Origin of the sequence: Enterobacter cloacae complex sp. GF14B (genome assembly GCF_004136805.1) — a bacterium.
Taxonomy (GTDB): Bacteria; Pseudomonadota; Gammaproteobacteria; order Enterobacterales; family Enterobacteriaceae; genus Enterobacter; species Enterobacter hormaechei_C.
The window spans coordinates 1-85,484 of the sequence record NZ_QFRV01000012.1 but is presented as its reverse complement, the minus strand read 5'-3'; the positions used below and the strand labels follow the sequence as shown (position 1 = coordinate 85,484).

Here is an 85,484-nt window from a genome sequence, read left to right as displayed (position 1 = left end):
GTGTTAGGCCTGCCGCCAGCGTTCAATCTGAGCCATGATCAAACTCTTCAATTTAAAAGTTTGATGCTCAATGAATTAAACTTCGTAATGAATTACGTGTTCACTCGTTGAGACTTGGTATTCATTTATCGTCCGAGGACGTTAAGAATCCATGTCACTTTGAGTGCCCACACAGATTGTCTGATAAATTGTTAAAGAGCAGTGCCGCTTCGTTTTCGCTGCGGCGCGGGGTGTGCATATTACGCTTTCCCGCTTCAGAGTCAAGCGTTTGTTTTGCTTTTCTCTGCTGACCCGGCGGCTTGCGTGCCGTTGTTCCGTGTCAGTGGAGGCGCATTATAGGGAGTTCTTCTGAAGTGACAAGAGGAAATTTAAAAAAAATTTCTGACCGTGTTTTTTTTCACCAAAAGCGATGAGATCCAGCTACAAATTGTTCTATTTGATGTATCTGCAACCACAATCACACCTGAGATGGCATAATTAGCCGCATCAATATCTAAGGAATAAAAGCGATGCCATTAAGCGCACAACAGCTGGCAGCTCAAAAAAACCTGTCCTATGTGCTGGCAGAGAAACTGGCGCAGCTGATCTTAGCGGGTAAATATGCTCCAGGTAGCATCCTGCCCAGCGAGATGGAGCTGGGAGATCAGTTTGGCGTTAGCCGTACAGCCGTTCGCGAAGCGGTAAAAACATTAACGGCGAAAGGGATGGTGCTTCCACGCCCGCGCATTGGCACCCGCGTTATGCCTCAGGGAAACTGGAACTTTCTCGATCAGGAGTTGCTCACCTGGTGGATGACCGAAGATAACTTTAATCAGGTCGTCGATCACTTTCTGGTCATGCGCAGCAGTCTTGAACCTCAGGCCTGTCTGCTTGCCGCCACGCTCGGCACAGCAGAGCAAAAAGCGCAGCTCAATACTTTGATGGAAGAGATGGTGGATCTGAAAAAGCACTTTAACCGCGAGCGCTGGATAGCGGTCGATATGGCCTGGCATGAACATATCTATAATATGAGCGGAAATCCTTTCCTGACCTCCTTTGCTTCTTTATTCCATTCTGTGTACCACACTTACTTTACCTCTATCACACAGGATGAGGTGGTGAAGCTGGATCTGCATCAGGCGATAGTCGATGCCATTCAGGAGAGCGACGGGCAGCGAGCCCTGAGTGCGTGCCAGGCGTTGCTGGCCGCGCCAACCCACCAGCAGGTAAATAAATGACAGAGAAAAAAGCACGCAGTATGGCCGGATTGCCGTGGATTGCAGCCATGGCGTTCTTTATGCAGGCACTTGATGCCACTATCCTCAATACCGCCCTTCCCGCCATAGCACAAAGCCTTAACCGCTCCCCGCTGGCGATGCAATCCGCCATCATCAGCTACACCCTGACGGTGGCGATGCTTATTCCGGTCAGCGGCTGGCTGGCCGATCGTTTCGGCACGCGTAAAGTATTCATGCTGGCGGTGACGTTGTTCACCCTCGGTTCTCTGGCTTGCGCCCTCTCCACCTCTCTGACGGAACTGGTTATCTTCCGCGTTCTACAGGGGATAGGCGGCGCGATGATGATGCCCGTCGCGCGTCTGGCGTTATTGCGCGCCTATCCGCGCAGCGAACTGCTCCCGGTGCTCAACTTTGTGACTATGCCGGGGCTGGTCGGCCCGATACTTGGCCCGGTTCTCGGTGGCGTACTGGTGACCTGGGCAAGCTGGCACTGGATCTTCCTTATTAATATTCCGATTGGTGTGGCAGGGCTGATTTATGCCCGTAAATATATGCCGAACTTCACCACGCCAAGACGCAGCTTCGATATGGGCGGCTTCTTCCTGTTTGGCCTGAGCCTGGTCCTGTTCTCCAGCGGGATGGAGCTGTTTGGCGAGAAAATCGTAGCGACGTGGCTGGCGCTGGCCGTCATCCTTAGCGGGATTCTGCTGTTCCTTCTATATATACGTCATGCGCGTCGCCATCCGACACCGCTTATCTCTTTATCTCTGTTTAACACCCGAACGTTCTCCGTCGGGATTGCGGGCAACATTGCCTCACGTCTGGGCACGGGCTGCGTACCGTTCCTGATGCCGCTGATGCTCCAGGTCGGTTTCGGCTATCCGGCCCTGATTGCTGGCTGCATGATGGCGCCCACGGCGATGGGCTCGATTCTGGCAAAATCGACGGTCACGCAGGTGCTGCGCTGGTTTGGCTATCGTAAGACGCTGGTTGGCGTGACGATCTTTATCGGATTGATGATTGCGCAGTTCTCTCTGCAATCTGCGGCGTTACCAATCTGGATGCTGATCCTGCCGCTGTTTGTGCTGGGTATGGCCATGTCGACGCAGTTTACGTCGATGAACACCATCACCCTTGCGGACCTCACCGACGAGAATGCCAGCAGCGGCAACAGCGTACTGGCGGTCACTCAACAGCTGTCGATCAGCCTCGGGGTTGCCGTGAGCGCGGCGGTACTGCGGTTTTATGAAGGGTTTGACGGTACAAATACCGTTGAGCAGTTCCACTATACCTTTATCACCATGGGCGCGCTTACCGTGGTATCGGCGGTGGTCTTTATGTTGTTAAAACCAAAAGACGGCCGGAACCTGATTAAAGAGCGTCACAAAGAGAAGGCTAAACCGAACCGCGTTCCATCAGAACAGGAGTAAGCTGCAAACGTTGCTGTTGCAGCGTGGGCTGGGCCATGCGGTGGATCAACACATCGATGGCCAGCTCGCCCAGTTCATCTTTCGGCTGATGGATGGTGGTCAGCGGCGGCGTCATGTAGCGCGCCAGTTCGATATCATCGTAACCGACGATCGCCATGTCGTCCGGGACACGTAATCCCGCCTGATAAAGCGCCTGATAAGCTCCGAATGCCATCGCATCATTACCGATAAACACCGCCTGCGGGCGCGGCTCTTGCGCCAGCAGTTTCTGCATTGCTTCAAATCCACCGTTAAATTCGAAATCGCCGGTGATGCGATAGCCATCAGGAATGGCAAGCCCCGCACGTTCCATGGCCGAAAGATAGCCTTCCAGACGCAGGCGCGCCGGGGTTTTATCCAGCGGGCCGGTAATACAGGCAATGCGGGTATGACCTTTATCGATCAGATGCTGAGTCGCCATATCGCCGCCCAGCAGCGAGTTATCCTGGATCAGATCGCTGGTGCCGTCGAACGGCGCCCAGTCCATCATCACCGTGGGAATAGAAGGGTAGCGCTGGATGATCTCTTTCGAAGGTTGATGCGTTTCGGTACAGAGCAGCAGCAGCCCGTCGACGCGCTTTTGCATCAGCGTTTCCAGGTTACGGTTCATGCGCTGCTCATCGCCTTCGGTATTGCACAGCACCAGGCTGTAGCCGCGCTCGAAGCAGCTGCGCTCCACGCCGCGCACCAGTTCAGAATAGAAAGGATTGGTACTGGCCGTGATCAGCATGCCGATGGTGCGCGTCTGGTTAAGCTTAAGGCTGCGCGCCAGCGCGGACGGCGCATAGTTGAGTTCTTTAATTGCAGCGTCAACTTTCTCCCGAATCGCCTCGCTGACGAAGCGATCGTTATTGATAACGTGGGAAACAGTCGAGGTAGAAACGCCCGCCATACGGGCGACATCTTTCATTGTGGCCAAGCGTTACCCCTGCTGACTTAAGAATTCATCAATCTCTTTACGCCATGGAACAGAAGGCTGAGCGCCTTTACGCGTCACCGCGATCGCAGCGGCGGCATGCGCGAAGCGGATCGCGTCATCCATTGCTTTTCCTTCCAGCAGCGCCGTTACCAGCGCACCGTTGAAGGTGTCTCCTGCGGCGATGGTATCAATGGCTTTGACCTTAAAGCCCGGCACGCGACGACCTTCGCCATTGACGCTAGCCCACACCCCACGGCTGCCGAGGGTGATGATCACGGTGCCGATGCCTTTATCATGCAGCGCAAGCGCGGCACGCGCTGCATCGTCATCATTTTCGACACGGATACCCGTCAGCTTTTCCGCTTCGGTTTCGTTCGGGGTGATAATATCCACCAGCGCCAGCAGCTCGTCTGATAATACACGGGCAGGTGCCGGGTTAAGTACGACAGAGGTATGATTTTCATGCGCAATTTTCGCAGCGGCCAGCACGCTTTCAACCGGTGACTCCAGCTGCATCAGCAGGGCTTCCGCTCCGGCGATGATTCCACGCTGCGCTTCGACGCGTTCAGTCGTTAACGCGGCATTAGCCCCTGCATGAATACCGATGACATTCTCACCTTCCGCATTGACGAAAATCAGCGCCACGCCGGTAGATTCCCCTGCAACCACGCTGACGGGTGCGATGTCGATGTTGTCGCTTGCGAGCTGTTTGCGTACGCGCTCGCCGGTATCGTCATCACCCGTACAGGCGATAAACGCGATATTCGCCCCGCTGCGTCCGGCGGCAACCGCCTGGTTTGCGCCCTTACCGCCGAACGCCACCTGATACTGATTGCCGGTGACGGTTTCGCCCGGAGTGGGGAACGTTTCAAGGTTAAGAATGTGATCGGCATTGATACTGCCAAGGACGACGAGGTTGCCTGCGGTTTTCATGTATTGAGGTGTCCATCTGAGAGCGCCACCGGTATTACCCGGTGGCGTATGCCACACTTTTCTTTTATTTGGTGTCCCTCAGGCAGCCAGCGACTGCCTGAATCGCCTTTACTGCTTAATGACCAGTTTCAGGTCAACAGGATATTTGGCCTGAACTTTTTCGCCCTTCAGCACTTTATCGGCAGTTTGCACGCCTGTCGCGCCAATCTGCTCAGGCAGCTGAGCGATGGTCGCAGCCAGTTTGCCATCATTTACTGCTTTTTCACCATCCGGCGTGCCGTCAAATCCGACAACCATCACATCTGATTTACCCGCAGTCTGGAGCGCACGCAGCGCACCGAGCGCCATTTCGTCGTTCTGTGCGAATACCGCCTGCACATCAGGATGCGCGGTCAGCAGGTTCTGCATGACGTTCAGACCCTTTGTACGGTCGAAGTCTGCCGGCTGGCTCGCCAGCACGTTGAATTTGTGCGCCGCTACAGCCTGCTGGAAACCCTCACCACGTTCACGGGCCGCGGAAGTCCCGGCGATACCCTGCAACTCAATCACTTTCGCGCCTTCACCGGCTTTCTTCGCGATGTAGTCGCCGGCGATTTTTCCGCCCAGTACGTTATCAGACGCAATGTGGCTGACCACATCCCCTTTCGTTGCCTGACGGTCAAGGGTGATTACCGGGATCTTCGCCTGGTTTGCCATCTTCACGGCATTACCGACCGCGTCGGAATCGGTTGGGTTGATCAGCAGGATTTTGGTGCCACGAACGGTTAAGTCCTGAACGTTAGCCAGCTCTTTCGCCGGGTTGTTCTGAGAATCCAGCACCACCAGGTTGTAGCCCAGTTTATCTGCTTCTTTCTGCGCGCCATCCTTCAGGGAGACGAAGAACGGGTTGTTCAGGGTAGAGACAACCAGCGCGATGGTGTCCTTCGCCATGGCGTTAGCACTTACGGTTGCGCTCAGCGCGACAGCAGAAACCAGGGTAGCCAGTTTTTTCATGTTCATATCTAAGATGTCCTGTAGTGTCGTCAGTTACTGTTTTTTGTTGTCTACCAGTACCGCCAGCAAAATCACCACTGCCTTAACGATCATCTGGTAATAGGAGGAAACACCTAACAAATTCAAACCATTATTCAGGAAACCGAGGATCAGTGCGCCGATCAATGTCCCAACAATGCGACCTTTACCGCCCGCAAGGCTCGTACCGCCCAGAACCACTGCCGCGATGGCATCCAGCTCATAGCCCGTACCCGCCGTTGGCTGTGCGGAAGAGAGGCGCGCCACTTCGATGATGCCCGCCAGAGACGCCAGCAGGCCGCACAGGGAGTAAACGATAATTTTGACTTTATTAACGCTGATACCGGACAGGCGCGTTGCCGCTTCGTTACCGCCCAGCGCATATATATAACGACCCAGACGGGTATGGTGCAGCATGTACCACGCCGCCAGGAAAACGATAGCCATGATCCAGACCGGGGTCGGGACACCCAGCGGGCGACCGATACCGAACCAGCCAAACAGATCGGCGTTATCGGTAAAGCCGGTATTAATCGGGCTGCCGTTGGTGTACACCATGGTCACACCGCGCAGCAGCAGCATCATCACCAGCGTGGCGATGAACGCCTGAACGCGACCTTTCGCCACAATTACGCCGGTTACGGCGCCAATTGCCGCACCTGCCGCCAGCGCAGCGGCAACGGCCACCAGCGCGTTGACCTCAATACCGACAATCGACGCGGCGATCGCGCCGGTGAGGGCCAGCAGGGAACCGACGGACAGATCGATACCCGAGGTCAAAATCACCAGCGTCATCCCCACCGCCATAATGGCGTTGACAGAGGTCTGCTGAAGAATGTTGAACAGGTTATTGACGGTAAAAAAGTTCGGGCTCATGGTCGAGACAATCGCGATCAGCACCAGCAGGGCAATCAGCGATTTTTGTTCCATCAGCCATGCCTTTGTGAAATAGCGGCGACCAGAAACAGCCTGGGTAGTCATCTTCTTACTCCTGATTCACGCGATTAAGCTTGCCCACAGCGGCAGCCATCAGAACTTCCTGGGTGGCCTGCTCGCGAGTGAATTCACCACCGAGATGCCCTTCATGCATGACGATAATGCGATCGCTCATGCCTAATACTTCTGGCATCTCGGAAGAGACCAGAATGATGCTCAGACCGTCGGCCTTGAACTGGTTAATCAGCTGATAGATCTCTTTTTTCGCGCCCACGTCCACGCCGCGGGTGGGCTCATCGAGGATCAGTACTTTCGGGCGCGTCATCAACCCGCGGGCAATCGCCACTTTCTGCTGATTACCGCCGGACAACAGGCCAATCGCCTGCTCCATCGATGGGGTTTTAACGTTAAAGAGACGGATAAAATCGCTGACCGCCTGCTGCTCATCTTTGTGTTTCAGGCTGCCGCCGCTGCGGCTGAAATAGCCTAGCGCAGTCAGGGACATGTTCTCTTTTACCGACATGCCCAGCACTAAGCCGTCGCGTTTGCGGTCTTCGGAGATATAGACGATGCCGTTCGCCAGACCATCCTGCGGGGAGCGGGTGACCACTTCATGGCCGTCGAGGGTGACATACCCACTGGTGCGCGGCAGCGCGCCGTACAACACTTTCATCAGCTCGGTACGTCCCGCGCCCATCAGACCCGCCACGCCCAGGATCTCGCCCTGGCGCAGGGTAAAGGTCACGTCGTTCACACCCGGGCCGCAGAGGTTATCCACCTTCAGGCGAATCTCACCCGGCGCTTTATCCAGATGCGGATACTGATCTTCAAGCTTGCGTCCCACCATCATTTCGATGAGCGTATCTTCCGTCAGCGTGGCCACTTGTCGCTCGGCAATAAACTGCCCGTCGCGGAAGACGGTGACGTCATCGCAGATTTCAAAGATCTCTTTCATGCGGTGAGAGATATAGACAATCCCGCGCCCCTGCGATTTCAGCTCGCGGATAACGCGGAACAGGGATTCGGTTTCGGTATCGGTCAGGGCGTCGGTCGGTTCATCCATAATGATGACCTTCGACTCGAAGCTCAGCACCTTCGCGATTTCCACCATCTGCTGATCGCCGATGGAAAGGTCGCCCACCAGTCGGTCGCTCTTAAAGCGCAGATTCAGCTTCGCCAGCAGTTTGTCCGCTTCGGCATACATGGTTTTCCAGTCGATTTTGCCAAACCGGTTCACAAACTCACGACCGAGGAAGATGTTCTCCGCAATGGTGAGCTGCGGGATCAGGTTCAGCTCCTGGTGGATGATGCCGATGCCCGCTTCCTGAGAGGATTTCGGGCCGTTGAAGGTGGTCTCTTTACCCAGCCACAGCAGCGAACCGGCATCGCGTTGGTAGATACCGGTCAGCACTTTCATCATGGTGGATTTGCCGGCGCCGTTTTCGCCCACCAGCGCCATGACGCGCCCGGAATAGACGTTCAGCGCCGCGCCGGAGAGGGCTTTTACGCCCGGGAACGACTTATCGATCCCTTTGAGTTGCAGTAATGCGTCCATGATGGCCTCAGAAGGTGACGCCAGCACAGAGAATGATATTCGCATACGGGGAACACTCCCCGCTGCGAATCACCGCCTGACTGTCTGCGGTTTGTTGTTTGAACTGCTCGTGCGTTGTGTAACGAATTTCTATGGTGTTTCCCTGGTGCTGTTGCAGTTGCTCAATGTGGCTGAGCAACGTTTCGTGGAGTTGCGGATTATGTTGTTTGATTTCCGCGGCGAGAATGGCCGCCTCAACCTGCATCTCCGCGGTGACCACTTCCAGTACCTGCATGAACGAGGGTACGCCCTGCGTTAACGCCATATCGATACGGGTTGTGCTGCGCGGAACCGGTAAGCCTGCATCGCAAACCACCAGCGTATCGGTATGCCCAAGACGGGAAATCACCGATGAGATTTCTGAGTTGAGTACTGTGCCTTTCTTCATTTTTTGCTCCACTAGCGAAACGTTTCGCTAAAAACAGTGTAGCCGCAGAAGTGTTCAGAAAACCATCATGACGTAACGGATTTGTGATCAACGTCGAAACGTTTCGCTAAGTGAAATGCAGAGGAGGTAAATGCAAAACGGTAACCGTCAGGTTACCGTATTTTATGGTTGCGCCCTCTCCCTGTGGGAGAGGGTCGGGGTGAGGGCATCAGCCCGCACGGAGTCTTAAATCTCGACCTGCGTGCCCAGCTCAATCACGCGATTAGGCGGGATCTCAAACTGGTCAGGCGCACGCAGGGCGTTACGTTGCAGAATGAGATACAGCTTGCCGCGCAGGCGCAGATACCATGGGCGCTTGCCGATGATCAGCGACTCGTGGGACATAAAGAACGACGTCTCCATCATGCGGCAACTCAGGCCTTCCAGACCGCAGCGGTGGAACACCTCTTCCACGTTCGGCGTTTCGCGCCAGCCGTAGCTTGCCACCACGCGCCAGAAGGTTGGCGACAGCTGTTCAATCTGTACGCGACGCACGTTGTGAACGTACGGCGCATCTTCAGTACGCAGCGTCAGCAGGATCACGCGCTCGTGCAGCACTTTGTTGTGCTTGAGGTTATGCATCAGCGCAAACGGGATTACGTTCAGCGCGCGAGACATATACACCGCCGTGCCCGGCACGCGCACCGGTGGGGATTTCTCCAGCGAGGCGATCATGGCCTCCAGAGAGTTACCGTGCTCATGCATACGACGCAGCAGGCGGAAACGTTCGCTCTTCCACGTCGTCATCACAATAAACATCACCAGACCCAGCGTCAGCGGCAGCCAGCCACCGGAGACAATCTTGTCGAGATTCGCAGAGAACAGCGGCACGTCGATACAGAGGAAGCCAACCAGGATCAGCCCCACGAGGAACTTATTCCAGTGCCAGTTACGGTACGCCACGGTGGTGGAGAGAATAGAGGTCAACACCATCGTTCCGGTTACCGCGATACCGTACGCCGCCGCCAGATTACTGGAGTGCTCAAAGCTGACGATGACAATCACCACCGCGAAGTAGAGCAGCCAGTTGACGAACGGAATGTAGATCTGGCCAGACTCCATCTCTGAGGTATGGATAATGCGCATTGGGGAGAGATAACCCAACCGCACGGCCTGACGCGTCAGGGAGAATACGCCGGAAATGACAGCCTGAGAGGCAATGACCGTCGCCAGCGTCGCCAGGATCAGCATCGGAACCAGCGCCCAGTCCGGCGCCAGCAGGAAGAACGGGTTTTTAATCGCTTCAGGGTGTGCAAGCAGCAGCGCGCCCTGACCGAAGTAATTCAGCACCAGTGAAGGCAAGACCACGCTAAACCATGCGACGCGAATAGGGAGTTTCCCGAAGTGGCCCATATCCGCATACAGCGCTTCAACACCGGTAATGGAAAGTACCACCGCGCCCAGCGCCACAAACGACACCACTTTATATTCCAGGAAGAAATGCACCGCCCACAATGGGTTCAGCGCGTGCAGGACATCCGGGTTGGCGATAATACTGCGTAAGCCCAGCGCCGCCAGGATCAGGAACCAGGCCAGCATAATAGGCGCGAACAGCTTACCCACCAGCCCGGTACCGTGTTTTTGTATAGCAAACAGTAACGTCAGCACGATAATAGCGAGTGGCACCACCCACGTATCAAGCTGTGGCGCGACAATCTCCAGCCCCTCTATGGCCGACATTACCGAAATCGCCGGCGTAATCACGACTTCTCCATAGAAGAAGCTGCCGCCAATCAGGCCAATGATGACCAGCACGGAGGTCATTCTTGCAGACGTATTGCGCCCGGCAAGGGACATCAGGGTCAGAATACCGCCCTCGCCCGCGTTATCAGCCCGCATAACGAAAGAGAGATACTTAAGGGAGACCACCAGGATCAGCAGCCAGAAGATGAGCGAGAGGAAACCAAATACGGCGTCACGCTCTACACCAAAACCAAACTGACCGGACAGACATTCACGAAGCGTATAAAGCGGGCTGGTGCCGATATCACCGTAGACAACCCCGATCGCCGCAAGCGTTACTGCGGGTAATGATTGCTTATTATCAGTGCTCATAGACTAGTCTTTTCGTTTGAATAACAAATGTGTGCTTAGTCCCTTGGCCCACAAAAAGCGCACAGTATGCACGATTCAATGCAAAATCGTACCCCTAAATGCAGCCACATTAATGTAGCGCAAAGAAAATAGCGCCGCACTTCAGCCTATTACCAGGCCAGACCGAAACGTCTATACTCGCTTCAATTAGCCGCCACGACGGCGAAAGGATGCAAAACTATTATGGCTCACTCACATTTATTAGCAGAAAGAATTTCCCGCCTTAGCAGTGCGCTGGAAAAAGGCCTTTACGAGCGTAGCCACGCCATTCGTCTCTGTTTACTGGCGGCGCTGAGCGGGGAAAGCGTGTTTCTGCTGGGGCCGCCGGGCATTGCCAAAAGTCTGATCGCACGCCGCCTCAAATTCGCTTTCCAGAACGCGCGCGCATTCGAGTATTTGATGACGCGCTTCTCCACGCCGGAAGAAGTTTTCGGCCCACTCTCCATTCAGGCGCTAAAAGATGAGGGACGCTATGAACGTCTGACGGCGGGCTATCTCCCGGAAGCGGAAATCGTCTTTCTTGATGAGATCTGGAAAGCCGGCCCGGCCATTCTGAATACCCTGCTGACGGCAATTAACGAACGCCGATTCCGCAACGGCGCCAGCGAAGAGAAGATCCCCATGCGCCTGCTGGTGGCCGCGTCAAACGAATTGCCCGAAGCCGACAGCAGCCTGGAAGCGCTGTATGACCGTATGCTGATCCGCCTGTGGCTGGATAAAGTCCAGGATAAATCAAACTTCCGTTCTATGCTGGTAAGCCAGCAGGATGAAAACGAAAACCCGGTGGCAGCGTCATTGCAGGTCACGGACGAGGAATACCACCAGTGGCAGGAGGAGATCGGCAAGATAAAACTGCCCGATCCCGTTTTTGAGCTGATCTTCATGCTGCGCCAGCAGCTTGATTTACTGCCCTCCGCGCCGTACGTCTCCGATCGTCGCTGGAAAAAAGCCATTCGTCTGCTCCAGGCAAGCGCGCTGTTTAGCGGCCGCGATGCTGTCGCTCCCATCGATCTGATCCTGCTGAAAGACTGCCTGTGGCATGACGCAGAAGGGATGAATCTGATGCAGCAGCAGCTGGACGTTTTGATGACCGGACACGCGTGGGGTCAGCAATCCATGCTTAATCAACTGGGGGCGATTGCTCAACGTCGCCTTCAGCTCCAGCAGCAGCAAAGTGACAAAACCGCGCTGAAGGTGAACCGTCTTGGCGGGATGTTTGCCCGTAAACCGCACTACGAACTGCCAGCCGGGCTGACTGACGCCTCGCTCACGCTTCTTCTTCAGCAGCCGCTGAAGCTTCATGATATGCAGGTTGTGCATGTGACTATCGAACGCGTTGCGCTGGTTCAGTGGCTGGATAAGGGCGGTGAGATCCGCGGTAAACTCAACGGTATCGGCTTTGCACAGCCGTTGTCGATGGAAGTCGACAGCAGCCAGCACCTTGTGATCCGCGACGTCAGCCTTCAGGGATCGCGCCTGGCGCTGCCGGGCACGGCCTCCGACACTGTGCCGGAGGAGATCAAACAGCAGCTCGACGCGCTGGATAACGAATGGCATCAGCAGCACACCCGCTTCAGCGAGCAGCAGAAATGCCTCTTTATCCATAGCGACTGGTTAGGTCGCATTGAAGCCAGCTTGCAGGATGTCAGCGCGCAGATTAAACAGGCGCGTCAATGCTAACGCTGGACACGCTTAACGTCATGCTGGCGGTTAGCGAGGAAGGGTTGATCGAAGAGGTCGTCATTACCCTGCTCGCTTCACCGCAGCTGGCGGCCTTCTTTGAAAAATTCCCGAAGCTCCGAAAAGCAATGACGGACGATCTTCCCCGCTGGCGCGATAACCTGCGCCAGCGGTTTAAGGAGACGGAAGTCCCACCGGAACTGACAGAGGAAGTGGCTGGTTACCAGCAGTGCCAGCGGCTTTCAACGCCGCAGTTTATTGCCCAGCTACAGCAAACTCTGACGCTGCTTGATAACGTTCACTCCCCGTTTGCCAGCCAGGCCAGAGCGCTGGTCACGGACAACCCCAGCTTCACTTCCGCCCTGCATACGCTGTTTTTACAGCGCTGGCGACTGAGCCTTGTGGTCCAGGCCACGGCCCTCAATCAGCAGTTGCTGGACGAAGAGCGCGAACAGTTGCTCAGTGAGGTCCAGGAGCGAATGACCCTGAGCGGCCAGTTAGAACAGGTGCTGGTGGAGAATGAAAACGCCGCTGGTCGACTCTGGGATATGAGTGCCGGCCAGTTAAAGCGGGGCGATTATCAGCTGATCGTGAAGTACGGCGACTTTCTGGCGCAACAGCCGGAGCTGATGAAGCTCGCAGAACAGCTCGGCCGCTCCCGGGAGGCCCGGTCGGTCCCAAAGAAAGATGCGCCGATGGAGACCTTCCGAACGCTGGTACGCGAACCCTCCACCGTACCGGAGCAGGTGGACGGGCTACAGCAAAGCGATGACATCCTGCGCCTGCTGCCAACGGAACTCAGCACGCTGGGAATGACCGAACTGGAGTATGAGTTTTATCGTCGGCTGGTGGAAAAACAGCTCATTACCTATCGACTGCATGGCGAAGCCTGGCGCGAGAAGATCAGCCAGCGTCCGGTGGTGCACCAGGATTTTGATGAGCAACCGCGCGGCCCATTCATTGTTTGCGTCGATACGTCCGGATCGATGGGGGGCTTTAATGAACAGTGCGCAAAAGCGTTCTGCCTGGCCCTGATGCGCGTGGCGCTCGCCGATCGTCGTCGCTGCTACATCATGCTCTTTTCCAGCGAAGTGGTGGGGTATGAACTGACCAGCCCGCAGGGGCTGGAGCAGGCGATCCGCTTTTTAAGCCAGCGCTTTCGCGGCGGCACCGATCTGGCCAGCTGTTTTCGCAGTATCATTGAGCGCATGCAGGGCGGTGACTGGTACGACGCGGATGCGGTGGTGATTTCCGATTTTATTGCCCAGCGGCTGCCGGACGAGGTCGTGAATAAAGTGAAGGAGATGCAGCGCGTGCACCAGCACCGTTTCCATGCCGTGGCGATGTCTGCACATGGAAAACCCGGCATCATGCGCATCTTCGATCATATCTGGCGCTTTGATACCGGGTTGCGTAGCCGCCTGCTCAGACGCTGGCGACGTTAATTAAAGAAGAGAACCGACGCTCTCACGTACCTGCTGCGGCCAGACCCCACACTGCACCTGACCGATATGGGACAGTTGCAACAGCAGCATGGTCAGACGAGACTGGCCAATACCACCGCCGATGGTCTGCGGCATTTCACCGCGCAGCAGCGCCTGGTGCCATTCCAGTTGCAGACGATCCTCATCACCGGTCACGGCCAGCTGACGCTTCAGTGCTTCAGCATCCACGCGGATCCCCATTGAAGAGAGTTCAAACGCATCTTCCAGAACCGGGTTCCAGACCAGAATATCGCCGTTCAGACCAGCATATTCGCTTTCGCCCACTGTGCTCCAGTCATCGTAATCCGGCGCACGGACGTCGTGACGTTTACCATCAGACAATTTTCCGCCAATGCCGATCAGGAATACCGCGCCAAGCTCTTTGGCAATCGCGCGTTCACGGCCTTTGGCATCCAGATCCGGGAAACGGCTCAGCAATTCCTGACTGTGAACAAAGTGGATCGTTTCCGGCAGGAACGGTGCCAGACCAAACTCTTTGCTTACGGCCGCTTCGGTCGCTTTGATCCCGGCGTAGATCGCCTCAACGGTAGACTTCAGCGTGCCAACGTGGCGCTCGCCGTCACCCATTACGCGCTCCCAGTCCCACTGGTCAACGTAGACAGAGTGAATTGGGGAGAGACGGTCTTCATCGGGGCGAAGGGCTTTCATGTGCGTGTAAAGCCCTTCGCCCGCGCTGAAGTCGTGTTGTCCCAGGGTTTGACGCTTCCACTTCGCCAGGGAATGAACCACTTCGAACTGGGCGTCTGGCAGTGTTTTCACTTTTACCTGTACCGCTTTTTCGCAACCAGACAAGTTATCCTGCGTCCCGTCACCCACGCGGCTCAGAATCGGCGCCTGAACTTCAATAAGGCCAAGCTTCTCTTCCAGCTGGCGGGAAAAATGGGATTTAACGAAACTGATCTGGCGTTGTTTTGCGATGTAAGCGGTTTTCATTATTTATACTCCTGCGTCCTGTTGATACTGATTAAGCAACAGAACAGGCGCTTAATTCAATAACTCATCAACAAAAAGCCTCCTTCACTTTTGATTCGTTAAAATAAGACGCTAGAATAGAAGGAATCATTAATCTTCATAAGAAAAACCTATGGAAAATTATCAGATCGACAATCTGGACCGCGGCATTCTGGAAGCGCTCATGGCCAACGCACGCACCGCGTATGCCGAACTGGCTAAACAATTTGGCGTCAGCCCGGGGACCATTCACGTTCGCGTAGAGAAAATGAAGCAGGCCGGGATTATCACCGGCGCACGCATTGATGTCAGCCCGAAGCAACTCGGCTACGACGTCTGCTGCTTCATTGGCATTATTCTGAAAAGCGCCAAAGATTACCCCTCCGCGCTGGAGAAACTGAACGCGCTGGATGAAGTCACCGAGGCGTACTACACCACCGGGCACTACAGCATCTTTATAAAGGTCATGTGCCGATCCATTGACGCCCTCCAGCAGGTACTTATCAACAAGATCCAAACAATCGATGAAATTCAGTCCACTGAAACCCTGATCTCCCTGCAAAACCCGATCATGCGTACTATCCGCCCGTGATCGGGCAATTTCATTCCCACATTTTCCACAGGTAGATCCCAGCTCGTTCACAGCGTACAATGGCCGCCTCTTTATCTGAGCGAGCGATCAATGGCGGACATTACTCTTATCAGCGGCAGCACCCTGGGCGGTGCGGAATATGTAGCGGAACATCTGGCTGAGAAGCTGGAAGACGCGGGCTTTTCTACACAAACGCTGCACGGACCGCTGCTGGAAGATCTCCCGACTGACGGGGTCTGGCTGCTGATCACCTCCACGCACGGCGCGGGCGATCTGCCAGATAACCTGCAACCTTTATATGACGAACTGCTGGAACAACAGCCCGATCTGTCAAACGTCCGGTTTGGCGCTGTGGGGATAGGTAGCCGTGAATATGACACTTTCTGTGGCGCCATAGAGAAAGTAGAAGCTGCGGTGACCGCCTGCGGAGCAAAACAGCTGGGTGAAACGCTGAAGATCAACATCCTCGATCATGATATTCCCGAAGATCCAGCCGAGATCTGGCTCGCGGAATGGAAAAATTTACTCAAAAACGATTAAAGATCGTGCGAACAGATGTGGATAACTCTGGTTAAAAGCTCGTATTAAGCCGTAGTTATCCAAATAACAACGTTGGTTTAGTTTTTGACCTGTGTATAAAGTGGCGATCTGATCCCAGCTTATACGGTCCAGGATCACCGATCATTCACAGCAAACGATCCTTCCTAACTGCATGATCTTATTTATGGGATCGGACTTATCCACAAAGGTCTGCGATCCTAATAAGAGATCACAATAGAACAGATCTCTAAATAAAAAGATCTTCTTTTTAATAGCCCAGGATCCCAATGCTTTCTCGAAAGACTAAAGTTGAGTAGAATCCACGGCCCGGGCTTCAATCCATTTTCATACCGCTTTACGCGAGGCAGACCACCATGTTTTATCAGGATCCTTTTGACGTCATCATCATTGGCGGGGGTCACGCAGGCACTGAGGCCGCAATGGCCGCAGCGCGAATGGGTCAGCAGACCCTGCTTTTGACACACAATATCGACACGCTGGGACAAATGTCCTGTAATCCGGCGATTGGCGGCATTGGGAAAGGACACCTGGTAAAAGAAGTGGATGCACTTGGCGGCCTGATGGCGAAAGCGATCGATCATGCAGGCATCCAGTTTAGGATACTAAACGCGAGTAAAGGTCCGGCTGTTCGCGCCACCCGTGCACAGGCAGACCGTGTGCTTTACCGTCAGGCTGTGCGCACCGCGCTGGAAAACCAACCGAACCTGATGATCTTCCAGCAGGCGGTAGAAGATCTTATCGTGGAGAACGATCGTGTTGTTGGTGCCGTGACCCAAATGGGTCTCAAATTCCGCGCAAAAGCGGTGGTGCTGACGGTCGGGACATTCCTCGACGGTAAAATCCATATTGGTCTGGACAATTACAGCGGTGGTCGTGCTGGCGATCCGCCGTCAATTCCGTTATCTCGTCGTCTGCGTGAGCTGCCGCTGCGCGTAAGCCGCCTGAAAACCGGCACGCCGCCGCGTATTGATGCGCGCACCATTGATTTCAGCGTGCTGGCACAGCAGCACGGCGATAACCCGATGCCGGTGTTCTCGTTCATGGGCAATGCGGCGCAACATCCGCAGCAGGTGCCGTGCTACATCACGCACACCAATGAAAAAACCCATGACGTGATCCGCAATAATCTCGATCGCAGCCCAATGTATGCTGGTGTGATCGAAGGGATTGGCCCGCGTTATTGCCCGTCGATCGAAGACAAAGTGATGCGCTTTGCCGATCGTAATCAGCACCAGATCTTCCTCGAACCGGAAGGGCTGACCTCTAACGAAATTTACCCGAACGGCATCTCCACCAGCCTGCCGTTCGACGTGCAGATGCAGATTGTGCGTTCAATGCAGGGCATGGAAAACGCGAAGATCGTTCGTCCTGGCTACGCTATTGAGTACGATTTCTTCGATCCGCGTGACCTGAAGCCGACGCTGGAAAGCAAATTCATTCAGGGTCTGTTCTTCGCAGGCCAGATTAACGGCACCACCGGGTACGAAGAAGCTGCCGCGCAAGGGCTGCTGGCCGGTCTGAACGCCGCTCGCTTCTCTGCCGAGAAAGAGGGCTGGGCACCGGCGCGTTCTCAGGCTTACCTGGGCGTTCTGGTCGACGATCTCTGCACGCTGGGGACCAAAGAACCGTACCGCATGTTTACTTCTCGTGCGGAATATCGCCTGATGCTGCGCGAAGACAATGCCGATCTGCGTCTGACCGAGGTGGGCCGCGAGCTGGGTCTGGTGGATGACGAGCGCTGGGCGCGCTTCAACGAGAAGCTGGAGCGCATTGAACAGGAACGTCAGCGCCTGAAAACCACCTGGGTGAATCCGCAGGCGGAAACTGCTGCTGAAGTGAATGCTCACTTAACAGCACCGCTGTCGCGCGAAGCCAGTGGGGAAGATCTGCTGCGCCGTCCTGAAGTCACCTACGAGAATCTGGTCAAACTGACGGCGTTCGCACCGGGCCTTGAAGACGCTGAAGCTGCCGAGCAGGTCGAAATTCAGGTGAAGTACGAAGGCTACATCGCGCGTCAGCAGGATGAGATCGAAAAACAGCAGCGCAACGAAAACACGCTGCTGCCGGAAATGCTGGACTACCGTCAGGTGACGGGCCTTTCCAACGAAGTGATCGCTAAGCTGAACGATCACAAACCTGTGTCGATTGGCCAGGCCTCACGTATCTCTGGCGTCACACCTGCCGCGATTTCGATTCTGCTGGTGTGGCTGAAAAAGCAGGGCATGCTGCGCCGTAGCGCGTAATGCTCTGTAAATAGCCCGGTGGCGCTGCGCTTACCGGGCCTACTGAACCCGTAGGGCGGGTTAGCGAAGCGCCACCCGCCACTTAAGTTTCTCAACAGGTATCCACCGTGCTCAATAAACTCTCTCGTCTGCTGGAACAGGCAGGTATTTCGCTCACCGATCACCAGAAAAATCAGCTGGTGGCCTATGTCGATATGCTGAACAAATGGAATAAAGCGTACAACCTCACCTCCGTACGCGATCCCAACGAGATGCTGATTCGCCATATTCTCGATAGCATCGTCGTGGCGCCGTATCTGAACGGTGAACGTTTTATCGATGTGGGCACCGGTCCGGGCTTGCCGGGCGTTCCGTTGTCTATTGTTCGACCGGAGAGTCATTTCACGCTGCTGGACAGCCTGGGCAAGCGCGTACGCTTTTTACGCCAGGTTCAGCATGAGCTGAAGCTGGAAAACATTACGCCCGTACAGAGCAGGGTAGAGGAGTTCCCGGCAGAGCCACCGTTTGACGGTGTTATCAGCCGCGCGTTTGCCTCACTCAATGACATGGTGAGCTGGTGCAAACACCTGCCAGCGGAGAAGGGGCGTTTTTATGCGCTGAAAGGGCAACTTCCGGGGGACGAAATCGAGCAGCTTCCGGACGGTTTTGTTGTCGAATCCATTGAGAAACTCCAGATCCCTCAGCTCGAAGGTGAGCGTCATCTGGTGATAATTAAGCCAAACACTTTTTAAAAAATTAATAAAAAATGTGGAATTTGTGCTGTTCTGATCGTGTTAAAAAGCAGCACATCCAGTCTGATTTGGTCGTCGTTAATTTAACCTTGTTGTTACCATGGATTTTCTTATGGTTAACCTGACGTGATTCGTTCACTCAGAGGATAGTCAACCATGAAATTATCAGTCTGCTAAAAGTGGGTAAAAGCAACAAGAATGGAATGTTAAATATTTATTAAGAATGTCAATAAAAGGTTTTTGTTGTATACGGCTCTGTTTTAAAAATAGTTGCGGTTTTTTTGCTTTAATTTCATGCAGATGAAATTAATCGTTTTACGTCTTTGATAAATACCATTTTATCGCAAATGTGTATTTTGTGATCTCGTGCACGCTTTATCACCAACGTTTCCGCGCTGTTTGCAGTTTTGCCTGAAGGTCAACGCTTGGGTCAAAAGTTGAAAAATAGGACTGGGGAAAAATATTTAAACATTTATTCACCTTTTCGCTACTTAATGTTTGAAATCACGGGTACGCACCGTATAATTTGACCGCTTTTTGATGCTTGACTCTGAGCCTTAAAGGACGTTTTATACGACACGCGGCATACCTCGAAGGGAGCAGGAGTAAAAACGTGATGTCTGTGTCGCTCTTGAGTAGAAACGTTGCTCGTAAGCTTCTGTTCATTCAGTTTCTGGCTGTGATAGCAAGTGGACTGCTGTTTAGCCTCAAAGACCCCTTCTGGGGCATCTCCGCCGCGTGCGGAGGTTTGGCGGTGGTTCTGCCAAACGTGTTGTTTATGATTTTTGCCTGGCGTCATCAGGCGCATACACCTGCCAAAGGCCGCGTGGCCTGGTCCTTCGCTCTCGGCGAAGTGTGTAAGGTGTTGCTGACCTTTGCTCTACTGGTGATGGCGCTGGCGGTTTTGAAAGTGGTATTCATGCCGCTGATAGCAACGTGGGTTTTGGTGCTGGTGGTACAAGTTCTGGCTCCAGCTGTAATCAATAACAAAGGGTAAAAGGCATCATGGCTTCAGAAAATATGACGCCGCAGGATTACATAGGTCACCATCTGAATAACCTTCAGCTGGACCTGCGTACATTCTCGCTGGTGGATCCACATAACCCCCCGGCCACCTTCTGGACGATCAACATCGACTCCATGTTCTTCTCGGTGGTTTTGGGTCTTCTGTTCCTGGCCATGTTCCGTAGCGTTGCTAAAAAGGCGACCAGCGGTGTTCCAGGGAAATTCCAGACGTTCATCGAGATGATCATCGGCTTCGTCCATGGCAGCGTGAAAGACATGTACCATGGTAAGAGCAAACTGATTGCTCCGCTGGCCCTGACCGTGTTCGTTTGGGTCTTCCTGATGAACCTGATGGACCTCCTGCCTATCGATTTCTTACCTTGGATCGGTGAGCACGTACTCGGCCTGCCTGCACTGCGCGTGGTTCCGTCTGCCGACGTGAACATCACCCTGTCGATGGCGCTGGGCGTATTTATCCTCATTCTGTTCTACAGCATCAAAATGAAAGGCGTAAGCGGCTTTGTGAAAGAGCTTACCTTGCAGCCGTTCAACCACTGGGCGTTTATTCCGGTCAACCTGATCCTGGAAGGCGTGAGCCTGCTGTCCAAACCTGTTTCACTGGGTCTGCGACTGTTCGGCAACATGTATGCGGGTGAGCTGATTTTCATTCTGATCGCGGGTCTTCTGCCGTGGTGGTCACAGTGGATTCTGAATGTGCCATGGGCCATTTTCCACATCCTGATCATTACGCTGCAAGCCTTTATCTTCATGGTTCTGACGATCGTCTATCTGTCGATGGCGTCTGAAGAGCACTGATTTTTTACCAACACTACTACGTTTTAATTGAAACAAACTGGAGACTGTCATGGAAAACCTGAATATGGATCTGCTGTACATGGCTGCCGCTGTGATGATGGGTCTGGCGGCTATCGGTGCTGCGATCGGTATCGGCATCCTCGGGGGCAAATTCCTGGAAGGCGCAGCGCGTCAACCTGATCTGATTCCTCTGCTGCGTACTCAGTTCTTTATCGTTATGGGTCTGGTGGATGCAATCCCAATGATCGCTGTAGGTCTGGGTCTGTACGTGATGTTTGCTGTCGCGTAGTAGTTGTTTTAAAACCCCAAGCCACAGAAATTTAAGAGGTATTGTGCTGTGAACATGAACGCAACAATCCTCGGCCAGGCCATCGCGTTTATTCTCTTTGTCTGGTTCTGCATGAAGTATGTATGGCCGCCTTTAATGGCTGCCATCGAAAAACGTCAGAAAGAAATTGCTGACGGTCTGGCTTCCGCAGAACGCGCTAAGAAAGATTTGGACCTTGCACAGGCCAACGCGACAGACCAGCTGAAAAAAGCGAAAGCTGAAGCTCAGGTAATCATTGAACAGGCTAACAAACGCCGTTCTCAGATCCTGGACGAAGCCAAAGCTGAAGCAGAACAGGAACGTACTAAGATCGTGACACAGGCTCAGGCTGAAATTGAAGCTGAGCGTAAACGTGCTCGTGAAGAACTGCGTAAGCAGGTTGCGATTCTGGCTGTTGCTGGCGCCGAGAAGATCATCGAACGTTCCGTGGATGAAGCTGCTAACAGCGACATCGTGGACAAACTTGTCGCTGAACTGTAAGGAGGGAGGGGCTGATGTCTGAATTTGTTACGGTAGCTCGCCCCTACGCCAAAGCAGCTTTTGACTTTGCTGTCGAACACCAAAATGTCGATCGCTGGCAGAATATGCTGGCGTTTGCCGCTGAGGTGACGAAAAACGAACAAATGGCCGAGTTGCTTTCCGGTGCGTTAGCACCTGAAACTCTCGCCGCGTCGTTTATCGCCGTGTGCGGAGAGCAACTGGATGCCAACGGCCAGAACCTGATTAAGGTGATGGCAGAAAATGGTCGTCTCCGTGTGCTCCCGGATGTTCTCGAGCAGTTTGAGCACTTACGTGCCCTTAGTGAAGCTACCGCTGAAGTTGAAGTAACTTCCGCGACTGAACTGAGTGACGAACAGCTTGCGAAAATCACCGCCGCGATGGAAAAACGTCTGTCACGCAAAGTTAAGCTGAATTGCAAAATCGATAAGTCTGTAATGGCAGGCGTAATCATCCGCTCGGGTGATATGGTCATTGATGGCAGCGTACGCGGCCGTCTTGAGCGCCTTGCAGACGTCTTGCAGTCTTAAGGGGACTGGAGCATGCAACTGAATTCCACCGAAATCAGCGAACTGATCAAGCAGCGCATTGCTCAGTTCAATGTTGTGAGTGAAGCTCACAACGAAGGTACTATTGTTTCTGTAAGTGACGGTGTTATCCGCATCCACGGCCTGGCCGATTGTATGCAGGGTGAGATGATTTCCCTGCCGGGTAACCGTTACGCTATCGCACTGAACCTGGAGCGCGACTCCGTAGGTGCCGTTGTGATGGGTCCATACGCTGACCTCGCCGAAGGCATGAAGGTTAAGTGTACTGGCCGTATTCTGGAAGTGCCGGTTGGCCGTGGCCTGCTGGGTCGTGTTGTTAACACCCTGGGTGCGCCAATCGACGGTAAAGGTCCGGTTGAGCACGATGGCTTCTCCCCAATCGAAGTTATCGCACCAGGCGTTATCGACCGTCAGTCAGTTGATCAGCCAGTACAGACGGGTTATAAGTCCGTTGATGCCATGATCCCAATCGGTCGTGGTCAGCGTGAACTGATCATCGGTGACCGTCAGACCGGTAAAACCGCGATGGCAATCGACGCCATCATCAACCAGCGTGACTCCGGCATCAAATGTGTGTACGTGGCTATCGGCCAGAAAGCGTCCACCATTTCCAACGTGGTTCGTAAACTGGAAGAGCACGGCGCACTGTCTAACACCATCGTTGTGGTAGCAACCGCGTCTGAATCTGCTGCACTGCAATACCTGGCACCATACGCCGGTTGCGCAATGGGCGAATACTTCCGTGACCGCGGTGAAGATGCGCTGATCGTATACGATGACCTGTCTAAACAGGCTGTTGCTTATCGTCAGGTTTCCCTGCTGCTCCGTCGTCCACCAGGACGTGAAGCATTCCCGGGCGACGTATTCTACCTCCACTCTCGTCTGCTGGAGCGTGCTTCCCGCGTTAACGCGGAATACGTCGAGAACTTCACCAAAGGTGAAGTGAAGGGTAAAACGGGTTCTCTGACCGCGCTGCCGATCATTGAAACCCAGGCGGGTGACGTTTCTGCGTTCGTTCCGACCAACGTAATCTCCATTACCGATGGTCAGATCTTCCTGGAAACCAACCTGTTTAACTCCGGTATTCGTCCGGCGGTTAACCCGGGTATCTCCGTATCCCGTGTGGGTGGTGCTGCTCAGACCAAGATCATCAAGAAACTGTCCGGTGGTATCCGTACCGCGCTGGCACAGTATCGTGAACTGGCTGCGTTCTCTCAGTTCGCATCCGATCTGGACGAAGCAACCCGTAAACAGCTGAGCCACGGTCAGAAAGTGACCGAGCTGCTGAAGCAGAAACAGTACGCGCCAATGTCTGTTGCTCAGCAGGGCCTGGTACTGTTCGCGGCTGAACGCGGTTACCTCGAAGATGTGGAACTGGCGAAAATCGGTAGCTTCGAAGCCGCTCTGCTGGCTTACGTCGACCGTGATCACGCTCCGCTGATGCAAGAGATCAACCAGACCGGTGGCTATAACGACGAAATCGAAGGCAAGCTGAAAGCTATCCTCGATTCCTTCAAAGCAACCCAATCCTGGTAATCGTCCGGCGGCTTGTCTCAGGACAAGCCGTCTGGCATTGAGGAGAAGCTCATGGCCGGCGCAAAAGAGATACGTAGTAAGATCGCAAGCGTCCAGAACACGCAAAAGATCACTAAAGCGATGGAGATGGTCGCCGCTTCCAAAATGCGTAAATCGCAGGATCGCATGGCGGCCAGCCGTCCTTATGCAGAGACCATGCGCAAAGTGATTGGTCACCTTGCAAACGGTAATCTGGAATATAAGCACCCTTACCTGGAAGAACGCGACGTTAAGCGCGTGGGCTACCTGGTGGTGTCGACTGACCGTGGTCTGTGTGGCGGCTTGAACATTAACCTGTTCAAAAAACTGCTGGCGGATATGAAAGGCTGGTCCGATAAAGGCGTTCAGTGCGATCTGGCACTGATTGGCTCTAAAGGCGTCTCTTTCTTTAACTCCGTTGGTGGCAACATTGTCGCTCAGGTGACCGGTATGGGTGATAACCCGTCCCTGTCCGAACTGATCGGCCCGGTTAAAGTGATGTTGCAGGCCTACGATGAAGGCCGTCTGGACAGACTGTACGTTGTCAGCAACAAATTTATTAACACCATGTCTCAGGTGCCTACGCTCACTCAGATGCTGCCGTTACCGGCATCAGAAGATGACGAGCTGAAACAGAAAGCCTGGGATTACCTGTATGAACCCGATCCGAAACCGCTGCTGGATACCCTGCTGCGTCGTTACGTTGAATCTCAGGTTTATCAGGGCGTTGTAGAAAACCTGGCCAGCGAGCAGGCCGCACGAATGGTGGCGATGAAAGCCGCGACCGATAATGGCGGCAGCCTGATTAAAGAGCTGCAGTTGGTTTACAACAAAGCTCGTCAGGCCAGCATTACTCAGGAACTCACCGAGATCGTCTCGGGGGCCGCCGCGGTTTAACCAGGTTTACGAATTACGTAGAGGATTCAAGATGGCTACTGGAAAGATTGTCCAGGTAATCGGCGCCGTGGTGGACGTCGAGTTCCCTCAGGACGCCGTACCACGCGTGTACGACGCGCTTGAGGTACAGAATGGTAACGAGAGCCTGGTGCTGGAAGTTCAGCAGCAGCTCGGCGGCGGTATCGTGCGTACCATCGCCATGGGTTCTTCCGACGGTCTGCGTCGTGGTCTGGAAGTAAAAGACCTTGAGCACCCGATCGAAGTCCCGGTAGGTAAAGCAACACTGGGTCGTATCATGAACGTATTGGGTCAACCAATCGACATGAAAGGCGACATCGGTGAAGAAGAGCGTTGGGCTATCCACCGCGCGGCACCTTCCTACGAAGAGCTGTCCAGCTCTCAGGAACTGCTGGAAACCGGCATCAAAGTTATCGACCTGATGTGTCCGTTCGCGAAGGGCGGTAAAGTCGGTCTGTTCGGTGGTGCGGGTGTAGGTAAAACCGTAAACATGATGGAGCTGATCCGTAACATCGCGATCGAGCACTCCGGTTACTCCGTGTTTGCGGGCGTAGGTGAACGTACTCGTGAGGGTAACGACTTCTACCACGAAATGACCGACTCCAACGTTCTGGATAAAGTATCCCTGGTTTACGGCCAGATGAACGAGCCACCAGGAAACCGTCTGCGCGTTGCGCTGACTGGCCTGACGATGGCTGAGAAGTTCCGTGACGAAGGCCGTGACGTTCTGCTGTTCGTTGATAACATCTACCGTTACACCCTGGCCGGTACTGAAGTATCTGCACTGCTGGGTCGTATGCCTTCAGCGGTAGGTTATCAGCCTACGCTTGCGGAAGAGATGGGTGTTCTTCAGGAACGTATCACCTCTACCAAAACTGGTTCTATCACCTCCGTTCAGGCGGTATACGTACCTGCGGATGACTTGACTGACCCATCTCCAGCCACCACCTTTGCTCACTTAGATGCAACCGTGGTACTGAGCCGTCAGATCGCGTCTCTGGGTATCTACCCGGCCGTTGACCCGCTGGACTCCACCAGCCGTCAGCTGGATCCACTGGTTGTTGGCCAGGAGCACTACGACACCGCGCGTGGCGTACAGTCCCTGCTGCAACGTTATCAGGAACTGAAAGACATCATCGCCATCCTGGGTATGGATGAACTGTCTGAAGAAGACAAACTGGTGGTAGCACGTGCGCGTAAGATCCAGCGCTTCCTGTCTCAGCCGTTCTTCGTTGCGGAAGTATTCACCGGTTCTCCAGGTAAATACGTTTCCCTGAAAGACACCATCCGTGGCTTTAAAGGCATCATGGAAGGCGAATACGATCACCTGCCAGAGCAGGCGTTCTACATGGTTGGTTCCATCGAAGAAGCCGTGGAAAAAGCCAAAAAACTTTAACGCCTTAATCGGAGGGTGATATGGCAATGACTTACCACCTGGACGTCGTCAGCGCAGAGCAACAAATGTTCTCTGGTCTGGTCGAGAAAATCCAGGTAACGGGTAGTGAAGGTGAACTGGGTATTTTCCCGGGTCACGCACCGCTGCTCACCGCCATTAAGCCTGGTATGATCCGCATCGTTAAACAGTTCGGTCATGAAGAGTTTATCTATCTGTCCGGCGGCATTCTTGAAGTGCAGCCAGGCAGTGTGACCGTTCTGGCCGATACCGCTATTCGTGGCCAGGATCTCGACGAAGCGCGAGCCCTGGAATCGAAGCGTAAGGCTGAAGAGCACATTAACAGCTCTCATGGTGACGTGGATTACGCTCAGGCGTCTGCGGAGCTGGCCAAAGCGATCGCGAAACTGCGCGTTATCGAGTTGACCAAAAAAGCGATGTAACACCGGCTTGAAAAGCACAAAAGCCAGTCTGGATCCCAGGCTGGCTTTTTTTTTTCGGCCTTAATTCATGATGAAAAAGATGTAGAATTTTAAGCATCAAACGTTTTTACTTCTCACACAAACTACCGTCAGGATGCGTATGTTAAACAGTGCGATGAGCGTGGTGATCCTTGCCGCAGGCAAAGGTACCCGCATGTATTCCGATCTGCCTAAGGTGCTCCACACGCTGGCAGGAAAGCCAATGGTTCAGCATGTTATTGATGCAGCGAATGAATTAGGCGCCAGCCAGGTGCATCTGGTTTATGGACATGGCGGCAATCTGCTGAAAAAAACGCTGCGTGACGACAATCTCAACTGGGTGCTTCAGGCAGAACAGCTGGGTACGGGTCATGCAATGCAGCAGGCTGCACCCTTCTTCGCTGATGATGAAGATATCCTGATGCTCTACGGCGACGTCCCGCTGATCTCCGTTGAAACCCTTACTCGGCTGCGTGAAGCCAAACCGCAGGGTGGCATCGGTTTGTTGACCGTCGTGCTGGACGATCCAACCGGCTATGGCCGCATTACGCGTGAAAACGGCAACGTGACGGGGATTGTTGAGCATAAAGATGCCACTGACGAACAGCGCCAGATTCAGGAGATCAACACCGGCATCCTGATTGCGAACGGTGCGGATATGAAGCGCTGGCTGTCCAGACTCAACAATAACAACGCGCAGGGTGAATACTACATCACCGACATCATTGCGATGGCTTACCAGGAAGGGCGTGAGATTGCTGCCGTTCATCCGGCGCGTATCAGCGAAACGGACGGGGTAAACAACCGTCTCCAGCTTTCCCGTCTTGAGCGTATTTACCAGTCCGAGCAGGCAGAAAAGCTGTTGCTCGCGGGCGTTATGCTGCGCGATCCGGCGCGTTTCGATCTGCGTGGCACGCTGACCCACGGGCGCGACGTTGAAATAGATACTAACGTTATCCTGGAAGGTAACGTCACGCTGGGCAACCGCGTCAAAATCGGCACCGGCTGTGTGATTAAAAACAGCGCGATCGGTGACGACTGCGAAATCAGCCCGTACAGCGTGGTGGAAGATGCCCATCTTGAGGCGGCCTGTACGATTGGCCCATTTGCGCGTCTGCGCCCGGGCGCTGAGCTGCTGGAAGGTGCTCACGTAGGTAACTTCGTGGAAATGAAAAAAGCGCGTCTGGGTAAGGGCTCTAAAGCGGGTCATCTGACCTATCTGGGCGATGCGGAAATTGGCGACAACGTAAACATTGGTGCAGGGACGATTACCTGTAACTATGACGGCGCCAATAAGTTTAAAACCATCATTGGTGATGACGTGTTTGTAGGCTCCGATACCCAGCTGGTGGCGCCTGTTACCGTGGGCAAAGGCGTGACCATTGCCGCCGGGACAACCGTTACGCGCGATGTGGCCGAGAACGAGCTAGTGTTAAGCCGCGTTCCGCAGGTCAGCAAGCAGGGCTGGAAACGCCCGGTGAAGCAGAAGTAACGGATTTATACCCCTCACCCTAACCCTCTCCCCACAGGGGAGAGGGGATTGTTCGGTGCGGTGTTTTTCTCCCTCGCCCCTTTGGGGTGAGGGCCGGGGTGAGGGGATAACATAATCCTCCCCCCACAAGCAGTACCCATAAAAATAACCCCACTCTCTACAAGGCTCGGGGCGCCCGGAAAGGGCAAATACAGGTCAGCGACAACGCATGGCATAACGCCATAATCAGGAAATATAACTATGTGTGGAATTGTTGGCGCAGTTGCGCAGCGTGATATTGCTGAAATCCTTCTCGAAGGTTTACGTCGTCTGGAATACCGTGGTTACGACTCAGCCGGGCTGGCTGTCGTTGATGCAGAAGGTCATATGACCCGTCTGCGCCGTCTCGGTAAAGTACAGATGCTGGCCCAGGCTGCGGAAGAACATCCGCTGCACGGTGGCACCGGTATTGCGCATACCCGCTGGGCGACCCACGGTGAGCCATCTGAAGGCAACGCACACCCGCATGTGTCTGAACACATCGTGGTCGTGCATAACGGCATTATCGAAAACCACGAACCGCTGCGTGAAGAACTGAAAGCGCGCGGCTATACCTTCGTCTCTGAAACCGACACCGAAGTGATTGCTCACCTGGTGCACTGGGAGCTGGCAAAGGGCGGTACACTGCGTGATGCGGTGCTGCGCGCTATCCCTCAGCTACGTGGTGCTTACGGTACGGTGATCATGGATTCCCGCGACCCGTCCACGCTGCTGGCCGCGCGTTCCGGTAGTCCGATGGTGATTGGTCTGGGCATGGGTGAAAACTTTATCGCTTCCGACCAGCTGGCGCTGCTGCCGGTTACCCGTCGCTTTATCTTCCTCGAAGAGGGAGACATTGCCGAGGTGACACGTCGCAGCGTGACCGTATTCGACACGAAAGGCGAGCAGGTTAAGCGTCAGGAGATCGAATCAAACCTGCAATACGACGCGGGCGACAAAGGCGCTTACCGTCACTACATGCAGAAAGAGATCTACGAACAGCCAAACGCCATTAAAAACACCCTGACTGGTCGCATCAGCCATGGTGAAGTGGATCTGAGCGAGCTGGGCGCCAATGCCAACGAACTGCTGAGCAAAGTCGAGCACATTCAGATCGTGGCCTGCGGTACCTCTTACAACTCCGGTATGGTCTCGCGCTACTGGTTTGAATCCCTGGCGGGTGTGCCGTGTGATGTGGAAATCGCCTCTGAGTTCCGCTATCGCAAATCTGCGGTGCGTCGTAACAGCCTGATGATCACCCTTTCTCAGTCTGGCGAAACGGCCGATACCCTGGCGGCGCTGCGTCTGTCTAAAGAACTGGGTTACCTCGGCTCGCTGGCCATTTGTAACGTGCCGGGCTCATCGCTGGTGCGTGAATCCGATCTGGCGCTGATGACCAAAGCGGGTACCGAAATCGGCGTGGCCTCCACCAAGGCGTTTACCACTCAGCTGACGGTTCTGCTGATGCTGGTGGCGAAACTGGCGCGTCTGAAAGGTGAAGATGCCTCTGTTGAGCATGACATCGTTCACGGTCTGCAGGCGCTGCCGAGCCGTATTGAGCAGATGCTCTCTCAGGACAAACGCATTGAAGCTCTGGCGGAAGATTTCTCTGACAAACATCACGCCCTGTTCCTGGGCCGTGGCGATCAGTATCCGATTGCGCTGGAAGGCGCGCTGAAGCTGAAAGAGATCTCTTATATTCACGCTGAAGCCTATGCGGCAGGCGAGCTGAAGCATGGCCCGCTGGCGCTGATCGATGCGGATATGCCAGTTATCGTGGTGGCACCTAACAACGAACTGCTGGAAAAACTGAAATCTAACATCGAAGAAGTGCGCGCCCGTGGTGGTGTTCTGTACGTCTTTGCGGATAAAGATGCCGGTTTCGCCAGCAGCGACAACATGCACATCATCGAGATGCCGCATGTGGAAGAGGTGATTGCGCCGATCTTCTACACCGTACCGCTGCAACTGCTGGCTTATCACGTCGCGCTGATCAAAGGCACCGACGTAGACCAGCCACGTAACCTGGCTAAATCGGTTACCGTTGAGTAATCACTTCCTGTAAAAAGGCTGCCATTTGCGTGGCAGCCTTTTTATTGGTTGCTACTTCTTTACACGCCTCATTTTTACTTTCTTGTGTACCCTATGGCGTAAAATGTTTCATGTAAAACATGTGGTTACATTTTTTTCGCTCTCCGTTTTTTGGACTTGTGCTGTTGCAAAAACGATCAAATAATAATTGTTTATTATTAAGATATTAATATATTCCTAAAATAATCCTCCTGCCAGTAGATATCGCATTTATTGTTTGTGGCTGATATTTATAACATGATTGAATCTGATACATTTCATTCATCCTTCTTAAAATAAAATATTACAAGCTGGAAAACTTATTTGTCAGAGGCGTTTTTAGGATCGTAATATTACGCCGCTTCAAATTTAATCATTTTATTTGGTTAATAAATAAAATATCAGCGATATAAAATTAATAGGGGTTGTCATGAAACTAAATGCTATCGCCAGCGCAATAATCTTGTCTTCATCCATATTATCTGGTGCTGCTCTGGCATCTGATGGTACTGTACATTTCCGTGGTGAGATCATTGATAGCGCTTGTGAAATTACCACCGTTACGAAAGAACAAAACGTTGATTTAGGTAAAGTCAGTAAAACGGCATTCAACGGTGTAGGCAGCACCTCCGCACCAACGCAATTCACTATCAGCCTGGAGAAATGCCCGCCAACCTATACCAAGGCATCGGTTCGATTTGACGGTACTGAAGCTGGCAATGGCGATCTGGCGATAGGTAACCCGGAAAAAACAGGCACGCCAGGCGACTTTACGGGTACAGGCGACGCGGTCACTGCAACGGGCGTAGCGATTCGTATCTATAACCGCGCAGACAACTCTCAGGTTGAGTTATACAAAGATTCTGCCACAACTGATATTGTGGATACTAAGGCCGATTTAAAATTCATTGCACGTTATATTGCAACCTCTACGACCGTAACGCCAGGTACAGCTAACGCTGACTCTCAGTTCACCGTTGAATATGTGAAATAATTACATTTATTAGTTAAAAGACGCCCTTATTCTCGTTGCTAATAATAAACATTTTAAGGGCGTCAACTAATGAGAGGCTGTATGGTTGCTTTTACACGTTTATTTAAAACATTCATGGCTGCGACAATGTGTCTCAGCTCGTCAATAGCCTGTGCAGGCATCATTGTCGGCGGCACGCGCGTCATTTTTTTGGCTGATAGTCCTGATGCCACCATATCGATTTACAACAAAGAGAGCGATCTGCCGTACCTGATACAAACCTGGGTCGACCCCTTTGACAAAGAAGATAAACATAAACCGCCTTTTACCGTCATACCACCCGTTTCCAGGCTTGAGCCAATGCAAGAAAAGGTCTTACGCGTACTTAAAATGGCCGGGACGTTGCCCACCGATCGCGAATCCGTTTTTTGGCTGAACATAAAAAATATTCCGCCATCCAGCAGTAAAAAAGAGACCAGCTCGCTGGAAATTGCGATTAAGACACGTATCAAACTGTTCTGGCGACCGGCGGCTATTACGTTAATCCCTGAGAAGGCGGTAGCGAACGTCGCATGGTCAAAACAAGGTCGGCAACTTATTGTTCAGAATAATAATCCTATCCATATCAATATCATGGATGTATCAGTTGATGGTAAAGACATACCAGTCAATATGATCAAACCCTTTGAAAAACTCTCGCTGACATTACCACCAGGAAGTGCAGGCCATACGCTTGTTTGGCGTTTTATTAATGATTACGGCGCCGTCAGCAACCCAGTAAAACAGGTGCTTTAATATTCTGATAGGGATGTCTTAATGATTGGCTTACGTCACTGCATTGCCATGATATCGGGGTTATGTCTGAGCATTCCTGTTCAGTCATTAGCACAGGACAGCCTGTTTAACCCGAAACTTCTGGAAATCGATCATCCGGTCGATGTCGATATTCGTCAATTTAACCGTTCCAACGCGCTTCCCCCTGGCAGCTATAAAGTTGATGTATTCATTAACGGCAAATTTTTTGAACGTAAGGAAGTGACGTTTGTGCAGGATGCTCCCGAGGACGAACTCCATCCTTGCTACGTCGCTATCAATGATGTCCTTATATCTTACGGCGTAAAGGTTGAGGCGTTGAAAACGCTGCGTGGAGTGGATAGCACCGCCTGCGTCAACCCCGCTCCGTTGGTGGAGGGATCACGCTGGCTATTCGACGGCAACAAGCTGGTGTTGAACATCTCCATTCCACAAATTTATCTTGATTCAGCGGCGTATGATTATATTAGTCCCTCGCGATGGGATGAAGGCATTAACGCCTTGATGACCAACTATGACTTTTCCGGTTCGCATACTCTTCGATCAAATTATGATTCTGAGGAGGATGACAGCTACTACCTGAATTTGCGCAATGGTCTTAATCTCGGGTCCTGGCGGCTTCGCAACTACAGCACAGTGGATTCGACAGCAGGCAGCGCTGAGTACCACTCCATCAGCAGCTATGTGCAGCGAGATATCGCCGCGCTACGCAGCCAGATCATGGTTGGCGATACCTGGACCGCAAGCGACATCTTTGACAGTACGCAGATCCGCGGTGTCAGACTCTATACCGATGACGACATGCTACCGTCCAGTCAGAATGGCTTTGCGCCGATAGTGCGCGGTATCGCAAAAAGCAACGCGACCGTGACGATCCGCCAGAATAACTATGTGATCTATCAGTCGGCGGTACCGCAGGGCGCGTTTGAAATCACCGATCTGAATACCACCAGCGGTGGCGGCGATCTGGACGTAACAATCAAAGAGGAAGACGGCAGCGAGCAGCGTTTTACACAGCCTTACGCTTCTCTGGCAATACTGAAACGCGAAGGACAGACCGACGTTGATGTCAGCGTCGGTGAAATGCGCGCTGAGAGCGGCTTTACACCCGATGTGTTACAGGCGCAGGTATTACACGGGATGCCGTGGGGATTAACGCTCTACGGTGGAACGCAGGTTGCGCAAGATTATGCCTCCGCAGCTATAGGGATGGGGAAGGATATGGGTGCGCTGGGTGCGATGTCGCTAGATATAACCCAGGCTCGCTCGTCTTTTGACAATGGCGACGAGGAAAAAGGGCAATCATACCGTTTCCTCTATTCCAAACGATTTGATGATACAGATACCAATTTTCGTCTCGTAGGATACCGGTACTCTACAGAAGGCTTTTATTCACTAACCGAGTGGGCATCTCGCCAGAATGATGTTTCTGATTTCTGGAACATGGGAAACCGGCGTAGTCGCCTGGAAGGTACCTGGACCCAATCGTTGGGGCCCGATCGGGGAAATTTCTACCTGACGCTGAGCCGTCAGCAGTACTGGCACACCGATGAGGTCGAGCGTCTGCTTCAGCTTGGTTACAGCAATAACTGGCGGCAGATATCATGGAACCTGACATGGAATTATACCGACTCGATCAACCGCTATTCCAGCGGCAGCCACAGCGACGACTACACCGATAGCGAACATATTTTTATGTTCACGGTTTCTTTGCCGCTCTCTGGCTGGTTGGAAGGGAGTTACGTTAACTACTCCATGACCCAGAATAATCATAACGACAGTAGCATGCAGGCCGGGATCGGCGGCACTCTGTTGGAAGGCCACAATCTGGCGTATAGCGTGCAGGAGTCCTGGACGAATACATCGAATAATACCCATAGCAGCAATGCCAGCCTGAACTACGACGGCACCTACGGATCGGTAAATGGCAGCTACGCCTATAGCCAGGATTCGCAGCGTATAAACTACGGGGCGCGTGGCGGTATTCTGATTCACCGCGACGGCGTGACCTTTTCCCAGGAGTTGGGTGAAACGGTGGCGCTAGTGGAAGCGCCAGGAGCGGGCGGCCTGTCGGTTGAAAACACGACCGGGGTAGCGACGGACTGGCGTGGATACACCGTCAAAACGCAGCTTAATCCTTACGAAGAAAACCGTATAGCGATTAACAGCAACTATTTTTCACGTGCTAACGTCGAACTGGATAATACCGTTGTTAATCTTGTACCTACCCGCGGCGCGGTAGTGAAAGCAGCGTTTAAAACTCGCATCGGCTATCGCGTTTTATTCAGCGTCATTATGGCTAACGGCAAACCTGCGCCGTTTGGCGCAATGGCGACGGCCGATCTGGATACGGGAACGGTAACCGGGATTGTGGGGGATAACGGCGAGCTTTATCTTTCAGGAATGCCCTTAGTTGGCCGTTTTAATATTACTGGTCAATCCATCTGCCAGGTTGAGTATCATCTCGAAGCGCCAAAGGACAATGGGCTGTTACAACTGCCGGTAACATGCGCTAATAACGGAGTATCAAATTGAATATCGTTAAATTAATCATCGTGCTGTGCATCTGCGCAGTGTGCCAGCACGCATGGTCTGCGGATACATATTGCGAAGCTAAAGGCGGTACACACCACAGCATACTTTCGTTTTCCGGCACTACGCTCAGCGCCTCACAGAATAAAGCTGGCCAGACAATTAGCAAACAAGTAGATAACGGTGGTCAGTATGAAGGGGTATGCCACTGTAATCGCGATTATAACTATGTTTACTTTACAGCCAAAGATAACCCCGCCTTGCAGAAAAGCGTCAGCCGAAATAAAGTGCAATACTATGTATTAGATGAGTATTTAGATGTTGGATTGTCGATCATGATCATGGGGCGCGGTTATATCAACGTTCCCTTTGAGGACCGGCCTAACAACCCCAGTGGTTATTACAACTGCGTTAATTCCCTTAATACGACCACCTTTACAAGCGGTTCCGACGCAACCATTTATTTTTATGTCAAAGAACCGTTTATCGGCACCGTTACTATTCCGTTGACGTTACTCGCTTCGCTGTATGCTAATACTTCTAGTGTATTAGCCACCGACTATGGCAATAAACTGGCTGATGTTTTTATTCAAGGGGATATTACCGCGCCGCAGGAGTGTGAAGTTAACGGCGGTCAAATCATTGAAGTGGATTTTGGTAAAATCTCTGCGTCTTCATTTTCATCTGTAGCGGGCACTGGCCTTTCCGATAAGAAAATACCCATCAAGGCGTCGGTAAGATGCACTGGGATGAGCTCAGGGCAAGATGTTGAAGTTTCACTCCATGCCACCCAGGCAGGCGCGTTTTCAACCATGATTGAGACAACAAACCAGGATGTGGGTATTAAGGTCTACGACGAGTTTAATCAAGAAGTGGATGTTAACGGCGGACGCATGGAAACGGACATGGGAACCCGTTCTCGACTGGGTGTGGAGACGGGTGAGTTTAATTTTTCTGCTGCGCCGGCGAGCGCGACGGGAGCCAGGCCTGAGCCAGGAACGTTTACCGCGACTGCCACCATTACGATGGAAATTAAAAACTGATTCGTCAACGGCTGTTTATGACAGCCGTTGTCATATTGCGCTTTTTGAACCAGACTAAACATGCTTATTGTGACAATTTTATGGCAGGGGGTTGAATATATAATTATCATTTTCAATGACTTATATCCAACGCCTTGATTGTCATAAAACTGTCATATTTCGTACATTTATCTGTCACCTGTTTGTCCTATTTTGCTCATCGTAGCCACTTAAACAATGATTTACGAAATCCTTGCAGGAGACATTATGAAAGTTATGCGTACCACTGTCGCAACTGTTGTCGCCGCGACCTTATCGATGAGCGCTTTCTCTGCCTTCGCAGCAGCAAGCCTGACTGGCGCTGGTGCAACCTTCCCTGCGCCGGTGTATGCCAAATGGGCGGATACCTACCAGAAAGAGACCGGTAACAAGGTCAACTATCAGGGTATCGGCTCCTCCGGTGGCGTAAAACAAATTACCGCGAATACCGTTGATTTCGGCGCATCCGACGCTCCGCTGTCTGATGAGAAACTGAATCAGGAAGGCCTGTTCCAGTTCCCGACCGTGATTGGCGGCGTTGTGCTGGCTGTTAACATCCCTGGCCTGAAATCAGGCGAGCTGGTGCTGGACGGCAAAACCCTGGGTGACATCTACCTGGGCAAAATCAAAAAATGGGATGACGAAGCCATCACTAAGCTGAACCCGGGCGTTAAGCTGCCTTCGCAGAATATCGCGGTGGTTCGTCGTGCTGACGGCTCTGGCACCTCTTTCGTGTTCACCAGCTACCTGGCGAAAGTGAACGAAGAGTGGAAATCTAAAGTCGGTTCCGGCTCTACCGTTAACTGGCCAACCGGTCTGGGCGGTAAAGGCAACGACGGTATCGCAGCCTTCGTACAGCGTCTGCCTGGCTCTATCGGCTACGTAGAGTACGCCTACGCTAAGCAGAACAATCTGGCCTACACCAAACTGGTTTCTGCCGACGGCAAACCGGTTAGCCCGACCGAAGAGAACTTCGCCAACGCCGCCAAAGGCGCTGACTGGAGCAAATCCTTCGCTCAGGACCTGACTAACCAGAAAGGTGAAGACGCGTGGCCAATCACCTCTACCACCTTCATTCTGGTTCACAAAGAGCAGAAGAAACCAGAGCAGGGCGCAGAAGTGCTGAAGTTCTTCGACTGGGCATACAAAAACGGCGGCAAACAGGCTAATGACCTGGATTACGCCAGCCTGCCAGACAGCGTGGTTGAGCAGATTCGTGCTGCATGGAAAACCAACGTGAAAGACAGCAGCGGTAAAGCGCTGTACTAACAGGATATTTTTAACGAAGATGGCGGGTGGCGCGCAGCGATCCCGCCCTACGGTTTACTCTGTAGGCCCGGTAAGCGTCAGCGCCACCGGGCATATTCGTAAGACGTCTCATAAAGAAGAGTAATTTATGGCTGCAACCAAGCCTGCATTTAACCCTCCGGGTAAAAAAGGTGACATGATTTTCAGCGCGCTGGTGAAACTGGCTGCGCTGATTGTGCTATTGCTGCTGGGCGGCATTATCGTGTCCCTGATTTTCTCCTCCTGGCCGAGCATTCAAAAATTTGGTTTCGCCTTCCTGTGGACCAAAGAGTGGGATGCGCCGAACGATATTTACGGTGCGCTGGTGCCGATTTACGGCACGCTGGTGACCTCTTTTATCGCCCTGCTAATTGCGGTTCCGGTGAGCTTCGGTATTGCCTTGTTCCTGACGGAACTGGCGCCAGGCTGGCTGCGGCGTCCGCTGGGTATCGCCATTGAACTGCTGGCGGCCATCCCAAGTATCGTTTACGGCATGTGGGGCCTGTTTATTTTTGCTCCGCTGTTTGCAACGTACTTCCAGGAGCCGGTCGGTAACGTGCTTTCTGCCGTTCCGTTTGTGGGGGCGCTGTTCTCCGGCCCGGCATTCGGTATCGGCATTCTGGCGGCGGGTGTGATCCTCGCCATCATGATTATTCCGTACATTGCGGCGGTCATGCGCGATGTCTTCGAACAAACCCCGGTGATGATGAAAGAGTCCGCCTACGGCATCGGCTGCACCACCTGGGAAGTTATCTGGCGCATCGTCCTTCCGTTCACCAAAAATGGGGTGATTGGCGGCATTATGCTGGGCTTAGGTCGCGCGCTCGGTGAAACCATGGCGGTCACCTTTATCATCGGCAACACCTACCAGCTCGATAGCGCTTCGCTCTATATGCCGGGGAACAGTATTACTTCTGCGCTGGCGAACGAATTTGCCGAAGCGGAATCCGGGCTGCACGTCGCGGCGCTGATGGAACTGGGCCTGATCCTGTTTGTTATCACCTTTATTGTGCTGGCTATCTCCAAGCTGATGATTATGCGTCTGGCTAAAAACGAGGGGGCACGCTAATGGCGACTCTCGATATGCAAAATACCGCTCAGCTTGCGGAATCCCGTCGCAAAATGCAGTCAAAGCGCCGGATTAAAAACCGCATTGCGCTGACGCTTTCCATGGCGACGATGGCGTTTGGCCTGTTCTGGCTGATCTGGATCCTGATGTCAACCATCACCCGCGGCATCGATGGAATGTCCCTGGCGCTGTTCACGGAAATGACGCCGCCGCCGAACACGGCGGGCGGTGGTCTGGCAAACGCCCTGGCGGGTAGCGGCCTGCTGATCCTGTGGGCGACCGTTTTCGGTACACCGTTGGGCATTATGGCGGGTATCTATCTGGCGGAGTATGGGCGCAAGTCCTGGATCGCTGAAGTCATCCGCTTTATTAACGACATTCTGCTTTCTGCCCCGTCGATTGTCGTGGGTCTGTTTGTTTACACCATCGTGGTGGCGCAAATGGAACACTTCTCCGGCTGGGCGGGTGTGATTGCGCTGGCGCTGTTGCAGGTGCCTATCGTTATTCGTACTACTGAAAACATGCTGAAACTGGTGCCGGACAGCCTGCGTGAAGCGGCTTACGCGCTGGGCACGCCGAAATGGAAAATGATTTCGGCGATCACCCTGAAAGCGTCCGTCTCGGGGATCATGACCGGTATCCTGCTGGCTATCGCCCGTATCGCCGGTGAAACCGCACCGCTGCTGTTTACCGCCCTCTCCAACCAGTTCTGGAGCACGGACATGATGCAGCCGATCGCCAACCTGCCGGTGACGATCTTTAAATTTGCGATGAGCCCATTCGCGGAATGGCAGCAGCTGGCCTGGGCCGGGGTGCTGATCATCACCCTTTGCGTACTGTTGCTGAACATTCTGGCGCGCGTCATTTTCGCGAAGAAGAAACACGGTTAAATTTTTACGGCGCGGCAGCTCGCGGCGCCGAATGAGGAAATGAGTCAATGAGTATGGTTGATACTGCCCCGGGTAAGATTCAGGTTCGTGATTTGAACTTCTACTACGGCAAATTCCATGCCCTGAAGAATATCAATCTGGATATCGCGAAGAACCAGGTAACGGCATTCATCGGTCCGTCCGGCTGTGGTAAATCCACGCTGCTGCGCACCTTTAACAAAATGTATTCGCTCTATCCGGAGCAGCGCGCAGAAGGTGAAATTCTGCTGGACGGTGACAACATCCTGACCAATACCCAGGATATCGCCCTGCTGCGTGCGAAAGTGGGGATGGTATTCCAGAAACCCACGCCGTTCCCGATGTCGATCTATGACAACATCGCCTTTGGTGTGCGTCTGTTTGAGAAGCTCTCCCGTGCGGATATGGACGAGCGCGTGCAGTGGGCATTGACCAAGGCCGCATTATGGAACGAAACCAAAGATAAACTTCACCAGAGCGGGTACTCTCTCTCCGGTGGTCAGCAGCAGCGTCTGTGCATTGCGCGCGGTATCGCCATTCGCCCGGAAGTCTTGCTGCTGGATGAGCCGTGCTCAGCCCTGGACCCGATCTCAACCGGGCGTATCGAAGAGCTGATCACCGAGCTGAAGCAGGATTACACCGTGGTGATCGTGACCCACAACATGCAGCAGGCTGCACGTTGTTCTGACCACACGGCGTTTATGTACCTGGGCGAGTTGATTGAGTTCAGCGATACGGATGCGCTGTTCACCCGTCCGGCGAAGAAACAAACCGAAGATTATATTACTGGCCGCTACGGTTGATTTGCCTTAGTGCATGTGGAGAAACCATGGACAACCTCAATCTTAATAAACACATTTCCGGCCAGTTTAACGCAGAGCTGGAAAGCATTCGCACCCAGGTGATGACCATGGGCGGCATGGTCGAGCAGCAGCTTTCTGATGCGATCACGGCGATGCACAACCAGGACAGCGAGCTGGCGAAGCGCGTTATTGAAGGCGACCACAACGTCAATATGATGGAAGTCGCCATCGACGAAGCCTGCGTGCGCATCATTGCGAAGCGTCAGCCGACGGCGAGCGACCTGCGTCTGGTGATGGCGATCATCAAAACCATCGCCGAGCTGGAGCGTATTGGTGACGTGGCGGATAAAATCTGCCGCACCGCGCTGGAGAAATTCTCCCAGCAGCACCAGCCGCTGCTGGTGAGTCTGGAGTCTCTCGGTCGCCACACCGTGCAGATGCTGCACGACGTGCTGGACGCTTTCGCGCGCATGGATCTGGACGAAGCGGTCCGTATCTACCGTGAAGACAAGAAAGTTGACCAGGAATACGAAGGCATAGTGCGTCAGCTGATGACCTACATGATGGAAGATTCCCGTACCATTCCAAGCGTACTCACCGCGCTGTTCTGTGCGCGCTCAATCGAGCGTATCGGTGACCGCTGCCAGAACATTTGCGAATACATCTTCTACTTCGTGAAGGGGCAGGATTTCCGACACGTGGGCGGCGACGAGCTGGACAAGCTGCTGGCGGGCAAAGATCCGAAAGAGTGATTTTTACCCTCACCCTAACCCTCTCCCACAGGGAGAGGGGACCATTCGGTTTTCTCCCTCTCCCTGTGGGAGAGGGCCGGGGTGAGGGGAAAACTCAGCGAGTAATATCCCACCCGCGCGCCTTCCACAACGCTGGCAGTTGCGCCAGATCGGTAAAGGTCGTCACTTTTGGATGATCGATCGGCTTGTTGTGCGGATCGGCGCAGAAGTAAAACACCTCCATCCCCGCATCAATCCCCGACTGCGCGCCCGCAGACGAGTCATCCACCAGGATGCAGTTCTCCACGTTGACGTTCATCGCCTTCGCCGCGTGGAACATCAATGCCGGATCCGGCTTCCAGCGCTGGATATCGTAGCCACTGAACAGTTTTTCCGGGAAGTGGTGCAACATGTTCAGCTTGCCGAGCGAGTGCTGCATTTTGCTGACCGGGCCGTTAGAGACCACGCAGATCGGCACCGTCATCGCATCCAGCAGCGTGTTAGCGCCAGCGATAACTTCCAGCTCGGCGTCGAAGAGGCGTGCGACCTCGGCGCGGTACACCGGTTCCAGATCCGCTTTCGCCAGATCCACCCCGTGCTCTTCGTTAATGATGTCGATGATCTCGTACAGCTTCACGCCCTTAAAGCGTTTAAACACCTCTTCGAGATCGAGCGTAATACCAAATTCCTGGAACATGGCGACATACGCGCGGGAACAAATGACCTCACTGTCGACCAGCGTACCGTCACAGTCGAAAAATACCGCTTCAATTCCGGACATGCCTTTCCCTTTTAACAAGTTTAACGTTTTCGTACGGCAGTTCACCGGGACGCAATCGTTGCCGTATAAGCAAAATCAATGAAAAAAGTATCCCGTAACCGCCACTATTGTCGCATTTTGGTATAGGATAGCGACGAATTTTCCCTCCTTGTTCGGAAATTGATGATGAGTCAACAACACACTACCCAGACGTCTGGTCAGGGGCTGCTTGAGCGCGTGTTCAAACTGCGCGAGCACGGCACAACGGCACGCACCGAAGTGATCGCCGGTTTTACTACCTTCCTGACGATGGTCTATATCGTTTTCGTTAACCCGCAAATTCTGGGCGTGGCTGGCATGGACACCAGCGCCGTCTTCGTGACCACCTGTCTGATCGCGGCGCTTGGCAGCATCCTGATGGGCGTTTTCGCTAATCTGCCCGTGGCGCTGGCCCCGGCAATGGGTCTGAATGCGTTCTTTGCGTTCGTGGTGGTTCAGGCGATGGGCCTGCCGTGGCAGGTCGGGATGGGCGCTATTTTCTGGGGCGCGGTCGGCCTGCTGCTGCTGACCATCTTCCGCGTGCGCTACTGGATGATTGCGAACATTCCCGTGAGCCTGCGCGTGGGTATCACCAGCGGTATCGGTCTGTTTATCGGCATGATGGGGCTGAAAAACGCTGGCGTTATCGTGGCGAACCCGGAAACGCTGGTGAGCATTGGTAACCTGACCTCTCACAGCGTGCTGCTGGGCGTGCTGGGCTTCTTTATCATCGCGATCCTGGCGTCGCGCAACATCCATGCTGCGGTGCTGGTCTCTATCATTGTGACCACGCTGCTGGGCTGGATGCTGGGTGACGTACATTACAACGGTATCGTCTCTGCGCCACCAAGCGTCTCTACCGTGATTGGTCACGTTGATCTGGCGGGCTCGCTGAACCTGGGTCTGGCCGGGGTGATTTTCTCCTTCATGCTGGTCAACCTGTTTGACTCCTCCGGTACGCTGATTGGCGTGACCGACAAAGCGGGTCTGGCGGATGAAAAAGGCAAATTCCCGCGCATGAAGCAGGCGCTGTATGTGGATAGCATCTCGTCCGTCGCTGGCTCTTTCATCGGCACCTCGTCTGTTACCGCTTACATTGAATCCTCTTCCGGTGTGTCCGTGGGCGGTCGTACTGGCCTGACGGCGGTAGTTGTGGGTCTGCTGTTCCTGCTAGTGATCTTCCTCTCTCCGCTGGCGGGGATGGTGCCACCATACGCGGCAGCCGGCGCGCTGATTTACGTCGGCGTGCTGATGACCTCAAGCCTGGCGCGCGTGAAGTGGGAAGATTTGACGGAAGCCGTTCCGGCGTTTATTACCGCGGTGATGATGCCGTTCAGCTTCTCGATCACCGAAGGTATCGCGCTGGGCTTTATCTCTTACTGCGTGATGAAGATCGGTACCGGCCGCTTCCGCGAACTCAGCCCGTGCGTGATTATTGTTGCGCTGCTGTTTGTATTGAAGATTGTGTTTATTGATTCACACTAAGATGCTGGTGGTGTCAGGTGGCGCTTCGCTTACCTGACCTACGGGCAAAGTTCCCTCTCCCTGTGGGAGAGGGTTAGGGTGAGGGCTTACGCCTTCACCCGCTTAATATAATCCCCAAACGCGGTCAGCTGGCCAGAGAGATGGTCACGCGTACTCTGATCCACCACTTCACCCGTCTGCGGGTCGACCTTGTTCTGAATCACGCCGCCCATAAATTCCGGCTTGTTCATCACCATCGCATCCAGGAACACCAGGATCTGACGCAGGTGATACTGGCAGCGCGCGCCGCCAATGGCGCCCATTGAGCTGGTCTGGATCAGCACAGGTTTACCAGACAGCGGCTGCTCCGGTAAACGGGACAGCCAGTCAATGGCGTTCTTCAGACCACCCGGCACCGAGTAGTTATACTCAGGCGTCACAATCACCACGCCGTCAGCCTGACGGATCTGCTCGGCTATCGCTTCCACGCTTTGCGGGAACCCTTCTTCCTGCTGAACGTCAGCATCATAAAGCGGGATGTCGCCAATGGACGGCAGGGCACTGATCTCCATTCCCGCAGGCGCCAGCTGCGGCAGCGTACGGGCAACCATCCCGTTAAAAGAACCTTTGCGCAGGCTTCCCAGTAACGTAACAACTTTCAACGTATCAGACATGATTACTCCTGTTTCATCATGATGACCCTGGACGGATCAGCTATGGGTGTATGCTTTTTCTGCCGGTAAACTGGTTAATCGCATCAGGCGCGCGGCGGGCTCGTTGGCGCGCTCAGGGACATCCGGAAGACTACGCCAACCGCGAATACTGTCAAATTCCCAGATTTTCAGCCGTTCGATGGCGGGGCTCACCGCAACGGACCAGATCAGTACGTCCTCAGCGTCGCTGAGCGCCTCTACCAGCGAGGCTTTTGTCGCGCGCAGGCGTCCGGAGCCGGGGAGCAGCTGCAACAGGCTGGCGTCGTCTGACGCCGCGCCGTTCAGTTTGCGGATGCTCTGGCGAAGGGTGATGAGCTGCGCTCTGGCTTCAACAGGGTCGTTCTGGTTACGTATCCACAACTTTTCATTGCTGGAGAGCGGGTATTCATCGAGCGCGTTAGCACCATGGAAGCTACGCGTGACGCGTTGCAGCTCCATATCCAGGCCACAATCACCTTCAGTCGTCAGCGCGACGCCAACAATGTTGCCGGTGTACGCAATGGAAAAATGGGGGAGTGCCGGGTCCGCAAAAACCGGGCGACCTTCTGGCTGGGTGAGTATGTCCGGTAGTTCGCTAGTGCCGTAGAGCATAAAAAGCAGTTCTGCGAGGAGCGCTCTGGAAGCTAAAAACCGCGTCCTGCGGTGTTCAGGTAGTTTGAGCGCCTCACTGTGACAGGCTGAAGAAAGTCTGGCCGATACGAGATGCCCTTCCGTTAATGTTCCTCGTGCAAAGTGCGTAGCCATTTTTCGCTCCTTGATAATGGTCGTAGTCGGTTAAACGGTTACATGATTATCGCTTAACTTAGCTTCTGTTTTAATCAGTAAATGGAAATAAGAGAAGCCTGAGCACCGAACTTTACATTATCTTAGGCAAAAACCTGATCTGGTGCGGTATACAGCGCTTTAATCGTCTCACGCAGCCAGAGGATTTTCGGATTATGGCTGTTCCGTTTATGCCAGATCAGCGTGAAGGGTACGGTGAGCTTTTCTGCCTGCGCCTCATCGATGGGAATGGGCAGACAGACCAGATTACGCTGGTGGAGTTGGTTGTAGTGATGGCAGTAGTGCGGCGCAGTGGCTATGTAGTTGTGATCCGGCTGGGCCGCCATAAACATCGACTGTTCAAAACCGGGCAAACTCATGGCGATGTTACGCTCCCGGCCCATCTCCCTTAGCACCTCGTCGAGCGCCCAGGTGTCACTGCGTTCCCAGAAGATGCTGATATGCGGGTAGCGCAGAAACGTCTCCAGATCCCACGCTTCCTGGAGCGCGGGATGATCCTCGCGCAAATACACGCACGGACGGTCACTGAACAGGATTTCGTAGTCGATAAACCACGGCATCAGCTTTAGCAGTTCGCGCGAGCGAGGGTGCGTTTCACGCCCGGTGAAGCCCAGATCCACTTCTCCGCGCGTAATGGCGTCCAGCGAATCGTAATCCCATTGCCGCAGCTTCACCGTCGCCTGTGGGTAGCGTTCATTCACCTGCTCCAGCAGGGTATTAAAGCGGATCAGCATCAGCGGTGTTTCGGCGGCGAGCACAAACTTAAGCCCGCCAGGAGAGCTATGGTGGAATTTATCGAGGATCTGGTTGCCAATCTGCATCCAGTCGGCCAAATCCTGTTCCAGACTCACCGTCAGCGGTGTGGGCAATAGCCCTAAAGGCGTTTTCACAAACAGCGGATCGTCGAACCAGTCGCGCAGCTTCGCCAGCGATTTACTCACCGCGGACGGCGTCACGTTCATCCGCTTCGCGGCTTTGGTGACGCTGCGCTCCTGCAACAAAAGTTGCAGGCAAAGTAAAAGATTAAGATCGAGACTGCTGATGGGCTTCTTCATAGTGCGCCGCGGGCTGGATGACCATAAGTAAGGTAATGCAGAGTATGCTACAGCCAATCAGAACCCCGATCAGCATATTCAGCGCGTTAAGGCCGATCACCGCCGCCAGCCAAATCCATAGCGAAGAACCGCAGACCTGCGCAATGCCCAGCACCGAGCTGGCCACGCCTGCCCGCAGCGAGAAGGGGCCAAGCGCCTGACTCATCGCCACACCAAAGCCGACGGAGAATCCGGCGCAGATCAGAGTAATGCCCACCAGCATTACAGCGTGTGAGGTGGCGGTCGCCAGGATCACGCCTGCGGCGAGAAACAGCGTCTGTGAGGTGAGCATCAGCGTGCGCTGGCGGAAGATGTTGAGCGCAAAGGGTGTTGAGAATGAAACCGCCATGCTCACCATCGCGGTTAGCGCCATCACCGTCGAATACTCACCGCGATCGAAGCCCATCGTCTCCATCAGCAACACCGGGGAAACGTTTACATAGGTGAGGATCACCGCCACGCTAAGCGTGGTGATTGCCAGCCGACTCAGGAAAAAGCGATTCACCAGCTTTTCAGCCGGATGGAGGGTTGCGGTGTGATATGGCTGTTGCGAACCGGGATGGGTCTCTTTCAGCACCGTCACGGACAGGATAAAGACGATGGCGCCCATGGCTGCCATGGTCCAGAAAAGACTCTGCCACGGAAATTTAAGCATAATCAGGTAGCCTACAACCGGTGCCAGCACCGGGATGATGCAGATAATGCCGTTCAGCATCGACAGCACCTTGGCGCGGCGCTGGGCGCTCAAGGTATCGCGCAGAATGGCAAAGGCCACCACGTAACAGCCGCCTGCGCCAATGCCCTGGATAAAACGCCCTGACAGGAACATTGTGCTTTCCTGAGCCACTGAACAGAGTACTGATGCCAGCGCAAAGATAACTGCACCCGTAATCGCGACGGGCTGGCGGCCTGCTTTATCCGCGATTTTCCCGGCAAATACCATCGACGACGCCATTCCCGCGAGGTAGGCCGAAAACGCGATGTGCAGTTGCGCCTCGCTGGCACCCAGATCGCGGGCAATATGCGGTAGCCCCACCAGATACATATCAATGCCGGACGGATAAAGCAGAACTAATGCGAAACTACAAAACAGAAAACGCGCCATAAACCCCCCATAGATGCAGGCATGCAGGATAGGGGGTGAAAGGGGATTAGGCGAGTTGCCATTTGGACAATGGTGATTTCCCTGGTGGAAATCACCCTGTATTAACGGGAATTACTTACCAATGCAGAAGCTCGAGAAAATCCGTCCAAGCAGATCGTCCGACGTAAACTCCCCGGTGATCTCGCTCAGGTTCTGTTGCGCCAGACGCAGCTCTTCCGCCAGCAGTTCACCGGCCCACGCGCCGATCAGCTGGGCTTTACCCTGCTCAAGGTGGCGAGCCGCCTCTTCCAGCGCCTGCAAGTGACGACGACGCGCCAGGAAGCCACCCTCCATGCTGGTGTCGAACCCCATGCTCTGTTTGAGATGGCTACGCAGGGCTTCCACGCCTTCACCGGTACGGGCCGACAGGCGAATAAGTGAGTGACCATTCACATCGCTGATGCCCAGCGTTTCGCCGGTAACGTCGGCCTTGTTGCGCACCACGGTGATCGGCAGTTTAGCCGGGAGACGGGCGATAAAGTCTGGCCAGATTTCAGCCGGGTCAACGGCGTCGGTTGTGGTGCCGTCCACCATAAACAGCACGCGGTCGGCCTGCTCGATCTCCTGCCAGGCGCGTTCGATACCGATACGCTCGACTTCATCGCTCGCATCGCGCAGGCCAGCGGTGTCGATGATGTGCAGCGGCATTCCGTCGATGTGGATATGCTCGCGCAGCACGTCGCGGGTGGTGCCGGCTATGTCGGTGACGATCGCCGCTTCACGGCCCGCCAGGGCGTTCAGCAGGCTCGATTTCCCGGCGTTGGGGCGTCCGGCAATGACCACCTTCATGCCTTCACGCAGCAGGCTGCCCTGGCGCGCTTCGGCGCGGACGGCATCGAGATCGTTCATCACCTGGTTGAGCTGAGCTTCAATTTTACCGTCTGAGAGGAAGTCGATCTCCTCGTCCGGGAAGTCGATAGCCGCTTCGACATAGATTCGCAGGTGAGTAAGTGCTTCCACAAGGTGATTCACGCGTGCGGAAAACGCGCCCTGCAACGAGTTCAGCGCGGAGCGGGCCGCCTGTTCGGAGCTGGCGTCGATCAGATCAGCAATCGCCTCGGCCTGCGCCAGGTCGAGCTTATCGTTGAGGAAAGCACGCTCGGAGAACTCACCGGGCTTCGCAATGCGCAGGCCAGGCAGGGTCAGAATACGTTTTAACAGCAGGTCGAGGATCACCGGGCCGCCGTGACCCTGAAGCTCCAGCACATCTTCGCCGGTAAAGGAGTTTGGGCCGGGGAACCACAGCGCAATGCCCTGGTCCAGCGGTGTGCCGTCAGCATCTTTAAACGGCAGATAATCAGCGTAGCGCGGCTTTGGCAGTTTACCCAGCACCGCTTCGGCCACCTCACGCGCCTTCAGGCCGGAGATACGCAGAATGCCTACACCACCGCGTCCCGGTGGGGTTGCCTGGGCGACGATAGTGTCGTTATGGCTCATGTTTGCTCTCGTTCAATACAAATAAAAAAGGCGGTCAATCGACCGCCCTTATTTTAGCGTTAAGTTACCGAATCAGGACTTTTTCTTTTCGCGGCTATGCAGGCCACGTTTTTCCAGACCACGGTAAATCAGCTGCTGCTGGATGATGGTCACCAGGTTGCTGACGATATAGTACAGCACCAGACCTGACGGGAACCACAGGAAGAACACGGTGAAGATGACCGGCATAAAGGTCATGATCTTCTGCTGCATCGGGTCGGTCACGGTGGTCGGAGACATCTTCTGAATGAAGAACATCGTCACGCCCATCAGGATCGGCAGGATGTAGTACGGGTCCTGTGCGGACAAGTCATGGATCCACAGGGCGAACGGCGCGTGGCGCAGCTCAACGGAACCCATCAGCATGTAGTACAGCGCAAGGAAGATTGGCATCTGAATCAGCAGCGGGAAGCAACCACCCAGTGGGTTCACTTTCTCTGCTTTATACAGGGCCATCATCTCCTGGCTCTGACGCTGTTTGTCATCGCCCAGACGCTCACGCATAGCCTGAATCTTCGGCTGTAGCATACGCATCTTCGCCATGGAGGTGTACTGCGCTTTAGTCAGCGGGTACATGATGCCACGAACGATAAAGGTGATAACGATGATGGAGAAGCCCCAGTTACCCAGGAAGCTGTGGATGAACTTCAGCAGCTTAAACAGCGGCTGAGAGATGAACCACAACCAACCGTAATCCACGGTCAGATCCAGGTGCGGCGCAACGGCAGCCATTTTGTCCTGGATTTCCGGGCCGACCCACAGGGTGCTTGCCAGTTTACCGGTTTGACCCGGCTGCACCAGAACCGGCTGAGATTTGTAGCCGATGGCTGCAATACCGTTGCCGAGGTTCGCGGTGTAGAAGTTGTTCGTACCGTCGTTATTCGGTACCCACGCCGTCGCGAAATACTGTTGCAGCATTGCGACCCAACCGCCTTTAGAGCTGACGTTCAGGTTTTCGTTATCGGCAATGGTGTCGAATTTGTATTTCTCGTACTTGGTATCTGGCGTGGAGTAAGCCGCGCCACGGAAGGTATGCAGCGCAAAGTTGCTGCTTCCGGTATCACGGTGAGACGGCAGATTGATGGACTGCTTCAGCTGACCAAAGGTAGAGATTTCCAGCGGTTTCGCACCGGCGTTCTGTACGCTGTAGCCCACGTTCACCGCATACTCACCGCGTTTCAGGGTGAAGGTTTTGGTGAAGGTGTTGCCTGCCGCGTCGGTGTAGGTCATCGGGATAACCAGTTCGTTCTGACCATCAGCCAGTACAAACGTGTCATTCTCGACGTTATACAGTGGACGCGCACCGTTAGCCGGATTATCCGGGCCATCACGACCGGTCAGGCCGCTCTGCGCCTGGTAGATAAATTCAGGCGTGGTTTCCAGTAACTGGAACGGTTCGGTAGACTTCAGTTCTTTCGGGTAGGTCAACAGCAGCGCCTGCTCAACATCACCACCACGGGTGTTGATAGTCAGCTCAAGCACATCGGTCTTAACCGTAATCTGTTTCCCCTGGCCACTGGCCGGTACGCCCTGGTCGGCGGCGCTACCCGCTGCGGTGGTCGTGGTCTGCGTGGTCTGCTGCTGGGGTTGAGGATTTTTATCCTGCTCCCATGCCTGCCAGATCATGAAAGACACGAACAACAAAGCGATGATAAGAAGATTGCGTTGCGAATCCATCGTTAGTGTTCTCTGGTATCAAAAGGTCCTGGAGGGACGGGGTCGTCTCCACCTGGGTGTAAAGGGTGGCATTTTAATACGCGTTTCACCGTCAACCAACTGCCTTTTATCACTCCAAACCTGCGCAATGCCTCAATTCCGTAGCTTGAGCATGTTGGCGTGAAACGGCAGTGTGGCCCGAGTAGCGGACTAATCAGGCGTTGATAGACCCGAATGAGGGCTATCAGGACCCGCGAGCCAGGCGACAGTGGCGGCGCCATAATTTTTCCAACGCTTCCGAGAGAGCACGGTTATCGAGGTCGGCAACCCCTTTTTTCGCCACCACCACGAAATCCATTGAAGGCAGTTCGTGCTGACGTAAACGGAAACTTTCACGCGTCAGACGTTTAATCCGGTTGCGTTCATGCGCACGCTTAACGTTTTTCTTGGCGACTGTGAGACCGATGCGGGGATGCCCCAGCGAATTTTGGCGGCCGAGGATGGTGATTTGCGGCGTGCCAGCCCGTTGTGGCTGCTGGAAGACGAAAGTGAAATGAGTGGGAGTTAACAAACGTAACTCCCTGGGAAATGCGAGCTTAACCACTCAGGGGTTAGCTTTATTACTTGGAAACGGTCAGACGAGCGCGGCCTTTAGCACGACGACGTGCCAGAACCTGACGACCATTTTTAGTAGCCATACGAGCACGGAAGCCGTGAGAACGGTTGCGCTTCAGTACAGACGGTTGAAAAGTGCGTTTCATGGCGATTTCTACCTAAACTTGAATAAATTCACTGACTTTTGCGTATACCCGAACGAGATTCGAACGACTAACGCCTCAGCGTGGGTGATTAAAGAGGCCGGATTGTAATAATTGTACACTCCGGAGTCAATTCTCTTTCCTTATTTCCCGCGTATTTCCGCACGATTTCGCGTGGAAAATGAGCAACGGACGACGCAGGAAGATGAGCATCACGCGCCGGGTCGAGGATTATACGGGCTCGCCAACAAAGCGCAAGGATCGTCCCGGATCTTCGTTAGATCATTTAAGCCAAAAATTGTCTGTGCTCATTAAATTTTCCAATATGCGGCCTAAATCGCGAGGCACTCGCGTCAGGATCGTTTACACTTACCCGATTCCGGATCTTCCTGTGGATAAATCGGGAAGAATCTGTGAGAAACAGAAGATCTCTGGCTCAGTTTAGGCTATGATCCGCGGTCCCGATCGGGATCCAGCGATCCTGGTCGGGCATAAACACAACATCGTTCAGGCTGTATCAACGATAGCGTGTATAACCGCAGATAGCGGTTCGCACATCACCCTGATGGGGTCATGTCGATGTGCGCCAACAATCATGAATATTCAATAGTTTTCTTTTATTGTTCGAGTGGAGTCCGCCGTGTCACTTTCGCTTTGGCAGCAGTGTCTTGCCCGATTGCAGGATGAGTTACCAGCCACAGAATTCAGTATGTGGATCCGCCCGTTGCAGGCGGAACTGAGCGATAACACGCTGGCTTTGTATGCGCCAAACCGTTTCGTGCTCGATTGGGTAAGGGATAAATACCTTAATAACATCAATGGACTGCTGAATGATTTCTGCGGGTCAGATGCCCCACAGCTGCGTTTTGAAGTGGGCACAAAGCCGGTCACCCAAACCGTTCGTGAAGTTGTCAATGTGGCAGCCCCTGCACAGGCGGCGCCCGCTCCAGCGCCTCGCGTTGCACCGGCTCGTCAGGGCTGGGATAACGTTCCAGCCCCCGCTGAGCCTACCTACCGCTCTAACGTTAACGTGAAACACACGTTCGATAACTTCGTTGAAGGTAAGTCGAACCAGCTGGCGCGCGCGGCGGCTCGCCAGGTTGCCGATAACCCCGGTGGCGCTTACAACCCGCTGTTCCTGTATGGCGGCACGGGTCTCGGTAAAACGCACCTGTTGCATGCGGTGGGCAACGGCATTATGGCGCGTAAGCCCAATGCCAAAGTAGTGTATATGCACTCCGAACGCTTCGTTCAGGACATGGTAAAAGCCCTGCAAAACAATGCGATCGAAGAGTTTAAACGCTACTACCGTTCCGTTGATGCGCTGCTGATCGATGACATTCAGTTCTTTGCCAATAAAGAACGATCGCAGGAAGAGTTTTTCCATACCTTTAACGCCCTGCTGGAAGGTAATCAGCAGATCATTCTGACCTCGGATCGTTATCCAAAAGAGATCAACGGCGTTGAAGATCGTCTCAAATCCCGCTTCGGCTGGGGCCTGACCGTGGCGATCGAGCCGCCGGAACTGGAAACCCGCGTCGCGATCCTGATGAAAAAAGCCGACGAGAACGACATTCGCCTGCCGGGTGAAGTGGCGTTCTTTATTGCCAAGCGCTTGCGTTCCAACGTGCGTGAGCTGGAAGGGGCGCTGAACCGCGTTATCGCTAACGCCAACTTCACCGGTCGTGCGATCACCATCGATTTTGTGCGTGAAGCACTGCGCGATTTATTGGCTTTGCAGGAAAAACTGGTCACTATCGACAATATTCAGAAGACGGTGGCTGAGTACTACAAGATCAAAGTGGCAGATTTACTGTCTAAACGTCGTTCCCGCTCGGTGGCGCGTCCGCGTCAGATGGCGATGGCGCTGGCAAAAGAGCTCACCAACCACAGCCTGCCGGAAATCGGTGATGCGTTTGGTGGCCGTGACCATACGACCGTGCTGCACGCTTGTCGCAAGATCGAGCAGCTACGCGAAGAAAGCCACGACATAAAAGAAGATTTTTCCAATTTAATCAGAACATTATCATCGTGACGCTATGAAATTTACCGTTGAACGTGAACATTTATTAAAACCGCTGCAACAGGTGAGTGGCCCATTAGGCGGCCGCCCTACGCTGCCTATTCTTGGAAACCTGCTGCTTCAGGTCGCGGACGGTACGCTGTCGCTGACCGGCACAGATCTGGAAATGGAAATGATCGCGCGCGTTACGCTGACTCAGCCGCACGACGCGGGCGCGACCACGGTTCCGGCACGTAAATTCTTTGATATTTGCCGCGGGTTGCCGGAAGGCGCTGAAATCGCCGTGCAGCTGGAGGGCGACCGCATACTGGTGCGCTCTGGCCGCAGCCGTTTCTCCCTCTCCACGCTGCCCGCTGCGGACTTCCCGAACCTGGATGACTGGCAGAGCGAAGTTGAATTTACCCTGCCGCAGGCGACGATGAAGCGTCTGATTGAAGCCACGCAGTTCTCCATGGCGCATCAGGACGTTCGTTACTACTTAAACGGCATGCTGTTCGAAACCGAAGGTGAAGAGCTGCGTACCGTGGCGACCGACGGTCACCGTCTGGCGGTCTGTTCCATGCCGATTGGCGATTCACTGCCAAACCATTCGGTGATCGTACCGCGTAAAGGCGTAATTGAACTGATGCGCATGCTCGACGGCGGCGATACCCCACTGCGCGTGCAGATTGGCAGCAACAATATTCGTGCCCACGTGGGCGATTTTGTCTTCACATCGAAGCTGGTAGACGGTCGTTTCCCGGATTATCGCCGCGTATTGCCGAAGAATCCGGACAAAACGCTGGAGGCGGGTTGCGACATCCTCAAGCAGGCGTTTGCGCGTGCCGCTATTCTCTCGAACGAGAAATTCCGCGGCGTACGTCTGTACGTGAGTGAAAACCAGATCAAAATCACCGCCAACAACCCGGAGCAGGAAGAGGCAGAAGAGATTCTGGACGTCACCTACGCCGGGGCTGAGATGGAAATCGGCTTCAACGTCAGCTACGTGCTGGATGTGCTGAATGCACTGAAATGCGAGAACGTTCGCATCCTGCTGACTGACTCCGTTTCGAGCGTACAGATTGAAGATGCCGCATCACAGTCGGCTGCTTATGTTGTCATGCCAATGAGACTGTAATGTCGCTCACCCGTCTGTTGATCCGCGACTTTCGCAATATCGAAAGCGCGGATCTCGCTTTATCCCCTGGCTTTAACTTCCTGGTTGGCGCGAACGGCAGCGGCAAAACCAGCGTGCTGGAAGCCATCTATACGCTCGGCCACGGCCGGGCGTTTCGCAGTTTGCAGATTGGTCGCGTGATTCGCCACGAGCAGGATTCTTTTGTTCTGCACGGGCGTTTGCAGGGCGCAGAGCGGGAAACCGCCATCGGCCTGACCAAAGACAAGCAGGGCGACAGCAAGGTGCGCATCGACGGCACCGATGGCCACAAGGTGGCGGAGCTGGCGCTGCTGATGCCGATGCAGCTGATTACGCCCGAGGGGTTTACTTTACTCAACGGCGGCCCCAAATACAGAAGAGCGTTCCTCGACTGGGGATGCTTTCACAATGAAGCCGGTTTCTTTAACGCCTGGAGCAACCTGAAGCGTCTGCTTAAACAGCGTAACGCCGCATTGCGCCAGGTCACGCGCTACGCCCAGCTGCGTCCGTGGGACATGGAACTCATTCCTCTAGCGGAACAAATCAGCCGCTGGCGTGCCGAATACAGCGCAGGTATCGCCGAAGACATGGCCGGCACCTGCAAACAGTTTTTACCCGAGTTCTCTCTCACCTTCTCTTTCCAGCGCGGCTGGGAGAAAGAGACGGATTATGCTGAGGTGTTAGAGAGAAGCTTCGAGCGCGATCGCATGTTGACCTACACCGCGCACGGCCCGCACAAGGCGGATTTCCGCATTCGTGCCGACGGTGCGCCGGTGGAAGACACGCTGTCGCGCGGGCAGCTGAAGCTCCTGATGTGCGCGCTGCGCCTGGCGCAGGGGGAGTACCTCACCCGCGAAAGTGGGCGACGCTGCCTTTACCTGATAGATGATTTTGCCTCGGAACTTGACGACGCGCGGCGCGGGCTGCTTGCCAGCCGCCTGAAAGCCACGCAGTCGCAGGTTTTCGTCAGCGCCATTAGCGCTGAACACGTTATGGACATGTCGGACGAAAATTCGAAGATGTTTACCGTGGAAAAGGGTAAAATAACGGATTAACCCAAGTTGAAATGAGCGAGAAACGTTGATGTCGAATTCTTATGACTCCTCCAGTATCAAAGTCCTGAAAGGGCTGGATGCGGTGCGTAAGCGCCCGGGTATGTATATCGGCGACACGGATGACGGCACCGGTCTGCACCACATGGTATTCGAGGTGGTAGATAACGCTATCGACGAAGCGCTCGCGGGTCACTGTAAAGACATCGTGGTCACGATCCATGCGGACAACTCCGTGTCCGTTACCGATGACGGTCGTGGCATCCCAACCGGTATTCACCCGGAAGAGGGCGTATCTGCTGCGGAAGTGATCATGACCGTTCTGCACGCAGGCGGTAAGTTCGATGATAACTCCTATAAAGTTTCCGGCGGTCTGCACGGCGTAGGCGTATCCGTAGTAAACGCCCTGTCGCAGAAGCTGGAGCTGGTTATCCAGCGCGAAGGCAAAATTCACCGTCAGATCTACCAGCACGGCGTGCCTGAAGCGCCGCTGGCCGTCACGGGTGATACCGAGAAAACCGGTACCATGGTGCGTTTCTGGCCGAGCCTTGAAACCTTCACCAACGTCACCGAATTCGAGTACGACATTCTGGCGAAACGCCTGCGTGAACTGTCGTTCCTGAACTCCGGCGTGTCGATTCGTCTGCGCGACAAACGCGACAACAAAGAAGACCACTTCCATTACGAAGGTGGTATCAAGGCGTTCGTTGAGTATCTGAACAAGAACAAAACGCCAATTCACCCGAATATCTTCTACTTCTCTACTGAAAAAGACGGTATCGGCGTGGAAGTGGCCTTGCAGTGGAACGACGGTTTCCAGGAAAACATTTACTGCTTCACCAACAACATTCCACAGCGCGACGGCGGTACGCACCTTGCGGGCTTCCGCGCGGCGATGACCCGTACCCTGAACGCTTACATGGACAAAGAAGGCTACAGCAAAAAAGCGAAAGTCAGCGCCACCGGTGACGATGCCCGTGAAGGCCTGATTGCCGTGGTCTCCGTGAAGGTGCCGGATCCGAAGTTCTCCTCACAGACCAAAGACAAGCTGGTCTCTTCTGAGGTGAAATCGGCGGTTGAACAGCAGATGAACGAACTGCTGAGCGAATACCTGCTGGAAAACCCGTCCGACGCGAAAATCGTGGTGGGTAAAATTATCGATGCGGCGCGTGCCCGTGAAGCGGCGCGTAAAGCGCGTGAAATGACCCGTCGTAAAGGCGCGCTGGACCTGGCAGGCCTGCCGGGCAAACTGGCTGACTGTCAGGAACGCGACCCGGCGCTGTCTGAACTGTACCTTGTGGAAGGGGACTCCGCGGGCGGTTCTGCAAAGCAGGGCCGTAACCGCAAGAACCAGGCGATTCTGCCGCTGAAGGGTAAAATCCTCAACGTTGAGAAAGCGCGCTTCGACAAGATGCTCTCTTCTCAGGAAGTGGCGACGCTCATCACCGCGCTCGGCTGCGGCATTGGTCGCGACGAGTACAACCCGGACAAACTGCGTTATCACAGCATCATCATCATGACCGATGCGGACGTCGACGGCTCGCACATCCGTACGCTGCTATTGACCTTCTTCTATCGTCAGATGCCGGAAATCGTTGAGCGCGGCCACGTCTACATTGCGCAGCCACCGCTGTACAAGGTGAAAAAAGGCAAGCAGGAACAGTACATTAAAGATGACGACGCGATGGATCAGTACCAAATCGCGATCGCCCTTGATGGTGCGACCCTGCACGCAAACTCCAGCGCGCCAGCGCTGGCCGGTGAGCCGCTGGAGCGTCTGGTCTCCGAGTTCAACGCCACGCAGAAAATGATTGGCCGTATGGAGCGTCGCTATCCGAAAGCGCTGCTGAAAGAGCTGATTTACCAGCCGACCCTGACCGAAGCCGATCTGAGCAACGAGCAGACCGTCACCCGCTGGGTGAACACCCTGGTGAGCGAGCTGAACGAGAAAGAGCAGCACGGCAGCCAGTGGAAGTTCGACGTTCAGCAGAACGCTGAGCAGCAGTTCGAGCCGATCGTCCGCGTGCGTACCCACGGCGTCGATACCGACTACCCGCTGGAGCACGAGTTTGTTACCGGTCCGGAATACCGCCGTATCTGCACCCTGGGCGAGAAGCTGCGCGGTCTGATCGAAGACGATGCGTTCATCGAACGTGGCGAGCGCCGTCAGCCGGTGGCAAGCTTCGAGCAGGCGCTGGAATGGCTGGTGAAAGAGTCCCGTCGCGGCCTCTCTATTCAGCGTTATAAAGGTCTGGGCGAAATGAACCCGGATCAGCTGTGGGAAACCACCATGGATCCGGAAAGCCGCCGCATGCTGCGCGTTACCGTTAAAGACGCGATTGCAGCGGATCAGCTGTTCACGACCCTGATGGGCGATGCGGTTGAACCACGTCGCGCCTTCATCGAAGAGAACGCCCTGAAGGCGGCGAATATCGATATTTAATCGTCGCTTTACGACAACATAACTGGCCGCGCTTTAGCGCGGCTTTTTTATGGACGCAGGAAACTCCAGCGACATCACTGCCGGTAAACGTTTGACCAGCATATCTATGGCAATTCTTACCCTTAGCGGCAGGTGTGGCGTCTGCTGCCAGACGGCATGAACGTCGAAGCGTACATCCGGGGCCTGCTTAAAGAGCGGGACAAGATTTCCCTGATGAATTTCTTTGATGACCATCCAGCAGGGTAACCATGCAATACCGTGGCCGGCCAGCGCCGCGTCGCAGATCGCCTGCAAATCATCCATATTGAGGGATGAGCGGGGAATAAACGTGCGCGACGTGCCATCGTAATCCATCAGCTGCCAGGGTAAGACTCTGCCCGCACGCGTGTAGTTAATGGCCGTATACTGGCGTAAATCATCAACGCTTTGCGGCTGGCCATTCTTAATCAGATAATCCGGCGCGGCACACAGAACCATTCGGTGCACCCCCAGCCTTCTGGCGACCAGCACGGCGCTGTCAGCCAGGGTGCCATTGCGCACCGCCATATCAAACCCTTCTTCCACAAGATCCACGATGCGGTCGCTAAAGGACATTTCAAGCTCAAGCCCGGGATGCTCCTGCGCCAGCTCTATTAGCAGCGGGGCGATACACTGGCGACCAAACAGCACCGGCATGGCAACACGCAGCCGACCGCTGACCTGATGTTTTCCGGTTTCAAGCTGCGATTCAGCGCCACGGATCTCTTCCAGCGCGCGCAGGCAGCGTTCATAAAAAAGCGCGCCGTTATCGGTCAGCCTCTGGCTGCGGGTGGTCCGATGAAACAGACGAACCCCCAGCCTCTCTTCAAGACGAGCAATGCTTTTTCCTACCGCCGAGCGCGACAAATGCAGACGGACGGCGGCCTGGGCAAAACTTCCTGCCTCAACGGAGGCAACGAAAACGGGAATATCTTTCAGCGTATCGGTCATGGATGAATTGTATCAATTTGGTCATCAATGATGGGAAAACTTATCGCCACTGGTGACGCTGAGTCAACGGTAGACTGTCAGAACTGAAAATCATCTGATGACAGGAGAAAAAAATGACAGCAACAATGCAACGCTGGTCAATGGATGCCCTTGGTCGTGAAAGCCTCAGGCTCGTTCAGGAGCCTGTTCCACAGCCAGGCCCGGGAGAGGTCCGCGTACGGGTAAATGCCGTTGCGCTCAACTACCGGGATAAAATGGTGATTGAAGGCACGATGCCGATTCCGCTTTCCTTCCCGTTTACCCCAGCATCTGACATGGCAGGCGTGGTGGACAGCATCGGTGAAGGCGTTACGCGTTTCAAACCCGGCGCACGCGTCATCTCAACCTTCTTCCCGGAATGGATCGACGGCAAGCCGCAGGCAGACGCGCGCGATTTGCCTTATAAAACGTCCGGTGGATACTTCCAGGGCATGCTGGCCGAATATGTGATTGTGAGTGAAAACGCGCTGGTGGCGTCCCCGGAAAGCCTGGATGACGCTGAGGCCAGCACGCTTCCTTGCGCGGGGCTTACCGCATGGTTCGCGCTGGTGGAGCGCGGTCATTTACGCGCCGGGCAATCGGTGCTGGTACAAGGGACGGGCGGTGTGGCGCTATTCGCTTTGCAGATAGCAAAAGCGCACGGCGCAGAGGTGTTTGTCTCCTCGGGAAGTGATGAAAAACTGGCGCGGGCCAAAAAGCTGGGGGCCAGCCAGGGCATCAACCGACTGAAAGGCGACTGGGCTGAAAATACGCTGGCACTGACGCAGGATCGCGGCATCGACCATATTATCGAAACCGTGGGTGGGGAGAACCTGAGACATTCCCTGCGCGCCGTTGCCGTTCATGGGCGGATATCGGTCATTGGCGTGCTGGCCGGGACAGAAATTTCTCTGCCTGCAAGCGAGCTGTTGCTGAAATCCCCCGTCATTCAGGGGATTGGGGTTGGACACCGCCGGGCGCTGGAAGATTTTGTCCGTGCTGTTGATGTCACGGAGTTAAAACCGGTGATTGAGCATCGCTACCGCTTTGACGAGCTGGAACAGGCGCTTGAACATCTGGATCGCGGTGCGTTTGGCAAAATCGTTCTCACCCGCGAGTGAGTTCCCGTTCCCGGGATAAACGTAAAAGGGGCTTTTTGTTGCGCAAGGTAGCTCTATTTTTGTGTGCTTAATCGCGTTAGCATGAGGTAGCACTCATTTATCCCGGGGACCTCATGGCTATCAAACTCATTGCAATCGATATGGACGGCACGCTGCTGCTGCCAGACCACACTATCTCTCCTGCCGTTAAAAATGCGATCGCCGCCGCACGTGAAAAAGGCGTGAACGTGGTGCTCACCACCGGACGCCCGTATGCCGGGGTGCACAGTTACCTGAAAGAGCTGCACATGAACCAGCCTGGCGATTACTGCATCACCTATAACGGCGCGCTGGTGCAAAAGGCAGCCGATGGCAGCACGGTGGCGCAAACTGCACTGAGCTATGATGACTATCGGTTCCTGGAAAAACTCTCCCGCGACGTGGGCTCTCACTTCCACGCGCTCGATCGCAATACGCTTTACACCGCCAACCGCGATATCAGCTACTACACGGTGCACGAGTCCTACGTTGCAACCATTCCTCTGGTGTTCTGTGAAGCGGAGAAAATGGATCCGGCAACCCAGTTCCTGAAAGTGATGATGATTGATGAACCTGCGGTTCTCGACAAAGCCATTTCACGCATTCCGGCTGAGGTAAAAGAGAAATACACCGTACTGAAAAGTGCGCCGTACTTCCTCGAAATTCTCGATAAACGCGTCAATAAAGGCACGGGCGTCAAATCGCTTGCCGATGCGCTGGGCATCAAGCCTGAGGAGATCATGGCGCTGGGCGACCAGGAAAACGATATTGCGATGATCGAATATGCTGGCATGGGCGTGGCGATGGATAACGCGATCCCGTCGGTAAAAGAAGTGGCGAACTTCGTGACCAAATCTAACCTGGAAGACGGCGTTGCCTGGGCGATCGAGAAATTTGTCCTCTCCTAGCAGCTGTCTGTAATCATCAGCCTCGGTTATCTACCGGGGCTTTTTTTGGCCCTGAATTTATCGGGTTGTTCTTTTTGTGATCTGGATTGTAGTACAACATTAACTGATTGTACTACATTGTCACCACGGCAAAGACGAAAGGCCTCACGTTTGTACTGCAAAAGTGAGGCGAAATTCAGCGGTCGCGGTAAAGTAGTGATGGACTTACAGAGCACAAGGACTCTCCATGACACTCAATAAAACCGATCGCATTGTCATCACGCTGGGCACTCAGATTGTGGGTGGCAAATACGTTCCCGGTTCGCCGCTGCCAGCAGAGGCGGAACTGTGCGAGGAGTTTGAAACCTCGCGCAACATCATCCGGGAAGTGTTCCGCTCGCTGATGGCGAAGCGGCTGATTGAAATGAAGCGCTATCGCGGCGCGTTTGTGGCGCCGCGTAACCAGTGGAACTACCTCGATACCGATGTTCTGCAATGGGTACTGGAAAACGACTACGACCCACGGCTTATCGGCGCGATGAGCGAAGTCCGAAATCTGGTGGAACCGGCCATTGCCCGCTGGGCGGCTGAGCGCGCAACGTCAGGTGACCTGGCACAGATTGAGTCGGCTTTAAACGACATGATCGCCAATAACCAGAATCGGGAGGCGTTCAACGAGGCGGACATTCGCTACCACGAGGCGGTATTGCAGTCGGTGCATAACCCGGTGTTACAGCAGCTTAGCGTGGCGATCAGCTCGCTACAGCGAGCAGTATTTGAACGTACCTGGATGGGTGATGAGGCCAACATGCCGAAAACGCTTCAGGAACATAAAGCGCTGTTCGATGCGATACGGCATCAGGACGGCGATGCGGCAGAGCAGGCGGCGCTGACCATGATCGCCAGCTCGACACGAAGGTTGAAGGAAATCACATGACATCACGCTACATCGCAATTGACTGGGGATCGACCAATCTGCGCGCCTGGCTCTACCAGGGTGAGCAGTGCCTGGAACGCAGGCAATCAGAAGCAGGTGTGACGCGCCTGAACGGTAAATCCCCAGCAGCGGTGTTAGCAGAGGTGACACAAAACTGGCGCGACGGTACTACGCCAGTGGTGATGGCCGGAATGGTCGGCAGTAACGTAGGCTGGAAGGTTGCGCCTTATCTGTCGGTTCCGGTGCATTTCACTGCCGTTGGCGAGCAGTTAACGTCCGTTGGCGACAATGTCTGGATTATCCCCGGTTTATGCGTCTCTCGCGACGATAACCATAACGTGATGCGCGGTGAAGAGACGCAACTGCTCGGGGCGCGCACGCTTTCTCCTTCTTCTGTCTACGTCATGCCCGGGACGCACTGCAAATGGGTCCAGGCGGATGCTGAGCAAATTCATGACTTTCGCACCGTAATGACCGGCGAATTGCACCACTTGCTGCTTAAGCACTCGCTGGTGGGGGCCGGTTTGCCGGAGCAGACCCCTTCGCCGGAAGCGTTTGCCGCCGGGCTGGAGCGCGGGATCGCATCCCCTGCCGTTTTGCCGCAACTTTTTGAGGTTCGCGCCTCGCACGTGCTGGGAAATCTTCCGCGCGAACAGGTCAGCGAATTTCTGTCCGGCCTGCTGATTGGCGCAGAGGTCGCCACCCTGAGCGACGCGTTCGCCGGGCAGCAGGCCATCACGCTCGTCGCGGGTTCATCGCTGACGTCTCGTTACCGCCAGGCGTTCCACGCTATCGGACGGGATGTTGCTGCGGTGGAAGGCGACACGGCATTTCAGGCAGGCATAAGGAGCATCGCTCATGCAGTGGCAAACTGAACTTCCCCTGATCGCGATTTTGCGCGGTATCACGCCCGGTGAGGCCTTAGCGCACGTTGGCGCGGTGATCGACGCCGGGTTCGACGCGGTGGAAATCCCGCTCAACTCCCCGGAGTGGGAAAAAAGCATTCCGGCAATTGTGAAGGCGTTTGGTGATAAGGCGCTGATTGGCGCTGGCACCGTATTACAGCCGGAGCAGGTGGATGAACTGGCGAAGATGGGCTGCAAGCTTATTGTCACACCGAATATGAACCCCGAGGTGATCCGCCGGGCGGTGGAGTACGGCATGACCGTTTGCCCGGGTTGCGCCACGGCTACAGAAGCCTTTGCCGCCCTCGATGCAGGCGCACAGTCTCTCAAAATTTTCCCGTCGTCGGCCTTTGGTCCGGATTACATCAAAGCGCTGAAAGCGGTCTTACCCGCCAGCGTGCCGGTCTTTGCCGTGGGCGGCGTCACGCCGGAAAACCTGGTGCAGTGGATGAAAGCGGGCTGTGTGGGCGCCGGGCTGGGCAGCGATCTCTATCGTGCCGGACAGCCCGTTGAGCGTACCGCACAGCAGGCGGCAGCATTTGTGAAAGCGTATCGAGAGGCAGTGCAATGAAAATAACCAAACTCACCACGTACCGTTTACCCCCGCGTTGGATGTTCCTGAAAATCGAAACCGACGAAGGCGTGGTTGGCTGGGGCGAGCCGGTGATTGAAGGCCGTGCGCGCACCGTTGAAGCCGCGGTTCACGAGCTGGGCGAATACCTGATTGGCCAGGATCCGGCGCGCATCAACGACCTGTGGCAGGTCATGTACCGGGCGGGATTTTACCGTGGCGGTCCGATCCTGATGAGCGCCATCGCCGGTATTGATCAGGCGCTGTGGGATATCAAAGGCAAAGTGCTGAATGCCCCGGTCTGGCAATTAATGGGCGGCCTGGTGCGCGACAAAATCAAAGCCTACAGCTGGGTGGGCGGTGACCGCCCTGCGGAAGTGATCGACGGTATCCGGCAACTGCGCAACATCGGTTTTGACACCTTCAAACTCAACGGCTGCGAAGAGATGGGCGTTATCGACAACTCGCGCGCGGTAGACCGGGCGGTGAATACCGTGGCGCAAATCCGCGAGGCTTTCGGCAACGAGATTGAGTTTGGCCTGGATTTCCACGGCCGCGTTAGCGCGCCAATGGCCAAAGTGCTGATTAAAGAGCTGGAGCCGTATCGCCCGCTGTTTATCGAAGAGCCGGTGCTGGCCGAGCAGGCGGAATACTATCCAAAACTGGCTGAACAGACCCATATTCCTATCGCCGCGGGTGAGCGTATGTTCTCGCGCTTCGAGTTCAAACGCGTGCTGGAAGCGGGCGGCATTGCGATCCTGCAACCGGACCTCTCCCACGCGGGTGGCATCACCGAATGCTACAAAATTGCCGGAATGGCAGAAGCCTACGATGTGGCGCTGGCCCCGCACTGTCCGCTTGGGCCAATTGCGCTGGCGGCCTGCCTGCACGTCGACTTCGTCTCGCGCAATGCGGTGTTCCAGGAACAAAGCATGGGCATTCACTATAACAAGGGCGCGGAGCTGCTCGACTTTGTGAAAAACAAGGAAGACTTCAGCATGGAAGGCGGTTTCTTTAAACCGTTAACGAAGCCGGGCCTTGGCGTGGAGATCGACGAAGCCAAAGTCATTGAGCTGAGTAAAAGTGCGCCGGACTGGCGTAACCCACTGTGGCGTCATGAAGACGGTTCCGTAGCCGAGTGGTAAATGCGCGTCATACTTCGCGCTGGTGATGCGTTGGCTGCGTTTTCTTACCCCGGTCACATACTTTTGTATGCTCCCGGGGATGCGAAAACTTGCCGCCTTCCCCCAGCACGAATTATTTAGCGCATTCCGTTTACGTTTTTAATTAAAAAAACCAAATACACCCTCTGTAAATTACAGGGCATGGTGAGCGGCTTCGCTATGCCCAAAATCTGGAGACAGATTGCGATGGATATTCCAGTTACTGCTGCAAAAACCGGGCGTCGTCGTTACCTGACGCTGATCATGATCTTTATTACCGTGGTCATCTGTTATGTCGACCGCGCCAACCTTGCCGTGGCATCGGCTCATATTCAGGAAGAGTTTGGCATCACCAAAGCGGAAATGGGCTACGTCTTCTCGGCGTTTGCCTGGCTGTATACGCTCTGCCAGATCCCGGGCGGCTGGTTCCTTGACCGCGTGGGGTCGCGTCTGACCTACTTTATCGCTATTTTTGGCTGGTCCGTGGCGACTCTGTTCCAGGGCTTCGCCACCGGGCTGATGTCACTGATTGGCCTGCGCGCCATCACCGGGGTGTTTGAAGCGCCCGCGTTTCCGACCAACAACCGCATGGTGACCAGCTGGTTCCCGGAACACGAACGCGCTTCCGCTGTTGGTTTTTACACCTCCGGGCAGTTTGTTGGCCTGGCATTTCTGACGCCGCTGTTAATCTGGATCCAGGAGCTACTGAGCTGGCACTGGGTGTTCATCGTCACCGGCGGGATCGGCATTATCTGGTCGTTAATCTGGTTTAAGGTTTATCAGCCGCCGCGCCTGACCAAAAGCATCACCAAAGCCGAACTGGACTACATCCGCGACGGCGGTGGCCTGGTGGACGGCGATGCGCCCGTGAAAAAAGAGGCGCGCCAGCCGCTGACCAGAGCGGACTGGAAGCTGGTCTTCCACCGTAAGCTGGTGGGCGTATATCTGGGCCAGTTCGCGGTGACTTCCACGCTGTGGTTCTTCCTCACCTGGTTCCCGAACTATCTGACCCAGGAAAAAGGGATTACCGCGCTAAAGGCGGGCTTTATGACCACCGTACCCTTCCTTGCGGCGTTTTTCGGCGTCCTGCTCTCGGGCTGGCTGGCGGACAAACTGGTGAAAAAAGGCTTCTCACTGGGCGTTGCGCGTAAAACGCCTATTATCTGCGGCCTGCTGATCTCTACCTGCATCATGGGAGCGAACTACACCAACGATCCGGTGTGGATCATGACCTTGATGGCGTTAGCGTTCTTCGGGAACGGTTTTGCCTCCATCACCTGGTCGCTGGTGTCGTCGCTGGCGCCGATGCGTCTGATTGGCCTGACCGGCGGCGTGTTTAACTTCGTTGGCGGCCTGGGCGGGATCACCGTGCCGCTGGTCATCGGTTACCTGGCGCAGGACTACGGCTTTGGTCCGGCGCTGGTGTATATCTCTGCCGTGGCGCTGATCGGGGCGCTCTCCTACATCCTGCTGGTCGGCGACGTGAAACGAGTAGGCTAATCCCTTCGGATGTTTTACCCTGATGCGATAACCGCGCATCAGGGTATTTTCATGAAACAAATCACCTTCGCTTCCCGCAACCACCAGCTCACCAACATCAACACCTGGACGCCAGACAGTCAGTGGCTTGTCTATGATGTCCGCCCGTCCGGCGCGTCGTTTACCGGTGAAACCATTGAGCGGGTCAATGTTAGTACGGGCGAGGTTGAGGCGATCTACCGTGCGACTGACGGCGCGCATGTTGGCGTGGTAACCGTTCATCCGGCGCAGGACAAATATGTTTTTATCCACGGCCCGAAAAACCCGGATGCAGACTGGCAGTATGATTTTCACCATCGTCAGGGGGTGATTGCGCACAATGGTCAGGTGAGCAATCTTGATGCGATGGATATCACCGCGCCTTACACGGCAGGTGCGCTGCGTGGCGGCACCCACGTTCACGTTTTTAGCCCGAACGGGCAGTTCGTCAGCTTTACCTATAACGACCATGTGCTGCACGCGCGCGATCCGCAGCTGGATTTGCGTAACGTCGGGGTGGCGGCGCCTTGTGGTCCGGTAAACCCACAGGGGAACCATCCGCGGGAATATGCCGGAACCTTCTGGAGCGTACTGGTAAGCCGGACAACGCCGAACCCGAAACCGGGCAGCGATGAGATCAACCGCGCCTATGAAGAGGGCTGGGTGGGCAACGACAGGCTGGCGTTTATCGGCGATACGGTGTCTGCGAAAGGCGAGAAAGTGCCCGAACTGTTTATTGTCGATCTTCCCAAAGACGAGCAGGGCTGGAAACGAGCGGGCGATGCGCCGTTGCAGGGAACGCCGGATACAATGCCCGCGCCGCCTGCGGGCGTCATGCAACGCCGCCTTACCTTCACCCATCAGAAGGCGTATCCGGGGCTGGTGAACGTGCCGCGCCACTGGGTGCGCAGCAATCCACAGGGGACGCAGGTTGCGTTTTTAATGCGGGACGATAACGGCGTTGTGCAGCTGTGGCTTATCTCCCCTGAGGGCGGCGAGCCGCGCCAGCTGACCCACAGTGAAAGTGATATCCAGTCGGCTTTTAACTGGCATCCTTCTGGCCGCACACTTGGGTTTGTGCTCGAAAGCCGCATTGCCTGCTGCGATGCGCAGACCGGTGAGGTGACGTTTTTGACCTCCGATCATGGCAATCCGCCGTCTGCTGACGCTGTGGTGTTTTCCCCGGACGGACGATTTATTGCATGGATGGAAGCGAAGGACGGTTTCCGCCAGCTGTGGCTAACGGAAACCGCACAGAATTAGCGTGGAGGCATCGCTGCGGGCGGGATGACGGAGTTGGTTGCCAGCGTCTCCTGCTCGCTTTTCTCAACGCGCGAACGCACTGAGCTGTCGGTGCGGAACATATCCCACGGCAGCAAAAGCGTATCGGCAACCGCTGTAAACGGCATATCAAGAATCGCCAGAGATTTGGTACCCCAGTTTGTCTCATCATCAGAGATCATTGCGGCACTGGCGCGCGTCCCCGGATATGTTCCTTCTTTACCGCCGGTGTGCGACATCACGCTCGAACACCCGCAAAGTAAAACAACCCCGCTGAACGTCGCCAGCTTAATCAGAACATTTCTCATCATCACTCAGTCATCATTAGTAGCACGGCATTGACCTGCAACTCAGGGTTATAGCGAGGCGCGTCCAAAATGGATAGCTCCAAACTCCCGCACTGTGGTCGCCATCGCAATTTAACCCTTTGTGCTGTGCCCCTGAGTCTATGCGACAACCAGCAAAGTGCAAAAAAATCTCACATCAACAGGCTTGAAAAGGCCGTATCCATACCCATTTTAAAAATGTAACCCGATAACGGACACGCCTGATGGGTGTTCGGGGAAGCAGAAGCCTGTCCATGGTGGAAGGCTACATTTTCTCGCTGATTTCAGGAGCATTTATCTATGCGTAATTTCGATCTCTCTCCGCTATACCGTTCTGCCATTGGTTTTGATCGTCTGTTCAACCACTTAGAAAACAACCAGAGCCAGAGCAACGGCTATCCTCCTTACAACGTTGAACTGGTTGACGAAAACCACTATCGCATTGCGATTGCTGTTGCCGGTTTCGCGGAGAGCGAACTGGAGATCACCGCGCAGGACAATCTGCTGGTGGTGAAAGGCTCCCATGCGGGCGAGCAGAAAGAACGAACCTACCTCTACCAGGGTATCGCAGAGCGTAACTTTGAACGCAAGTTCCAGCTGGCTGAGAACATCCACGTCAAGGGCGCGAACCTGGTGAACGGCCTGCTGTTTATCGAACTGGAACGTGTGATTCCGGAAGAGAAAAAACCGCGTCGTATCGAAATCAATTAATTAAGCGGGTCGCGGCTGCGGCCCACCTGAAATTGCTTGCCGTAAAGGGAGCATATGCGAATCCGCAAGGGTTTGCAGGTACAACTGTGCACAAAATTAAACTGTGCCGAACTCGCTTCTTAGAAGGAGATTTAGTATGCGTAACTATGATTTTTCCCCCCTGCTGCGTCAGTGGATCGGTTTTGACAAACTGGCTAACGCGCTGCAAAGCGCAACCGAACAGCAGACCTTTCCGCCGTACAACATCGAAAAAAGCGATGATAACCACTACCGCATCACGCTTGCGCTGGCCGGGTTCCGCCAGGAAGATCTCGACATCCAGCTTGAGGGTGCGCGCCTGACCGTGAAAGGGTCACCGGAAAAACCAGACACCGAGACCAAATGGCTGCATCAGGGGCTTGTCACTCAGCCGTTTAGCCTGAGCTTTACCCTGGCAGACCATATGGAAGTTTCTGGCGCGACGTTCACTAACGGGCTGCTGAACATTGACCTCACCCGTAACGTGCCGGAAGCCATTGCGCCTCAGCGCATCGCCATTAGCGAACGCCCGGCGTTGAATAGCTAATCGTGTGCGGGCTGGTGCCCTCACCCCGACCCTCTCCCTGTGGGAGAGGATGCAAACATTAAAAACGGTCACCTTCGGGTGACCGTTTTGCGTTTACCTTCGGCTTTTATGTGCGCCATCGCCCATACAACCGCCGCCAGTTCTGAGAGAATCCTTATCATAACTAAGGTTATACACAGGATGTGGAACATGAGTGATATCGCGTTAACCGTCAGCGTGTTGGCCCTTGTCGCGGTAGTGGGGCTATGGCTGGGGAATATCAAAATCCGCGGCGTCGGGTTTGGGATTGGCGGGGTGCTGTTCGGCGGGATTTTTGTCGGCCATTTTGCCGACCAGCTTGGGTGGGTGCTCAGCGCCGATATGCTGCATTTCATCCAGGAGTTCGGCCTGATCCTCTTTGTGTATACCATCGGTATTCAGGTGGGGCCGGGCTTCTTCGCTTCCCTGCGCGTCTCCGGTTTACGCCTTAATCTCTTTGCCTTCGGCATTGTTGTGATGGGTGGGCTGGTCACCGCGATCCTGCATAAACTCTTCGCTATTCCGCTGCCCGTCGTGCTGGGCATCTTCTCCGGCGCCGTCACGAATACGCCCGCGCTCGGGGCGGGCCAGCAAATTCTGCGCGATCTGGGTATCCCTGCTGATGTCGTCGATCAGATGGGGATGAGCTACGCCATGGCCTATCCGTTTGGCATTTGCGGTATTTTGCTCTCGATGTGGCTGGTGCGCGTGCTGTTCCGCGTTAACGTCGAGCAGGAGGCAAAAGAGCATGAAAGCACGCTGACCAACGGCCATGCGCTCATTAAAACTATCAATATTCGCGTCGAAAACCCTAATCTGAACAATATGGCGATTCAGGATGTTCCCATTCTGAACAGCGCGACCATTATCTGTTCCCGCCTGAAACGTGATGACACGCTGATGGTGCCTTCACCGGATACCCTTATTCAGCACGGCGATCTCCTGCATCTGGTAGGGCAACCGGCGGATTTAAACAATGCCCGGCTGGTGATCGGTCAGGAGGTGGATACCTCACTCTCAACCCGTGGAACGGACATGCGCGTGGAGCGCGTGGTAGTGACCAATGAGAAGGTTCTGGGCAAGAAAATACGCGATTTGCAGGTTAAAGAGCGTTATGACGTGGTGATCTCCCGGCTTAACCGCGCCGGTGTCGAGCTGGTGGCCAGCCAGGATGCCAGCCTGCAATTCGGTGATATTCTCAACCTCGTCGGGCGTCCTTCATCTATTGATGCCGTAGCAGACATGGTGGGCAACGCCCAGCAAAAACTCCAGCAGGTGCAGATGCTGCCGGTCTTTATCGGCGTCGGGCTTGGCGTCATGCTTGGCTCCATCCCCCTGTATGTGCCCGGCTTCCCGGTAGCACTGAAGCTGGGTCTGGCAGGCGGGCCGCTCATTATGGCGCTTATCCTCGGGCGTATCGGCTCCATCGGTAAGCTCTACTGGTTTATGCCGCCGAGCGCTAACCTGGCGCTGCGGGAGTTGGGCATCGTGCTGTTTCTGGCGGTGGTGGGGCTGAAATCCGGCGGCGATTTTGTCGATACTCTGGTGAACGGCGAAGGGATGAGCTGGGTAGGATACGGCATATTTATTACCGCTATCCCACTGATAACTGTCGGATTATTGGCGCGTATGTTCGCTAAAATGAACTATCTCACGCTGTGCGGCATGCTGGCCGGTTCCATGACCGATCCGCCCGCGCTGGCGTTCGCCAATAACCTGCACGCCACCAGCGGCGCGGCGGCGTTATCCTACGCCACGGTTTATCCGCTGGTGATGTTTCTGCGCATCATCACCCCGCAGCTACTGGCGGTGCTATTCTGGGGGATGGGCTAATAAGTCTTCCGGGTGGATGCGCCGCAGATGGTAGTCCACCTGGTAATCGCTGGTGTTCCGGAACATCACGGAATAATTGAGGAACTCGCCGCTGTCGCTGTAGGAAAGGGAGGTGATGCGCAGCAGCGGCGTCTGTTCCGGCACATTCATATAACCGGCCAGCTGTTTATCTGCCAGCACCGGCGTCAGGCTCTCGTAGTTGCCGCTGATGGTGATCCCACACTCCTTCTCGATGTAATCAAACTTAGACCCTTCGAGATGCGCCAGGGAAAGATTGCGGAACAGCTTCACCGGCATAAAGCTGTCCTCCAGCATCAGCGGTTTTCCGTCCACGTAACGCACCCGCCTTGAAAAATAGATCCGCTCATCAACCTGAATCCGCAGCTGGCTGGCGATGGCGGGCGGCGCGGGCATCACTTCAAACTGCAACACCTTGCTTTGCACTTCTTTCCCCTGCTGGCGCAATACCTCCACCAGCCCAGTCAGGTTAGTCGTTTCATGATGAACGTCTTTGCGCGCCACGAACGTCCCGCTGCCGTGTCGACGTTCAACCAGCCCCCAGCTTACCAGCAGATCCAGCGCTTTGCGGACGGTCATCCGGGCTACGCCAAACTCCTTTGCCAGCGCTTTTTCTCCGGGTAACGGACTGCCAATGTTGTAGTCCGAAGAATTCAGCCGCAGCCGTAGCCGATCGGCAATTGATTTGTAGATCACCAGTAGACCTCTCTGCGCACATCATGGCGTGGAATACGTCTTAACTTGTCCATGTTTAGTTTAAAAAGTAGACCTGATTGGTCAAATTAAAACCATGAATGCGATCACGAATCGCAGCGGCACGCCATGTTCCCGCATCAGTAACTTCTTATGCTCACCTCAGGCCAGTAAAAAACCATAAAGGCCTCTATCCCCTACAGGTTGTTTCATGAGGATTTAAAAATGCTCAGTCAAATACAACGTTTTGGCGGCGCCATGTTCACCCCGGTTTTGCTGTTTCCCTTTGCCGGGATCGTGGTTGGGATCGCCATCATGCTTCGCAATCCGCTGTTTGTCGGTGAGGCCTTAACCGCGCCTGATAATCTGTTCGCGCAAATTGTTCACATCATCGAAGAGGGCGGCTGGGCGGTGTTCCGTAATATGCCGCTGATTTTTGCTGTCGGCTTACCGATTGGCCTGGCAAAGCAGGCGCAGGGCCGCGCCTGTCTGGCGGTGCTGATTAGCTTCCTGACCTGGAACTATTTTATCAATGCGATGGGGATGACCTGGGGTCACTTCTTTGGCGTCGACTTCTCTGCTGAACCCACTGCCGGCAGCGGGCTGGCGATGATTGCCGGAATCAAAACGCTTGATACCAGCATCATCGGGGCGATTATCATTTCCGGGCTCGTCACCGCCATCCACAACCGATTTTTCGACAAGCCGTTGCCGGTCTTTCTGGGGATTTTCCAGGGCACCTCGTTTGTCGTTATCCTCGCGTTCTTCGTGATGATCCCCTGCGCCTGGCTGACGCTGCTGGGCTGGCCGAAAGTGCAGATGGGCATTGAGTCGTTGCAGGCCTTTCTACGTACCGCTGGCGCGCTGGGCGTATGGGTTTATACCTTCCTGGAACGCATTCTGATCCCAACCGGATTACACCACTTTGTCTACGGCCCGTTTATCTTCGGCCCGGCTGCGGTAGAAGGCGGCATTCAGGTCTACTGGGCACAGCACCTTCAGGAATTCAGCCAGAGCACTGTGCCGCTTAAAACGCTGTTCCCGGAGGGCGGATTCGCGCTGCACGGCAACTCTAAGGTGTTTGGCTCAGTCGGTATTGCGCTGGCTATCTGGTATACCGCGTCACCGGAGAACCGCGTCAAAGTGGCAGGTCTGCTGATCCCGGCCACGCTTACCGCCGTGCTGGTAGGCATTACCGAACCGCTGGAGTTCACCTTCCTGTTTATCTCGCCGTTGCTGTTTGCCATCCACGCCGTGCTGGCCGCAACGATGGCGACGGTGATGTATATCTTCGGGGTGGTGGGGAACATGGGCGGCGGTCTGCTGGACCAGTTCCTGCCGCAAAACTGGATCCCGATGTTCCATAACCACGCCTCGACGGTATTCACCCAAATTGGCATCGGCCTCTGCTTCTCCGGGATCTACTTCGTGGTCTTCAGAACGCTTATCGAACGTCTGAATCTCAAAACGCCGGGCCGGGAAGAGAGCGAAATCAAGCTCTACAGCAAGGCCGACTATAAGGCCGCTCGTGGGCAAACCACCGCCCCGGCGGCAGCCAGCCAGCAGGTCGGACAGGCCGCTGGGTTCTTACAGGCGCTCGGCGGCGCAGCGAATATCGAAAGTATCAATAACTGCGCCACCCGCCTGCGTATCGCCCTGGTGGATATGACGAAAACCCAAAGCGATGACGTCTTCAAAGCCCTGGGTGCACACGGTGTGGTGCGGCGCGGCAACGGCATACAGGTGATTGTCGGTCTGCACGTTCCTCAGGTGCGCGACCAGCTGGAATCGCTGATGAAAACCCCTTTAACAAACGAACAAACCACTCTGACAGAGGCTATATCATGAAAAAATTCTCAGTTGTTATTGCAGGCGGCGGCAGTACATTCACGCCTGGTATCGTCCTGATGCTGTTAGCCAACCGTGACCGTTTCCCGCTGCGTGCGCTGAAGTTCTATGACAATGACGGAGCACGTCAGGAGATCATCGCCGAGGCGTGTAAAATCATCCTTAAGGAGCAGGCGCCGGAGATTGAATTTAGTTACACCACCGATCCTGAAGCGGCCTTTACCGATGTGGATTTCGTGATGGCGCATATTCGCGTTGGCAAATATCCCATGCGTGAAAAGGATGAAAAAATCCCGCTGCGCCACGGCGTGCTGGGCCAGGAAACGTGCGGGCCGGGCGGCATCTCCTACGGCATGCGCTCCATCGGCGGCGTGCTGGAGCTGGTGGATTACATGGAGCAGTACTCCCCGAACGCGTGGATGTTGAACTACTCCAACCCGGCGGCGATTGTCGCGGAAGCCACGCGCCGCCTGCGTCCGAACGCGAAAATCCTCAACATCTGCGATATGCCGATCGGCATTGAAGGGCGTATGGCGCAAATCGTCGGCCTGAAAGACCGCAAAGAGATGCGCGTGCGCTACTACGGTCTGAACCACTTCGGCTGGTGGACGTCGATTGAAGATCAGAACGGCAACGATCTGATGCCGAAGCTGCGCGAATACGTGGCGAAAAACGGTTATGTTCCGCCTTCGGAAGATGTGCATACTGAAGCGAGCTGGAACGATACCTTCGCCAAGGCCAAAGACGTACAGGCGCTGGATCCGGACACCATGCCGAACACCTACCTGAAGTATTACCTGTTCCCGGACTATGTGGTCGCCCATTCCAATCCGGAGCGTACCCGCGCCAATGAAGTGATGGATCACCGTGAGAAGCATGTATTCAGTTCATGTCGGGCGATTATCGAAGCCGGTCATTCTTCTGCCGGTGAACTGGAAATTGACGAACATGCGTCGTACATCGTCGATCTGGCGACCGCGATTGCCTTTAACACCCAGGAACGCATGCTGCTGATTGTGCCTAACAATGGGGCTATCCATAACTTTGACGCTGACGCGATGGTAGAAATCCCTTGTCTGGTCGGCCACAACGGACCGGAGCCGCTGACCGTGGGTGATATTCCGCACTTCCAGAAAGGACTCATGAGCCAGCAGGTGGCGGTGGAAAAACTGGTGGTGGACGCCTGGGAGCAGCGCTCGTATCAGAAACTCTGGCAGGCGATTACCCTGTCGAAAACCGTACCGAGCGCATCGGTGGCGAAGGCGATTCTGGACGATCTGATTGAAGCGAATAAAGATTACTGGCCAGAGCTGCACTAATCTTTCTGACCGGCATCGCCTGATGCCGGTCTCCTTGTCCTGGCTGAATTACGCTATGCTGAAGCCTGCATGCAGCACGACAAGGAACTTTCATGAACATTTCCCGCCTCGGTGAAGCACCGGACTACCGCTTCTCACTGGCTAACGAACGCACGTTCTTAGCGTGGATCCGCACCGCCCTGGGCTTTCTGGCCGCAGGCGTCGGCCTTGATCAGCTCGCCCCCGATTTTGCCACCCCGTTGATTCGCGAAGTGCTGGCCCTGCTGCTGTGCCTGATTGCCGGCGTGCTGGCGATTTATGGCTATCTGCGCTGGCTGAGAAATGAAAAGGCGATGCGTCTGAAGCAGGATCTCCCCTACACGCGCGGCTTGCTCATTATCAGTACGATTTTGCTGATGGTTGCGGGCGTAGTGATGTTACTGGTGCTGTATGCCGGATAGCCGCAAAGCGCGGCGGGAAGCGGACCCCGGCCTTCAGCCGGAGCGAACCTCGCTGGCCTGGCTGCGCACGCTGCTGGGGTATGGCGCGCTGATCGCTCTTGCCATTAAGCACAACTGGCACCGCACCGGGGCGCCATTCTGGATCTCCATTGTTGTGCTGGCGCTGGTAGCCATCATTTTATGGCGCTACACCCGCAGCCGTAACCTGATGGACGTGTCGCAGAACGACTTTGCGCAGCCGAAAGCGGTGCGGGATAAGTTCCTCATCGCCCTGGCCGTGCTGTCGTTGTCACTGCTGTTTGCGGTAACCCACATTCAACAAATTTTGCACCTGTAGGCCGGGTAAGGCGCAGCCGCCACCCGGCATAATTACTTCCCTTTCGCTAAATATTTCGCCATCTCGTCTTCCGGCACCATGCCGCCGCCGGTCGCCCACACCAGGTGGGTAACGTTCTCATCAGCATCGACGCGCAGCGGCCCGGCCATCCCCGCCAGCGCCGACGGCTCCAGGCGAATCCCTTCCTCCTGCGCCAGCCAGCCGAGCATGTCGTACATGCTTTGATCGGAGAGGGTATAGAACCCGTCGAGCAGGCGCTCCATCGCGCGGCCCACGAAGCCGGAGGCACGTCCTACCGCCAGACCGTCTGCCGCCGTCACGTTGTCGATACCCAGATCCTGCACGGCGATTTCATCGTGCAGCCCGGTATAAACGCCCAGCAGCATGCACGGTGAGTGCGTTGGCTCCGCAAAGAAGCAGTGGACGTTATCGCCAAAGGCCAGCTTCAGGCCAAACGCCACGCCGCCGGGACCACCGCCGACGCCGCACGGCAGGTAGACGTACAGAGGATGATCGGCATCCACCACGCGGCCCTGTTCGATAAACTGCGCCTTCAGGCGCTCGCCAGCAACCGCATAGCCCAGGAACAGCGTGCGTGAGTTCTCATCGTCAATAAAGAAGCAGTTCGGATCGCTTTCCGCCGCTTTGCGTCCCTGCTCCACCGCCACGCCGTAATCCTGCTCATATTCCACGACGATCACGCCGTGGCTGCGCAGTTTGGCTTTCTTCCACTCGCGGGCGTCGGCGGACATATGCACGGTCACCTTAAAGCCAATGCGTGCGCTCATAATGCCGATGGACATCCCCAGGTTGCCGGTTGAGCCCACCGCGATGCTGTACTGGCTGAAGAAGTCCTTAAAGCGCGGCTCCAGCAGAACGCTGTAGTCGTCTTCAACGCTCAGCAACCCGGCTTCCAGCGCCAGTTTCTCCGCATGGGTCAGCACCTCATAGATGCCGCCGCGCGCTTTGATCGAGCCGGAAATCGGCAGATGGCTGTCTTTTTTCAGCAGCAGCGTGCCTGTAACAGGCTTCGCAAATTCTTTCTCCAGCCGCGCCTGCATCGCCGGGATCGCGACCAGGTCGGATTCGATAATCCCGCCCGTTGCCGCCGTTTCCGGGAACGCTTTCGCCAGATACGGCGCGAAGCGTTTCAGGCGCGCGTGCGCGTCGTCTACGTCGGCTTTCGTCAGCCCGACATACGGCAATCCTTCCGCCAGCGTCGTGGTGCGCGGGTTAAGCCAGGTGGTTTCTTTCAGGGCAATCAGATCCTCAACCAGAGGAAACTGTGCGGTTAAAGTAGTGATAGTTGCGTTTTCCATAATACGTCTCTTCGCGCTCAGATAATGAAAGAAAGCAGGAATGTGCCGCCAAGTGCAAGCACCGAGGCGATAAACGTCGCCGTCGTATAGTATTTGAAGGTCTCATTCAGGGTCGCGCCGCAATACTGCTTCACCAGCCAGAAGAGAGAGTCGGTCACGATCGTGCAGCCAATAGCGCCGGACCCGATGGCAATGGTGATGATCTCCGGGCTTACGTTCGGGTAGAGCGGCAGCATCGGCGCCACTATCGCCGTGGCACCCATCATCGCTACCGTTGCCGAACCCACGGCGGCGTGCAGCACCAGTGCCACCAGCCAGGCGAGAAGGATAGGGTGCATATGCAGGTTCGAGAGAATATGCGCCAGCGTCTCCGCCAGACCACTGATTTTAAGGATGGCGTTGAACGCCCCGCCCGCACCGATAATCAGCAAAATGTTGGCGATAGAGCCAAAACCGTGCTCCGTATGGATCAGCATTGCGCCCATGCCCATGTGCTGGCGGATCCCCAGCAGGTAGTAGGCGACAAACACGGCGATAAACATCGCGGTGATGGGGTTGCCGATAAACTCCAGCAGGGTATACAGCGAGCCTTCTTTTGCCATGTTCAGCTCGGCAATGGTTTTCACCAGCATCAGGGCAATCGGCAGCAGCACGGTGAACAGCGTGGCGCCCATCGACGGCAGAGTGTGCTCTTCCCGCACCTTCAGGTCTGAAAATTCCGCCGGAACCGGCTTATAGGGCAGACGGTTGCCGAGCAGCTTCAGGAACAGCGGGCCACCAACCAGAGACGCCATCAGGCCCACCATCAGACCGTAGACAATCACCGTCCCGACGTCCGCCCCTAATTTGTTGGTGACAAATAGTGCGGCCGGATGCGGAGGCACCACGCAGTGCACTGCCATTAGTGCGGTACAGAGCGGAATGGCCAGCTTGAGCAGCGACGTGTTGGTCTTTTTGGCGATGGAAAACGCCAGCGGGATCAGCAGTACCACGCCCACTTCCACAAACAGCGTAATGCCGCAGATCAGGCCGACCAGGACCATAATCACGTCCGCCGACAGCCAGCGGCAGCGCTGCAACGTAATCCCGATGCGCTCTGCCGCGCCGGAGACTTCCATCATTTTGCCGAGAATAGTGCCAAGACCGATAACCGCCGCCAGGAAGCCCAGCGTACCGCCAATCCCGCTCTCAATGGCGTTAACCATATCCAGCGGGCTCATCCCCATCATCGCGCCAACGAAAAAGCTTGCCAGCAGCAGCGCGAGGAACGGGTGAAACTTCAGTTTTACGATGGTTAAAACAATCAACACGATGCTGACAAGCAGCGTTGCCACAACCCAGACCTGAGATCCCATATCTCACCTCACCCTTATGTCATCTGGGGATATTGGACGAAAAAACGGCGTGGGCTGACAAACGATATAAATTGGCGTTCAGATGAGCCAGATTGGATCAACTGAGTGACTGGACTCTAAAAAGCGCACTTATTTTGCCGTTGGTTCACATAAATTCATTCTTGAGCGGTATGCTGAACGCAGAAATTACGTGTGGGAATTGTGATGACCGATGCGAATGAAGGCAGAAACCGGCTGTTAAACGGCTGGCAGCTGTCGAAAATGTACACCTTTGAAGTGGCTGCCCGGCATGAGTCCTTCGCCCTGGCGGCGGCGGAGCTGTCGCTCAGCCCCAGCGCGGTGAGCCACCGCATTAACCTGCTGGAAGAGGAGCTGGGCATTCAGCTGTTTGTCCGCTCACACCGTAAAGTGGAGCTGACGCAGGAAGGCAAGCGCGTTTACTGGACGCTGAAATCGTCCCTCGACACCCTGAATCAGGAGATCCTGGATATTAAAAACCAGGCGCTGTCAGGTACGCTAACGGTGTACTCCCGGCCGTCGATCGCCCAGTGCTGGCTGGTGCCGATGCTGGGGGATTTTACCCGCCGCTACCCGTCGATTTCACTTACTATTCTGACTGGTAATGATTACGTCAACATGCAGCGAACCGGCATCGATCTGGCGCTCTATTTCGACGATACGCCGCCAAACCACCTTTCTCATCACTTTTTGATGGATGAAGAGATTTTGCCCGTCTGCTCGCCAGCGTATGCCCGGGAGCATGAACTGCTGAAAAACCCCCATAACCTCAGCCACTGCACGTTACTGCACGACCGTCAGGCCTGGAGCAATGATTCCGGTACGGATGAGTGGCTGAGCTGGGCGCAGCATTTCGCGGTGAATATGCCGTTATCATCGGGTATTGGCTTCGATCGTTCTGATTTAGCCATTATCGCGGCCATGAATAATGTCGGGGTGGCGATGGGGAGAAAGCGGCTGGTGCAAAAACGTCTCGAACGGGGGGAGTTGATCGCACCTTTTGATGGGGAAACCCTCAAGTGCCATCAGCATTATTACGTCTCAACGCTTCCCGGCCGTCAGTGGCCGAAAATTGACGCCTTTATCGGCTGGCTAAGAGAGCTGGCGGGTTGAAGAATTATTACGCTTTCGCTCTACACCAAATGTGAAAAAGCGTGCTAAATACAGGTAATGCTTTTGATTTTTCCAGGGTAAACCGTGTTAAAGCCTTTTATTGCCACTGCGATCTTACTCTCTTCCGGCTGGGCGACTGCCGCTGAGCCGCCGCTGACGGCTGCCCGTTATGCGCAGATGCTGGGCGTCGGGATGGATGTGGACTGGGCACGCACCGAGCGCGGCATACGCGAATTCGACCCGCTGGTGGTCCGTGATTTTCAGGCGAAAGGCATACACCATGTCCGTATTCGGGTGGCGGGCGAACCGACGGAAGCGCGGCTGATTCACCTGCGTAAGCTGGTGGAGGCATGCGAGCAATACGGCGTCATCCCCATCATCGCTTATCAGGCCGATGAATATAAAAACGACCCGAAAGCGGATACCGAAAAAGAGGTGATTAACTGGTGGATTGCCGTGGCGCACTATTTTGGTCAGCGCTCGCCGTTGCTGGGCTTTGACCTGATCTACGAACCGGCGGACAAGCTCAACCACAACGTTGCTTCGCTCAACCGGGTGTATGAGAAAGCGATCAAAGACATTCACGCCATTGATGCCAGCCGCATGATTTTTATCGCCCCTCGTCTGCGCGCCGCGCCGGAGGATTTATCCACCCTGAAGCTGCCCGCGCACAGCCAGAATTACCTGCTGGCGGAGTGGCATATTTTCCCCTGGGGTCCGCTGAAAACGAACGGTAAATACCCGTGGACGTCCGGAACTGCGGCTGAGAAAGCGGCTATCCGTAACCGAATTAACGCCGCGCTGCACTGGCAACAAAAAACCGGGCATGTGAGCTGGGTTGGCGGCTGGGGGGTGGGCGAATCGAAAAGCCTGACGCCAACTGCCTCGCAGATGGCGTTTGCCACGTTTATGGCGTGCGAGATGCAACATGCCAACATCCCGTATGCGATAAACGCCGATGTTCAGTTTTATGACGGGGAAGAGGGGGCGTGGCGGCCTGCCCCAGAGCGGCTATTGCAGGCGATGATTGCGCCCGTCTGTGAAAAGCCCGGCGAGAAGCCGGGCCATCATGCGGTTAAACCGGCTGTTCGTGATGCGAGACACGCGACGCCAGCGGCAGCCAGCACAGCAAAATCAGCAGCCCCATCAGGGTCATCAGCAAGCCTAAACTCGCCTGCCCGGTCTGCGGCATCATAGCCGAAAGCCAGGCCAGCGCGCCGGAACCGATGTTCTGCAAACCGCCCACCAGCGCGCCTGCCGTGCCTGCGAGGAACGGGAACGGCTCCATCGCGCCGCTGGTGGCGAGGGGAAACAGCATGCCCGCGCCGAAGAAGAACAGCGCTGCCGGGATGAGCAACGTCCAGACCGACATCACGTCAAACAGCCCCGGGATCCACATCATCAGCCCGGCCAGCAGACAGCTGATCACCGACTGCCACATCAGGGTGGAGAAACGCTTGTTCGGACGTCCGGCGAACCATGCGCCGAAGAACGCCGCCGGGATCGGCAGAATAAACAGAATACTCACCACCATACTGCTCAGGCCAAGGCCCGCGCCCAGCAGCACGCCGGAACAGGCTTCAAACACCGCAATGCCCGCCAGGCCGCCGATTAGCATCAACAGATAACAGGTAAAGGATCCATTACCGAACAGCGTTTTGTAGCTGGCGATGAGCTTCGTGCGCGGCGCGTCTTTTGGGCGGGTTTCCGGCATCCAGCGCCCCATGCTGAAGGTGACAATAATGCACAGCACCAGCAGGAAGGCATAACAGGCGCGCCAGGACCAGACGGTGTCCAGCAGACCCCCAATCAGCGGGGCCAGCAGCGGGCTGACCAGAATACCCATATTTAATAGACTGTTGGCGTGGCGAAGCTGTGTGCCCTGGTACATATCACGCGGCAGGGTACGCGCCATAACCCCGCCGACGCCGGTGCCCACACCCTGAAGGGCGCTGGCGGCAATCAGGACGGTCAGGCTGTGAGTGGTAATGGCGATCATCGTCGCTACCATGAAAATGCTCATGCCCACCAGAATGACCGGACGACGCCCGACGCGATCGGACAGGGGACCATAAACCAGCTGTGAAACGCCATAGGTTAGCAGATAGGCTGCCATCACGCTCTGTACTGCACCTTCGCGGACGCTCAGATCTTTTGCCATATCGGCAATCGCCGGAATGTAGATGGTTTGCGCCATCTGCCCGACGGCCACCAGTAACACCAGCATCAACAATAAGTTCACGTTCCGTTGCTTTTTCATGTCGCTGAATACTTTTGCCAAAAGAGATAAATGAAGAATAAGTGACTATGCATTCCCATAAATGCGCGAGGAATCTACCACAGAGAGATGACAATTTAAGCATTACTGTGATGAATGACAGAAGACGTGAAGGCAGGATTTGTAAACAAGATCGGCAACTAATGTTGCCAGCGAATTACGCCAGGCGCAGCAGGATCGCACCGGCAGCAATTCCCAGTGCCGCCGCGATGCGCAGGCCGGCAACCTTCTCTTTTAAAAGCACAAATGCGATTAATGCGCCGAAGAGAATAGAGGTTTCACGTAGTGCGGCGACCACAGCCAGCGGTGCCTGGGTCATCGCCCAGAGTGCCAGACCGTAAGATCCCATCGTCCCGACGCCGCCGAGCAGCCCTTTTTTCCAGTGCAGGCGCAGATAGCTGGACGCTTCGCGACGCCGCGCCACCATTGCCCAGCTCAGCAGACAGAAACCGTTCATGAAGAAGGTCCAGAGCGTGTAGCCCAGCGCAGTGTCCGAGAGTCGCACACCGGTGCCGTCCACCAGGGTATACCCGGCGATAAAACAGGCGTTCAGCAGCGCCAGCCAGATCCCCTTGCGTGACTGCATGCGGCCGTTCATCGCCATCGCCAGAATCGACAGACAAATGACCCCGATGCCGGACCACGCAAGCCAGGAGAGATGATCCCCGAGCACCATTACGCTGATCAGCGCCACCAGCAGAGGGGCCGTCCCGCGCATAAGGGGGTAGGTCTGGCTCATGTCGGAGACCTGATAAGTTTTTGCCACCAGTACCGTATACACCACCTGTAACGCACAGGAGACGAACAAATATGGCCAGCTTGCGGCAGTTGGCTGAGGAGAGAAGGGCAGTAAAATCAGGGCAATAAGCGCGGCTGAACCGCTGACGCCGATCGCCGAGTAGAGTTTATCCGTTCCGGCTTTAACGATGGCGTTCCAGCTGGCATGCAGCAGTGCGGCGAACAGTAAAATGCAGAAAACGGTGATGGTCATGGCGTATCGGTTGGTGAAATGTCATCCAACTGTAACATTCACCCGTCGATGCTGCCAGCCGCTTACACTGCGCAAAAAAGGCGGTGCGTCACCCGGGGTTCGTCTGACACCAGCCTGAAGCCCGCCCGATGGTAAAATCCGTACGCGGTTTCCGGCGCATGGGTATTAAGAAAATCAAACCAGATGCTGGCATCCGCCATCACCACGGTCAAAAGTTGTTTGCCAATGCCCTGTCCACGGCACTTTTCGCTGACGTAGAGATGACGAATACGTCCGGCGCGCGGCTGCTGGCTGAACGGATCGCGGTTGAGGCCGCACACGCCCACCAGCCTGCCGTTAAGAAACGTCCCCAGCAGCTTTTCACCCGGCGCGTTAAAGCGGTTTTCACCCCGCTGCCAGTTTTCTTCCAGCCTGCGCAGCATATTGAAATTCAACGCGATACTCTCCGCCTTCAGGGCGATATAGCCCGGTTCATCAGGCGTAACAGGCTCAATTAACAGACGCGACATAGCATTCCCTCGTTATTAAAGAGGGGCGGTTGCCCGCCCCTCTCAGGTGCGACTTGAACCTGAATCACTTAACGTATTTCAGGACAGCATCAAGCAGTTGCAATACAGCAACAATGAGTTTGAGGACAAGTATGACCATATCCACGACGCTCATACGCGTCTCCTTTTGGTTAAAAGGAGCACGATGCTGGCGTACCTTTCCGCCGCCTGTGGCCAGCACCTGGATTGACGTAACACAGTGTGCTCACTTCAGGGGTTAAGGCACTGACGGCACCACCCGTTTCAGCCAGGACTTCGTTGCGCCGGTAAACTGCGGCCCCCTCGCTCACTGCGAACACCCTCAGTATAGATAAATACTGTATGCATGAACAGTATTTTATGGACAAATTTTGGAAGGCGATCCATACTCAAAAACGTCAAAATCCGTGCCGGAATTGCGCGTTCGTCTTCGATCGCGTATACTTTTCGCGTTGACGTAACACAGTGTGTTCTGCGGCAACCAACCGCAAAACCCTGATAAAAACCTCGCTTAGGCGGGGTTTTTTGTTTTCTGGTCTGCCCATAAAAAGACTGCTGTAAAAGCGAGGTTTCTGCTATTTAGCTTCGTTGTGAACGGGATAGCATCGCTTATGCAACTCTCTTTATAGAGATAGGTATTAGACTCATTTTGCAATGATTAAACTAAAAATGTGTGAACTAATAAAAACCGCTAATGCCCTTCAAGTAATTAAGTTGTTTCGTATATAACCTTAATAAATAAAATCGTACTGACTTATTTTTTATGTGAATGTTTATGTAAAGTAATTTTACTGGTTTGAATTTCTGGACTTTTCAATGTATATTTCTATAGCCGCAATCATTGTGTGGACACATTATGCAAGCATCTGATTATTTAAAGATGAAGTTCCAGAGTGACAGGCAGTTGGCTATTTATGGACAGCAAGGTGTTGCAGGAACATGGCGAGCATTAAAGGGGATTGGCTCTGATATTTACTCAGGAATTGAGCGTGTAAGTTGGTACTCATCATGCTTAACCCCCAGCTATCACGATGTATGTGACGAGCTTCTCTCAGAAGAAAAGAGAATGTACCTCTCAATTCTCTCGCTTTACCGTTATCGCGATGTAATAGCACACATGCTCTATCTTTATTTTGAACGTGTTATTTCCGATTCAGAAAATGGGAATGAACACAATCGCGTTCGTAAGATAGATTCAAAAGTAACAGGGCTTGTTAATAACATACCGACCAGCAAGGCCGCGCGTTTAGCAATAGCATGGGGTCTGGCCAAATCCCTTTCCGAATCAGGCCTGCTGTCTGAAATCGTCGTCGAACGGCTTGCACGCCGCGTACCTAACGTTGTCATGGCGCTTCAATTGATTGGAACGGAACAGAAGTGCGCTCTTGCTGCTCGCCGCCTGAAAACATTGGACCCTAAGTATTACGCCACCCTCTATGCCGCACAACTGGAGATGCTTTACTACTTTTTTGAGCCTTTCCTGTCTGAACTCATTAAGAAGGTGCAGTTGGGATTCTATAAGGATTTCGATGCAATTTATAAAGACTTAAAGAGCACGGAGCATGTTTAAGAGTTTGTTATCAATTCTATTCACGGATATTTTATTCCCTGTTTATATTTTTGCGTGCGCCTCTTTGTTTCTGTGGTTAGTGCCTGACCACTGGGTATTACTAACATTCATTTCTATCATTGTATTTATTATTGTACATCCGATAATTTTCGGCCACTTTGATAAGTACGATTAAATAATATAAAAAGGATTTTTTTATGTCAAACCCAGCTTATTTGTTTTTAACAGATGAAAATGGTTCTCCCATGGTTGGCTCTTGCCTTGTGTCAGGGCGTGAAGGTGCAATTGAACTCAAATCGTTCACTCATAATGTCAATATCCCAGTCGACGGAAATACCGGGAAATTAACGGGCACGCGCATACACATGCCCGTCATGTTTCAGAAGGAATTTGATCGTGTAACCCCGATTTTATTTCGGGCGCTGAGTACGGGAAGAATGCTCAAGTCAGCCACTATTAAGATGTATCAGATTAATGAGGCGGGTTTAGAACAGGAATATTTTAATATCCTCCTTGAGAATGTGAAAATAACCTCAATCACACCAGACCTGTATCCCGGCGCAAACACCGGAACACACCTTGAAACGGTTCTTATACGCTACGAGAAAATCACCTGGAAGTATTGTGACGGCAATGTCATCTATAGTGATGCCTGGAATGAGCGAGCAACTTACTGAAACGTGATCCCTGACGCATTTTTGCGCAGATGAAAATATTTCCATTGTCACGCCCGAAAACCTGTGTTTGTATAAATTCAATCAATGATTCCAAACACAGGTCCCCAATGACTTCATCCATCTTCACTTCGACCCTACTAAAAACTGCGCAACCTGCCGCAGTGGTCGTCGTGCGTGTGGTGGTGGTCGTCGGCAATGCGCCGTAGGGACTGGATCAACACACGAATCCAAAACCCCGCCGGCGCAAACCGGGCGGGGTTTTTCGTTTAGGGCCCCTCCCGGATACGCTAAGTAGTTCGGGTTGCAGGAAGGCGGCAAGTGAGCGAATCCCCAGGAGCGTACATAGGTACGTGACTGGGGTGAGGGAACGCAGCCAACGCATCTGCAACCTGAACTACGACGCGTAAAGCTGGCTCAGAAGAAAAGGACTGGAGCATGGCAAGTTCGGGCACAACATCCACCAAGACGCGTTTTACAGGCGCGCAGCTGATTGTTCATTTACTGGAACGACAGGGCATCACCACCGTTGCGGGCATCCCGGGTGGGACCGTGCTGCCGCTGTATGATGCGTTAAGCCAAAGCACACAGATCCGCCACGTGCTGGCGCGCCACGAGCAGGGCGCAGGCTTTATCGCCCAGGGCATGGCGCGTACCCAGGGTAAACCGGCGGTCTGTATGGCCTGTAGCGGGCCGGGCGCCACTAACCTGGTGACCGCCATCGCCGACGCGCGTCTCGACTCCATTCCGCTGATCTGCATTACCGGCCAGGTGCCGTCCTCGATGATCGGCACCGATGCGTTCCAGGAAGTCGATACCTACGGCATCTCTATCCCCATCACCAAACATAACTATTTAGTTCGCGATATCAGCGAGCTGCCTCAGGTTATCAGCGATGCGTTCCGCATTGCGCAGTCTGGCCGCCCGGGCCCGGTGTGGATAGACATTCCTAAGGATGTCCAGACCGCAGAGATCGAGATCGACATTCTGCCGGAGCCGGGCGAGCGTGCCCCCGCGCCGGAGTTCAGCGCTGAGAGCGTGCGCGATGCGGCGGCAATGATCAACGCCGCCAAACGCCCGGTGCTGTATCTGGGCGGCGGGGCGATCAACGCCGCGGATGAAATCCGCCAGTTTGCGGAAAAAGCCAACCTGCCGACCACCATGACCCTGATGGCGCTGGGTATGCTGCCCAAAGCGCATCCATTGTCTTTAGGGATGCTGGGCATGCACGGCGCGCGCAGCACCAACTACATCCTGCAAGAGGCGGATTTGCTGATAGTTATGGGGGCGCGTTTTGATGACCGGGCGATTGGCAAAACCGAGCAGTTCTGCCCGAACGCCAAAATCATTCACGTGGATATCGACCGCGCCGAGCTGGGTAAAATCAAGCAGCCGCACGTGGCGATCCAGGGCGACGTGGCCGAGGTGCTGGCGCAGCTGATCCCGCAGACGGTGGCAACCGACC

The 85,484-nt window shown here is 54.7% G+C and carries 80 protein-coding genes, 1 pseudogene and 1 other annotated feature; of the genes and pseudogenes, 54 read left to right on the top strand and 27 right to left on the bottom strand.

Features of this window, described 5'->3' with window-relative positions; translation table 11 throughout:
• Positions 1-509: 509 nt before the first annotated feature.
• Together DD606_RS06780 and mdtD are read left to right on the top strand one after the other, a co-directional pair.
• Positions 510-1,217, top strand: a complete 708-nt coding sequence (locus DD606_RS06780) for a FadR/GntR family transcriptional regulator (protein ID WP_003862405.1) — start codon at positions 510-512, stop codon at positions 1,215-1,217.
• Entirely contained in the window at positions 1,214-2,647 is a 1,434-nt protein-coding gene (gene mdtD / locus DD606_RS06775; RefSeq protein WP_003862403.1) for a multidrug transporter subunit MdtD, read from the top strand. Before DD606_RS06780 ends, mdtD begins: the two co-directional genes overlap by 4 nt.
• Here the strand turns inward: mdtD and rbsR are convergent.
• From rbsR to kup, 7 genes are all read right to left on the bottom strand, one after another.
• The gene (gene rbsR, locus DD606_RS06770; protein WP_003862402.1) at positions 2,613-3,605 is read right to left on the bottom strand and encodes a ribose operon transcriptional repressor RbsR; all 993 of its coding nucleotides are present in this window, start codon (positions 3,603-3,605) and stop codon (positions 2,613-2,615) included. The two genes, mdtD and rbsR, sit on opposite strands and share 35 nt — an antisense overlap.
• Positions 3,606-3,608: 3 nt before the next feature.
• The gene (gene rbsK / locus DD606_RS06765; RefSeq protein ID WP_003862399.1) at positions 3,609-4,538 is read right to left on the bottom strand and encodes a ribokinase; all 930 of its coding nucleotides are present in this window, start codon (positions 4,536-4,538) and stop codon (positions 3,609-3,611) included.
• A gap of 108 nt (positions 4,539-4,646) precedes the next feature.
• A complete protein-coding gene (rbsB, locus tag DD606_RS06760; protein WP_003862397.1) occupies positions 4,647-5,537 on the bottom strand; it encodes a ribose ABC transporter substrate-binding protein RbsB in 891 nt (296 codons plus the stop codon).
• A gap of 27 nt (positions 5,538-5,564) precedes the next feature.
• Complete coding sequence (rbsC, locus tag DD606_RS06755) at positions 5,565-6,530, bottom strand: ribose ABC transporter permease (RefSeq protein ID WP_003862395.1); 966 nt, start codon at positions 6,528-6,530, stop codon at positions 5,565-5,567.
• Positions 6,531-6,534: 4 nt separating this feature from the next.
• Positions 6,535-8,040, bottom strand: coding sequence for a ribose ABC transporter ATP-binding protein RbsA (gene rbsA / locus DD606_RS06750; RefSeq protein ID WP_129258382.1), 1,506 nt, complete (start codon positions 8,038-8,040; stop codon positions 6,535-6,537).
• Between the two features lie 7 nt (positions 8,041-8,047).
• Positions 8,048-8,467, bottom strand: coding sequence for a D-ribose pyranase (rbsD, locus tag DD606_RS06745; protein WP_003862392.1), 420 nt, complete (start codon positions 8,465-8,467; stop codon positions 8,048-8,050).
• 225 nt (positions 8,468-8,692) lie between these two features.
• Positions 8,693-10,561: a low affinity potassium transporter Kup gene (gene kup / locus DD606_RS06740; RefSeq protein WP_003862390.1), complete on the bottom strand. Its 1,869-nt coding sequence runs from the start codon at positions 10,559-10,561 to the stop codon at positions 8,693-8,695.
• A 222-nt stretch (positions 10,562-10,783) separates the two neighbouring features.
• Between kup and ravA the strand changes: the two genes are divergently transcribed.
• Together ravA and viaA are read left to right on the top strand one after the other, a co-directional pair.
• On the top strand, positions 10,784-12,280 hold the full coding sequence (gene ravA / locus DD606_RS06735; protein WP_003862389.1) for an ATPase RavA: 1,497 nt from the start codon (positions 10,784-10,786) through the stop codon (positions 12,278-12,280).
• Positions 12,274-13,725 carry an ATPase RavA stimulator ViaA gene (gene viaA, locus DD606_RS06730; RefSeq protein WP_032660852.1) on the top strand — a complete coding sequence of 484 codons (1,452 nt, stop codon included), beginning with the start codon at positions 12,274-12,276 and terminating at the stop codon, positions 13,723-13,725. Before ravA ends, viaA begins: the two co-directional genes overlap by 7 nt.
• Here viaA and asnA read toward each other — a convergent pair whose 3' ends face one another.
• A complete protein-coding gene (asnA, locus tag DD606_RS06725; protein ID WP_003862385.1) occupies positions 13,726-14,718 on the bottom strand; it encodes an aspartate--ammonia ligase in 993 nt (330 codons plus the stop codon).
• A 151-nt stretch (positions 14,719-14,869) separates the two neighbouring features.
• Between asnA and asnC the strand changes: the two genes are divergently transcribed.
• From asnC to phoU, 24 genes are all read left to right on the top strand, one after another.
• Positions 14,870-15,328 carry a transcriptional regulator AsnC gene (gene asnC / locus DD606_RS06720; RefSeq protein WP_003862383.1) on the top strand — a complete coding sequence of 153 codons (459 nt, stop codon included), beginning with the start codon at positions 14,870-14,872 and terminating at the stop codon, positions 15,326-15,328.
• 90 nt (positions 15,329-15,418) lie between these two features.
• Positions 15,419-15,868 carry an FMN-binding protein MioC gene (gene mioC / locus DD606_RS06715; protein ID WP_003862381.1) on the top strand — a complete coding sequence of 150 codons (450 nt, stop codon included), beginning with the start codon at positions 15,419-15,421 and terminating at the stop codon, positions 15,866-15,868.
• Between the two features lie 374 nt (positions 15,869-16,242).
• Entirely contained in the window at positions 16,243-18,132 is a 1,890-nt protein-coding gene (gene mnmG / locus DD606_RS06705) for a tRNA uridine-5-carboxymethylaminomethyl(34) synthesis enzyme MnmG (protein WP_003862379.1), read from the top strand.
• A 107-nt stretch (positions 18,133-18,239) separates the two neighbouring features.
• Complete coding sequence (gene rsmG, locus DD606_RS06700) at positions 18,240-18,863, top strand: 16S rRNA (guanine(527)-N(7))-methyltransferase RsmG (RefSeq protein ID WP_003862377.1); 624 nt, start codon at positions 18,240-18,242, stop codon at positions 18,861-18,863.
• Positions 18,864-19,479: 616 nt separating this feature from the next.
• Positions 19,480-19,860: a F0F1 ATP synthase subunit I gene (atpI, locus tag DD606_RS06695; RefSeq protein ID WP_003862375.1), complete on the top strand. Its 381-nt coding sequence runs from the start codon at positions 19,480-19,482 to the stop codon at positions 19,858-19,860.
• Positions 19,861-19,868: 8 nt separating this feature from the next.
• A complete protein-coding gene (gene atpB / locus DD606_RS06690) occupies positions 19,869-20,684 on the top strand; it encodes a F0F1 ATP synthase subunit A (protein ID WP_003862373.1) in 816 nt (271 codons plus the stop codon).
• Between the two features lie 49 nt (positions 20,685-20,733).
• Positions 20,734-20,973: a F0F1 ATP synthase subunit C gene (gene atpE, locus DD606_RS06685; protein WP_000429386.1), complete on the top strand. Its 240-nt coding sequence runs from the start codon at positions 20,734-20,736 to the stop codon at positions 20,971-20,973.
• A gap of 48 nt (positions 20,974-21,021) precedes the next feature.
• Positions 21,022-21,492 carry a F0F1 ATP synthase subunit B gene (gene atpF / locus DD606_RS06680; RefSeq protein ID WP_003862370.1) on the top strand — a complete coding sequence of 157 codons (471 nt, stop codon included), beginning with the start codon at positions 21,022-21,024 and terminating at the stop codon, positions 21,490-21,492.
• 14 nt (positions 21,493-21,506) lie between these two features.
• On the top strand, positions 21,507-22,040 hold the full coding sequence (gene atpH / locus DD606_RS06675) for a F0F1 ATP synthase subunit delta (protein ID WP_003862369.1): 534 nt from the start codon (positions 21,507-21,509) through the stop codon (positions 22,038-22,040).
• Positions 22,041-22,052: 12 nt separating this feature from the next.
• Positions 22,053-23,594 carry a F0F1 ATP synthase subunit alpha gene (gene atpA / locus DD606_RS06670; RefSeq protein WP_003862367.1) on the top strand — a complete coding sequence of 514 codons (1,542 nt, stop codon included), beginning with the start codon at positions 22,053-22,055 and terminating at the stop codon, positions 23,592-23,594.
• A gap of 51 nt (positions 23,595-23,645) precedes the next feature.
• A complete protein-coding gene (gene atpG, locus DD606_RS06665) occupies positions 23,646-24,509 on the top strand; it encodes a F0F1 ATP synthase subunit gamma (protein ID WP_003862364.1) in 864 nt (287 codons plus the stop codon).
• A gap of 31 nt (positions 24,510-24,540) precedes the next feature.
• Positions 24,541-25,923 carry a F0F1 ATP synthase subunit beta gene (atpD, locus tag DD606_RS06660; protein ID WP_003862362.1) on the top strand — a complete coding sequence of 461 codons (1,383 nt, stop codon included), beginning with the start codon at positions 24,541-24,543 and terminating at the stop codon, positions 25,921-25,923.
• Positions 25,924-25,943: 20 nt separating this feature from the next.
• Positions 25,944-26,363, top strand: coding sequence for a F0F1 ATP synthase subunit epsilon (locus DD606_RS06655; RefSeq protein WP_003862360.1), 420 nt, complete (start codon positions 25,944-25,946; stop codon positions 26,361-26,363).
• A 139-nt stretch (positions 26,364-26,502) separates the two neighbouring features.
• A complete protein-coding gene (gene glmU / locus DD606_RS06650; RefSeq protein ID WP_022652099.1) occupies positions 26,503-27,873 on the top strand; it encodes a bifunctional UDP-N-acetylglucosamine diphosphorylase/glucosamine-1-phosphate N-acetyltransferase GlmU in 1,371 nt (456 codons plus the stop codon).
• Between the two features lie 240 nt (positions 27,874-28,113).
• The gene (glmS, locus tag DD606_RS06645) at positions 28,114-29,943 is read left to right on the top strand and encodes a glutamine--fructose-6-phosphate transaminase (isomerizing) (protein WP_048209822.1); all 1,830 of its coding nucleotides are present in this window, start codon (positions 28,114-28,116) and stop codon (positions 29,941-29,943) included.
• A gap of 448 nt (positions 29,944-30,391) precedes the next feature.
• Positions 30,392-30,955, top strand: a complete 564-nt coding sequence (locus DD606_RS06640; protein WP_023315071.1) for a chaperone-usher fimbrial major subunit — start codon at positions 30,392-30,394, stop codon at positions 30,953-30,955.
• Positions 30,956-31,036: 81 nt separating this feature from the next.
• On the top strand, positions 31,037-31,729 hold the full coding sequence (locus DD606_RS06635; RefSeq protein WP_044596304.1) for a fimbrial chaperone: 693 nt from the start codon (positions 31,037-31,039) through the stop codon (positions 31,727-31,729).
• Positions 31,730-31,750: 21 nt separating this feature from the next.
• Positions 31,751-34,282: a fimbria/pilus outer membrane usher protein gene (locus DD606_RS06630; protein ID WP_032608135.1), complete on the top strand. Its 2,532-nt coding sequence runs from the start codon at positions 31,751-31,753 to the stop codon at positions 34,280-34,282.
• The gene (locus DD606_RS06625) at positions 34,279-35,322 is read left to right on the top strand and encodes a fimbrial protein (protein ID WP_023315074.1); all 1,044 of its coding nucleotides are present in this window, start codon (positions 34,279-34,281) and stop codon (positions 35,320-35,322) included. The genes DD606_RS06630 and DD606_RS06625 overlap by 4 nt, the downstream gene beginning before the upstream one ends.
• A gap of 246 nt (positions 35,323-35,568) precedes the next feature.
• Entirely contained in the window at positions 35,569-36,609 is a 1,041-nt protein-coding gene (gene pstS / locus DD606_RS06620) for a phosphate ABC transporter substrate-binding protein PstS (RefSeq protein WP_022652104.1), read from the top strand.
• Positions 36,610-36,736: 127 nt separating this feature from the next.
• Positions 36,737-37,696 carry a phosphate ABC transporter permease PstC gene (gene pstC / locus DD606_RS06615; RefSeq protein WP_003861158.1) on the top strand — a complete coding sequence of 320 codons (960 nt, stop codon included), beginning with the start codon at positions 36,737-36,739 and terminating at the stop codon, positions 37,694-37,696.
• Positions 37,696-38,586: a phosphate ABC transporter permease PstA gene (pstA, locus tag DD606_RS06610; RefSeq protein ID WP_003861156.1), complete on the top strand. Its 891-nt coding sequence runs from the start codon at positions 37,696-37,698 to the stop codon at positions 38,584-38,586. The genes pstC and pstA overlap by 1 nt, the downstream gene beginning before the upstream one ends.
• 47 nt (positions 38,587-38,633) lie before the next feature.
• Positions 38,634-39,407, top strand: coding sequence for a phosphate ABC transporter ATP-binding protein PstB (gene pstB / locus DD606_RS06605; protein WP_003861154.1), 774 nt, complete (start codon positions 38,634-38,636; stop codon positions 39,405-39,407).
• Between the two features lie 26 nt (positions 39,408-39,433).
• The gene (gene phoU, locus DD606_RS06600) at positions 39,434-40,159 is read left to right on the top strand and encodes a phosphate signaling complex protein PhoU (RefSeq protein WP_003861153.1); all 726 of its coding nucleotides are present in this window, start codon (positions 39,434-39,436) and stop codon (positions 40,157-40,159) included.
• Between the two features lie 94 nt (positions 40,160-40,253).
• Here the strand turns inward: phoU and yieH are convergent, their stop codons facing one another.
• A complete protein-coding gene (yieH, locus tag DD606_RS06595; protein ID WP_003861151.1) occupies positions 40,254-40,919 on the bottom strand; it encodes a 6-phosphogluconate phosphatase in 666 nt (221 codons plus the stop codon).
• A 165-nt stretch (positions 40,920-41,084) separates the two neighbouring features.
• On the opposite strand from yieH, the gene adeP reads away from it, so the two are divergent.
• Entirely contained in the window at positions 41,085-42,422 is a 1,338-nt protein-coding gene (adeP, locus tag DD606_RS06590; RefSeq protein WP_003861149.1) for an adenine permease AdeP, read from the top strand.
• 86 nt (positions 42,423-42,508) lie between these two features.
• Here adeP and DD606_RS06585 read toward each other — a convergent pair whose 3' ends face one another.
• The 9 genes from DD606_RS06585 to rpmH form a co-directional block, all read right to left on the bottom strand.
• Positions 42,509-43,075, bottom strand: coding sequence for an NADPH-dependent FMN reductase (locus DD606_RS06585; protein ID WP_003861147.1), 567 nt, complete (start codon positions 43,073-43,075; stop codon positions 42,509-42,511).
• Between the two features lie 36 nt (positions 43,076-43,111).
• Positions 43,112-43,858 (bottom strand): 4'-phosphopantetheinyl transferase superfamily protein, encoded by a 747-nt coding sequence (locus tag DD606_RS06580; protein WP_003861145.1) that lies wholly within the window; start codon positions 43,856-43,858, stop codon positions 43,112-43,114.
• Positions 43,859-43,980: 122 nt separating this feature from the next.
• On the bottom strand, positions 43,981-44,952 hold the full coding sequence (gene yidZ / locus DD606_RS06575) for an HTH-type transcriptional regulator YidZ (protein WP_022652106.1): 972 nt from the start codon (positions 44,950-44,952) through the stop codon (positions 43,981-43,983).
• Positions 44,921-46,096 carry an MFS transporter gene (locus DD606_RS06570; RefSeq protein WP_129258380.1) on the bottom strand — a complete coding sequence of 392 codons (1,176 nt, stop codon included), beginning with the start codon at positions 46,094-46,096 and terminating at the stop codon, positions 44,921-44,923. The genes yidZ and DD606_RS06570 overlap by 32 nt, the downstream gene beginning before the upstream one ends.
• A gap of 111 nt (positions 46,097-46,207) precedes the next feature.
• Positions 46,208-47,572, bottom strand: a complete 1,365-nt coding sequence (mnmE, locus tag DD606_RS06565; RefSeq protein WP_015570136.1) for a tRNA uridine-5-carboxymethylaminomethyl(34) synthesis GTPase MnmE — start codon at positions 47,570-47,572, stop codon at positions 46,208-46,210.
• Between the two features lie 72 nt (positions 47,573-47,644).
• Complete coding sequence (gene yidC, locus DD606_RS06560; RefSeq protein WP_003861138.1) at positions 47,645-49,288, bottom strand: membrane protein insertase YidC; 1,644 nt, start codon at positions 49,286-49,288, stop codon at positions 47,645-47,647.
• A 2-nt stretch (positions 49,289-49,290) separates the two neighbouring features.
• Entirely contained in the window at positions 49,291-49,548 is a 258-nt protein-coding gene (yidD, locus tag DD606_RS06555; protein WP_001307474.1) for a membrane protein insertion efficiency factor YidD, read from the bottom strand.
• Positions 49,512-49,871, bottom strand: a complete 360-nt coding sequence (gene rnpA, locus DD606_RS06550; RefSeq protein WP_003861126.1) for a ribonuclease P protein component — start codon at positions 49,869-49,871, stop codon at positions 49,512-49,514. Before rnpA ends, yidD begins: the two co-directional genes overlap by 37 nt.
• Positions 49,872-49,887: 16 nt before the next feature.
• Complete coding sequence (rpmH, locus tag DD606_RS06545) at positions 49,888-50,028, bottom strand: 50S ribosomal protein L34 (RefSeq protein ID WP_000831330.1); 141 nt, start codon at positions 50,026-50,028, stop codon at positions 49,888-49,890.
• Positions 50,029-50,665: 637 nt separating this feature from the next.
• Here rpmH and dnaA point away from each other — a divergent pair.
• The 4 genes from dnaA to gyrB are packed head-to-tail and all read left to right on the top strand — an operon-like array spanning position 50,666 to position 56,678.
• Positions 50,666-52,060 (top strand): chromosomal replication initiator protein DnaA, encoded by a 1,395-nt coding sequence (dnaA, locus tag DD606_RS06540; protein ID WP_003861124.1) that lies wholly within the window; start codon positions 50,666-50,668, stop codon positions 52,058-52,060.
• Positions 52,061-52,064: 4 nt separating this feature from the next.
• Positions 52,065-53,165: a DNA polymerase III subunit beta gene (gene dnaN, locus DD606_RS06535; RefSeq protein WP_129258378.1), complete on the top strand. Its 1,101-nt coding sequence runs from the start codon at positions 52,065-52,067 to the stop codon at positions 53,163-53,165.
• Positions 53,165-54,238, top strand: a complete 1,074-nt coding sequence (recF, locus tag DD606_RS06530; protein ID WP_023323910.1) for a DNA replication/repair protein RecF — start codon at positions 53,165-53,167, stop codon at positions 54,236-54,238. The genes dnaN and recF overlap by 1 nt, the downstream gene beginning before the upstream one ends.
• 28 nt (positions 54,239-54,266) lie before the next feature.
• On the top strand, positions 54,267-56,678 hold the full coding sequence (gyrB, locus tag DD606_RS06525) for a DNA topoisomerase (ATP-hydrolyzing) subunit B (protein WP_003861119.1): 2,412 nt from the start codon (positions 54,267-54,269) through the stop codon (positions 56,676-56,678).
• Positions 56,679-56,711: 33 nt separating this feature from the next.
• Here gyrB and DD606_RS06520 read toward each other — a convergent pair whose 3' ends face one another.
• A complete protein-coding gene (locus tag DD606_RS06520; RefSeq protein ID WP_003861115.1) occupies positions 56,712-57,647 on the bottom strand; it encodes a LysR family transcriptional regulator in 936 nt (311 codons plus the stop codon).
• Between the two features lie 113 nt (positions 57,648-57,760).
• Here DD606_RS06520 and DD606_RS06515 point away from each other — a divergent pair, with 113 nt between their 5' ends.
• The 8 genes from DD606_RS06515 to DD606_RS06480 all read left to right on the top strand — a co-directional run bounded on the left by DD606_RS06515 (position 57,761) and on the right by DD606_RS06480 (position 66,048).
• The gene (locus DD606_RS06515; RefSeq protein WP_023323911.1) at positions 57,761-58,786 is read left to right on the top strand and encodes an NAD(P)-dependent alcohol dehydrogenase; all 1,026 of its coding nucleotides are present in this window, start codon (positions 57,761-57,763) and stop codon (positions 58,784-58,786) included.
• Positions 58,787-58,899: 113 nt separating this feature from the next.
• On the top strand, positions 58,900-59,712 hold the full coding sequence (yidA, locus tag DD606_RS06510; RefSeq protein WP_023295661.1) for a sugar-phosphatase: 813 nt from the start codon (positions 58,900-58,902) through the stop codon (positions 59,710-59,712).
• Between the two features lie 226 nt (positions 59,713-59,938).
• Positions 59,939-60,628, top strand: coding sequence for a D-galactonate utilization transcriptional regulator DgoR (gene dgoR, locus DD606_RS06505; protein ID WP_003861109.1), 690 nt, complete (start codon positions 59,939-59,941; stop codon positions 60,626-60,628).
• A complete protein-coding gene (locus DD606_RS06500; RefSeq protein ID WP_022650086.1) occupies positions 60,625-61,503 on the top strand; it encodes a 2-dehydro-3-deoxygalactonokinase in 879 nt (292 codons plus the stop codon). The genes dgoR and DD606_RS06500 overlap by 4 nt, the downstream gene beginning before the upstream one ends.
• Complete coding sequence (locus tag DD606_RS06495; protein WP_129258376.1) at positions 61,487-62,104, top strand: 2-dehydro-3-deoxy-6-phosphogalactonate aldolase; 618 nt, start codon at positions 61,487-61,489, stop codon at positions 62,102-62,104. Before DD606_RS06500 ends, DD606_RS06495 begins: the two co-directional genes overlap by 17 nt.
• A complete protein-coding gene (gene dgoD, locus DD606_RS06490) occupies positions 62,101-63,249 on the top strand; it encodes a galactonate dehydratase (RefSeq protein WP_003861103.1) in 1,149 nt (382 codons plus the stop codon). The genes DD606_RS06495 and dgoD overlap by 4 nt, the downstream gene beginning before the upstream one ends.
• Positions 63,250-63,429: 180 nt before the next feature.
• Positions 63,430-64,767: an MFS transporter gene (locus tag DD606_RS06485; protein WP_164724104.1), complete on the top strand. Its 1,338-nt coding sequence runs from the start codon at positions 63,430-63,432 to the stop codon at positions 64,765-64,767.
• Positions 64,768-64,818: 51 nt separating this feature from the next.
• Positions 64,819-66,048: a DUF3748 domain-containing protein gene (locus DD606_RS06480; RefSeq protein WP_170970034.1), complete on the top strand. Its 1,230-nt coding sequence runs from the start codon at positions 64,819-64,821 to the stop codon at positions 66,046-66,048.
• On the opposite strand, the gene DD606_RS06475 is transcribed toward DD606_RS06480, so the two are convergent.
• A complete protein-coding gene (locus DD606_RS06475; RefSeq protein WP_003861096.1) occupies positions 66,045-66,377 on the bottom strand; it encodes a YceK/YidQ family lipoprotein in 333 nt (110 codons plus the stop codon). The genes DD606_RS06480 and DD606_RS06475 overlap by 4 nt on opposite strands.
• A 247-nt stretch (positions 66,378-66,624) precedes the next feature.
• Positions 66,625-66,699 (top strand) — a sequence feature (ROSE (Repression Of Heat Shock gene Expression) occurs in the 5'-region of heat shock genes and acts as an RNA thermometer to modulate expression.).
• Here DD606_RS06475 and ibpA point away from each other — a divergent pair.
• The 3 genes from ibpA to DD606_RS06460 all read left to right on the top strand — a co-directional run bounded on the left by ibpA (position 66,693) and on the right by DD606_RS06460 (position 69,519).
• Positions 66,693-67,103 (top strand): small heat shock chaperone IbpA, encoded by a 411-nt coding sequence (gene ibpA / locus DD606_RS06470; RefSeq protein WP_003861094.1) that lies wholly within the window; start codon positions 66,693-66,695, stop codon positions 67,101-67,103. Its footprint overlaps the feature before it by 7 nt.
• 136 nt (positions 67,104-67,239) lie before the next feature.
• A complete protein-coding gene (gene ibpB / locus DD606_RS06465; protein ID WP_003861091.1) occupies positions 67,240-67,668 on the top strand; it encodes a small heat shock chaperone IbpB in 429 nt (142 codons plus the stop codon).
• 189 nt (positions 67,669-67,857) lie between these two features.
• The gene (locus DD606_RS06460; RefSeq protein WP_032608144.1) at positions 67,858-69,519 is read left to right on the top strand and encodes a putative transporter; all 1,662 of its coding nucleotides are present in this window, start codon (positions 67,858-67,860) and stop codon (positions 69,517-69,519) included.
• On the opposite strand, the gene DD606_RS06455 is transcribed toward DD606_RS06460, so the two are convergent.
• The gene (locus DD606_RS06455) at positions 69,499-70,233 is read right to left on the bottom strand and encodes a GntR family transcriptional regulator (RefSeq protein ID WP_003861087.1); all 735 of its coding nucleotides are present in this window, start codon (positions 70,231-70,233) and stop codon (positions 69,499-69,501) included. The two genes, DD606_RS06460 and DD606_RS06455, sit on opposite strands and share 21 nt — an antisense overlap.
• A 222-nt stretch (positions 70,234-70,455) precedes the next feature.
• Between DD606_RS06455 and DD606_RS06450 the strand changes: the two genes are divergently transcribed.
• From DD606_RS06450 to DD606_RS06435, 4 genes are all read left to right on the top strand, one after another.
• Complete coding sequence (locus DD606_RS06450; protein WP_003861084.1) at positions 70,456-72,078, top strand: alpha-glucoside-specific PTS transporter subunit IIBC; 1,623 nt, start codon at positions 70,456-70,458, stop codon at positions 72,076-72,078.
• A complete protein-coding gene (locus tag DD606_RS06445) occupies positions 72,075-73,397 on the top strand; it encodes a 6-phospho-alpha-glucosidase (RefSeq protein ID WP_003861082.1) in 1,323 nt (440 codons plus the stop codon). The genes DD606_RS06450 and DD606_RS06445 overlap by 4 nt, the downstream gene beginning before the upstream one ends.
• 92 nt (positions 73,398-73,489) lie before the next feature.
• Positions 73,490-73,837, top strand: a complete 348-nt coding sequence (locus tag DD606_RS06440; RefSeq protein ID WP_003861080.1) for a YidH family protein — start codon at positions 73,490-73,492, stop codon at positions 73,835-73,837.
• Positions 73,827-74,174, top strand: a complete 348-nt coding sequence (locus tag DD606_RS06435) for a DUF202 domain-containing protein (protein WP_022650092.1) — start codon at positions 73,827-73,829, stop codon at positions 74,172-74,174. Before DD606_RS06440 ends, DD606_RS06435 begins: the two co-directional genes overlap by 11 nt.
• A 32-nt stretch (positions 74,175-74,206) precedes the next feature.
• Here DD606_RS06435 and dsdA read toward each other — a convergent pair whose 3' ends face one another.
• Together dsdA and dsdX are read right to left on the bottom strand one after the other, a co-directional pair.
• On the bottom strand, positions 74,207-75,493 hold the full coding sequence (dsdA, locus tag DD606_RS06430) for a D-serine ammonia-lyase (protein ID WP_129258374.1): 1,287 nt from the start codon (positions 75,491-75,493) through the stop codon (positions 74,207-74,209).
• A 17-nt stretch (positions 75,494-75,510) separates the two neighbouring features.
• Positions 75,511-76,848: a D-serine transporter DsdX gene (dsdX, locus tag DD606_RS06425; protein ID WP_129258372.1), complete on the bottom strand. Its 1,338-nt coding sequence runs from the start codon at positions 76,846-76,848 to the stop codon at positions 75,511-75,513.
• 204 nt (positions 76,849-77,052) lie between these two features.
• Between dsdX and dsdC the strand changes: the two genes are divergently transcribed.
• Positions 77,053-77,979, top strand: coding sequence for a DNA-binding transcriptional regulator DsdC (dsdC, locus tag DD606_RS06420; RefSeq protein ID WP_022650094.1), 927 nt, complete (start codon positions 77,053-77,055; stop codon positions 77,977-77,979).
• Between the two features lie 84 nt (positions 77,980-78,063).
• Positions 78,064-79,149, top strand: a pseudogene (locus DD606_RS06415) (cellulase family glycosylhydrolase); the annotation flags it as partial.
• Here the strand turns inward: DD606_RS06415 and emrD are convergent.
• The 4 genes from emrD to tisB all read right to left on the bottom strand — a co-directional run bounded on the left by emrD (position 79,055) and on the right by tisB (position 81,911).
• Complete coding sequence (gene emrD / locus DD606_RS06410) at positions 79,055-80,239, bottom strand: multidrug efflux MFS transporter EmrD (RefSeq protein WP_003861070.1); 1,185 nt, start codon at positions 80,237-80,239, stop codon at positions 79,055-79,057. The pseudogene DD606_RS06415 and the gene emrD overlap by 95 nt on opposite strands.
• A gap of 175 nt (positions 80,240-80,414) precedes the next feature.
• A complete protein-coding gene (locus DD606_RS06405) occupies positions 80,415-81,248 on the bottom strand; it encodes a DMT family transporter (protein ID WP_023323922.1) in 834 nt (277 codons plus the stop codon).
• A 62-nt stretch (positions 81,249-81,310) separates the two neighbouring features.
• Positions 81,311-81,757 carry a GNAT family N-acetyltransferase gene (locus DD606_RS06400; protein ID WP_129258370.1) on the bottom strand — a complete coding sequence of 149 codons (447 nt, stop codon included), beginning with the start codon at positions 81,755-81,757 and terminating at the stop codon, positions 81,311-81,313.
• A gap of 64 nt (positions 81,758-81,821) precedes the next feature.
• Positions 81,822-81,911: a type I toxin-antitoxin system toxin TisB gene (gene tisB, locus DD606_RS06395; protein WP_022646551.1), complete on the bottom strand. Its 90-nt coding sequence runs from the start codon at positions 81,909-81,911 to the stop codon at positions 81,822-81,824.
• Between the two features lie 720 nt (positions 81,912-82,631).
• On the opposite strand from tisB, the gene DD606_RS06390 reads away from it, so the two are divergent.
• The 4 genes from DD606_RS06390 to DD606_RS06370 all read left to right on the top strand — a co-directional run.
• The gene (locus DD606_RS06390; protein ID WP_129258368.1) at positions 82,632-83,345 is read left to right on the top strand and encodes a hypothetical protein; all 714 of its coding nucleotides are present in this window, start codon (positions 82,632-82,634) and stop codon (positions 83,343-83,345) included.
• A 197-nt stretch (positions 83,346-83,542) separates the two neighbouring features.
• Complete coding sequence (locus DD606_RS06380) at positions 83,543-84,022, top strand: type VI secretion system tube protein TssD (RefSeq protein ID WP_023315091.1); 480 nt, start codon at positions 83,543-83,545, stop codon at positions 84,020-84,022.
• A gap of 107 nt (positions 84,023-84,129) precedes the next feature.
• A complete protein-coding gene (gene ivbL / locus DD606_RS06375) occupies positions 84,130-84,228 on the top strand; it encodes an ilvB operon leader peptide IvbL (protein WP_057979964.1) in 99 nt (32 codons plus the stop codon).
• Positions 84,229-84,457: 229 nt separating this feature from the next.
• Positions 84,458-85,484: thiamine pyrophosphate-binding protein (locus DD606_RS06370; RefSeq protein ID WP_255573086.1), on the top strand; the 1,027-nt coding region annotated here is incomplete at its 3' end.

Coding starts and splice junctions, on each gene's coding strand:
- DD606_RS06780 (WP_003862405.1), top strand. CDS start 510: ATGCCATTAAGCGCACAACAGCTGGCAGCTCAAAAAAACCTGTCCTAT.
- mdtD (WP_003862403.1), top strand. CDS start 1,214: ATGACAGAGAAAAAAGCACGCAGTATGGCCGGATTGCCGTGGATTGCA.
- rbsK (WP_003862399.1), bottom strand. CDS start 4,538: ATGAAAACCGCAGGCAACCTCGTCGTCCTTGGCAGTATCAATGCCGAT.
- rbsB (WP_003862397.1), bottom strand. CDS start 5,537: ATGAACATGAAAAAACTGGCTACCCTGGTTTCTGCTGTCGCGCTGAGC.
- rbsC (WP_003862395.1), bottom strand. CDS start 6,530: ATGACTACCCAGGCTGTTTCTGGTCGCCGCTATTTCACAAAGGCATGG.
- rbsA (WP_129258382.1), bottom strand. CDS start 8,040: ATGGACGCATTACTGCAACTCAAAGGGATCGATAAGTCGTTCCCGGGC.
- rbsD (WP_003862392.1), bottom strand. CDS start 8,467: ATGAAGAAAGGCACAGTACTCAACTCAGAAATCTCATCGGTGATTTCC.
- kup (WP_003862390.1), bottom strand. CDS start 10,561: ATGAGCACTGATAATAAGCAATCATTACCCGCAGTAACGCTTGCGGCG.
- ravA (WP_003862389.1), top strand. CDS start 10,784: ATGGCTCACTCACATTTATTAGCAGAAAGAATTTCCCGCCTTAGCAGT.
- viaA (WP_032660852.1), top strand. CDS start 12,274: ATGCTAACGCTGGACACGCTTAACGTCATGCTGGCGGTTAGCGAGGAA.
- asnA (WP_003862385.1), bottom strand. CDS start 14,718: ATGAAAACCGCTTACATCGCAAAACAACGCCAGATCAGTTTCGTTAAA.
- asnC (WP_003862383.1), top strand. CDS start 14,870: ATGGAAAATTATCAGATCGACAATCTGGACCGCGGCATTCTGGAAGCG.
- mioC (WP_003862381.1), top strand. CDS start 15,419: ATGGCGGACATTACTCTTATCAGCGGCAGCACCCTGGGCGGTGCGGAA.
- mnmG (WP_003862379.1), top strand. CDS start 16,243: ATGTTTTATCAGGATCCTTTTGACGTCATCATCATTGGCGGGGGTCAC.
- atpI (WP_003862375.1), top strand. CDS start 19,480: ATGTCTGTGTCGCTCTTGAGTAGAAACGTTGCTCGTAAGCTTCTGTTC.
- atpB (WP_003862373.1), top strand. CDS start 19,869: ATGGCTTCAGAAAATATGACGCCGCAGGATTACATAGGTCACCATCTG.
- atpE (WP_000429386.1), top strand. CDS start 20,734: ATGGAAAACCTGAATATGGATCTGCTGTACATGGCTGCCGCTGTGATG.
- atpH (WP_003862369.1), top strand. CDS start 21,507: ATGTCTGAATTTGTTACGGTAGCTCGCCCCTACGCCAAAGCAGCTTTT.
- atpA (WP_003862367.1), top strand. CDS start 22,053: ATGCAACTGAATTCCACCGAAATCAGCGAACTGATCAAGCAGCGCATT.
- atpG (WP_003862364.1), top strand. CDS start 23,646: ATGGCCGGCGCAAAAGAGATACGTAGTAAGATCGCAAGCGTCCAGAAC.
- atpD (WP_003862362.1), top strand. CDS start 24,541: ATGGCTACTGGAAAGATTGTCCAGGTAATCGGCGCCGTGGTGGACGTC.
- DD606_RS06655 (WP_003862360.1), top strand. CDS start 25,944: ATGGCAATGACTTACCACCTGGACGTCGTCAGCGCAGAGCAACAAATG.
- glmU (WP_022652099.1), top strand. CDS start 26,503: ATGTTAAACAGTGCGATGAGCGTGGTGATCCTTGCCGCAGGCAAAGGT.
- glmS (WP_048209822.1), top strand. CDS start 28,114: ATGTGTGGAATTGTTGGCGCAGTTGCGCAGCGTGATATTGCTGAAATC.
- DD606_RS06640 (WP_023315071.1), top strand. CDS start 30,392: ATGAAACTAAATGCTATCGCCAGCGCAATAATCTTGTCTTCATCCATA.
- DD606_RS06635 (WP_044596304.1), top strand. CDS start 31,037: ATGGTTGCTTTTACACGTTTATTTAAAACATTCATGGCTGCGACAATG.
- DD606_RS06630 (WP_032608135.1), top strand. CDS start 31,751: ATGATTGGCTTACGTCACTGCATTGCCATGATATCGGGGTTATGTCTG.
- pstS (WP_022652104.1), top strand. CDS start 35,569: ATGAAAGTTATGCGTACCACTGTCGCAACTGTTGTCGCCGCGACCTTA.
- pstC (WP_003861158.1), top strand. CDS start 36,737: ATGGCTGCAACCAAGCCTGCATTTAACCCTCCGGGTAAAAAAGGTGAC.
- pstA (WP_003861156.1), top strand. CDS start 37,696: ATGGCGACTCTCGATATGCAAAATACCGCTCAGCTTGCGGAATCCCGT.
- pstB (WP_003861154.1), top strand. CDS start 38,634: ATGAGTATGGTTGATACTGCCCCGGGTAAGATTCAGGTTCGTGATTTG.
- phoU (WP_003861153.1), top strand. CDS start 39,434: ATGGACAACCTCAATCTTAATAAACACATTTCCGGCCAGTTTAACGCA.
- yieH (WP_003861151.1), bottom strand. CDS start 40,919: ATGTCCGGAATTGAAGCGGTATTTTTCGACTGTGACGGTACGCTGGTC.
- adeP (WP_003861149.1), top strand. CDS start 41,085: ATGAGTCAACAACACACTACCCAGACGTCTGGTCAGGGGCTGCTTGAG.
- DD606_RS06585 (WP_003861147.1), bottom strand. CDS start 43,075: ATGTCTGATACGTTGAAAGTTGTTACGTTACTGGGAAGCCTGCGCAAA.
- DD606_RS06580 (WP_003861145.1), bottom strand. CDS start 43,858: ATGGCTACGCACTTTGCACGAGGAACATTAACGGAAGGGCATCTCGTA.
- yidZ (WP_022652106.1), bottom strand. CDS start 44,952: ATGAAGAAGCCCATCAGCAGTCTCGATCTTAATCTTTTACTTTGCCTG.
- DD606_RS06570 (WP_129258380.1), bottom strand. CDS start 46,096: ATGGCGCGTTTTCTGTTTTGTAGTTTCGCATTAGTTCTGCTTTATCCG.
- mnmE (WP_015570136.1), bottom strand. CDS start 47,572: ATGAGCCATAACGACACTATCGTCGCCCAGGCAACCCCACCGGGACGC.
- yidC (WP_003861138.1), bottom strand. CDS start 49,288: ATGGATTCGCAACGCAATCTTCTTATCATCGCTTTGTTGTTCGTGTCT.
- yidD (WP_001307474.1), bottom strand. CDS start 49,548: ATGGCGCCGCCACTGTCGCCTGGCTCGCGGGTCCTGATAGCCCTCATT.
- rpmH (WP_000831330.1), bottom strand. CDS start 50,028: ATGAAACGCACTTTTCAACCGTCTGTACTGAAGCGCAACCGTTCTCAC.
- dnaN (WP_129258378.1), top strand. CDS start 52,065: ATGAAATTTACCGTTGAACGTGAACATTTATTAAAACCGCTGCAACAG.
- recF (WP_023323910.1), top strand. CDS start 53,165: ATGTCGCTCACCCGTCTGTTGATCCGCGACTTTCGCAATATCGAAAGC.
- gyrB (WP_003861119.1), top strand. CDS start 54,267: ATGTCGAATTCTTATGACTCCTCCAGTATCAAAGTCCTGAAAGGGCTG.
- DD606_RS06520 (WP_003861115.1), bottom strand. CDS start 57,647: ATGACCGATACGCTGAAAGATATTCCCGTTTTCGTTGCCTCCGTTGAG.
- DD606_RS06515 (WP_023323911.1), top strand. CDS start 57,761: ATGACAGCAACAATGCAACGCTGGTCAATGGATGCCCTTGGTCGTGAA.
- yidA (WP_023295661.1), top strand. CDS start 58,900: ATGGCTATCAAACTCATTGCAATCGATATGGACGGCACGCTGCTGCTG.
- dgoR (WP_003861109.1), top strand. CDS start 59,939: ATGACACTCAATAAAACCGATCGCATTGTCATCACGCTGGGCACTCAG.
- DD606_RS06500 (WP_022650086.1), top strand. CDS start 60,625: ATGACATCACGCTACATCGCAATTGACTGGGGATCGACCAATCTGCGC.
- DD606_RS06495 (WP_129258376.1), top strand. CDS start 61,487: ATGCAGTGGCAAACTGAACTTCCCCTGATCGCGATTTTGCGCGGTATC.
- dgoD (WP_003861103.1), top strand. CDS start 62,101: ATGAAAATAACCAAACTCACCACGTACCGTTTACCCCCGCGTTGGATG.
- DD606_RS06485 (WP_164724104.1), top strand. CDS start 63,430: ATGGTGAGCGGCTTCGCTATGCCCAAAATCTGGAGACAGATTGCGATG.
- DD606_RS06480 (WP_170970034.1), top strand. CDS start 64,819: ATGAAACAAATCACCTTCGCTTCCCGCAACCACCAGCTCACCAACATC.
- DD606_RS06475 (WP_003861096.1), bottom strand. CDS start 66,377: ATGATGAGAAATGTTCTGATTAAGCTGGCGACGTTCAGCGGGGTTGTT.
- ibpA (WP_003861094.1), top strand. CDS start 66,693: ATGCGTAATTTCGATCTCTCTCCGCTATACCGTTCTGCCATTGGTTTT.
- ibpB (WP_003861091.1), top strand. CDS start 67,240: ATGCGTAACTATGATTTTTCCCCCCTGCTGCGTCAGTGGATCGGTTTT.
- DD606_RS06460 (WP_032608144.1), top strand. CDS start 67,858: ATGAGTGATATCGCGTTAACCGTCAGCGTGTTGGCCCTTGTCGCGGTA.
- DD606_RS06450 (WP_003861084.1), top strand. CDS start 70,456: ATGCTCAGTCAAATACAACGTTTTGGCGGCGCCATGTTCACCCCGGTT.
- DD606_RS06445 (WP_003861082.1), top strand. CDS start 72,075: ATGAAAAAATTCTCAGTTGTTATTGCAGGCGGCGGCAGTACATTCACG.
- DD606_RS06440 (WP_003861080.1), top strand. CDS start 73,490: ATGAACATTTCCCGCCTCGGTGAAGCACCGGACTACCGCTTCTCACTG.
- DD606_RS06435 (WP_022650092.1), top strand. CDS start 73,827: ATGCCGGATAGCCGCAAAGCGCGGCGGGAAGCGGACCCCGGCCTTCAG.
- dsdA (WP_129258374.1), bottom strand. CDS start 75,493: ATGGAAAACGCAACTATCACTACTTTAACCGCACAGTTTCCTCTGGTT.
- dsdX (WP_129258372.1), bottom strand. CDS start 76,848: ATGGGATCTCAGGTCTGGGTTGTGGCAACGCTGCTTGTCAGCATCGTG.
- dsdC (WP_022650094.1), top strand. CDS start 77,053: ATGACCGATGCGAATGAAGGCAGAAACCGGCTGTTAAACGGCTGGCAG.
- emrD (WP_003861070.1), bottom strand. CDS start 80,239: ATGAAAAAGCAACGGAACGTGAACTTATTGTTGATGCTGGTGTTACTG.
- DD606_RS06405 (WP_023323922.1), bottom strand. CDS start 81,248: ATGACCATCACCGTTTTCTGCATTTTACTGTTCGCCGCACTGCTGCAT.
- DD606_RS06400 (WP_129258370.1), bottom strand. CDS start 81,757: ATGTCGCGTCTGTTAATTGAGCCTGTTACGCCTGATGAACCGGGCTAT.
- tisB (WP_022646551.1), bottom strand. CDS start 81,911: ATGAGCGTCGTGGATATGGTCATACTTGTCCTCAAACTCATTGTTGCT.
- DD606_RS06390 (WP_129258368.1), top strand. CDS start 82,632: ATGCAAGCATCTGATTATTTAAAGATGAAGTTCCAGAGTGACAGGCAG.
- DD606_RS06380 (WP_023315091.1), top strand. CDS start 83,543: ATGTCAAACCCAGCTTATTTGTTTTTAACAGATGAAAATGGTTCTCCC.
- ivbL (WP_057979964.1), top strand. CDS start 84,130: ATGACTTCATCCATCTTCACTTCGACCCTACTAAAAACTGCGCAACCT.